Genomic DNA, 85,269 nt, shown 5'->3' on the forward strand with positions numbered 1-85,269 from the left:
ATGAAAAAGAAAAGTTGGTAAGAATACCGAATACACCGTCGGAACGGGTTATCTTTATTATTTTTAAGCTGGCATTTTCCGTTGACTATATTAGTATGGAAAGCCTGGCAACCATGATCTTTGTCTCTAAGACTACCATTAATTATGATGTCAAAAAGATCATCGAACTTGTGAAAAAGTGCAAGGGAGTGGAATTGATCGTTTCACCGCTTAAAGGGCTCCTACTAGTGGGAACAGAGAGAGGAAAGCGGATGCTTCTCTCCGACCTATTGAGCCGGGGTAGGAATATAAAGGATATTCTGCTTCTATCTCAACAATATCCCTACATTTATTTGGGTGATCACCTGGATAAAGAAGGCCTGTTTTTATTTGAAACCATTGTCAATGTACTTAACCGCTTTGGCTATTGCTTGACAGACAAGGATGTCGGGGTCCTGGTAACCGATATACTGATCAGCATAAAAAGAATTCAACTGGGCTGCCATATCGAAGAATGTGGAGAAAAAGTTGATACTAAAATTGTCAGTTCATTTGTAAAGGATATTGAGAAGTTTTTTAATGTGGACATTGACGAGCAGGAAATGTCTTATTTCCAGCAGCGCTTTAACGCCAAAAGACTGTTGGGGGTTTCCGATTGTGAATATAACTATGCGGAAGAAACAGAAACCATTATCAACGAATTTTTAGAAGAGATAAAGAAAAGTTTCGACCTTGATTTTTCCAATAATCTGAGCTTTAAAAGTAACCTGATTTTGCACATCAACCCCATGATTAACCGCTTAAAAGAACACCGGTTCGAAGAAAACGCACTGATTGATGAAATCAAAAAAAATTATCCGTTTGCTTTTGAAATAGCCACATTGATGATTGACGTAATGAAAGATAAACTACAGGTCGTCATTAATGAATCGGAAGTTGCTTATATCGCATTGCATGTGGCAGTTGCGCTGGAAGAATCTTATGAAAGAATTCAGGTTGCGATTATTTGCGGCTCCGGACTCAGTATGGCGCAGTTGCTAAAAAGAAAATTATTATCCTATTTTAACAGCCAGGTTAATATCATCGGCCAATTTTCACTGTACCAATTGAACAACATTGTGAAAGGCGAATTTGGCAAGGTGGATTTAATTGTTACGGTTTTACCGTTGAAAGTCGACAATATCCCTGTAGTCCAAGTGAATCCGCTGATCATGGAAGAAGATCTGGTTAAAATCAGACAATACCTGAATAATCCGGTTATGTTGAATCAGCGGTTACAACAGAAATCGGAATTTAGTTTTTTTAAGGAAAATTTATTCGAATATTTTGACATGGAGACGGATTACTTAGTTTGTATTCAGGCATTAACCAAACGGTTAAAACAGGAGAATGTTATTACTGATGAACAAAAGTTTTATGAATCGGTCGTACAGAGAGAAAATTTGTATTCAACCATCTTAGACGGGATGATTGCCATTCCTCATCCATTGGAGTCATTTTCCAAAACTACGGTAGTCTCTGTGGGGATATTAAAGGAAGCGGTAAAATATTGCGGCAAGAAGGTGAAGCTGATCCTGTTGTTTGCTGTAAACACCAGGGAAAGCGAGAAGCTCAAAATGTTGTTTGCCATGCTGGAAGAGTTGTTGGATTCTCAGGACAAGCTGAACGAATTAACAAAATGTACAAGCTATGAAGAGTTTATGGAAAAAATGGAAACATGATTACTATATTGTGTAGAATGGAATGGCCCGGGATTTGATTGTGCAGGCTGTCTTGATGGCAGCTTCCAATCAGTTAGGTGCCGTTTTTTTTGTATTAAATTAATACCGCCAGTCAGGAAATCCTGCTTTTTTATTTTCCTAACCGGTGCCAATTTATAGGAAAATAATTTGATGGTGTAAGATTTTGATTAACTATATAATAATTCCCAGGTGAAAAATGGTAAAGTATCGTTTTCTGGATATCTAAAATTCTTGTTTGTAAAGGAGAAGTATATATGGGTAAACAGGCCAGTTTGACATTGCCATCAGGATTTTCGTTCAACTATGAAAATTTATTTGGCAAAGGCAGAGTAACTTCTGAGGATATTGCCGGATTAGGCGACCGGTTTAAGACGGCTCACCGGGCTATTGAACACATGAGAAAAACGGGTGAAATTTGCGGGCACTTGTCTAAAGACGGTAAACCGGAAAAGGTGTTATTTTCGCAATTACCCTATGTTGCAAAAGGAAATTTGAATTCTCCGGAATCGATTTTACGTTTAAAAAAGTTTGGTGAAGCTCTTTGCTATCGGGTGGATGCCATTGTATCTTTTGGTATTGGCGGATCTTTTCTAGGCAATAAAGTGTTGTTTGATGTTCATTGTGGAGAATTTTGGAACTCGAAATCAGTGGAACAACGTGCTGGCTATCCGAAAATGTATTTTAACGGTAATAACATTGATGCCCGCCGAACGATGGAAATGATCAATCAACTGGATATGGATGCAGAAAAGAAGTATTTGAAAAAAGAAAGTCCTTACCGGGTTACGCTCATTGTTATGTCAAAATCGGGTGCCACGCTGGATACCATGTCCACTTTTATGGTTGCCTATCAGGCATTAAAAGAAAAAGCGCCGCTAATCGAGGTAGAAGTAGTTGCCGTTACCGACCCGGCCACTGGTGAAAAGCGGACTCTTTTGAAACAACTGGCTGATGAACAGGGGTGGACTACGTTCGCCATCCCCGACGGCGTCGGCGGGCGGTTTAGTGTGTTCTCGGAAGTTGGGTTGTTAACCGCTGCCTGCATTGGGTTGGATATAGATAAATTATTAGCGGGGGCCAGGGCGATGGATGAAGCCTGCCAAACGGAGGATCTGTGGGAAAATCCTGCTTTACTTAACGCTGTTTTGAAATATCTGGCAGCGGAAAATTATGGACGGGATATCGAAGTGTTTATGCCCTATGCCGATTATTTAAAATCTACGGCAGAGTGGTATGTGCAGTTGTTGGCTGAATCTCTTGGCAAGCGCTATGACCGGGAGGGTAGGAAAATATGTTATGGACGGACGCCAATTGTGGCTGTGGGAACAACGGATATGCATGCCCAGACGCAGCAACACCAGGAGGGCAAAAAGGATAAGGTGGTGCAGTTTGTTAAAATCGCTGATTGGGGTAAAGAGCCGGTGGTCCCGGATGTATTTCCTAATGCGTCAAAACTGTCTGAAATTGTCGGGATTCGATTAAGCCAGGCAATGGATGTTGCCTGTGAATCCAATGCAGAAGCACTGTGTTCGGAAAATAGATTTAATGCTGCTTTTATTTTGCCAAAATTGAACGAATACTATCTTGGTGAATTGCTGTATCTTTTAGCGTTATCCATTGCGTATGAAGGTGAATTGGCCAATGTAGACGCTTTTAATCAGCCGGGAGTGGAAGCGTATAAACGTATTATGGGGCCGAGACTAAAAGAATTAAAGAAGAATGGGTAAAGTTATTTTTTAGGGGAATCCGCTTTCACATAGAAGAATAGCGGTTTTCAATTTATATAGAACAAGGTAGAAAACAGGGGGAGTTTGTTATGAAATGGTTTAAAGATCTTACAGTGACTATACAAATCATAGCATTAGCTATTTTAACAGCTGTTTTTATAGCAATTATTAGCTATACGGGTTTTTACTTCAATAAAAAAGCGACAGTTTCACTAAATGAAGTTTATAACGACGAGATCTTGCCCATTTCTGTAATCAATAACTGCCGGGCAAGATTGCGTGCAGAACAGGCTGATCTATTAGCCGTAGTGCTGAATAAAGTACCTTTGGACGAGAAAAGCGAGAAGCGGACAAAAATGGTCCTTGTAGATTTGAATAAATATGAAAAAGATGGAGTTTCTACAGATGAAAAAGAGAAGATATCCTCGATAAAAAGCAAATGGATTGAATATTTAAACCTAAAGCAACAAATGATGGATTTGGCTTTGGCCGGTAAAAGTCAGGAAGCCTATAATTTTTACAGTTCAAGAATACATCCTATAATTGAAGGCATGGTGGGTGACTTATGGACTTTGAGTGAAGAGCATATTTTATCTGCTAAATTAGCAGACGAACAGAATGAAAAAAATGCTAAGCTTTCTAGCAGCATTATTTTGGCAACGTCATTATTCTCCCTGCTTGTATCCGTTGGTGCCGGTTTATGGATTGCCCGCCTGATTGGAAAACCTATTCAACAGGTAACCGTTGCGCTGACCGAAGTTGCAAATGGAACAATTAATATTAATGATCTGCCCGTTGAATCAAAAAATGAAATAGGACGATTGTCCATGGCACTCAATAAGATGAAAAATGAGATTGGGGGCATTGTACGACAGATTGGGGTGCATGCCGAACAGGTGGCTGCCTCTTCGGAAGAACTTACTTCCAGTGCAGAGCAGTCTTCTCAGGCGGCAACTCTTGTCGCTCAAACGATAAGTGAAGTAGCGTCCGGTGCCAATGAGCAAATGAATGCGGCTGATCATGCCAAAGGTGTGGTTGAAACCATGTCGGCGGGAATCAAGGAGATTGCCGAGGCTGTCGGTCATGTTACCGGAGTGGCGGAGAAAACCACCGGTATTACCCAGAATGGAGTAAAAGCAATTAGCGAAGTTACGAACCAGATACAGCATATTGCTTCGGGAAATGCGACGGTCCAACAGTCGATTGAGCATTTGGCGTCCAGTTCTAAAGAAATTGGTGAATTTGTTGGGGTAATTGGCAATTTAGCCAGTCAGACGAACTTACTGGCACTTAATGCGGCCATTGAGGCAGCCAGGGCGGGAGAACAAGGCAAAGGTTTTGCTGTGGTTGCCGAAGAAGTCAGAAAACTGGCCGAACAGTCTCAGGAGGCCGCGCAAAAAATTTCTGTGCTGATCAATGAAAATGAAGCTAATATGGAAAAAGCCGTGGGCGCTATAACGGAAGGCACGGCGGCTGTTAATGGTGGAATCGAAGTGGTTGGCAGCACCAGAAAAACATTTACGGATATAGCTTCGGCTATACAGGAAATGTCGGATCAAGTGCTGCGTATTTCAGCCTTGACTCAACAAATGTCAGGCGGCAGTGAGCAAGTTGTATCATCAGTTCAACTGATTGATAAGTTTAGCAAAAATCTTGCGGGGCACACCCAAACGGTGTCGGCGGCTACCGAGGAACAATCTGCTTCGATGCAAGAGATAGCTGCTTCCAGTGAAGCTTTAGCCAATATGGCCGAACAATTGAGGGGAATACTACATAAGTTTTCATTTTAGCTACAGGGAAAAATTGGCATTGATGCTATCTGCGGCACCAGCATGGGAGCGATTATTGGCGGATTATACGCTTGCGGCGTTACAACGGAAAGAATGGGAGTCATCGTCGGGATGTTTTGCCCTGGACGTGCGTAAGATGAAAGCAGCTATTCGTGCCGGTGAACGGGCAGCTGAAGCGCAGCATAAAAATATTGTAAAGCTGATCTCTTAAACCGGTGTTTTACTTTTAGGAGTGCATTAAAAAATCACGCTAAGGGGTTGTATCCAGTACTATGACACTGGAATTAACTACAATAAACACATCCAGTATATCTTTAAGGTCTTTAGGCAGGCCGATATTATGTCTAATACCCACGTCATTTAAGGCGACTTGAAGCGCAGCCTGAAAGGCAGGGGTCAATAATACCGACGGATTGGGTGAAATGATTGCACTAAGATTCGTGTACAGAAACACCTCTAATTCATCGCTGATATCAGGACGTATGTCTGTAGCATCGCTTGGGAACCGATTTCTAACCATACGGGCCTCCAGTACAGATGATTATACATTATATGATGGTATTATTCTTTTTGCCAACTCAGACCTTGCCGGAGTATTGAGGCAGTTTTCGGTTCTCTGAATTATTTAAGACTGTCCTGAGCCCTCTAACTGATAAGAATATTTTTTCCAGTTAGACCTAAAATATAGATATAAACAAGGGGGTATATTGGATGAGTGAGCTAATTAACAACCGTGAATATCGTAAACAGATTATTAAGGGTATCCTGCTGGATTTACACCGGGGAAAATCTGTGGAAGAAGTCAAGCCCCGTTTCGATGCAATAGCCGGGGATATGGAGCCGGCGGAGCTTTCCCTGATTGAACAAAGTCTGATTGATGAAGGAATTAAGGTTAGCGAAATTCAAAACCTCTGCGACGTGCATGCCGCCGTATTCAAAGAAGCGCTCGGCGGTAAACCGGACGAGGCAGTGCCGCAGGGACATCCGCTGGATATTTACCGGGATGAAAATCAAGCGCTGGAAACATTGATTGAAGAAGAGATCAATCCCTTGCTGGAAGAGTTCAAGGCATCCTCACCCGAACGTTCTGCCCCTCTGGCCCTCCGTCTGGCGGAGAAGCTGAACCTGCTCTGGGATGTGGACAAGCATTACAGCCGCAAGGAGAATCTGATTTTTCCCTTTCTGGAAAACTACGGCATAACCGCTCCCCCGAAGGTCATGTGGGGCGTCGATGATGAAATCCGCGCCCTGCTAAAGGATGCCAAACATCTCGCCTTACACTATCGGCCCGCCGACCAGAAGCAGTTGATTGCCAAAACCGAGAAAACTATAGAGCAAATCCGGGAAATGATTTTTAAAGAGAGCAAAATCCTGTTCCCTATGCTGCTGGAAACGCTGAGCGAGAATGACTGGCTGACCATTCAGGAGGACAGTGATCAAATTGGCTATTGCCTGATTGAACCGCAGATCAATTGGAAGCCGGCCGGACAGAATCAAGAGGCCGCTCCGGCCGCCCTGACATCCCGCAACGACGAGGAATACGTAAAGTTTGCCACAGGAGTGCTGACACCCAAAGAAATTGAGCATATTTTCAACCATCTCCCCATTGACATTACCTTTGTTGACAAAGAAGGAATAGTGAAGTTTTTCTCAGCCTCCCAGGAAAGAATATTTCACCGTACAAAAACCATTATCGGCCGCAAGGTAGAAAACTGCCATCCACCAACCAGCGTACACATTGTTGAGCAGATTGCAGCCGACTTAAAAAGCGGTAAGAAAGATCAGGAGTCTTTCTGGATAAAAATGGGGAATAAATTTGCATATATCCAATATTTTGCCGTCCGGGATGATCAGGGGGAATTTCTGGGTATCCTCGAGGCCACTCAGGATATTCAGCCATTACAGCAAATTAGCGGCGAAAAGCGGATTATGGATTCGGGCTGCTGAGAAAAAGCTAGTTATTGGATCAGTTCCGCTTCCAGACGGTCCATGCGGAAGTATTGCAGCAGTTTTATAAACCGGGGTAAATGCAGCGGGTCTTCCTGCATCCCGAACAGGTGGCTTGTACAGAGGCAGTCGGAACAGCCGAACCCGGGAATTTCCCAGTCGGCAATCGCGCCAATGGCCCCGGCCAGTTCATGTTCCAGATCGGCTGTGGTACGGATCGCAATGGCTCCATGGTATTCACAGCAAGCCCGCAAATAATCAATGTGCCAGTGAAACCGTTTCCGTTTCCGCTGATGCCGTTCCAACCGTTTGCTTAGATTGCTTTTGGCCGAACCAACATAAAGATAGTAGCCTTTTTTAAATACCATACTGCCTTTGCTGCCGATGACAACGGCCTGTTCTTCCGGCAGCCGGACGATAAAAATGTAGCAGCTGCGGAATGCGCTGGCGGTCGATCAAGGTTTCGGCAACCGTATTGCTGTAATGGGTATCCAGCATCACCGGTACGCCGTCCCGCTCAACGCCGATAATATTGTAACCGGTTTTCCTGGTTTTCTCGGCGGCAGGCACCAGATAAAGCAGGACTCCCGGGAAGAGCAGCTCCCACATTCGTCCGGGATTGGGCAAATGGGCAAGCTTGGTTTCACCGTTAACGTCGCATAATGCAACAAACCGGTTCAGCCTACTGTGAAACCGGGCTTTTATCATATCTGGGTACAACAACCCCTTTCCCTCCTTAACAGGCAACTTCAGCCCGCTTTTCGATATTCGGGCCCTTTACTGCTGCGGTAATTAAAACTGCCTGTCATAAACTTCCTGAATATTGGCAGCGCGTTTGAACTGCAAAAGACTGATAAGGCAAAAACAAAACAGAACCGTTAGATGCATAATACTTTTACGATTTAATCATAACATTTATCTGGCTGATCAGAAAAGCTGAAGGCTAAAGAATTTTCCTATCAAGGGTTCTTTGGCTTTTTTCTGTTTGGATAGAACTTTTACCCTGTCATACAGCCTGGTCTGCGAGAAAATGCCTGACACCTGATTTTTTTATCCTTGTCTATTGAATAAAATGATTGACAGAAAATATAATGTAATGCTATGTTTGTAAATATAATAGTTTTTATAAGTATTATAAAAAGCATTGGAGTGATGTTATGCTACCCCTAATCAATAATACGGCTAAAGTCAAACAGGTTAATGTAGAACTTGTCAAAACCGCATTGAAATCTCTGCAGTTTGGAACAAAATTGACTATAGCAAATGCAACCGGACTAAGCGTAGCAACTTGCGGGACTATTTTGAATGATCTTTTGGCGCGCGGCGAGGTCATAGAGGCCGATTTAGAGCAGTCTGGTGGTGGCCGACCGGCCCGGCGCTTTATGTATAATGCAAATTATGCCTATATCGCCTGTATTTATGTGAGTAATGAAGGCGGAATCCATAGAATAGTCCAGGTCATAGCCAATTTGATGGGTGAGATTATTGAAGAGAAGTTGTCTGAAGTCGAAAGCATTAATCATGCGGCCATAGATAAGATAATAGAAACATTACTTTGTAAATTTGAAAACATCAAAGCTATTGGTATCGGCGTACCCGGGGTTATACATAAGGGAGTAATTATTGCCTGCGATATTGGCGAGTTAGTAGGGCTTTCGTTGGCCGGCTGGTTAAAGGCTAAATACAGCCTGCCGGTTACAGTTGAAAATGATATGAATTTAATTACCTATGGTTTTTATAAAAAACAAAATTATGATGAAGATAAAACGGTTACTGTCATAACTTTTCCCCGGAATGTCTGTTCAGGTGCGGGGATCATTATTGACGGGCGTATTTTTAGGGGAAATACAAATTTTGCAGGTGAGGTATCCTATTTGCCCTTCAAGTGTTCAAGAAAAGAACAAGTCAAACTAACCAATAGTTCGGATCTTTTTTTCCCTTTAATGATAAAAACAATGGTATCTATTATCGCGATTATTAATCCCGAAACAATTGTAATCACAGGAAATCTAATCCGCTTAGATATGGCGGACGATATTTACAATATTTGCGAAGCGATGATACCTCAGGGACATATGCCGCGGATTATTATACAGGAGAATATGCAGGCTGATTATATTCATGGTTTGATTTCCATTTCGTTGGAAAGTCTTACTTGCGATTTCCAACTGGTAGAAAAAAATAGCAAGGTTTCTACTTCTTCTATGTAGGTTGTGAAATATAAACTCTCTTTGATTTTGGCAAAGTGATATTAGGCTATTCAAAAGTGGTCGCCGGTGGGTTGTGGCAACCTGGTGGAAAAGAAAAGATTCATTAAGGAGTTTATGGAAGTTCCATACTAATTTGGAATGATTAAAATGGCATGATCTATTGAAAACTAAAAAGCATTTCTTGGGTATAGAATTTTATTTTGATTGACGATAGCGGAAACATTTGTTATTATTGGGAAAATAGTAAGGCGAGAAATCAGCGTTAAGTGCTCGGAAAGGGAGAGAATAGTTGGGCGCAGGCAGTGAGACAATTGGTTCTAATGACATTGCGGAAGCTGTTCGAATTTTGGAAGATATATATGATGTTGTCCGTGTTGTCGATCCTATGCAGAATACGGTGGTATATGTTTCTAATAAAGCTGATCCTGTTTCTATGCACAGGGATACATGTTATGCTTTTTGGGAAAAAGAAAAATTTTGCGATAACTGCGTTTCCTTTCGGGCAGTAACAGAGAGAGATACCTTTGTTAAATTTGAAGTAGTGGATGGACTGGTTTATATGATCACTGCCAGTCCGGTGGAATTTCAAGGTGCCTGTTATGCAGTGGAAATGTTTAACGATATTACCAATAAGGGGATTCTTGAAAATATTGCCGGTAAGAATAGCAAAGATTTTACCAGCATTGTATTGCGTTTTAATGACGCTCTTATGCGTGATGAGTTGACTCAGCTTTATAATCGCCGTTATATTAATGAAAGACTGCCTGTTGAGATCTTCCGGAATCTGGCGGAAGAGACGCCGGCTGCTTTGGTTATTGTTGATATTGATCAGTTCAAAAAAAAGAATGACAAGTTTGGGCATGTTGCCGGTGATATGATATTACAGCAGTTTGCCCGGCTGCTAGTCGATAACATCCCCCAAGGCCTTAATTGGGCGGCCCGCTATGGCGGAGACGAATTTTTAGTGTATTTGCATCATGTCGATGGCGAACAGGCACTGGAAAGCGTAGAACGATTGAGAAAACGGATAGAAGACACACAGTTTGCCATCCCTGATGGAGTTATCGGCATTACCTGCAGCTTGGGGATTTGTACGCTGAAAAAACCAATGAATATGATAGAGTGGATTGATCATGCCGATAAAAAATTGTATGCAGCCAAGGCCGGTGGCGGAAATAAGGCAGTGCTGTGAAGGCCGGCATGGGCCGGGACAAATTCGGCAAGCTTGTCATAGTAAAGACACAAGGCTATAGACGGGCATTCGTCAATGCTTGCAGCGTTAGTGAGACCAGGTATAAACCTGGTTTTTTTATTATGGTCAGCAATGACGTAGTAGTGTTGATGATAGGAGTCCTTGATCATATGAACCCGGATGGAAGAGTTTCAGGTCTCCGGTGGTGGTTGTTACGCAACAGGATACTTATACTACCGTGTAAGTGCGTACTTGTCAGAATATCGCTTGGGTTATTATTATATTTAAAGAAGCTATGATTCAGAAAGAAGCAGTAAAGGGTAGCCGGCTTGTCCAATTAGAGTGTTAGCAATATACATATACCAAGCATAGGTGAACTCTAATCGAGCAAGCTAAGAAAAAATAAAGGAATGGAGGAAGAAAAATGAAAATTAAGTGGCTGGGGCATTCCTGTTTCTTACTCACGGCGGATAATGGTGTCAAAGTATTGACCGATCCCTTTGACAGCTCGGTTGGATATGCTGTACCGCAAGTAACTGCCGATATTGTTTCCACAAGCCATGATCATTTTGATCACAACAATATCGAAGCGGCTCAGGGAGATTTTTTTCTGGTAAATCAGAGCGGGCATTTTTCCCACAAGGGCATTGACATTACCGGGGTTGCTGCTTTTCATGATGATAACCATGGCGCTCAGCGAGGAAGAAATATCATCTATAAGTTTGTTGTGGATGGAGTACATATCTGCCACTGTGGTGATTTAGGTCATATATTGACACAGGAACAAGTACAAGAGATAGGTCATGTTGACATTTTACTGATTCCGGTAGGGGGATTCTATACCATTGACTGCAACCAGGCGGTCGAAGTTGTGAAAATGCTGCAGCCGGCGGTTGTTATACCTATGCACTTTAAAACCCCGGCTATTCAATTGCCAATCGAAGGAGTCGAACCCTTTCTGGAAAGAATGGGCGGAGTGCGATTGGAACGGCAAGAAGTCGAGTATGATAAGAAATCTGTAGGCCAGACGCCAGGCGTAATCGTCTTAGAATATGCATAAGTGCAAGGAGAGTAACTTTGATAGAAGTAAGCTAAGGCAAAGTATATTCAGGCAGCAATTTCCGTATCCCAATCCCGCCATTTTGTTTCCAGGAGCGTGTCAATGGTTGCATCGTCCATATCTTTTTCTGATCGGTTTCGCAGGTACTCCCGACAATGGTATAAGGTTGAAAATGGTATAAAAAGAAGTTCTTGTTTATAGATGCTGCATGCGGTCAGGTATAAGTTGAGAACGGAACGGATACTAACTAAAATAGGTGGTAAAGGAATATATGCTTATGCGGGCATGTAAAAAATGGGGTAGGGTATCTTGCAGAAACGAGTGCATTTATTTACTAAAGGAAAAGGTTTTTGGATAACTGTTATTCTGATTGCGCTGCTGGCGTATTTGATAGCGGGGTCGGTTTGATCATGTGGCCGCGAAATGTAACCCTTACTTGGAAGGGAGCGCCGGCTACAACGCAAACGATTACCTGGCAGACGGGCCGGTATACCATGGGAAGTAAGGTGGAGTACACGGCAGCAACTGATGATCTTCCCCCGCTTGTCATGTCTGGGTCTGCAACGCAGCTAGAGACGGATGGTGGCCTGATTATCATACATTCAACATCGTTAACCGGCCTTAAGCCGGGTACCAGCTACCGCTACCGGGTCGGTGACGGCCTTTTCTGGAGCCCATACCATACCTTTACGACAGCTCCGGCCCGGACCGAACCTTTTAAGTTTTTGTTGTTTGGCGACTCTCAGGGAAGTTCTTATCGTTTGTGGCAAGAGACTTTGCATGCTGCGTATGAAAGAAATCGTGATGCGGCATTCATGCTGCATATCGGCGATTTAGTGGATATCGGCCTCAACTACAAGCAGTGGGATGATTGGTTTCAGGCTGGCCGGGGTGTCATTGACACCATTCCGGTCGTTCCGGTTATGGGGAATCATGAAACCTATACTACAAAATGGGAAATTACCCAACCGCTTCTCTATACGGCTTTTTTTCGACTTCCCGGCAATGGCCCGGAGGCTCTGACCGGGAAAGTATATTCTTTCGATTATGGTGATGTCCATTTTAGTATCCTTGACAGCCAGTTGCAGGAAGAAGCGGAGTGGATACCGGAAATGCTTACTTTACAGAAAAACTGGCTGGAAAAAGACCTGGCAGGGACGGAGAAACGCTGGAAACTGGTCTTCCTTCATCGTCCGGTATATCATAACCGTTCTTCCGAAGCCGATCAGGATTTGCGTGATGCTTTTACGCCTTTGTTTGATCGCTATCATGTGGACGCAGTCTTTGCCGGGCATGATCACGTGTATGCCCGTTCCTATCCGCTGGCAGACGGCGTGTGGAACGGCGACAAGGGAAACGGGCCGGTTTATTTTACCATTGGGCGGAGCGGAGAAAGCACCTTCGCGCGCGCTCAGCCGAAGGATTGGAATGCTGTATTTTATAATCCGCTCGATCAGCCCAATTATATGACAGTGGAAGCCAGTGCAGAGAGTTTATTAATTAAAGTTTTTAAACTCAATGGAGATATGATCGATATGTGGAGTAAATCTTAGTATGAGCCGAATCACTTCATCATGTGCCTGTTTTCTGTAAAACGTACATGTTATTTAAAAGAAGCCCACCTTTGCCATCGGCAAAGGTGGGCTTCTTTTATTTCGGTGATCTATGCCTCGGTGAAGCTTTATGCCGCAAACCGTCATGAATAAGTCATAGTCAGTGGCCGTGGCTATTCTACTCAGGATTAAGCTGGTAGACCGTTTTCTATCAGCCTTCGGTATGCAACAAAGACGCCAGTTCGCTATCAATGACTAAGGTATTAATATAATTCCCCCTCAAGGCACCTAGAACCGCTTCCTTTTTTTGAATACCATAAGCAATTCCCACTACATTGGGAATTTGCCTTAATGTATTCAGGCTGACTCCTACCACCTTTTTGTTAAAATCGGAATCAATTTCATTCCCGTCTCTATCATAATACATACAGCCTATGTCGCCTACGGCTCCCACTTTTTTTAAATATAATAGTTCCGTTTCTTTTAGATACCCCAGCTTGCGCAACGTGCCGGAGGGAGTCATATCGCCAATACCGACAACGGCTAAATCCACGTTTGAACCTTTGTCCAAGATCGTTGAAATAACGCTCATTTTTGATAATTGTTGTTTTAACTCAAAACTGCGGGTGATCGCCGGAGCATACAATTGCAAATATTCGCAGGAAAAATGCTGGGCCATTTCAAAAACTACTGCATTGGAGTGGATTTCGAGGCCGGAGGAGCCGATTCCACCGCAAAGCGGCACGATACACAAGTGATTGTGTTCCTGGAAAGGCAGTTCTTTCGTGAAGCGCCATAACGCTTTTCCCCAGGTCAGACCGATCAAATGAACCGTTTTTAGGTTGTTTAAGAGATAATAAACGGCGGCTTTGGATATTTCATATTCCACCATGTCAAAATCTTTGCCTAAGGTTGGAACAATAATCACTTCATTCAGTTTATATTGTTTTTCAAGCAAGCGTTCCAAATTTACAGTGAACGAAGTTTCATCCTTGAAGAAATAATCAATTAAATTATAATCCCGGGCTTTATTTATTTTTCTGGAAATGATGGTGTTTGAGACATGAAAAGCTTTGGCAATTTGCGATTGAGTCAAACCTTCGATAAAATGCATATTTAATACTTTAATAAGCTCCGCCTTTTCTTCAGCCTCTAGCAATGTTCTTACTCCTTTGTTCCAAATTTAGCTTTTAAAACTATCATAACATAGATTACAGCCTAATTTGATTTTTCTAAAAATTTTTTCATTTCAGCTTATTGACATTGAAATTATAACATGCTATTCTTGTGGTGTAAATTGTTCGATATAAGAACAATTTAAACAATCCGGCCGGATTGTATGCTTACTCTGGTTGATCGGTACCGATCAAGATGCTAAAAAACTATTGTGAGGAGGAAAAAGAATGGATTTTTTAGTCATGTTGTCTGCCGGGTTTATTGGAATGTTTCAAGCGGGTGCCAATACCTTTGTCGGGTTGGCAACAGGTATTGTTCCCTTGTTGATTTCCCTGATTTTAACGGTAAATGCCCTCATCAAACTAATCAATGAGGAACGGGTTTTCCGGTTTATGCAAAAGTGCACAAGATTTTTTGTCCTGCGCTATACCTTGATCCCTTTCCTTGCCGTATTTTTTCTCACAAACCCAATGTGTTATACATTTGGGAGATTTTTAAAGGAAGAGCATAAAGCATCGTATTATGATTCAACAGTTTCCATGGTCCATCCAATTCTAGGGTTATTTCCCCATGCAAACTCGGCTGAATTATTTGTTTATCTGGGGGTTGCCCAAGGGTTTGCCCAGGTGGGGAATCAGAGTGAACTGGCTATACGATATCTTTTGGCCGGGTTTATCATCATTTTGATTCGTGGCTTTGTTACGGAAAAAATAAACTATTTCCTCTCCAAAAGAAATGACGCCAAACAAACGGTATCCGCTTAACACCTAAACTGATAAAGGGAGGCAATGATCATGAGTGCATATCAAAGCGTGAAAGTATACCAGGGAAAAGGTGGCTGGGGAGGGCCTTTCATCCTTACTCCCGACGATCAGAAGAAATATGTTATTTGTGTTACCGGCGGCGGGATTCATCCGGTTGCTCAAAAGATTGCAGAATTAACAGGAACGACAGCCGTAGACGCTTTTAAGAATCCTGTTGAAAAGGAAGAAACCTTATGCGCTGTTATTGATTGCGGCGGAACGGCAAGATGCGGTACGTATCCCCGGTTACGGATTCCGACGATCAATGTAAAACTTCAGGCACCGTCCGGTCCCTTGGCTAAATTTATGACAGAAGATATTTTTATTTCCGGAACAACGGTGGATGATATTGAATTATTAGATGCCGGCACAAGCGCCGAATTAGCCGAAAAAAAGACGGTGTCCCACGAGACAGACAATAGAAAAGAAGCCGCTTCTTCGGCCATAGCCAGCCAAACTTATTCTGCCGAGGTAAAAAAGCCAGGGATAATCGGCTTTATCGATAAGATAGGAAGAGCTGCCGGTTCTTTTATTAACATTATGTATCAAGCCGGCAGAGAGACGATTGATACCGTTATGACCAATATCCTGCCATTTATGGCTTTCGTTGCTACTTTAATCGGCATCATTAACTACACGGGTTTAGGCAATATCATTGCCACAGGGTTATCGCCCCTGGCAGGCAGTTTGATCGGATTGGTTATTCTCGGTGTGATTACCAGTTTGCCGTTTTTATCTCCGCTGCTTGCGCCTGGTGCAGTCATTGCTGCAGTCATAGGCATCCTGATTGGTTCTGAAATAGCAAGAGGGACCATTCCTGCCCACTATGCCCTGCCTGCGCTATTCGCAATCAACTCTCAGGTTGGGTGCGATTTCGCACCGGTGGGAATGACTTTGGGCGAGGCTAAACCCAAAACAATCTCTAACGGTGTTCCGGCGATTTTGTTTTCCCGGGTTATAACCGGCCCGATTGCCGTAATAGTTGCCTATCTGTGTTCCTTTGGACTATAGGAATATTCTTACTGCCTGATCAACATAGCGGATTGACAGTGACAAACAAGCTGACAACTGGAAAAAGAGTATAGCAAACAGCCTCATATGGTAGGAAAGCTTTTTCCTGTAACCATATGAGGCGAGGGGGTGAAGACACGCCCTCGCCAAAAGAATTTTCTTCTTCTTTTCTTTCCAGCGGTAGTACGATAATTTATTGTTTACAAGATTAAGTCAGACACTTAAGCCAGTTACTTGCCGATTGGAGAACCAGTCTATGATTCTATTAGTTAGTTATGACGGCACCGGCTGCATGAGGCAGCGATACATTTATGTCTTATCCCTAACACGAAAACCGGACCCATGAGCGGTTTCCGTGCCGGGAACATGTCACCGGTAGTCAAATTTATATGAGGGGGAGAATTCGATGATACCTAACAGGATTACATTTGGATGTTTAACGAAGAAAGGAGTTGCCGAAGTCCGGGAAAGAGAATTGCCGGAACTGAAAGCCGACGAGTTGCTGGTTAAACAAGAGGCCTGCAATATTTGTACGACGGATTATCAACAGTGGCAGGGCCTTAGAGAGCATCAGGGTTATCCGATGGCAGGAGGCCATGAGTGTTCCGGAGTTGTCATTGCCAAAGGCCCGGAGGTAGGAAATGCCTTTGAAATTGGCGATCGCGTCAGTATTCTGTACGATTACTGCGGTATCTGTGATAACTGCAAAGCCGGAGAAATAACCAATTGCCAGAACATCGAAATGTTCGGCAAAAATTATTCCGATGAGTATTACGGCTTGTTTGGCTTTGCTAATTATTTTATCCGTAAAGCCAAGAGCTTTGTAAAAATGAGCCCTGATCTGCCACCCGAAGAGGCGGCTTTTGTTGAGCCGTTAGGCTCTGTTTTGCACAATATGAAAAAACTTCGTATTCGTCCGGGAAAAGACACTGTGGTTGTTATCGGCGCCGGTACCATGGGCCTGTTAAATGCAGAGGTCGCCAGAGCCATGGGAGGACGTGTCATTGTCTCCGAGATGATGGATAAAAAAATAGGCATTTCCAAGAGCATGGGCTTTGAAGTCATCGATGCGAAAACGGAAAATCCCGTGCAAAGAGTCATGGAGTTTACCAACGGACAGGGAGCCGACATTGTAATTTTGGCTGTAGGTGCGACAGCGGCGAATAGCCAGGCGCTTGAAATGATTAAAAAACGGGATGGGAAAATTTCTTTGTTCGCGGCGGGCTATCCTGCTCCGCAAATGACAATCGATCCGAATACGATTCATTATAAAAAAATTGAGTTGATAGGAACATTCGGTTCGGATCTTGACGATTATAACAATGCTGCCCGTATGTTAAATGAAAAGCGGGTCGATGTTTCTAAACTTGTGGAAGAGAAAATTCCCCTGGCTAGAATACAAGAAGCATTTGAAAAGGCCAACCCCGGTAATTACAGGGTTTCTGTTACGCTGAACGCAGATTGACTGTCAAATGGAGAGGAGAAAAACATGATGCTGAAATGCTTGGCAATTGCCGATTTATTTATTGACAAAAATATGATGGAAAAAGGCCTTCAAGAGCTAAAACAAAAAAATATTGACATTACGATTAGACAGTGGCAGCATAAAGATTTAGAAGCATTGCAAAGAGATAACATCCGGCTGGAGAAGCAGGGCAGCGAAGCCGTTTTGTTGCCGGAAGAGCTATTAGCCGGCGTTGAGGAATATGATTTTATTATTACCCAATTTGCTCCGGTCGGCAAACAAGTCATCGATAAAGCAAAGAAATTAAAGTTTATTGGAGTACTGCGGGCGGGTATTGAGAATGTGAACAGTGCCTATGCCCGGGAAAAAGGAATAACCGTTTTTAATACTCCGGGCAGAAGCAATACCAGTGTTTCCGAGTTTACTGTAGGACTTATCCTCAGCGAGATCAGGAATATTGCCCGTGCAAACAAAAAGCTGAAAGAAGGAAAATGGCAAAAACAGTATCCGAATGGAGTGCTTGCTCCGGAACTTAAGGAATCCATAGTGGGCTTAATCGGCTATGGGGCTATTGGACAACGGGTAGCGAACTTAATCCGGCCATTTGGCGGAAAAATTATTTTCTTTGACGACTATTATACAGGTGAGTCACCGGATACCAAGGTTTCACTGGATGAATTAGTAAGACAGGCTGATATTATTTCCATGCATTACCGCTTAACGCCGGAAACTAAAAATATGCTCAATAAAGAACATTTCAGCAAAATGAAAAAGAATGCGGTGGTTATTAATAGTGCCCGGTCCGGCTTAATCAATGAGCAGGATTTAATTGAAGCTCTGCAGCAGAAACTCATTGCCGGGGCGGCTGTCGATGTGTTTGACAAAGAACCATTGCCTGAAGGCCATCCTTACCTGACTTTGGAAAACGTTACCATAACTCCCCATATTGCCGGTTCAACCGTTGGCAATTTTGGAAATTCCCCCAGTATACTGGCGAAACGTATGATCAACGAGTATCTTGCAAAATAAATAAAAAGCTTGTAATCGTTAGCGGCTCTTACGGTGCTGCTAACGATTACATTCTAATAAGGGCTGCTTCCGTGCAAAGCAGACAACAATTGGTAGTGTAAAAAATAAAACCGAAGGGGATCAAAGTATGTTAAACATGAATCAAAAACTAATAAAACGCCAGCAGGATGGTAAGATCATTCGGACAGGCATTGTCGGAGCAGGTCAAATGGGACGCGGTATGGTAACCCAAATGGTAATAATGCAGGGAATCATGCCGGCCATTGTATCCGATATCAACGTGCAAAATGTGGTTAACGCCTTCCATTATGCCGGAATTACCGACGACCGGATTGCCGTTGTGGATAGCCTTGCCGAGGCCAATACACAAATGGAGGCAGGGAAATATGTGGCTACTACGCAGGCAGACTTTATTTCGCAAGCAAATTTGGTAGAGTGTGCCATTGATGCGACCGGTGTACCGGATGTAGGTGCTAAAATTGCAACAGATGCCATCAGAAACGGCAAACATGTTGTCATGCTGAATGTGGAAACAGACGTAGTGATTGGACCGTACCTGAAAAAACTGGCGGATCAACACGGCGTTATCTACACCGGGTCCGCCGGTGACGAACCGGGTGCCGTCATGGAGCTTTATTGTTTTGCTAAAGCCATGGGTATGGACGTAAAGGTGATGGGAAAAGGCAAAAACAATAAATTGGATTATGATTGCAACCCCGATACCGTTCTCGAAGAAGCCACCCGCCGGAAAATGAGCCCCAAGATGCTTTGCGCATTTAAAGACGGCACGAAGACCATGGTGGAAATGACGGCTATGTCCAACGCAACCGGACTGATTCCCGATGTAATCGGCGGGCATGGTATTGCAGCGGGACTTAAGGAACTGCCGGATTTATATAGACTGAAAAAAGATGGCGGTATTTTACATCAACATGGTGTTGTCGAATATGTAAATGGTATTGCCCCCGGAGTATTTGTGGCCGTTTCCACCGAGAATGAAGAGATTGCTTACCAGATGCGTTATCATAGCATGGGGAATGGTCCTCTGTGGATATTATACCGCCCGTACCATCTATGCAATCTGGAAACACCGCTGACTGTTGCCAAGGCAGTAATTGACGGCGAATCTACGATCGTGCCGATGGACGGTCTTGTCAGCGAATGCATCACGGTGGCCAAAACCGACTTACAGGCAGATCAAACAATTGATGGCATTGGCGGTTTCACAACCTATGGTTCCATCGCGACGGCGGCGGAAGCGAAGGCAAATGGCTATGTACCTTATGGCTTGGTAACCAAGAAAACCCGTATGTTAAAACCTGCTAAAAAAGGTCAGCTCCTGACCAGGGATATGGTGGACCTGGACCAGGATACTCTGATTTACAAACTCCGTAAGGAGCAGGATGCCATGTATAATAAGTAAATGATGTGTAAGAAAGCCACAACGGGCTGCCGAACTTCCAGGTGAAGTTTGACAGCCCGCTTGATTTATGAAAGTACCTAAGGCATGTCCAAAAGGGAAAGCGCGGTATCTTCATTGGTGATAAAACTATTCAGGTACTTATGCTTTAATGAAATATAGGCACTTGCCACTTTTTCTTTTTCATAAGCAATACCAACCACTTCAGGGATGGCACGCAATTCTTTTAAGCCAATTCCAATGGTCCGTAAATTAAAGGAACAGGAGATTTCATTCCCCATTTTGTCAAAAAAGCAGGAAGTAATATCGCCCGCAACATTCGCTTTTTCCAAGGCAAGTACGTCCTCTTCCGACAAGTAGCCTACCTTGCTAATGGTTGCCGACTTACTGGCAACTCCGATTCCAACTACAGCAAGATCAACCTGTCTGGCTTCCGATAAGGTTTGCGCTATCTCGGGAATTTGCAGCAGTTGTTCCTTCATCTCCAAAGTCGTGGCAATGAAAGGGGAATAGAGATAGGAATAGCTGCACATTAGCTTTTTGGACAATTGCGTTACCAGATCATTCGAGTGGATTTTTTTAGTTGATGCACTAATTCCGCCAATCAAAGGGACGATATGCAAGTTGACAAAAGGACGGTAGGGAAACTCAGAAACCAAATCAAACATAGTATTTCCCCAGCCGATTCCCAGCGAGGAAATGTGCGGCAGCCGCCTGGTAAGGTATTGCACGGCGGCCTTCATAATATTTGCTTTTAAAGAACTAAGGTTTGTATTATTGGGAATAACCTTGATATACGTTAACTCAAATTTCTTTTTTAGTTTATTTTCCAAACTCAGTGTTGTTTCCGTTTCACTTTCTATATAAAAGTCAATAATTCCGGTTTCTCTTGCTTTCTGCAGCTGTTTCGAGACAACCGGGCGGGAAACGCCCAGTTTGGCGGCAATTTGTTCGTGGGTCCATCCGTCTATATAATACCAGGAGGCAATCTTAGTCAACTGTCTCTTTTCGTTCCAGGTTAGCATGATATCCTCTCCCTAACAACACTGTTAACGTTATATTTCCTATCGTATAAGTTCGCCAAAATAAATACCTTTTATTTATTTAGTACAAGAAGCTGATTAACCATCTCAGTACATAGCTGCTAATCATATATTCGGCAAATTAGGAATATTCTCCTTCGTTGGGCATCACCGGGTTTGTTTCAGTAATCTCCGGCTTAAACCGTTGGCGCAGGTTCTGGACAAATGATACATGTGAAGAAGACCGGAAGGGTAAGGCTAAGAATTTGTGCACGGCGCTGTAAAAAGCGATAAAATCTTAGGCGGACCGGCCATTGTTAATTAAACTTATCATGTATATAATAACGTCATCAACAAAAATGCTATAACAAACTGTATGGCAATGGCGCCTAAGCTTATGGATATTTCTGCAAAGCGGCGCAAGCTGTACAGTTTTTCTTTTGAAGGGAGATTGCTATGACTTATGTGAAAAATGCAACCAATACGTTAAAAAAAGTCTTATTGTGCCCACCGACATACTTTGAATTTGAACCCATCAATGTAATTACGGAAGACTGGCTGAAAAAGGGGGAAAAGGTAAACAAAGCTGAATGTATGCGTGAACACGCTGATTTTGTGCAGGCTTACCAGGAAAATGGCGTGGAAGTCGTTCTGATGGACCCGGCACCGGGACTTACCTATCAAGTCTTTGCCAGAGATTTCGGAGCCTGTGTTGCGGAAGGAATTATCATGGGAAGATTCAGGGAACCCTGCCGCAGCGGGGAAACGGTTACATATGAGACCAAGATAAAAGAATTGGGAATTCCGGTCATTGCCAGATGCACAGCAGGCGCTTTTGAAGGCGGCGACTTCTGGATGCTGGATGAATATACAATCGTCCATGGGATCATTGCCAGGACCGACAAGGCCGGCTGTGACAATGTGGCGCGCCAAATCAGGGAATTGGGCTATACCATGGTCGGCGTTCCGTGCCACCGGGAAAATTTGCATTTGGATATGTGCTTTAATATGGTTGCCGATAAAGTAGCGGTGGTCTGCAAAGCGGCTTTGCCGGATTTCTTTCTGAAAATGCTGGAGAAAAGACGGTTTACTCTAATTGATGTGCCACAGGAAGGGGTTTTCTGTCATTATTGTAATGTGCAGGCCTTGGGCGACGGAAGGGTTATCTCTTTTACCAATAATAAGATTGTTAATGAAAAAATGCGCTCCCTCGGCATTCAGGTTACTACGATCGACCTTGTGGAAATTCTTAAAGGCGGCGGTGGACCGCATTGCATGACCTTCCCGCTTAAGAGAGCCGAATAAAATAACATATCATACGAAGGATTAGGCAAGGGCGCTTAATAAAATGGAAGTTGCTCATTGCCTTTTTTTATTGTGGGATAATGAACCGAATGACGGATGAACGCGGCGAACAGGTACTTGTTTAGGAGGAGAAACAGTGAAATATGATTTTAGATTACGCCAACCGGTCGGCAGGAAAACCTATCTTACGATTTCGGTTGCCACATTTATAACTGTAATTCTAGGCTGGAGTTTAATTACAGCCAGCGGTCTCGTAAAGCCGATGTTCCTGCCGGAGCTATCCAGTGTTTTTGCCAACATCATGGAGGGCATAAAGGACGGGAGCCTGGGTGAGAATACGGCAATCAGCATCTATCGCATTACCATGGGATTTCTGGCGGCCGCTGTCCTAGGTATACCGCTGGGTATTTTATGTGGCTGTTTTAAAAAAGCGGAAGCTGTAATCGGACCCTTGTGCGAATTTATCCGTTATATGCCGGTACCGGCATTTGTTCCACTGGTTATGGTTTGGGCAGGCATCGATGAATTGGCGAAAATAGTAGTTGTGTTTATTGGAACTTTTTTTCAGATGGTCTTAATGATTGCCGATGATACGGCGTCCGTTCCGGAGGATTTGCTATCTGCCAGCTATACGCTGGGAACCAAACGCTGGGCCACGATTTTTAAAGTACTGATTCCGGCCATGGGGCCAAGAATCATGCTGACCTTACGGATTGCCATTGGCTGGGCCTGGACCTATTTGGTTGTTGCCGAGCTTGTGGCTTCCAATTCCGGCCTGGGCTATACCATACTCAGGGCACAGCGCTTTTTCCATACCGATGCCATTTTTTCCGGTATCCTGGTCATTGGAATTCTGGGGTTAATCACCGACCGGCTGTTCGCCCTGGCGATAAAAAAGATGTTTCCCTGGGATGAAAGGAGCGATGCATAATGGAGGCAACATCAGACTATGAAAATGATACCTTCCCGTTGAGAGAGAGCCGGGCAGTCAAGATTATGCTGCGCAACATTGACAAGGTATACAAAACCAGAAAATCCGAATTTACCGCTATTGAGAATGTAAGTATCGATATTCAGGAAAATGATTTTGTATGTATGATCGGGCCCTCCGGCTGTGGGAAGTCCACCTTGCTGCACATGCTTGCCGGGCTTGATTTTCCCACACGGGGAGAAATTATTGTCAACGATAAAAAGGTAACCTGCCCGGGGGCGGACCGTGGCATGGTATTTCAGACCTATACATTGTTTCCGTGGATGACCGTGGAGGAAAATATAAAATTCGGTTTAAAGCAAAAAAAGATGGCGCCGGTTCAAATGGATGCGATTGCGGATAAATATCTCAAAAGTATCAGACTGACTCAGTTTCGCGGCAGTTATCCCAAAGAATTATCAGGAGGTATGAAGCAGCGGGTGGCTATTGCGCGAGCCTTAGCCAATCAGCCGGAGGTGCTCTTGATGGACGAACCATTTGGTGCTCTGGACCAGCATACCAAAAGTAATATGCAGCTGCTATTGCGCGAAATCTGGCAGCGGGAACGGCCGACCATTGTATTCGTTACCCATGATATTGACGAGGCCGTATTCCTGGCCAATAAGATTATTGTTATGTCCACGCACCCTGGCAGAATCAAGGAGATTATTCCTGTTGACATGGGACAGGACCGCAGCCTGGACATAAAGGACACTCCGGAATTTATCAAGGTCCGCAAATATATCAATCATTTGCTTTATGCCGGTGATCAGGAAGCATAAATGGATTGAAAAAATAGGAGGGAAAACATCATGCAAAAGAAAATGGTAAGCGGTTTATTGTTCCTCAGTTTATTGTTGACCACGCTCATTGCCGGTTGTGGCGGCACTCATTCTACAGAGAAAGCTGCAGGCTCGAAAGAACTCATGAAACTAAGTCTCGGGTTTACGTCCTGGCCGACCAATATGCTTGCCTATGTAGCACAGGAAAAAGGGATTTTTCAAAAGAACGGTCTAGAGGTCTCCCTGAAGGAATTTCCATCGACGACAGAAAGCAGTAACGCCTTTTTAGCCGGAAACCTGGATATGTGCACGTATCCGGCACCGGATACCATTCCGCCGGCCAGTGAAGGCGCTCATTTCAAAGTGATTATGATGACGGATAAATCTCTTGGATCCGATGGACTGGTATCCAGACCGGAAATTAAGAGCATTCAGGATTTAAAGGGGAAAACAGTGGCAACGCAGCTTTATAGTGTCGATCATATGTATTTGCTGACTTTGCTTGATAATGCGGGGATGTCGGCTCAGGATATAAAAATTGTGGATATGAATATGGCCGATGCCGGCAGTGCTTTTCTGGCCGGTAAGGTGGACGCGGCATCGATTTGGGAACCTTATTTGAGCAAGGCGGTGAATGGCGGCGGGAAATTGCTCTATTCTACTAAGGACAATCCGGATTTGATTACCGATTGCGTTGCTGCTTCGGCAGCCGTTGTCAAAGAACGTCCGGAAGCAGTTACGGCTTTTGTGAAAAGCTGGAATGAAGCAGTACTGTATTGGCAGAACCATCGGGATGAGGCGGAAGCGATCATAGCAAAACGGATGAATGTCACGCCGGAAGAATGCCGTGCCATGATGGACACGCTGCATATTGCAACAGTCCAGGACAGTGTTGAAGGTTTTACAAAGACGGAAAAATCTTCGTATTGGGGCTTTACCCAGCAGAAAATTGTTTCTTTCCTCAAAGAGCTGAAGGTAATCAAAAACGACGTTGAGGCTGCTTCGCTTATCGACGATACCTTTGTCAAAAAAGTCGCAAATGAAAAATAGCCGGTTAGGGCTTGTTTGTAAATAACGGAATGATCCATGGCAAGTGATTTCTGCAACAGACGGGCAACATTCTGCAGGAATAGTGGCCCCTATTTCAAAAAATGTTAACGAAGTATGTCACAAAAATCACCGTGAGGGAGCGTTTCGGATATTTTAAATAAGCCCTAAAGGGAGTGAATTAGTTTTTAGCAAAAGAGTCAGCGAATTTCTAATAGGAGCGGGGTTCTAATGGATTTTGATGTAAACCAGGCAGCAAAAACAGTTGTCAGCGAATTGAGGGAACTGGCGCAACTAACATCGAATGAAGACGGGGCGCAGCGTGTAGCCTGGACACCGATCTGGGATCGGGCTGTAGAATGGTTCAAAGGAAAAACGAAGGCGGAAGGCGCGGACATATCCATGGATGCGGCCCATAATGTATGGGCAAAAATCACGGGAGAACGGGAAGAAGCGATTGTAATCGGCAGTCATTTAGACAGTGTTCCCAATGGCGGCTGGCTGGATGGAGCGCTGGGTGTTGTGGCCGGTATGGGGATTCTGAGACGCTATGGCAAGCACGGTGTGAAGCCTAAATATACTATTTATGTAGTGAACTGGGCCGATGAGGAAGGTGCCCGCTTTGGGTACAGTTGTACCGGTTCATCGGCAGTGAGTGGAGCGATGGATGTCCAAACCATCGAAAATCTGCGCGATAATGACGGTGTCCGTTTTGCTGATGCTTTGAAGAACTATTGTTTGCAGACGGCGGATTTTCCCAAGGCACACGAAGAATTTTTAGCCAAACCGGTCAAAGCGTATCTGGAATTGCACATCGAACAGGCTCCCTTGCTTGAGAAGCAGCGTAAAGCGGCTGCCTGTGTGTACGGTATTACGGGGTGCCGGCGTCAATATATAACCTTTAAGGGACAGCCAGCCCATTCCGGTTCGCCGATTACCATGCGCCAGGATGCATTTTTGGCTGCGGCACAGGCTTCACTGGGATTCCGGGGGCTTGGTCTAAAGTATGATGCCTATTGTACGGTAGGAAAGGTTGAGGTTTGGCCCAATGTTGTGACCATAGTCCCGGGAAGTTGCCGTATCTCGCTGGATCAGCGATCCATCGATCCGGCGGTGTTAAATACACTGGTGGAACAAGCCCGGGCAGTAGCCCAAAAAGCAGCGGCAGAGCATGGGGTTCAAGTATCCTTCGAATCCGTGTGGAAAAATCCGCCGACTATTTTCCCGGATAAGCTGGTGGCGCTCTGCCGGGAGGCAGTAGCAGAGGAAACGGGCGAACAAACCAGTATGGTTTCAGGGCCGCTGCATGATGCGGCGGAAATTTCCAAACTTGTACCGGCAGTGATGATGTTCGCCATGTCTTCGCAAGGATTATCCCATTGCAAAGAAGAAAATACACCGGATAGAGAATTAGAAACCGCAATCCGAGCCTTTTTCCGTTTAGCCGACAAAGCAATGCAAGCTTGAAAAAAGCCCTGGCCGAAATGGTTGAAAAACCAGTTGGAGTCAGGGCTTTTATTATTCAGAATGTCAATTATTCTTTAAAGAGTTACAACTATGATATAATGTCAAGTAATAATGTGTGGTTTTCTGCATGTTGGGAGGCCGGAGAATATGTTTTACCCGGATATAATGAAAATTCCCCAATTGAAAGACCTTGTCTTGTTAGGAGGAAAACAGGGCGTCCATCGTCCCATTCGCTGGTTATACTTTGCCGATTGCATTGAGTGCCTGGATGATTCTGAAAATCTGGGAGACTGGATCCATGGCGGCGAACTCATTATCGTCACCCATAACAGCATTACGCAAAATACGAATAAGTTAAAGCAATTCATGTATGCGGCCAATGAAAAGAATGCGGCAGGATTTATTATCCACGTGGGACGGATCGCTCCGGAAATTATACAGACGGCGGACGAGCTTTCGCTGCCTTTGTTTGAACTTTCACTATCCATCAAGTTAGTGGACCTATCACAGATTATTTGTAAAAAGTTAATTGAAGAAGAGTCGAAAGAAAATACGTTGGACAGGATCTTTACGGATCTTCTGTACAAGGATTCCAAAAATAACAGAGATCTTCTGTATCAAGCGCAATATTATGGAATCGACTTGCAAAAGCCGTTTTGCATAGCTATGTTCACCATGCTGTTTTCCGAAAATCAATGGCCGGAAGAAAAGCAAATGAGTATATATAGAACAAATTTACAGAAATTCATTCAATATGAATTTTATAATTTAGGCCTGCCTAATGTATTAACCTTATGGCAAAATGACAGTATTGCCGTACTGATTCCCCTGCACAAAATTAAGGCTGATCTTATGCCCGTGCTAAAGCGCATTCAAGCACACTTTTGGCAATTCTATAGTATAAACTTTAGCGTAGGCATCAGTCATTCGTATCATTCCGCAGAAGGGCTGAAAGTCGCCTTTGATGAAGCGGCCAAGGCAGTGCATATCGCCAGGACGATAAAAATAAACGACGATGTCGTGTTTTATAAAGATATGGGGATTTACTCCATTTTAGCGGATGTAGAGAATGTAACATTGCTGGAGGCGTACTATCAATCCTGGCTGAAACCGTTGATGGACTGGGATGCGCTGCAGGGCAAAGATTTATGTAATACCCTTGAAATGTACTTAACCTGCAATTGCAAGGTAACGGAAACAGCCAACGCGCTGTTTGTACATCGTAATACGCTGCGGTACCGGCTGGATAAAATAGAAAGTATTCTGGGGCGGTCTTTAGATGATCTTTCTTTCTGCATGGAGCTGCAATTTGCCTTTAAAGTAAAACGCTATTGGGAAATGACCAAACCGAACTCGATACAATCCCTGCTATAACAGGCGCTGTGATTTATATTTAGAAGTTGGAAAGACGGGTATATTTGTACCAGCGGCTCCGCTGTGAAGTTGCTGCGCAGCAGCGTAGAACGTTTAAGCATACCGGATCAATAAAAGTGTAAAGGAGGAGATGCAAAATGAATGACGGGACGGCAAAGACACAAACCCATTACCAACAGGCCGAGGTTCAGTTTATAGAGATAGCACAGATGTATTTGACACCGGAAGAGTTTAAAGGGTTTTTAAAGGGGAATATAGTAAAGTACGCCTTACGGGCCAATTTTAAGGGCCAGGAACAAACCGATATCAATAAAATGAACCAATATGCTGACTGGCTGGTACAGGCATTGCGCGGTGAAACGATAGACCCGCGCAAATAAGAAAAAAACAAGGTGTTAACAGACGGGGGCGGGCTGGATAGTTAGGAATGGCGCTATGCGACATATTTTTCGTATGCCGGGAGTGAGGAGGCATGATTATGCGGGTGAAGGATTTGCTGCGGCTGCCTGCAGTAAACCGTTTTAAACTCATTGCGGGCCGGGCCGGTCTGGAGAATCCGGTCTACTGGGTCCATATCAGCGATTTGCCGGATGCGGCCCAGTGGCTGCAAAGGGGAGAGTTGTTGTTTATCACCGGCATGGGGCTTAAAAACGGGAATGAAGATATGCAGGTCCTGATACGGGATGCGGCCATGAAAAAACTGAGCGGCCTGGTTATTAACATCGGCCCCTATATCCGGGAAATACCGCAAGAGGTCATCCAACTGGCCGATGCGCTGTCCTTTCCTGTTTTTACACTGCCCTGGCAGATTAAGCTGGCTGGTGTTACAAAAGATATTTGTGCTTACATTGTGGAACGTCAAATGGAAGAAAAATCCATTCGGGAAGTGTTTGAACATGTTTTATACGGCGATACACAGAATCTGGACATACCGGTTACCCGGGCAGCTTATTACGGATATGACTTAACGCGTCCTCAACAGGTGTTATTGATCCGTTTTGAAGAAGCGGCAGTCTACTGGGATGGTGCCGGTTTGAAGAATGAAGAAAACATTAATGCCGTAAAATTAAATATCCAAAGAATGATTGATAAGGTGCTGGCAGCTTACGACAAGAAAGTTTTTTTTGATATTCGCCTGGATTCTGTTGTTATGGTGCTGCCTGGAGAGGACAGTCCTGCGGGACAGCAGACAACCGACCGGATTGCCCGTGCTTTGCAGGCCGGACTTCAACAATCGGTTCCCGGGATGGTGGTTTGCATCGGGGTAGGCGCGGTCCGGGAAACTCCCCGGCAGATCAGGCAGAGTCTGGAGCAGGCCAAGTTTGCTCTGGAACTGGCCAGGGTCCTTCCGGCAGAGGAGCATATCTACTGGTATAGCCGAATGGGCCTGTATAAGCTGCTGTTTAAGATGGACAGGAAGGAACTGGAGGACTATTGTGACGAAGTTTTATCCGGCTTGATCAATCATGACCGGCAGCACGAGGGAGAATTACTCGTGACTCTGGAAAAGGTGCTGGAAACAGGAGAAAGTCTGGATACCATTGCGCACGCCTTATTTGTGCACCGGAATACACTCAAAAACAGGATAAGAAAGATTGAAACCATTACAGGCTGTAAATTGAATCAGCCTAAGGACCAGGTAAAGCTGGAGCTTGCCCTGCTGGCCAGGAAGTTCCTTAATTAGTTATTGTCACTTTGCACAATAAAACCTGCTATTTATGTCCTGCCGGGACATAGACAACAGGTTTATATTCTGGTACAGTGTTGACAAGAACAGGTAATGGCAATGGAGCTATGCAAAGTAGCTCCATTTATTTTTTAGGGGGGAATGTTATGTCTTATTTTCATGGTGAAAATGATTTACGGGCTGAGGAGGTGGAAGCATTACTGAAGGCGCAGCAGGAATATGCATGGCTGCATTTGACCAATCACTCATTGCTGGAGAATCAGGAACCGCAGATCATGGTGGAAGGACAGGGTTGCTATATTAAAGATGCACGAGGGAAGGAATATCTGGACATGCTGTCCGGCGGAGTATGGTGCGTTAATGTCGGCTACGGCAGGGAAACGCTGGTGGAAGCCGCGGCCCGGCAGTTGAGAACACTGCCTTACTATGCCGGTAGTGTTGCGAATCCGCCTTATATCCGGCTGGCGGAAAAAATGGCTTCGTTATTGCCGGCCATGCCCCGGCTGTATGTGTCCAACAGCGGTTCCGAAGCCAATGAAAAAACCTTTAAGATGGCCAGGCTGTATTTCCGGATAAAGTATCCTCATGCCGCAAAATACAAAATTATTTACCGGGACCGTGATTATCATGGCAGCACGCTTGCCGTGCTCAGCGCCGGTGGCCAGGAGGAAAGAAAAAACGGATTTGGGCCGCTCCTGGAGGGCTTTGTGAAAATTCCGCACGCTTGCTGCTACCGGTGTCAGTTCAACAAGGAATATCCCGGCTGCGGTATGGAATGTGCATATGCGCTGGAAGAGGTTATCAAAAAAGAAGGAGCGGACAGTGTGGCCGCGGTCATTCTTGAGCCGATCACCGCCGGAGGCGGCATTATTCCGCCTGTACCCGAATATTTCCCGATCATCCAAAAGATTTGCCGGCAGTATGAAGTATTGTTAATTCTGGATGAAGTGGTGAATGGATTTGGCCGGACCGGCAAAATGTTCGGCTACCAGCACTACGATGTCGACCCGGATATGATCAGTATGGCCAAGGGGCTTGCCAGTTCGTATATGCCGCTGGCCGGTACTGCCGCTAAAACGTATATTTTTGATCAATTTCTGGCCGCTCCGGAGGACTATTTCGGTTATTTCCGGGACATCAGCACCTATGGCGGCTGTGCGGCAGCCTGCAGTACGGCCCTTGAAAATATCCGTATTATCGAAGAGGAAGAGTTGGTAGAGAACAGCGCGGTTGTGGGGCGTTACCTCATGGAAGAGTTAAGCCAGTTCAAAAATCACCCGCTGGTGGGGGATATCCGCGGCAAGGGCTTGCTTGTCGGCCTGGAGCTGGTAGAGGACAAGAAAACGAAAGCGCCGGTTCAGGAAAGCATTATGGCCGGTATTGTAGGAGACGTGAAAAATCAGGGATATTTGATTGGCCGCATGGGGCGCAGTGTCCCCGGTTACAACAATGTGCTGACGCTGGCACCGGCGTTGATTATTACGAAAGAGCAGGTGGATGAGGTTGTCAACGCTCTGGGCAATGCGTTAACCAGGCTGAAGTAACTGTAATGTATCCTGGTATAAGAAGAGGCAGCAGCGAGTAACAAAAAATGAATACCCGCTCAGCATAGTTCCGGATGATCTTAACGGTCATCCGGATGTTTATTTTTCAGAACATCCCTGGTAATACAGTCAGTCCCTTTTCGTGCCAGTGCCGTGTTCCTGATATGAGGGATACCGCTTAAGTATTGACATCGAAATCAGGTAGAATTATAATTGATAATGATAATCAATCACATGGTGCTTTGCAGCTTTTGCGGTTCGGCAGTGAGAAGACAAAGAACAATGAATTTTGATCTTTTTAGAGAGTTATTGTGGTAATCATATTAGATTAAGTTATTCAAATACATATTTGGCAAACTTATTGAAAAATAAGGACGCAAAGCTATGGGTCTAAAGACTGTACGTCAATGATTGCCAGGTTGCCCTCGAAATAGGTACTAACGTCCGGGCATTTGTCCGGTTTTTTTGTTTGAGCAGGCAGAATACTTTTTGGTTGTAAAATGAAGAAGGACATGGCTTGTACCTGGGTTCATGAGATTGGTGCAAGTTGAGTCTTTTCTAATTTTGGGACATATGTACATAGCTGTAGTCATTATTCTTAACGTTTAGGAGAGTGAAACATGTCAATTAAAACCAAAGTAGTTGTGTTATTATTAATTTCCTTATGCTTGACCGGACTTATAGTTAGTGGATCTGGTTTATTGGTTCTTTATAGTAAAAATTTTAATAACACACAAGAAAACATGAACGGCCAGGCGGCCCAGCTTGCCGGTGAAGTCAGTGAATTATTTGCTTCCTTTACCAGAAGCGGGGAGTTCTATGCTAATGATCCCGATTTGAAGTCGGGGGATGCCGCCCGTATACAAGAGAAAATTGATACTTATTTTGCCGCTACATGGGGGGCTGACCACCTGGTTTTTCTTAATTCTTCGGGAATCCGTGTCGCTACAGCTCCTTACGAAGCCAAAGCGATTGGGGTCAGTATAGCCGACCGTAAGTTTTTCAAGGATACCATGAATGATCAAAAGTCTCATATTAGCGATGTGATTCTGAATAGAGCAACAGGGGTTCCTTCGGTCGTCGTTACCCAGCCTGTCAAAACGGAAGACGGAAAAATGGCGGGGATGGTCGTTCAGTCTGTTGATTTGAAAACTTTACAGGATTTTCTGTCGCAGATCAGAGTGGGAACAGACGGCGTGGTTGCCATCGTTGCGCGGGATGGTTCCGTGGTAGCCCATTCTAATAGCGATATGCTGCATGGAGGGAACAAAGTGGCCGAGGAACTTTTACATACTTTGGAAGAAAATCCCGGACGCCTTCTTGCCTATGTAGATTTGGCCGGGAGAGATTCTCTAGCCGTGTCATTGCCGATCCGGAATACCGATTGGCAGGTGATTCTAAGTCTGCCAATGAGTGAATTTAAAAGCACTTTTTATGAAAGCCTGAAATCCATGCTTATTGCTCTTTTCATAGGGCTGGTTGTTGTCGGTTTTATTGCCTGGCTATTTCTTATTCGACTTTTGCGTCCTATGGGGCAAATGGTTCAGCAGGTTGCCAGGATTGGCAACGGTGATTTGACAGTAGCTATGCAATCCGCAACCCAGGATGAAATTGGTATTCTGGCCCGGGCAATAGCAAGCTCAATCGGGAATTTTCGTAATATGATTATCGAAGTGCAGGAGGCCAGCAAACTGGTTTCAGCTTCTTCGGAAGAACTTACAGCCAATACGGATCAATTGACGCAGACTGCCAATCAAATTGCCGAAGTAATAGCAGAAGTAGCCAGTGGGACAACTAACCAAATGCAGGCTGTAGACAATGCCATGGATGTTGTGGAGCGAATGTCTGCAGGCCTTCAGCAAATTACAGCAAATACCGAAAGTGTTTCGGCCATGGCCGGAAAGACATCGGATACGGCCCAGGAAGGTGGTAGAAGTATTCAGGAGGTAAACAATCAGATGGCTAACATCGAAATGTCCGTCACGAATTCGGCGCAGATGGTGGACAAGCTCGGCAGGCGATCGAAGGAAATCGGACAAATTGTTGAAACCATAGCAGGCTTGGCCGGGCAGACCAATTTGCTGGCTTTAAATGCGGCGATTGAAGCTGCGCGGGCAGGCGAACAGGGGCGTGGTTTTGCTGTAGTGGCAGAAGAGGTAAAAAAACTTGCCGAACAGTCCCAGTCGGCGGCAGAAGAAATTGCCAATCTGATCAGGGAAACTCAGGAAGATACCGACAAAGCCGTAACGGCCATGGATGAAGGGGTAAGTGAAGTTAAAAAAGGCAGTGAAGTGGTTCATATAGCAGGACAAGCCTTCCAGGAAATTGGAGGACTTGTAAAACAGGTTTCAGAGCAAATTGCGGATATATCCTCAGCGATTGAGCAAATTTCTGATGATAGCCAGCACTTTGTTGGTTCAATAAAAGACATAGCCTTGGTAAGTAAGACGGTGACCAGCCAAAGTCAAACCGTTTCTGCAGCTACCGAAGAACAAGCCGCATCGCTACATGGGATTGCCTCGTCCGTTGCCGACCTGGCCAAAATGGCGGGAGATCTTCAAAGGATTGTATCCCAATTTAGGATTTAGACAGTACTAGCTGCGTTTAGCAGACATTGTTTTCTTGTTAGAAGTAACACGGTTATTTGATAAATCATGGAGTGTATCCCGGAATAAATTCATGGGGATAAACAGGAGGATGGATTATGTCAAATGTAGGATTACGTATTTATTTAGAATTTAATCGGCCACCCAGAGCCTTAGTTGAAGGATTTGCCGGGATACCGGTAGCCAATATAGCCGATAACATGAATCGCATGTCGTGCATGGATGCCAGAATTCGCCCCATAAATGAGACAGCGTTACTAGGACCGGCTTTTACTGTCAGGTCACGTCCCGGCGATAATCTTATGCTTAATAAGGCACTTGACCTGGCACAGCCTGGCGATATTGTGGTGGTAGATGTACAGGGCGATTTGACCCATTCCGTTATGGGAGAACTAATGGCGCTGTGGGGCAGGAAGAGGGGAATCGGCGGTTTTATTATTGATGGCGCTATTCGGGATGTTGGGGCACTAAAGACAATGGATATACCTATTTATGCGGCAGGGGTCACACCGGCTGGTCCTTACAAAGACGGACCCGGAGAAATCAATGTCCCGGTCGTTTGCGGCGGTGTAGCCGTTCATCCGGGAGATATACTGGTTGGTGATGAAGACGGAGTTGTTGTCATTAACCCGTTTGATGCTGAGGGTTTATTAGAAAAATCCAGAGCGACATTGCGTAAAGAAGACGCGATTCTGAATGATATTGACAACATGACCTGGGACCGGACATGGATTGAGCGAATCCTTAAGGAACGCGGTGTTGCTGTTTTACAGGAAAACCGGAGTTTTTCCCGTGCCGATATTTATGAACCGGTAACGGTTGTTCTGGAGGGAAGAGCGTCCACGCAGCCGGCGACGGCAATCAATATCAGCAATGGAGGAATCATATTGCAAGTGGAGCAGCCTTTGGAAAATGACCAGTTGATCCGGTTAACCCTGCCGCGAAAATTAGGCAATGTCGAGATAAAGGCCAAAGTCATCTGGCAGCAGGGAAATAACTATGGTTGCAAATTTGTAGATATGTCCAGCGACGTACAGGCAATATTGGATTCCGTTGCCTATTATTGCCGGAAAAATTAGATTCATAGGTGGTGGGTTGCATGAGTTGGGATAGTATCCCTATATTAATTATCCTGGTATTGGCAGCTATCGGCAATAATCATACGGTAACTATCGCTGCGGTAGTATTATTATTGATACAAAAACTAGGGCTGGTCAATTGCTTTTCTTTCATTGATAATTATGGAATGAACGCCGGTATTATCATTCTGACAATAGCTGTTTTAAGTCCGGTGGCACAAGGTCGGATAGCAAGTAATGAAATAGCGGGCTTATTTAAAGCTCCTGTTGGTATTGTAGCCATTATCATTGGAATTTTGGTAGCCTGGATTGCCGGCCAGGGCGTATTTTTTATGAAAGAATCACCGGAAATTACCACAGCCTTGATTGTCGGCACAATAATCGGTGTCTGCTTCTTCCGGGGATTACCGGTAGGCCCGTTGATTGCGGGCGGTATGGTTGCACTTGTGGTTAATCTACTTGGCCTGGTAAAACGTTGAATCCTTAAGCTTCGGGTATTTCCCGCTGACTGCGGACGCTGATGAAAACCTGGGATGACAGGAACGATGAATTTGTGCCGGGAAAGGTTGGAAGCATCAGGGCAATAGTGAAAGTATGTAAAATACCGTGATACGCTTTAATTAGAGCGTATCACGGTATTTATGTTTCCTAATGTCGGTCGTCGCCGTACTGGTTTCCCTATCCCTAAACGGTATGGTCCGTACGCCCTGACGCCTTAGCTTCAACTGCCTCCTTTTGAGCGTTTTCGGCCATAGAAGCTTCTGCCATTTCTATCATGCGCTTTACTTTTTCGCCGCCAATTTTACCACCGATTTTGCCGACTTGCTGTGTGGTAAGGTCTTCGTTATGACCCTGGTCGAGCGGTATGCCCAGTTGCCGTGCCACTTCATGCTTGTCGGGCAGTGAGTTGTTCAGTTCTTCCATAGTATCGAGCCGTTCTTTCATATGCTCAAACCTCCCTTTTCATACTATCCTTCTCTTTGGTATTGTTTCCGGATCGCTAAAGCAATAATCCTATTTATTTTTGCTATTTGCAGAACACAAAAAGGAGGATTTGATTAATGCCATTTAGGAATAATCATGGAGGAAAGGAACGAGACCAGCGGCACGGTCAAAATGATGCCGATCGTTCCGGAGATGCCCTGCATGATTTCAATGCCAATATTGTAGGAATTAATCAATTGCAGGTAGGGCAGGTCATAGGAATAATTCAGCATGAGCAAGCCAAGAGAACTGCCGGTAAAGGCCAGTATGAGCGTGTTGCACATAGTGCCCATTGTATCCCGGCCGATCGTCATGCCCGAAGCGAATAATTCGGCAACCGTCGCATCCGGTTTTTTATCATAAATTTCGTTGACGGCTGAGGCAATAGACATCGAAATATCCATGACTGCTCCCAAAGCCGATATTAAGATGCCGGCAAAAAGCAGTTCGCCGATACGCACGGGCGTGTTTTGCGCCAGAAATAACAGGTTTTCAATTTCTCCTACATTATAGCCGTTGATACCGGCGCAGAGACCGAACAGCCAGGCGGAAATACCGGCAATGAGCACACCGCCCAGTGAGCCGGTTACGGCGCAAACGGTTTTGCCCGTCCAGCCGCCGATAAGGTAGAGGGTAACAAACGTAGTGATAAAGGAAACCGTAATGGCTGACAAAAATGGCGAAATTCCCCGGTAGATCATCGGAAGCAGCAGATAAAAAATGCAGACAAAAGTAAAAATAAGCCCTAAAGCCGATTTAATTCCGCTCTTGCCGCCGATTAGCGCAAGCAGCAGCAAAAAGATGAGCAAAAAGCCAAATACGACCCATTCCCGGTCACGACTGTACACTGTCGTGACGGAGGCGTCGCCGTTTACGCTGCTGATGGTGATGACACTCATGCCCGGGCGGCAGGCTGTTCCAAACAGCATGCCGTCCGGGCTGACAGCGTCGACTATTTTACCTTTATTAGGGCCGGTAGCCATCTGCAAACGGACTTGCTGATTGCCATAGCGGTTGCCGTCTTCCGCCAAATTATCCGTGACGATTTCAACAACCGTTGCCTTTTCAAAAGTCCTACCCGCGGTATTGACCAGTGAGACCTTTTCTGTCGTATGATTAAACCAGTGCAAAAACAAAGCAAGAACAATGGTCAGCAAACAGACCATGGTCTTAGTAAAAAGTTCCTTTTTGCCGATTCTTGAAATAGCTTGCATAGTTCCTCCCCTAATTATAGACAGTACAAACAGGTTTGTAGCCTGCCTGTACTGTCTGGTAATCATTTCAGTTGCGGGTTCCCGTTTTTATAATCTTATATGGAGTTGATCCGGCAAGTATTTCTCCCGTTGTTGCATCGAAGGTTGTGACTGAAAAACTGTTATTGTCAATGGCGATTACGGCATAAGACGGTGTCCAGGTCTGGCTTCTTTCCGCAATATAATTTTGCTGAACAGCAATCAAATTGTAGAATTTACTGCCTGTAGCCGAATTGGCTTCCAGATAAACGGTACCCTTAGGGTTGGTGATGGTTCCGCCGACCTGAGAACTTACAATGTGATAAGCGTTGTTTGCGGCAAGGTAGGGGGCTTTTTCGGCCGGAGAAGAGCTTGCTTTGACCGGTGAGGAACTAAAAACAGGATGGTTTTTACCATCGCCAGTCAACTGATAGGTCCTGGAATAGGTATGATCATGACCCTGCAGCACAACATCAACAGCATATTTGTCGAATAAAGGCGTAAGCTGTGTCCTTAGCACGATGCCGTCCGAGTCTGAATGGTCATAACCGGAACCATAAATGTCCTGATGGAACATCACGATCCGCCATTTTTTGTCGCCGTGCAGCTGAATTGCTTTTTTCATGACATTTTCATGAGTCTGACAGTTATAGTTATTGGTATCAAGCACAATAAATAATGCGTTGCCGTAAGTATAATAATAATCGGTGCCGGCGGCTGTCCGGCCGAGAGTATAGATGGATTCGGCGCCATCAAATGTATTGGGATTGTTAAAATGGTTGGAGTAGTTGTTAAATTTGGAATCATGGTTGCCGATCAGTGTAGATAATGGAATACTGCGTAAGATCGACGGATTTAGAAATCCTGCGTATTCATATTCCTGATTTTCGCCATTGGCGGTATCGTTAATCTGATCGCCGACCGATATGATGAAGCTAAGGTCCGGATTTTTTTTCACGGCCATTTGTAAGGTTTTATTCCAGTTAAAAGAATCATTTCTGGCCGCGATTAATTTGGCCATTGTTTCTCCTTCGGAGGAAATTTGTCCGTTGGATGCGCCAATCTGGGGATCACCGACATACAGTGCCTTAAAAGACGAAAAACTGTGCGTGCGGTATTGCGCAGGCGCGCTTTCCCGGCCATTGCTAATGTAAGTATAGTAGTATGTAGTGTTTTCTTTTAATTTATCGACAGTTACTTTGTTAGCGTAATATTGAATGCCGTTTTGCTGTTTTATTTTTTCTTGGGTGCCGGTGAATGTTTTGGCGTTTTTCATATTGGGGGAAGTGGATAATTTAATGACGGGAACCTCGCTGGTATGGGAGTACCAGCCAAAATTGAGTTCAGAGGGATTCCGGCCGACATTAAGCGCAATTTTTTCGTAATCCTTTTGCACCGTTTCCCATTCCTGTTTCCACGCAGTCCATTCCGCGCGGGGCGTCGCCGCCGGGGAGGAGGCATCGTTCCAATGCTCGGTGGCTGCAAAGACAGTAAAACCGAGACAGGCAATCATTGCCGTTGCCAGAGTGCAGCGGGCAATTTTTTTACTGACTTTCATCGACAATCATCTCCGTTTACAATTATTGGATTTATATGCAGTTGTCATACTCATTATAGAACAATGAAAATAGGAATTTTCTTATTTGCGGTATATTTAACCTAAATTAACCGTAATTTAACATAGGAAAACAGAAAATGATTGTTTTTGGCCGGACGCCAAAAATCCAACCGCCACTGAGGGTATAACGATAGTATTCATTAAAAAAACAGGAAGTTTTCCAGCCGGTGCCAGGGAACTTCCTGTTTTGAAATAGAGGCTGTTATTACAAAATGCCTAGCTGCCGGGCGGCTGCGGCTATCTTGTCGGCTGCCGTTGCCAGCTGGCGCCTGTCATGTCCTGCGGTTACGGTAAGCCGCAGGCGGCTGGTGCCCGCAGGCACTGTCGGCGGACGGATGGCGCTAACCATAATCCCCTGTTCTTTAAGCTCGTCTGCCAGTTTCAGAGTATGTTCCTCCCCACCGACGATCACCGCTATGATGGGTGTTATGCCTTCCGGTATATTCAGTCCGTTAGCCTTAAGCCTTGCTCTCAGGTATTGCGCGTTTTCGCCGAGTCGTTCAACCATGTCCGGATGGGCGGACAACTCGCGTAAGGCGGCCAGCGCCGCGGCCGTGGTTGCCGGAGACAGGGCGGTGGAAAAGATAAAACTGCGCGCTTTGTTTCTTAAATAATCAATTAAATCCGTGGAGCCGGCAACAAAGCCGCCTTCTGCCGCCAGAGCCTTGCTTAATGTACCCATTTGAACCTGCACTTTGCGGCTTACGCCAAAAAAAGCCGCCGTACCTTTACCGGCAGATCCAAGCACCCCGGTTGCATGGGCATCGTCCACAATCACGATGGCGTTATGTTGCCCAGCTAAATCGGTAAGCTTGTCAAGCGGGGCGATGTCTCCGTCCATGCTGAAAACCCCGTCTGTCACAATCAGCTTTTTCCCCTGGCAGGAGGTATTTGCCAGTAATTGACCTAAATGATCCATATCGTTATGCCGATATACTACGACGCGGGCCCGGGATAGGCGGCAGCCATCAATGATACTGGCGTGATTGAGTTCGTCGCTGAAAATTGCATCATGGTTGTCGGCTAAAGCGCTGATAATACCAAGGTTAGCCATGTAGCCGGTATTGAAGACAAGGGCCGCTTCGGTTCCCTTGAATGCAGCTAATTCCTGCTCCAGCTGTGCAAAGAGCGGATGGCTTCCTGTCGTCAGCCTGGCGCCGCCCGCACCGGTACCGTATGCAGCAATTGCTGCCATTGCCGCTTTTTGCACGGACGGATGATGAGTCAGGCTTAAATAATTGTTGGAAGCCAGTAATAAGTACTTTTGACTGTTTTGTTCTACTTCCAGCGGATTTATCGGATTAAGCGCGGCTGCCTGCCTGTACAGCCGGCGGCTTTTCATTTGCGCTAAAGCATCAGTCAGAAAATGCATCGGAGCTGCCTTCGCTTTCCGCCACTTGTACAAGTACCGGCTGATTTTCCAGATAGGCTGTAATTTCATCTACAGCGGCATTGGGCGCAACAAAGAAAATCCGTCCGCCTACTTCGCTGCCGAAGGGTTTAAGATGGGTAATCCGGGTATAGCCGGCCGGTGAAGCAACGTAGCCCGTTATATATTCCGGATCGTCGGACCAGCAGAGTTCGGCCCTGATGCCGGGAGCCGAGCTCACTTTAGAAGCTAATACCAACGCTTCTTTAATGTGGATATTTTGGTAACCCTGGCGGCTGAGCCAATGGTGGTAGGCCTGTTCATCTTCAACATCCATACGTGATACGCGGACACCGCGCTCTCCGGTTTTATCCAGCCTTTTGCCGGTAGCGGCACAGACCAGCATAGCGCCGCGCAGACTATGAGTCAGACCTGTTAACAGTTCCAGTCCTTTGGCGGCAGCCTGCCTGGTAACGCCGGCCTGTATGAGCTTTTCCCGGGCGGCTGCCCGGCCTGCCGCGATATGATCCACAGCCACCGTCTGTATTGCCAGGCATTTGATTTTACGAATAGCAGAACAGGCTACCGCCTCCACGGTAATATTGATAAAGTCAGCTTCACCACGGCTATGGGTTAATGCCCGTTCCAGCATATAAGCGGCAAGCGTACTCAAACATTCTTTTTTTACAAGGCGTTCTGCACCGGAAATATGTTTGCCGCCGACTTCATGGGCACCGCCCTGAGCGGCTCGCATTCTAACGCTGAAAAGCATACTGTATCACTCTTTTCTTTCTTTTATTCTGGAAAGTAACCCTGTCAGCGGCCAAGCCGTTGCCGCGGTAAAGAGCATTCCGGGCAAAGCCGCCATTACCAGCGGCCAGGCTGCTTGGTCAAGGATGTACCCTAAGACCAGCCGGGCGGCCAGGGAGCCGAGCGGACCCGCCGCCACAACCGCCGGCAGGGAGCGGCCGGCAACAAGTATCACCAGTCCGGCAACTACCCGAAATACGATAGCAATACCCACATGGATTACCGATTGTGTACCTAGTACCAGGCCGGCCAAACTGGCGAGCATCCCGGCAGTCAGATATTTGGTAAAACCAAATACAGCGCAGATGGCTACAGCCAGCGGCGCCGATAGCTGAAACTCGGTCCCGGGTATTAGGCCGGGCAGTTTAAAGGTTCCGGTAATCGCGATAAAAGCGGCCAGCAGGCCGACTTCCGTGATCCATTGTACTCTGCTTTGCGGAACCATGCGAAGCGGTAAGTTCAACATCCACCCTCCTTGTTTGTTAACTATTATGTAATTTTTGGTTAACAAATTAATTATATAGGATTTAGGGCAACTGTAGCAAGGGTTAATAAGAAAGGGCAGGAGAAATGTACAACCGCCATACCGCTTTTTAGGAAGGTAATGTCAGGAAACTCAAGCGGGTATTTATAACCGGCTTGAAAAAACACGAAGATAAAACTAAAAACAGTGTTAGTCCCTCTGGCTAACACTGTTTTTTCTATCGTTTTATGTAAGTCTCATTCTTTAAGAAGGGAAAGGCTGAGTGAAATAAGTCGGGTACTGGCCCTGTTTTTAACGTAACCGCATAGGACTTTTAAAAAGTTCTCTTTTTAAGCTGGGAAAAGTCCAGTACATTTCGTTCATACTCTTCTTCCATGAGTGACGAAGTTAAAAAGAAGTCTGCCGAGGATTGATTCATGGCCACGGGCACATCATATAAAACTGCGATACGCAACAAAGCCTTGACATCGGGATCATGAGGCTGAGCCGCCAAGGGGTCCCAGAAAAAAACCATGAAATTTACTTCATTAGCAACAATACAGGCGCCGATTTGCTGATCGCCGCCGAGCGGGCCGCTTTGATACGCCTTGACCGAAAGTCCGGTGTGTTGAGATATCATTGCCGACGTAGTTCCCGTACCACAAAGAAAATGATTGCTTAATAGTTGCTTCCGTTTCATGGCCCAGCTGACCAGATCCTGTTTTCTGTTATCATGCGCGATTAAGGCAATGCGCTTTTGTTTTTCCAGTTTGAATTGGCTCATTTGTTCTCTCTCCCCGGCTTTTTATTTTCCCTAGGCTTAAAGCTAAACGCAAGGTAACTATAAGGAATTATCTTGATTATAGTATAGATGGACAAATTTGTGAATAATGTAAAGACTCAAATAAAGCGTATTTCTCATTACTCCGGCTAGAGCTAAAAAGCCTCTTCTCGGCGCGGGTGTTTTACTTTTTTATTGACTAGGCTGCAAAATAAGTAGGATAATAGATAAAAATGCTAATAACACATTCACCGTAAACGGATCGTAAAGGCGTAACTATGGTACTGCGGACGGAGCCCGTCGATGATTGCCAGGCTGCCATCGCCGGTGATACCTGGTATAGCCTGTTTTTTATGATAAGAAGCTGCTGGAAAAGCGATATTGTCAGCACTGACCTGGTCGTGACGGTGAGAGGAGCCCTTGGACATGCACCTGATTAGTACTAAAAAGTTTGCCGGCAATTTATCTTTGCTAAAATATGTTATCCTTCTTTTTGGCGCGTTTCTTTTATGTTTTATCTGGGGAGGGCTTTTGCATAAAGTAGAAAGCGAACGGGCGATAGAAATCAATAGTGCTGTACGGCCGGGCAGCGTATCGTAGCTACGGCCGGCAGCGGCGCATTTGTGGCGCGTATCGGCGGTGATGAATTTGTCGTGATTCTGCCCGGGACAAGTGGACGGACGGAAATTGCCGGCATAGCGGACAACATTGTCCGGGAGCTGGGTATCAGCTATGATGTGTGGGAAGAAAGTTTTTCCATGTCGGCGAGTATTGGCATAGCTGTTTACCCTGCAGATGGCAATACTGCTGAAGAAATATTAAAAAACGCCGATAATGCCATGTATGCTGCGAAAAGAAAGGATAAGAACGGCTGGTGCTTTTACGAAGCCTTTATGCAGTCGGAAGCGCTGGAAAAAACGGTACTGAGAAACAGCCTGCGTTATGCGGTCGAACGGAAAGAACTCTCACTGGCATATCAGCCGCAGGCTGCCGCTAAGGGAGCAGCCGTCGTCGGCTTCGAAGCCCTGCTGCGCTGGGACAGTCCGGAGCACGGCCCGGTATCACCCGGCTGTTTTATTCCCGTAGCCGAGCAAAGCGGACTGATTCAGCCTATGGGGGCCTGGGTGCTGAAGGAGGCCTGTGCATTTGCCAGGCGATTGGCGGATCATGGTTATGAAGATATTTATATAGCCGTTAATGTATCCGCAAAACAGATAGCAGCCGATGATTTTGTTGGGGTTGTCCGCGGCGCTCTGGCTGAAGCCGGCATCAAGCCGGGTCAGATCGAGTTGGAAATTACCGAAAGCTTTCTGATGAGCTCCATGGAAGATGCAAAGCGCAAGTTTGGCGAGCTGCGTGCTACCGGGATCCGTTTGGCGCTGGATGACTTCGGGACCGGGTTTTCATCCTTAACCTATTTATGGAATTTGCCGGTCACCAAGCTGAAAATTGATAAATCGTTTATTGACATTATCATGCACGATACCGCCAAGACGAATATAGTGAGCACCATTATTAAAATGGCCCACGATTTTAACATGGTTGTCGTGGCGGAAGGGGTGGAAACTGAGCAGCAATATACCTACCTGACCGAAAACTCCTGTGACCTGATCCAGGGGTATTATATCAGCAGGCCGGTTGATGAGACGGAAGCAATCCGGTTGCTGCATAAGGGGAAGGATACCTAAAAGGGTATCAGCCGGACAGGGGGAAGCTTTCCCGGCAGCCGGGCCTCAGCTTTTTTCCGCAACGGTTAATTCTTCCTGAATGAAAGCACTGAATTCCTGGCGTATGCGGTTTTGATCTTGCAGCCCCTGCCGGTAGGCAATTTCGGCCGCAAGCCCGGACTCGAAGGCGGTGAAGGTTTCATAATCCATAACCAGATCAAGCAGTTCCGGGTGCTGCGCTTTCAGCTCCCAGGCGAGATTCATGAGCTGTGTCAGCGTGGCGCGGACGTCCGATACGGCTTTGCCGTACTTTGCATCCGCAGTGCCGGCTGTGAGCAGGATGTCGTTCACCCTGTCAAAAACATACTGATCAAACGCCTGGGTTAAGATATTTTTTAACATATGTATACCCCCTATACTTAAGCTGCGGCACGGCAAAGAACATGGCCGCCAGCTTGTTTACAGGGGAAATTAAAAAGCGCATGCGAGGGTTACCCTACACATGCGCTTTGCTTCGTCTTCTGCACAATCCCCAATAGCCGGTCAGCCGGGAACGATCCGGCAAGCCGGTACGGCATCTCTTCTGCCGGCAAAGACAAATTGAGGAGGGGTTGAATCAGCTGCTGCATCAAGCCGCACCAACAGCCGCATCCTGGCGGCAGTGCCATTATACAGAGCCTGCCGCTTGTGCTGGGCAGGAAGGACGTTGTATAATAAACATGTCGTCCGTGGACAGCCTGGCTGTTACGTGTAGGTGCTCGTACACCTTGCGCGTGCCTGCAAGTGCTCCTACACTTTCAGGTCACGGCGACTTTTTAATTTCCACCTATTTCTAATTATAGCCTGTTTTTAGTGAATTGCAAGGTACGGCAGGCCTTGCGGGAAAAAATTTTTCACTGACAGTTAATTGTTTCACTGCGAGAAGGAGCAGAGGAAACCGCCCGGGGCCGGTTCTGTTCCGGTTTATTGCCGGCCTTGGTTATCAGTGCCAGATCATGGTACTTATTGAGCCGCCCCCAGCGCTTGATTCCAAACTGTTCCTCGAAGTTGATCCTTTCCACGGACCATTGACCGTTTTCAAATACATGCAAACTTTTCGGGTTATAATAAATAACCTTCACCGGTTTTTCTCCCGTAGCGTCAGACAGCTTTTGGGCAAATTCGGCTACCTTTTCCTGCTTGAAGGGATTGTAAAAATAGAATAGGGTACCATCCGGCGGGAGATTGGCGACTGCGTCGCCCGGGATTATTTTCACGTTAGGATGGCCGGCAAACTGGCGGGCGGTAGCAGAAGCTATTTGAGGCTCAATTTCCAGGCCGATGATTTGATTCGGCAGTCTTTGGCTCAGCCAGTAATTGATGACCCGCCCTTTACCGCAGCCTACATCGACAAGAATATCATCCGGTTTAATATTCACGGTACTAAACAGCATCGGCATTACGCTGTAGTCGGTGTGGTAGACTTCATTGGCTCCTAACTGTTGATAGTTGCTTGCCTGGTTGCCATGCAAAACCCGGCCGCTATATTTTATATCCAGATAGGTATCGCGCAAATAGGACGCCAAGGCATCGGCACAGACCAGCGTGACATATTTCAAGGTCTGGCTGCAGCCTTCTTCTTTTATTCTGGCATTTAGGCGATTCAGCAGATTCAATCCACATCACCTCCGATAATTCTCTTACCTTATTTGTTCCCCATTGCCGCAGGAATGTTACTGTAAGTTTCTGGCGGTCATTCAACGTAGATAAAGACAGCTTTCGATCGGAAAGCTGTCTTTATCTACGCCTTTTTCCTATATTGTTCTATACTAATCAAAATCAATTCGGTCCAATGCACTCCGCATTCCGATAAACCAATTAGCATCGCAGCGAATAAACGGAAATCAACGTTTAGAGAGGTTTTTTTTCAATGCGAATGGCACAATCGGGGCAGACCATTTGGCACATGCCGCAAACGATACAGCCCTCCATTCTTGGCTGAACTCTTGGCGTACCGTAAACGCCGAGTTCCTTTGACCAATGAATGACTTTGGTAGGGCACTTATAGATACAAAGTCCACAGCCTTTACAGAGCCCGGGAAACCCAAGCCATATTCCCCGGGGATTGTCATAGCGGACAACGTTCCAGTTTGTTTTTTTTTCTTCCGGTTTATCCATTTGTCTCTCCTTTAAAAAGAGTGCTCATGAGTTCATAGCCTCGTATTAGCGCTTTATTGTTTAGTTCCCGCAGGCTGCCGTTTTTCTTATATTTCGCTGCCAGCTTATTTTCCAATGCTTGTTCTATCGCTGCCAGCGGTACTATGTTTATGGCGGCAGCCACTACGCCCAGGATCATAATATTGAACACTCGCGGGGTCAGTTCATTTTTGGCAATGTCATTAGCCGGGAAGGACAGGATATGTTTCACGTTACGCGGTATTTTCTTTTCGCTAACTTCATTGCGGTGATAGAAATTACAGCTTCGGTTATCACCCAGGTCTTCTTCGCCGACTTTTACTTCTTCCCGGCTGATCGGGCAGGGAGGAGTGCTTTCAAAATATTGGATTCCGATAATTTCATCGTTTACTTGGGCCGGTTCGATCAGGGAGTTATCGTAAATATAGACGGTATCTTTGCCGGCGTGGTGCCTGGTGCGGGACAGAGCTCTTGAACTTAGTGCGATCAAAAAATCGGCTAGCTCAAACTTGGGTGCGCCTATTTTTTTACCGCTGTCTGTAATCTGCAAATAAGCCATGGAGATGCCGCCGCGCTGCTCAACTCCGAAGTTGGGAATATACAGTGCTTCTTTTTGACTGTGATTAGCGGCTTCTGCCAATATTTCGGCAATGGATTGTATCCCCTGGCCGCCTTCGCCGGCAAGCAGTATCTTAATGATGTCCTGCATGGGAGCCCTCCTCAGTGACGGGGACTTTGATTTCGCCGATTTTAAAATACGACCCCATCTCTTTCTCAAGAAAATTCCAGGTTTCTTCGGCGTTCGTTTTCCAGTTCGTCGGGCAGGAAGACAGTGCCTCAATGAAAGATATACCGCGGCCGGATAGTTGGTTTTCCAGTCCCTTGCGGATGAATTTAGTCAACTGCTTGATATTTGACATGGTCCCTCTGGCGATATAGGCACCTTCCTGGCTAATGGCCGCAACGGTTTCGGGGCCGAGGAAGGGAGGACCTGATAATTCAACATTCTTTCCATCGGGACTTGTCTCGGTAATTTGCTCCGGCAGCGTAGTCGGGGCCATTTGACCACCCGTCATAGCATAGTTGGCGTTGTTGACCAGTATAATGGTAATCTTTTCATTGCGTAATGCGGCATTGACTAGATGCTGGCTTCCAATGGCGTAGCCGCCACCGTCACCCATATAAGCAATTCCTACAATTTCAGGTGTGGCCCGCTTAGCGCCGGCAATGAAAGGGGTTGTTCTTCCATGATGAGTTTGGATACAATTGGTATTGAAGAAATTCCAGCTTAACAGCGAACAGCCGATATCACAGCCGTAAACCACTTTGTCGGCTATCTGTAATTCATCTATGGCCTGTCCCAGGCATTTAAGGACGATGCCATGGCCACAGCCGGGACAGAAATTGTGCGGTTTGGTAGTTGTCAGCCAGGAGCGGGGAAAAGCTGGTTGGAATCTTCCTTCTACTAGTAGATCTTGCATTTGATCACCCTTCCTGGGGAAGTAGATTTCGTGTTTCACGGTATACTTCTTCCGTTGTTATGCCAAGACCGGGACGGAATACCGGTTTAATTGGAACCGTCAGCCCGTATAGGGCTTCTGCCACCATTTTATAAAGCTGTCCCTGGGCGGATTCAAAAAGAATGATTTGTTTGGCATTGGCTGCAGCTTCGCGAAGTTCCGTGGCTGGGAAAGGGCGGAGGGTAATGGGACGGAAGTAGCCAATCTGTTTTCCCTCGTTCTGGAATAATTCGCAGGCGGCCAGGCAAGAACGGCTGACAATACCGTGACTGATTAAAATGGTATCGGCATTCCTGCACCAGCGATTGTCCCACGCAACCACGGCGGGCGCCATAGATTCATAGTCTTTTAGGTGAGTTTGCAATACTTCATACAGCTCATCTTCTGTATTATAAGTATTGCGGTGATGCTTATAGCCGTTTGGTTCAAACCCTATCAGCGGATGAGGCTTGACCAGATTGATTCCCTCAAGTTCCGGATCGTACACCACCAGCGATTCCTTCATTTTACCCTGATATCCGTCGCCAAGGACAAAGGTGGGGAAATGGTATTGCCAGGCTGCATTAAAGGCTTTGATGGTGTAGTCAAAAAGCTCCTGATGGCTGGCGGTGGAATATACAATGCGAAGCCCTTCCCCGTTTCCTCCATAGGCGGTTAAGGTTGTTTCCTGCTGTCCGTAAATTACGGTTGCCGTAGAGGGGCCGCCTCTCTGCTGAATGACGGAGACAATGGGGATTCTCATCATTTCGGCCATAGCCAGAGGCTCCTGCATCAGTACGTTCCCGGGGCCCGCCGTGCTGGTGAAAGCTTTTTTTCCTGTCATAACGGCACCTAAGGTATAGTAGCCTGCAGATAATTCGTCTTCCGTCTGCAAGAAAATTTTATTATACCTTAGGGCAAGCTTTGCCCAGTATTGCATAATTTCCGTTTGAGGAGTAATCGGATAACCAAAGAGGGCATCCGCCCTGGCGGCAATGCCGGCTAAAGCTACCGCTTCGTTGCCGGTAATGAACCTCCGTTTTTTTTCTAATGCGGAAATAGGCATATGTTGATCTTCCATAGAGGTCTCCTTATTCTGGAGTAATAATTTCTGCTGTTCCAGCTATAGTGTTTGCCGGAAAAGGGATTTTATGCTGTAGCATTTGCTGCTGCCGGTGGCTTATTTATTTTTTTTGGAAATATTGAGGAGAAACTGCTGCGCTGTTTTTATTCATTTGGCGTCATAGCAGGAAGGCTTGCAGGAGAGCAAACCTTAGACAAAACGGTCTAAGGTTCACCTGTTCACTGCTATTTTGTTATTCCGTTTACTCCCTCGGGTTAGACAGGCCGGCTTGCAGCTTTTGTGACGGGCAGAATGCATAAGTGAGTAAAAAAGTTGTACAGCAGGCAAGCCATTCGAGATAAATCACATGGGGGAATATGCGGACCGCCGGAGTGGTTTGCCACAGGATCAGCACGACTACGCCGGACAGTATGGTATAAAATGCGGAATTTTTGCGGCAAAGACCCGGAGCAAAAAGCGTAAATAAAACGATAACACTAAAGGCTGCGGTGAGGCTGAGTCCGATCATTAATGTGCTGATGATACCGCTGATGGTCATCGCCAGCGTCAGGGTAAACAGGCCCAGAATCACTACGGCTGATTTGGTTGCAACAACAAAATGCGGCTCGCTGACGTGCGGGTTGATGAATTTTTTATAAATATCCTGTGAAAATAATGTAGCCGAGCTGAGCAGCAGGTTGCAGGCCGTTGATACGTCGGCGGCCCAGAGGGCGGCCAGCGTGATACCGGCGAGAAGCGGATCCAGAGACATGATGATTTTGGGAAGGGCGAGAGCGGGACTCATAGCGGGAAACATCGATTTGGCCAGAACACCCATCAAAGCGCTGACAAATCCGATGGGAAGCATCATCAGCCCGCCGATAATGAAGCCTCTTTGTGCCGTTTTCACATCTCTGGCTCCCAGTGATATTTGAATGATGCTCTGCAGCGATAAATTGACGGTAACCAATACCACAATCCAGCTGACGATACCGAGGATGCCAACCCCGTCGATAAAGTCCAGGTAGGGGACATTGGCCGGAAGCCGGGCTTTAAGATTTTCCATACCGCCGACACGATGTACACAAACAACGGTAGCCAGGATAATGCCAATATATTTTAAAGAAACGTTTAAGATGTTCGACATACTGGCGGACCACATGCCGCCGATTAAAGTGATTCCGATAAACACCACGGCACTGGTGAGCATACCCGAGGTCAGGGTGAATATCTCCGGCATTAAGGCACAGAGAATACTGCCGCCGGCGATGTACTGCAGGGACATAACGACCAATTGAATTAAAATCTGGCAGGCGATGCCGGCAATCATGCCTTTTTTGTCGTAATAGCGGCCCAACATCTCCGGTATGGTCGTAATATTCAGTTCACGATATTTTTTGGCAACCAGAGCCCCCATGGCAATGGCTCCCAGGCCCCAGGCAGTGGTATACCAGCCGGCGGAAAGCCCGACTTTGTAGGCTTGTTCAGCCACTCCGATGGTCGAGGCTCCGCCAACGGCAAGGCCGACAATCGACACGGTAATCAGCGGGGTGGTGAGCTGCCTGCCGGCAAGTACGTAGTTGGCAGCATCCCCGGCAGCGCGCCGTTTGGCATAATAACTGATCATGAACAATAAAACGATGTACAGGCATACAATACTAAAAGCGATATTCATAATAGCCTCCTTTATCGGTTCCTCCATAACATATTCTTCTATGCCGGGCATAAAAGAAAAAATCGCCCCTCCAGATAAGGGACGAAAGCTCCGCGGTACCACCCATTTAGATCATGACAAAATAAAAAGGGCGTACCAAAGGGGCGAAAAGCCGCGGTACCACCCTGTTTCGATCGCAAGATCCACTTTACTGTCTGTAACGTAGACATACGGCACGGCCTACTGCTATTTCAGCCTGCAATTCAGGAAGGAACTTCACCCGGCATTTTCAACTGGTTCGCACCAGCCACCAGCTCTCTGTATGAAAACTACTGAGTTACTTTTTTCCGTCATCATCGGTAAAGTATTCTTATTGGACATCATTATAGTATTGACATGGTGCAGTTGTCAATATGGGTAGAACAATTTTTTCCTGCAAGCTAAAGACAGTGTGACATTTTACGTATAAAAAGCCCATTCCATTTTGACGATGCTAGCGGCTTTTTAAACTTAATACCGCATAAGAACAGTTCCTGCAGGATACACTTCAAACATCAAATCAGGCTTTTAGTAAGCGGTAAACACGGAAAGGAAAGCGGATAAACATGTGGTTTTCAAAATCAGCTCAAGCAGTTCTTACTGAACTGCGTGTCAATCCGGCGGACGGATTGACTTCTGCAGAAGCACAAGCCAGACTGGAAAAGGATGGCCCCAATAAATTAAAAGGCAGGCCCAGGAAGAGCTTTTTAGAGCTGTTCTTTGCTCAGTTGCAGGATATGCTGATCTATGTTTTATTGGGAGCGGCAGTTATTACCGTGGTGGTGGGAGAATGGGTTGATGCCGCGATTATCCTGCTGGTGGTATTTCTAAATGCGGTTATCGGGGTTGTTCAGGAGAGTAAAGCCGAAAAAGCAATAGAAGCTCTGGAACGTCTGGCCACACCGCGGGCGGTGGTCAGGCGTGACGGGGAAGTAAAAGAAATCAATTCGGAAAACGTAGTGGCCGGCGATGTGATCATTCTTGATGCGGGCAGGTATGTTCCTGCCGATCTCAGGCTCATCAACAGTGCAAACCTGCAAATTGAAGAATCTGCGCTGACCGGAGAATCCGTTCCTACGGAAAAGAACGCGGCGGACGTGCCGGCAGATACCAAAACGCCGATTGGCGACCAAGCCAATATGGCCTTCATGTCAACGTTGGTCACCTACGGCAGAGGGGAAGGCATTGTCGTGGCAACTGCCATGGATACCGAAATTGGCAAGATTGCCAGGATTCTGGATGACGATGTTGATGAAATGACTCCATTGCAAAAACGGCTTGAAGAACTCGGCAAGACGCTGGGGTATATCGCTCTCGGCATTACCGTATTGATATTTGTTATTTCCCTTTTCCAAGACAGACCGCTGTTTGAGATGTTTCTAACAGCCATTAGTTTAGCTGTGGCCGCCATTCCTGAAGGGCTGCCGGCTATCGTTGCCATTGTGCTGGCCCTTGGCGTGACCAGAATATCCAGGGTAAACGCCATAGTAAGAAAGCTTCCTGCAGTGGAAACACTGGGGTCGGTCAGCATTATCTGTTCAGATAAGACCGGAACGCTCACGCAAAACAGGATGACCGTTGTCAAGTTTTATACGGCAGGAAATCTCGGCCAGGTACCGGCGGAAGCGGGGGAGTTCCATCCGGGGAATACAGATGGAAAGGAATTAATCAAGTCGTTTGTTCTTTGCTCGGATGCGACCTATGAAAATGGAGAAAGCACCGGTGATCCTACCGAGGTTGCTTTAGTGGTATTTGGGGAAAAATATGGACTGGGAAGAAAAAAACTGCAGGCAGAACATAAACGGGTCAGCGAAAAGCCTTTTGATTCAGACCGAAAGTTGATGTCTACCCTTACGGAAGAGGAGAATGGCTACCGGGTACATACCAAGGGTGCGTTGGATACTATCTTAAAGATATCGTCAAGGGCTTTAGTACAGGGAAAGGTCGTTCCGCTAACGGAAGAATTGAAAGCGGAATACCTAACTGTTGCAGAAACAATGTCTAATGATGCGCTAAGAGTGCTGGGCGCAGCTTATAAAGATACGTCTGATGTGATTGAGCCGGACGAAATGGAGAAGGAGCTAACCGTTATCGGCTTAGCCGGTATGATCGATCCGCCCAGGCTGGAGGTTAAGGCTACCATAGAAAAAGCCAGGAAGGCCGGCATTATTCCGGTGATGATTACCGGCGACCATAAAAATACGGCGGTTGCCATTGCGAAAGAACTGGGAATTGCAAGCTCAATGGAGCAGAGTATTACCGGCAGTGAAATAGATAATCTATCGGAAAAAGAATTTTTTTCAAGATGCAGGAACTACCGTGTGTTTGCCCGCGTGTCGCCCGAGCACAAGGTTAAAATCGTCAAAGCATTTCAGTCGCAGGGGAATATCGTATCGATGACCGGAGACGGAGTGAACGATGCCCCTTCCTTGAAAGTTGCCGATATCGGCGTCGCTATGGGGATTACCGGCACCGATGTGTCAAAGGGTGCAAGCGATATGATTCTAACCGATGATAACTTTACAACGATTGTCCATGCGATAGAGGAAGGCAGAAATATATATAATAACATAAAAAAAACAGTCATATTTCTCCTTGCCTGTAATTTAGGCGAAGTTGTCGCCATCCTATTCGCGGTAATGTTTTACTGGCCGGTACCGCTGCTGGCAACGCAGATCTTGTGGATTAATTTGGTTACCGATTCATTTCCGGCGATTGCACTTGGTGTCGATCCCGGCGATAAGGATGTTATGAATAAAAAGCCCAGGAACCCGAAAGAAAGCTTTTTTGCCCATGGCGCTGCGATCCGGGTACTTACCGGCGGGATATTAATCGGGCTGTTGACCTTGACGGCTTTCTATTTTGGGCTGGCTCAATTTGGTTATAGCCTGAATTCCCCCGATATACCGGAACAGGTAATGGTCAATGCCCGGACCATGGCCTTTGTCGTTTTGGCCGGTACACAGCTGTTTTTTGCACTGTCCATGCGAAGCTTTCACAAGTTGGTATTCCAGCTTGGGGTGTTTTCCAATCGATACTTAATCGGCGCGGTGGTGTTGGGGTTTATCCTGCAGTTTGGCGTCATTACCATACCGTTTTTTGCGAATGCATTTAAGGTACAAAATTTGTCGCTGTCTGACTGGGGGCTGGTGCTGTTTTTTAGCCTGGTTCCGTTTCTGTTGAATGAAGGTTCAAAATTGCTTATGAAAGAGCCGGCAAACCCGCAATAGAAGCCTGGTATCTGCAGTGCCGGATTCTATTGGCAATGCCGGTACTACGAAAAATATGCTGGCATTGTGTTTTTTTGCTATAATAAAAAAGAGAAGGGCGAATTACTAAAGCGTTTAGTGAGCCGTTTCTAAATTTGCTACCAATCTAAAGAAAAAAGATACTATCCGTAGTAACATAAAGGGAGGGTTGACAGGCTATGAAAGAACTATATATTTTTTTCAGCCAAAGACTGCAGTCTTATCAAGATCTTGGTTTGCTGATTTTCCGTCTGGGAATTGGCGGTATGTTTATGTGGCATGGGTTTCCCAAGATTTTTGGCGGTATCGAAAAATGGACTGCCTTAGGGAAAACAATGGAAACCTTTGGAATCTATTTTATGCCGGCTTTCTGGGGATTTATGAGTGGCTTTGCCGAATTTTTCGGCGGCCTCTTCGTTGCCTTAGGCTTGTTTTACCGGCTTGCCTGTTTCCTGCTTGTTTTCAATTTAGGTGTTGCCTTTGTCAGTCAGATGGTTGGCGATAAGGGACTGTTAAAAGCCTCACAGTCGTTGGAGGATGGCTTCAGTTTTTTGGCGGCACTTTTTGTTGGCCCGGGTAAATACAGCCTTGATGAATATGCGGGCTTGAATAAGTCTGGCAAGACCGGCAGTCGATTGTTTAACCGTTAATGAAGACTGCGTGGACCAGGTTTTTAGTCTGGCTACGGCTCTTATCTCCCGGAGATAGGGGCTTTTTTTTGTTGATTCCGCCTGGGAATAGACTGTTTCCATGAATTGTAATATAGTTGTAACAAATTTGTAACAAGAAAGTTTTATTCTAAAAGCAAACAATTGCCAGTTATATCGATACAGGACAACGGGGATGGTCAGTTTATGGGGGAACTAGTGGTATACCGGTTTTATAGGCGAGGCTCGTTACAAGAAGAGCAGTATGCCAGTCTGGAAGAAGCGATGCGCCAGGCTTTGAGTGATGTGGAATTCAACGAGGGCCGCCCGGATAAGATCAGTGCCGGTGATAACCAGTATTATTTAGCTGACATGGAAATATATTGGAAAGAGAAGGGGTGGTAATTTTGTGTATTTTTCACAATTTGCTGCAAGTTATATTGTGAGATATATCCATAGACATTGCCTTTCCGCTTTGTTATAATGGAACAAAGCAAATGATAAAAATTGAGCAAAGATGCTAATGACTAAGATAAATGTATCTTATGTCGGTGAGCATCTTTTTTGTTTTCTCAGGGTGATTGCATACGTTTAGCCTGGCAGTATTGTCTACGGAAATTTGCGGCAGCGGACAAGGGAATACCGGAATGGTTCACAAGGAAAGCAAAGATGCTTAGTGAGGTTCTTTGCTTTTTGTTTTTATTCCTATAACTGGTAGTGGCTCTCTATGTCAGGTGTTTTTTATTTCCTTCAAACTAAACTAAGGATTTCAGGAGGAGATTATATGTTTAACATATCGAAATTGGGCAAAAAATTTGGCGATTTGGAAGTGCTGAAAAGTATCAGCATGCTGATTAAAGAGGGCGAGGTGGTTTGCATTATCGGCCCGTCCGGTTCCGGGAAAAGCACTTTTTTGCGCTGCCTGAATCTTCTTGAAGTACCGACAAGCGGGAAAATTTATTATTCCGGAACGCTGATTGACGCGGATCTGGACAGTAAAAAACTCCGGAAAGAAGTCGGTATGGTATTCCAGAAATTCAATCTGTTTCCCATGTTTACCGTGCTGGAAAACCTGACTTATGCGCCGATACATATCAACAAGATGAAAAAAGCGGAGGCACGGGAATTGGCGGTAAGCCTGTTGGATAAGGTTGGGCTGTCCGATAAAATAAACGAATATCCTGCCAAACTCTCCGGTGGGCAGCAGCAGCGTGTGGCCATTGCCCGTGCTTTGGCCATGAGACCTAAAATGCTGCTTTTTGATGAACCCACTTCGGCCCTGGACCCGGAACTGGTGGGAGATGTTTTGGCAGTCATGAAACAGCTGGCCGCCGAGGGAATGACAATGATTGTGGTCACCCATGAAATGGGGTTTGCAAGAGATGTGGCGGATCGCGTGGTATTCATGGATAAAGGCTATATTGTGGAAGAGGGCCCGCCGGAAAAGATTTTTAATCATCCGGAACAGCAAAGAACGAAAGAATTTCTGGCAAGAGTTTTATAAGGAGGGACAATATGACACTACATTTTGCTAAAGCAGCGGATTTATTAATTCCTTCTCTGCTACACGGTTTTGGCGTGGTTATTCAGGCAACTATTTTTGGGTTTTTACTGGCAACCGTTTTGGGAATGGTCATTGCCATAGGCAGGCTCTCGAGTGTCAAAGTAATTAAAGGCTTTCTATACCTCTTTTTGGAATTGATCCGGGGAACGCCGTTACTTGTACAGCTTGTATATATATATTATGTGGTTCCTTTGCTGTTGAATCTCATAGCCGGCATGTTTGGCTATAAAACCGATGTACAGATCGCATCGCTGACGGCAGGTATTCTGGGATTGGGCATTAATTATGGCTGCTATATGTCGGAAGTAATCAGGGCATCGATTCTTTCCATTGATTCCGGGCAGACAGAAGCGGCTCTGGCGCTGGGATTTGGAAAGTACCAGGCATTATTCCGTATTGTAATTCCCCAGGCATTACGCAGCATTATACCTTCCCTCGGGAATTACCTGGTTATGATGGTAAAAGATACTTCCCTGTTAGCGTACGTGGCGGTTAATGAATTGCTGCTGCGCACCCAAAGCTTTGCCTCGCAAACCTTTTTGACGATTGAATCATACACTTTTCTGGCGCTGTCCTATTTGATTATCAGTATTCCGTTGTCTCATCTGGTTAAATATGTGGAAGAGCGATTAAAAAATAACTAGACCTTATGTTGGGTATTCGTATTTTGCGAGTGATTTTATCTTCAAATTTTGTAAAATACCAGCTTTAAGAATCATACAGTTCATGGAAAGGGCGGATGCATTATTGAGGAAGATGGTAACCGTTTTATGCAGCTTTCAGTTTTAACGAAAAGAGGGGGATGGATAATCATGATGAAGAAAGTGTGGAAACAGTATGCTTTTTTAGCGGTTGTTATGTTTATAGTATCCGCAATATTGGCAGGGTGTGGTTCTTCCAACGAACCGGCAAAAACTACTGCGGCCAGGAAAGATCCTAATGCCAGTGCCACGTTAAATACATTAAGAGAAAAAGGTGCTTTGATAGTAGGTTCCTCCAATGACGCCCCGTTTGCTTATATTGATGCAACCAATAACCAGTTTTCCGGCGTCGATGCCGACATTATCAGGGAAGTCGCTAAACGTCTGGGCATTAATAAGGTGGAAATGAAGCAGATACCGTTTGAAAATTTGCTGATTGAATTAAATAACGGCACTGTCGACATGGTCACCGATGCCATGTATATCAAACCGGAACGCTTGGAAAAAGCTTTATTTACCGATGTCTGGTATAAAGAAGGCGAAGCGGTTGTTGTTAAAAAAGATTCCAGCATTCAAACCAAAGAAGATCTAAAAGATAAAGTAGTTGGCGGGCAAAAGGGAACGGCTTTTCTGGAAGTAGCCCAGAAATGGCTGTCGGAAGGAAAAGTGAGGGATTTAAAAATATTCAGCAACCAGGCAGAACTGATGATGGCTGTTAATACCGGGAAAATTGATGCTTGCGTGACCGATGGCATTGTGGCCGGTTACACGATCAAGCAGGATTCGAGTCTGAACTTGAAAATCCTAAGCCCGTATGAAGCAGAGGCTGCAGGCAAAATTGGCGCTGCGTTACGTTTTGAAGATAAAGAATTTTTAGCTGAAGTCAATAAAGCGTTAAATGATATGAAACAAGACGGAACATTAATGAAAATTCTGCAGCAGTACGGTTTGAATGAAGATTATTTTGTAGCTGTTGATGACGGGAAAACCCAAAATGTGAAATAATTACTGATCTATGGAAAAGGTATAGACCGGGGTTGGCAGGAGGAAACTTGTGTTTCCTCCTGTGCAGTTTTGAGTTCTGTCCTTGCGGCATAGAAGATAGAAAACAGGAAGCTGTGCAATAAGGAGGAAATGATAACGTGAAAAACCATGGTTTATTAATTGGCGGACAATGGATGACAACCGCTGAAAACATCGCTGTCATAAATAAAGCGACCGGCAGTGAACTGGCTACTGTGTCCGTGGCCGGTGAAGCCGAGGTAAAAGCGGCGGTGGATGCTGCTGAAAAAGCATTGAGAACGGTGAAAATAGAGCCATACCAGCGGTATAGCATATTGATGAAAGCCAGCCGGCTTCTTATGGAAAAACAAAAGGAAATGGCGGAAATTCTCACCCAAGAAGTAGGAAAACCCATTAAGGAAGCCCTGGCGGAAGTAGCGCGGGCGCAGCAGACACTGATATTGTCCGCTGAAGAGGCAAAACGGCTGACGGGCGAGATGGTGCCCCTGGCCGGAGCGCCGGGTTGCGGCAATCGCTGGGCTTTTACCCTGCGGATGCCGGTGGGGGTTGTATGCGCAATTACTCCATTTAATTTCCCGCTTAATCTAGCCTGTCATAAGATCGGACCGGCCTTGGCTGCCGGAAACTCGGTGGTATATAAACCGGCAACCGTTACCCCGTTGTCAGCCGTACTGTTGTGCGAAATCTTTACGGAAGCGGGATTGCCCGACGGGTACCTGAATCTGGTGACAGGGTCGGGAGCAAAACTGGGGGCGCTCTTGACGGAAGAGGAACGGATTCGTTTTTACAGCTTTACCGGCAGTCCGGCTGTGGGGAAAAGTTTGTTAAAGAATGCCGGTTTCCGGCGTGTGGCGCTGGAATTAGGTTCGAATTCCGCCAATATTGTACATAACGATGCGGATATTCCTGCGACTGCCGGGTTATGTGCCAAATATGCTTTTGCCAATGCGGGACAGGTTTGCATTTCCTGCCAGCGGGTTTATGTTCAGCGCAGCGTTTACCAGGAATTTTGCGATCATGCCGTAGCGTATGCCCAAAAGGTTGTTATGGGTGATCCTCTTGATCCGGCCACTGATATTGGTCCGATGATCAGCGAGCCGGAAGCAGTGCGGGCAGAGAACTGGGTCAATGAGGCGGTCCGGGAGGGCGCTGCCGTATTAACAGGCGGCAAACGCCGCGGAGCCTGGTTTGAGCCAACCATCCTGACGAATGTCCGGCCCGATATGAAGATTGTGTGTATGGAAGCTTTTGCTCCTGTTTTCTCTATCGTACCTTATGATTCTATTCAGGAAGCCATAGATCTGGTCAATGATTCTGCCTACGGCCTGCAAGCCGGCGTGTTTACCGCTTCTTTGGAAATCGCCAGAGAATGCGCCATGAAAATCGAGGCCGGCGGGGTTATCATTAATGACGGGGCAACCTTCAGGACAGACAATATGCCGTATGGCGGCGTTAAAGAAAGCGGTATCGGCAAGGAAGGGCCGCAGTATGCGGTGAAAGAAATGACGGAAGAAAAACTAATCGTCTTTACGTTTTAACCTTAACAAATAATTACACTGAGAGGAGGATGCCGGGTCATGATCAGTTGCCGCGAAGTGATCAGTTTGCCTTCCCTGGCTAAAATAAATATTGTGGCCGGGCATTCCGGCTTAAACCGCCTGGTGCGCTGGGTACATTTTATTGATTTGCCCGACGTTCTCCCCTGGGTACAGGGTGGCGAACTGCTGATTATCACTGGCATCGGCCTGAACGGTGATGTCGGTAAACTGGAGGCTGTGGTAAGGGGAATTATCAAAAAGAAACTGGCCGGACTGATTATTAATATTGGTCCTTATATCAGGGAAATTCCGCCTGAAGTTCTCCGCCTGGCCGATCAAGCCGGGTTTCCTGTTTTTGAACTTCCCTGGGAAGTTAAACTTATTGAGGTGACCAGGGAAATCTGCAGTCATATTGTCCTGAAACAAACCGAGGAACGGTCAATCAAGGATTTTTTGGAACAACTCCTGCTTTTCCCTTTGGTTGATACGGAAGTGCTCATTCAGCGGGCGGCTTATTATGGCTATGATCTGACCAAACCCCACCAGGTTGCCATCATAAGCCCTGTCCAGTTGACTAATTTTCTTCAGGAAAACAAGGTGAATGATGAAAAAGCCCTGGTAGCCTTTAAAGTGCGTTTTGAAAATAGTATCCGTGAGGCTTTAAAGCTACGTGGTGAAAAAGTTTTGCAAATGTTGTGGGCTGATGATGTTGTTTTACTGATGCCCTGTGACAGGAGCAGTACGGGAGAGCAGCAGAATACCGGCATATTAACGGCAGTTTTTGAGCGGCTTGCAGCTGAAATGCCGGGCTTGGCGGTTACGGCGGCCTTAGGCGGCAGCTTCGACTGTTTGCAGGATGCCAGAAAAAGTTATCTGCAGGCCACGAAAGTTCTGCGGCTTTTTGCCGACTCAAAGACGGCTTCGCTGCCTATATATGCTTATGAGCAACTGGGTATTTATAAATTGCTGCTGGAGATCGGTTCGGACAAACTGGCGCTGTATTATGAGGAAGTCATTGAGCCGCTTAATGAATATGACCGGACGCATCAGATGAATCTGGTCAACAGCTTATTTGTTTATTTTGAGGAAAATTGCAATGCGGCGCAAACTGCTAAACGTCTGTTCGTCCACCGCAATACCCTGGATTACCGCTTGAAAAAAATTGAGGAAATCAGCGGCAGGAGTTTATCTGATCCTTACGACCGCTTGACGCTGCAACTGGGAGTTATTGTGGGAAAACAAATGTCCAGTGGATTTTTTTCTTTTGATGCGTGACGGGGTGAATATGTCACAAAGGAGCGTAACAATTCCTGTGATCTATTCACATAGACGCTGGGGAGTGAATTTGGTACTATTAAACCGTAGCAAATAGAATGGCATGCCAGGCAATGGTGCTGAATGACATCCGGAGAGGATTAGTTCAGCCTTTTCTTTTTGATAATTCATGTAGGGAGATGTTTACAATGAGCAGTACGGAAAGTAGAACCGAAAGATTAATCCGGCGGAAAAACAAGGCGGTTGCCAGGGGAATTGCCAATTCTACCGGCGTTTTCGTAGAAAAAGCCAGGGGAGCTGTTATTACCGATGTCGAAGGCAGGGATTTTCTGGATTTTTATGCCGGTGTAGGGGTTTTAAATATAGGACATTGTCCGGAACCTGTGGTGAATGCCATCAAAAAACAGGCGGACCAACTGCTGCATTCTTTCTTTGCCATCGCCATGTACGAACCTTATGTGGCCCTTGCCGAAAAGATGAATTCCCTTATGCCGGGGCCGGCTCCGAAAAAGACCATGTTTGCCAACAGTGGAGCGGAAGCGGTGGAGAATGCGGTGAAAATTGCCCGGCATGCTACGAAACGTACCGGAATTATCGCTTTTGAATGTGCCTTTCACGGGCGGACTTTTATGACGATGAGCCTTACCAGTAAAGTAAAGCCCTACAAATACGGTTTCGGGCCGTTTGCTCCCGAAATATATAAAGTACCCTCCGCCTACTGTTACCGCTGTCATTATCGCTCCAGCTATCCGGAATGCGGTATGCATTGTTTGGAGAATTTTGAACGGTTCTTTGCCGCAGAAATTGATGCCGAGCATATTGCCGCTATGATCATTGAACCCATTCAGGGCGAAGGCGGTTTTATCGTACCGCCGCCGGAATTTTTGCCGGGCCTCAAGTCGATTTGTGAAAGCAAGGGTATTTTATTTATTGCCGACGAAGTACAAAGCGGCTTTGCCCGTACCGGAAAGATGTTTGCCATCGAAAACTGGGGTGTGGAGCCGGACTTGATGACCACGGCAAAATCCATTGCCGCCGGTGTTCCCCTTAGTGCCGTAAGCGGTAAAGCGGAGTACATGGACGCTCCTGATGCGGGAAATATTGGCGGGACTTACGGCGGCAATCCTTTAGCCTGTGTGGCTGGTCTGGAAACCATTAGATTTATTGAGGACAACCAGCTTTGCAGCCGGGCAGAGGAAATCGGCCGGACAACGATGACCCGTCTAAAAGCCCTGCAGGAACGATGTCCTGCCATTGGAGAAGTACGGGGGATGGGCGCCATGATCGGAATCGAACTGGTTAAGGACCGCCGGACCAAAGAGCCGGCTAAAGAATTAACCGGCAAGGTTGTAAAGTATTGCCTGGAACAGGGGGTCATGCTGATCAGCGCCGGCATCTTCAGTAACGTCATCCGTTTATTGATTCCCCTGGTGGTCACAGACCAACAGCTGGACCACGGGCTTACCGTTTTGGAGCAGAGTATTTTAAAAGCTGCTGCTGAAGGATAAGAGGAAAGCAGGAACGCCAAAAGTGAGGCCCATAAGTTGGATCGCTGCCCGTTTCACATCAGTTTGTGAAATGGCGGCGGTCTTTTTTTACAAGAAAAAGACGTAAACTCTTCAGGTCATGGCAGGGATAATCCGGAGAAAGCGGAAATAAACTAAAGAGAAAAGGAGATGGGGAGATGGTGAATTGAAAAAAATCAATGTGGGTATTTTATTCGGCGGCAGGTCTACAGAACACGAAGTTTCCCTGCAGTCGGCAAAAAATGTGATTGATGCCATTGATCAGGAAAAATATGATATTACCTTGCTGGGCATTGATAAGGCCGGTCGTTGGTACTTAAACAACCGCTCGCAGTTTTTGCTCAACAGCGATGATCCCAAAACCATAGCGCTTAAGACCGGCAGGGATGTCGTTTTAGTGCCGGGCAATGAGAAAAATCAGCTGATCGGGGTTTTCGATAAAACGGCAGCTGCCAATATTGATGTTGTTTTTCCTATTCTGCACGGTCCCTATGGTGAGGATGGAACAGTTCAGGGATTGCTGAAATTAGCGGACATTCCTTTTGTGGGACCCGGTGTGCTGGCATCGGCGGTAGGTATGGATAAAGATGTCGCCAAGCGCCTCTTGCGGGATGCCGGCATTCCGATAGCAAGGTTTAGGGTTTATTATCAATGGGATCAGGAGTCCCTGGATTTCCAGGATATTTCTAAGCAGCTCGGACTTCCTTTCTTTGTTAAACCGGCTAACGCAGGCTCGTCCGTCGGGGTTAGTAAAGTGAAGAATGAAGCCCAGTTCCATCAAGCGGTTAAAGAGGCATTTGCTTTTGATAATAAAATATTGATTGAGGAATTTATTGAAGGCCGTGAAGTGGAGTGTGCCGTATTAGGCAACGAAAAACCGGTTGCTTCCCGTGTTGGTGAAATCATAGCGCAGCAAGAATTTTATTCTTATGAGGCAAAATATATAGATGAAAACGGAGCCATTCTGCAAATCCCGGCCCAGCTTCCGGCAGAGACGGAAAAACTGATTCAGGATACGGCCGTTAACACCTTCCGGGTACTTTGCTGTGAAGGGATGGCCAGAGTAGATTTTTTCCTCACGAAAGATAATAATATTGTCGTTAATGAAATTAATACCATACCGGGCTTTACCAAAATAAGCATGTACCCGAAGTTATGGGAAATCAGCGGCATTACCTATCGGGATTTAATCGACAGACTGATTCAATTGGCGCTGGAAAAACATAAGGGAGAACGCAATTTAAAAACCTCCTATTCGGGAAAATAATAAAAAGAACTAAAATAATGCCTGGGAAGCCAGGCATTATTTTAGTTTAATCCGGAAGAATCGGCGGTGAAAAGAGTATACGTACGTATTGAAAATGAAGAGAAGTTATTGTATGATTATAGTATCAGGTGATAATACCATATTATAATTTTGTGAGGTAGCGATGAATAGTAAGTCACAGGCAAAAATAACGGCTTTGGGTGCGTATCTCCCGTCAAAAAAATTAACGAATCATGATCTCGAAGGTATGGTTAACACCAGTGATGAGTGGATCGTCCGCCGCACCGGCGTACAGGAAAGACGAATAGCGAATCGGGATGAGTTTGCCAGTGATTTGGCCATACAGGCCGTGACAAACCTGATAGAAGAGCAGCAAGTGAATATAGCCGATGTCGATATGGTTATTGTTACCACATTTACTCCTGACCATTTGACACCCACTGTTTCGGCACTGGTACAGGGACATTTCGGGATAAAACATGCGGGGACAATGGATATCAATGCCGCCTGCACGGGTTTTGTATATGGACTTTGCGTGGCCGATTCCCTGATTAGTGCCGGGCACAGCAACAAGGTACTGGTGATTGCCGCCGAGGTAATCAGTAAAGTGGTGGATTATTCGGACAGAAATACCTGCGTACTGTTTGGCGATGCCGCTGTTGCCGCATTGGTTGAACGGACTTATGGCAAAGGGAGTTTTATTGCCTCCTCATTTGCTTCTGACGGCAGCTTGGCCGGGTATGCCTCCTGCAGCAATTTGTCGGCAAAGATTCATGGCAAAGAGCTGGGGAAGGAGCGGACATTTCAACAGGAGGGTAAACTCTTGTATGAATATGTGGTGAAACATATCCCCGATAGCGTGAAGGGTTTAGTAACAAAGGCGGGTTTAACTCTAACCGGTGTAGACTGGTTTGTTCCGCATAGCGCTAACCTGCGAATGATTCAGGCTATTTGCGAGCGTCTTGACTTTCCGCTGGACAGAACACTGATAAGTAATGAGTTTTACGGTAATACCTCCTCGGCTTCCATTCCTCTGGGCATGTGGGCGGCGTTACAACAGGGGCGGATTAAGAACGGGAATATCATGGTATTATATGGTTTTGGTGCCGGGCTGACTTATGGCGGCATTGTCTTTGAGTGGCAATAACCGGGCAGGCCGGACGCAAAGAATCAATTAACCCCGTGGTTTCGGCCGCTTTCTTTGAAATCCAGCTAAACGGTGTTGCCGTATACGGCAAATTTTACATGCTGATCATTATTGTAAAGGAATATGTCGAAATTAGTAGGATTAAGTAAATAGATTTATCATAGCTTTAGGAATTTTGCTATATATGGAGTGGTAAAATGGTTAACTTTAATCAGAAGCTGGAACATGCATGCCGCGTTTTTGCTGTAAGCATAAATCAGGTATGTGAAGATACAGGAATCAGGCCGTTTGCCTTGTATTTGCACGCCACAGATCAGTTGCCGCTCAAACGCAGGGATATGCTTAGATTGTGTGCGTATTTCGGGGTGGTTGATGATTATTTTGTAAATGCCAGGATTCGGTATATCGATCGGGAAAAACTGCCGGAGGTATTGCGTGGTTTTATTACACCCCGGCGCCGGATTATGCATTACGAAGAAAATAATGAAGATGTGCCCATGCTTTTGGGTGAGAAAGCCCTGGCAGAATATAAAAGCATGCTGGCTGCCGTGTATTCAGGCAAGCAGCAATAAAAATCAAATTTAGTATGGTTGGTTGCTCATATAGGTATTCTTTTTTATTTACTACAAAATGACTACTTAGTCACAATTTTGTCATATTTCCAGATTATACTGTGGATAGTAAATAAAGGAGGGATTCCCCGTGAACAAGTTAGCCAAAAAAGTTATCGTTTATTCCCTGGTAGGTATCATGCAATTCGGTTTCGGAGCATCCGTAATAGAAGCCTCTCCCAGAGATCATCATGACTGGCAGGCACACCACCGGTATGATAAAGACCGCGAGCAAAGAATAAGAGAAGAAAATAGGCGGCATGAACGGGAGATGAGACGGCGTCATCATGAGAGTGAAAGAGAATGGCGCGAACGGCAACAACGAGAAAAAGAGCACCATGAAGAAATTATGAGAACACTTGGAGGATTAGCCATTCTGGGAATTATATTAAGCAACAATTGAAAAGAGGAAGCTCCTTTTGCCGGTTGGGCAAAGAGAGCTTCTTTATTATGTTACCGGGCAGGGGTGTTTTGTGCGGCAGCCGCAGGGTAACCGTTGTTCCTTCTCCCGGAGTGCTGTTCAGTTCAAGGGCAACGACTAAACCGATAAAATTGGTTGCGGCGAGAATTTTAGTCAGGTTCTGTAATAAATAGGATTGTTCTGTCAGCAATCAAATTCGGTTGACTAGAAATAGAGGAGAATATAATAGCATGATAAATATTTTGAGTTCTTTTACCTGGGGGGCATTGGTGCTGCTGGCTGCGGCCTGCTGGTGTCACCGGCGGCGGATTTCCGGCTGCAATGAGGCAGTTAAAGCGGATAGCAGAGGGGTGGCTGTTAATGCTTAGGCTGTTTCGGGCATTAGGCTGTGATCTGGGAATTGATTTGGGGACCGCCAACACGCTGGTCCACAGCAAAGGGCAGGGCATTGTTCTGCAGGAGCCTTCGGTCGTTGCGGTGCTCCAGCATACCGGTGAAGTGCTGGCAGTTGGAGAGGAAGCCAGGGCCATGCTGGGCCGGACCCCGGGGAATATTGCGGCCCTCCGGCCGCTAAAAGACGGGGTTATTGCTGATTTTGACGTCACCCAGAAAATGTTAAATTATTTTATTCGGAAAGCGGTTCCTCCGCGTTCTTATATAAAACCACGGGTTGTTATCGGCGTTCCATCGGTCATTACTGAAGTGGAAAAAAGGGCTGTGGTATCGGCGGCTACACAGGCCGGAGCCAAGGAAGTGTATTTAATCGAGGAGCCGATGGCGGCAGCTATCGGTGCAGGATTGCGTGTGGAGGAACCCACAGGCAATATGGTGGTTGATATTGGCGGTGGAACAACCGATGTGGCGGTCATTTCACTGGGCGGTATTGTCAGCAGCCAGGCTATCCGTGTCGGCGGTGATGAAATGGACGAAGCAATCAGCCAGCATGTAAAAAGAACCCATAGTCTGATTATCGGTGAACGGACAGCGGAGACTGTCAAGATGGCTATTGGTTCAGCCATTGCAATGCCGGAAGAAGAAGCAAAACTGGAAATTCGTGGACGCAACCTGTTGACCGGGCTGCCCAAGGCACTGGTTCTTTCGCAGCGGGAGGTGCGGCTTGCTTTAGCTGAACCGGTCGCTGCCATTGTGGAAGCGGTAAAAAGCACGCTGGAAAGCACACCTCCTGAACTGGCCGCTGATATTATTGATCGCGGCATAGTTCTGACCGGTGGTGGCGCTTTGCTGCGGGGGCTGGATGTGTTGCTGGTTAAAGAAACCGGAATTACGGTGTCTATAGCGGAAGAGCCCCTTGCCTGTGTGGCCCATGGAACCGGAAAAGCATTGGATAGCCTTAAAATTCTGCGTCCGATGCATTCCGTATAAGCATGAAGATAAACGTTTTCCGGTTTTAAAAATCCGGTGTATTTTATCAGCTTGCCGGACAGACTTTTAAGGAAAGCTTGTGAACAGTAAAAGGAGGTGGACCGAACTTCCGCTGTTTCGGGAGGTCGGATGTTATTGGACCCTGCGTCGATAGTGTGGAATGTATTTCTGGTTCTGGTTTTAGTTTTGCTAAATGGATTTTTTGTGGCAGCAGAGTTCGCTATGGTGAAAGTCCGCAGTACACGTATTGATACACTGTTACAGGAAGGCAATGCTCGGGCACAATATGCCAAACGGCTGGTAGGCAATCTGGACGCCTATCTGTCGGCCTGTCAGCTGGGAATTACGCTGGCTTCGCTGGGACTGGGCTGGATTGGCGAACCGGCAATCGCCCGCCTGATTGAGCCGGCGCTTCTGAATATAGGGCTGCCGGAAGCCGTTATTCATACGGTGGCCTTTGCGATTGCCTTTTCCATTATTACAGCTTTGCATATCGTGCTGGGTGAACTGGCACCTAAATCACTGGCTATCCAGAAGGCTGACAGCGTGACCATTTGGACTTCAGTTCCGCTTATTGCTTTTTATAAATTTATGTATCCGGCTATATGGGTTTTAAATAGTCTTGCCAACCGGATTCTCCGCATGGTGGGTATTCAGATGGCGAGTGAACAGGAAGCCGCTCATACCGAAGAAGAAATCCGCATTTTGATGGAAGAAAGTCATAAACAGGGTTATATCAATAAAACGGAACTTACTTTTGTCGATAATATCTTCGATTTTGCGGAAAAACATGTAAGTGAAGTGATGATTCCCCGTACCGATATGGTATGTGTGTATGCACAGGACCCGTTTGACGTCAATCTGGAAAAGGCTTTGACGGAACAGCTTACCCGTTATCCTGTCTGTGATCCGGATAAAGATAACATTATTGGCTTTGTGCATATTAAAGATTTGCTGGCGGCACTGGCTAAAGGGCAGAGTCCCGCTCTTACGGAGATCAACCGGGAGATCATGGCGGTACCGGAAGCCATGCCGGTCAGCAATTTGCTCATGCTTATGCAAAAGGAAAAGGCGCAAATCGCCATTGTGATTGACGAGTACGGCGGCACAGCCGGATTAGTGACCGTCGAGGATATTCTGGAGGAAATTGTCGGCGAAATTCAGGATGAGTTTGATGAGGAGCGGCCTGTTGTCGAAATCCGTTCCGATGCGTCCCATTCCATCGACGGGCGCTTGCCCATCGGGGATTTTAATGATATTTTTGGCGTACAGTTGGAGGAGGACGAGGTCGATACCATTGGAGGCTGGCTGTCGGCCAGAGTGGAAATGCCGCCGCAGTTGGGCCACAAAATTACTTATGCGGGCTATGACCTTGTTGTTGAAGAAGTGGACAACATGCGAATCACCCGGGTACTGCTGCGCAAGAATACACAGGAGGACGATATGCCGCAGGAAGAACAAGAATAGGCAGGCCCTTCGCTGCACGTACTGATTAAACTGCTGTACCATTACTCTGGTACTGGCCGCTTCTTTGTTTGATTTTACTAAATAAAAGGCAGGAATTATAAATTTACCGTAACGGCAGGTTTATGCTTTCTTTTCAATTACAATTCCTAGACAACCGTCCGATAATGAATAGGACGGTTGCTTTTGCTGTCTAATTTTACGCTATGAAGGCAGGAAATAATGAGTGAGGCGTTTTTGCATGCAGCGTTTATCTTATCAAGCCATTAGAGCGGCATTGGCCGGTGACAATGTCCCGCAAATACGCAAAATCAGGGACGGCTGCCGGGCAATGTTAAAAGCCAGGCCCGACAGTCTTCCCGGCCTGCGGCTCATGGGAGAAATTGAATACCGGCTCGGTCAATTCAGCCAGGCGGAGAAGTGGTTTAAAAAAGCTCTGGCTATCAGGCCCGGTTCCGCAGAATTACGCTACAATTATGCACAGGCTCTCGCCGGGCGGCAAAGGTATGCTGCAGCCATCAGGGAGTTGCAAAATGCCGTTGCCTTGAGGCCGGAGTATAGCGAGGCATACTATAGCTTTGGCCTGTTTAGCGAACGGTGCGGTGATGAAACCGGCGCGATAGAAGCCTATCGAAAGGCGATTGCCATAAACCCGAATTATGCGGCGGCAATGGACCGGCTGGGTATTATTTTTATGAATCAGGGAGCGTTGACAGAAGCGCTGCTGTGTTTCCGGAAAGTGCTTGCGTTTCAATCCGGCAACCCGGATACTTTGAATCATATCGGTACTATCTATCATCATCAGGGTGAGTTTGAAAAAAGTATAGCCTACTTCCGGCAGGCACTGGCAGTTCGGCCGGATTATCCGGTCACTCTGAACAACCTTGGTGTTGCCCTGAAATCCGCCGGAAAAGTGCAGGCAGCGATTGCTGTCTATGAACAGGCCCTTGCTTTAAAAAGAAACTGGCCGGAACTGGAAACCAATCTGGCCATGGCGCTGCTGGCGTCCGGAGATATGGAAAGGGGATGGCAGAAATTCGAATGGCGGCTAAAGTCTGCCAAGCTGTTTGCCGCCAGACCGAAGATGGTAAAACCCCGCTGGCAGGGAGGAATGACGAAGCAAGGCCGCACCCTGCTGATCCGGGCGGAACAAGGGTATGGTGATACGCTGCAATTTTGCCGCTATGTGCCGCTTGCAGCCAAACTCGGTTTGCGCGTGATACTGGAGGTGCAGCCGCCGCTTGTCAGACTGCTGAGGGCTTTGGACGGTGTCAGCCAGGTGCTCGCCTACGGGCAGCCGTTGCCTGATTTTGATTTTTATTGCCCGATGATGAGCCTGCCCCTGGCTTTTCATACGCAATTGGCAACAATCCCGGCTAACGTACCGTATCTTTCCGTCCCGGAGGAGAGTATTGGCAATTGGCGTAAGCGTATGCCGGACAGCCGGGATATGCTGAAGGTCGGACTGGTGTGGGCCGGAAAACGGCGGGTTGCCTCTGCCGTACTCGCTGCTGCCGACCACAGGCGGTCTATCGATCCTTCCTTGTTTGCCCCATTGCTGTCGGTTGAGGGGGTTCAATTCTACAGCTTACAGAAAGAGGGACCGGCCGCTCCCGTAGCGGCCGGTCTGATCGATATGATGACGGAATGTCAGGATTTTGCCGACACGGCTGCATTGATTGCCAATCTTGATCTTGTTATCAGCGTCGATACGGCGGTAGCCCATCTTGCCGGTGCCATGGGAAAACCGGTGTGGCTTCTTAACCGTTTTGACGGCTGCTGGCGCTGGCTGCAGCAACGGGAGGACAGTCCGTGGTATCCGTCGCTGCGCCTGTTTCGCCAAGCGCAGCCGGGAGAATGGGAAAACGTTATCGCCCTTGTATGCAGGGAACTTCAGCGCCTGGCGGGACAGTTACGCTAATGTCCCTACGTTTTAAAGAAAAAGGCCGTCGCCAATAGATTTAATCGATTGAGACGGCTTTTTATTGATTTGCACCCGTTTGTTCCCGGAGCAGAGCCATGCTTTGCTCCAGCCATTCCACTCGCCTGGGTGACGACCAAAAGGTGTTTACGGCGGAAGAGGTGTTGATGGGCAAACAGGAAGCCGGGGCGAGCACGGTCATTATCGGTGGCGGTTTAGTAGGCTATGAGCTAGCTTTGTGGTTAAGACGCCAGGGGAAAAACGGTAACTATTGTGGAGGACCTTTTGCCTTCGAACTGGCAACGGAGCGTACGCCGAAACAGCCAAAAATGTGATTATTTCGAGGTATGGATGGCGTTTGGTGGCATGGTTTTTTGCATATCGGAATTGGCAGTATGGCTATTGATTAATTTTTCCGGGATGGCCAGAGTCAATAAGCAAGTAACTAAAGCACAGGAGGCAAGGACATACATGCTGACCGTTGTGGAGCCGGTAACATCTTTCAAATAGCCGACCGCGTAGGGACCAAGAAAGCCGCCAAGATTAGCAATGGAATTGATAAGCGCAATACCGACGGCAGCGGTCTCCTCTGAAAGAAATGCACTGGGAAGTGTCCAGAATGTCCCGGCAAAACCGTAAATGCCGATGATGCTAAAAGTAATCCAAACCATTGACCAGACCATGTCATTGGTCATCGTAAGCGCGATTAGCCCGATAAAAGCCGTTGAAATAGGCAGGCCGACATGATAACGGCGTTCCATGGTTTTATCGGAATGCCGGCCGACAGCGATCATTGCCATTACACCGCAAATATAAGGAATCGTAGAGATAAAGCCGACCTGGGTATTGGTCAGCGTTTTGCCCAGCGCTTTAATAATCTGAGGCATCCACATGCTCAGGCCGTACATGGCGCATACATAACCGAAGAAAATAACGGAAAGATGCCACACCCTGGCATTTTTTAAAACTTCCCATTTGGAAACTTTGGTTTTCTGTATTTTAGCCTCATGCTCCTGTTGCAGTTGGTTAACCAGCCATTCTTTTTCATCCTTAGTTAGGAACTTGGCTTGTTCCGGCCGGTCGACCAGATAGAAAAGAGTGGTAATGCCCAGGATCACGGCCGGTAATCCTTCAATAATAAACAGCCAGCGCCAGCCATCCAGTCCCAGCCAATGGACATGATCCATAATCCAGGTCGAAAGAGGACCGGTGATAATGTTATTGAGCGCCATGCCGGTCATGAAGATGGCAATGGTTTTTGCAAGATATTTTGATGGAAACCAATAGGTCATATATAAAATCATGCCGGGATAGAAACCGGCTTCGGCAATTCCAAGCAGAATGCGCAAAATACCAAGCTGTGTAGCATTTTGGATGAAGCCGGTCCCTACAGTTACTAAACCCCAGGTAATCAGAATGCGGGCTATCCAGATACGGCAGCCTAATTTATGCATCAATACATTGCTGGGGACCTCAAAAAAGAAATAAGCAATAAAGAAGATACCGGCGATAATACCGAAGGTGGTGGCGCTGATACCTAACGCTTTATTCATTTCCAATGCGGCAAAGCTAATATTAACCCGGTCCATCATCGCTACTATATACAGGACAAAGATATAGGGAACAATTCGCCAACGCAATTTGTTAATAAGCCGCTCTTCGTTAAACTGAGGCTGAGTCGCTGTCATATTTATACATTCTCCTTTGCATTTTTATCGGGGCATTAGCGTCAGTTAAGGATTTGGCAACAAAGCTGTTTGATATAAACACTAGCATCCGAGTAGTAAAGATACAATACAGTAATCCCCTCCTCAAGAAAAGTAAAACATCATACGTTTAATGTTTGACCTAATTGTAAGGTAAGGACAAACTCGTTGTCAATAATAAACTGAAAATATTAAAAATTATATAATTTACGAAATGTTTAAAAAGAAATAGATTGACAGGGTATTTTTTTATATGATAAGGTAAAGGTAAAACATCATATGTTTGATGTTTAAGTTATTTAAAAAGGGGCGATAAGCATGATGCAGCAAAAAGCTCTTGTAGATTTGCAGGCCATGGCTAACCAGATTCGGCTGGATGTCATGAAAATGGTTTATGAAGCACAGGACGGACATCCGGGACCGGCATTTTCTGCCGCGGATATGATCACAGCGCTTTACTTCAAAGAAATGAATATCAATCCGGCGGAAGCCGGATGGCCGGACCGCGACCGCTTCGTTCTTTCCAAGGGGCATGCCTGTCCTGCTTTATATGCGGCGCTAGCCCGCCGGGGCTATTTTCCCACAACAGAATTTGACGGACTACGTAAAATGGGAAGAATGTTACAGGGGCATCCCGATATGAATAAAACACCCGGAATTGATATGACCTCCGGTTCATTAGGCAACGGGTTATCATTGGCAGTCGGGATGGCTATAGCCGCTAAGTACCGGGGAAAATCTTATTATACCTACACCATTATGGGCGATGGTGAATTACAGGAAGGATTGGTCTGGGAAGCGGCTATGTGTGCAAGCAAATACAAGCTTAACAACCTGATTGCCTTTGTTGACCATAATGGCTGGCAGAGTGGGGATAAGGTGGAAACCGTTAGCGGTTTGCTCCCTCTTCTGCCTAAATGGCAAGCCTTTAACTGGTATTGCCAAGTGATTGACGGGCATGATTTTGTACAAATCAGCGAGGCTGTTGAAAACGCCAAACAGAGTGAAAAACCTTCGGTCATCATTGCCAATACGATCAAGGGGAAGGGCTTATCTTTTATGGAGAATGATAATTCCTGGCATAAACGAATTCCCACAGCCGAGCAATTAGCAACGGCAAATGAAGTGTTAGGGGGCATAGTAAATGGCTAATTATAAAGGAACACGGGAAGCTTTTGCGCAAGCTGTTATGGAATTGGCAGCACAAGATGACCGGATTTTATTTGTATCGGCAGACTCGTTAAAAGCCATGCGCGCCACCGCCTTTGCCGCTGCATTTCCGGATAAATACATTGAAGTCGGGATTGCCGAGCAGAATGCAGTAGGTGTGGCAGCCGGACTGGCTAGTACCGGTTTGATTCCGTTTGTAGGTACTTACAGCGGATTCATTACCATGCGGGCGGGGGAGCAGATGCGGACCTTTGCAGCCTATCCGGGCTTGAACGTAAAGCTGGTGGGCATTAATGGCGGCATATTCTCCGGAGAAAAGGAAGGGGTTACGCATCAGTTTTTTGAGGACCTGGGGATTGTACGTACGATACCGGGTATTACCGTGATTGTTCCGGCCGACGCCCATCAAATGTACCAGGCGGTCAAAGCAGCCGCAGCTATTGAAGGACCCGTGTATATCCGTGCCGGAAGCGGACGGGAGCATATAGTTTATGATGCAGAGACTCCGTTTGCGCTGGGTAAAATACATGTTCTAAACGAGTACGGGAAAGATGTGGCCCTGTTCGCCAATGGCTTTATTGTAAACCGGGCGGTAGAGGCGGCGTCTATCCTCAGGCAACAGGGGATCGGGGTGACACTTGTCGATGTGCCGACCTTGAAACCTCTGGACACGAAGGCCATCGCACGGGTATTAAAGGATTGCGGGACAGCCGTGACGGTAGAGGATCATAATATCATCGGCGGGCTGGGCGACGCCATTGCGAAAGTAAGCAGTGAAGAGTGTCCCGTCCGCATTGAACGTGTAGGATTGCAGGATGTCTTTCCCAGCTCCGGAGCTGCGGAAGAGGTTCTCGATTATTATGGCATGTCGGTACAAGACATTGTAGCTGCAGTAAAGCGGGCATATAACAAAAAACAGGAGGCTTTGTGATGAGTGAAAAAATTACTGTCACCGTAATTGGTGCGGGCGGAAAAATGGGAACAAGAGTCAGCAATAACCTGGTGAAACATCCGGAGACAATTGCCTTGCATTTATGTGAAGCGTCCGAAACCGGCATTCGGGGCATCCGGGACCGGGGTCTTGAGGTAACTCCTGCGGAAGTGGCTGTGCCGAAAAGTAATATTATTATTTTAGCCGTTCCGGATAAGGTGATTTATCAAGTATCCACCGGCATTGTGAACATGATGGCACCGAACAGTACCTTGATTATTCTGGACCCTGCGGCAGCTGTGGCCAAAGAACTGGCTTTGCGGGAAGATTGTACTTTTGTTGTGACGCATCCCTGCCATCCCTCATATTTTTTGGATCAGGATACTCCGGAAGCCAGACAGGATTATTTTGGAGGCGTAGCCGGTAAACAGGATATTGTGATGGCTAAAATTCAAGGCTGTGACGAAAATTTTGCCCAAGCCAGACAGGTCAGTGAAATCATGTTTTCGCCGGTGGTTAACAGCTATGTAATGGGCGTACGTGATATCGCTTTCCTGGAGCCGACGCTGGTAGAGATTCTTGGCGCCACCACATTATATGCTATGGCCGAAACGGTGAAAGAAGCGGAAAGAAGGGGAATTCCCCGGGCGGCAGCGGAGTCCTTTTTATCGGGGCATATTTACAATTTGTCCGCTAATTTTCTGGGAAAATTGAATGCCAAGGTTTCCGATGCCTGTATGGTGGCTATTGAACTTGGCAATAAGCTGGTCCTGAGGGAAGACTGGAAAAAGATCTGGGAGGATGAGGTTCTGGACCGCAGTATAGCGACAATGCTTCATCCGGAGCGGCAATAATCATAAATGCTCCTGCACCTCCGCAACAAATCCTGAATTGCATTGGTAAAATGTCTGATGATATAATGTAGACAATTATGATGCGGATTTTGCGGAAAAAGGGGTAAAGAAAACGGTGGATATGAAAAACGACAATGAGCTTGCTATTTCAGGCATGCTGTCACCAAAACCCAACGAATCGTCGGTTGATTATGTTATTAACAGCATTAAAGAGTTACTGCTTACTAAAAAAATTGTGCCTGGTGACCGTTTGCCGGCAGAAATGGAGCTGGCCAAGCTATTGTCGGTCAGCCGGGGTTCGATCCGGGAAGCGATGAAAATTCTGTCGGCTTTTGGGATTGTGGAAATCAAGCGGGGCGATGGCACCTACGTCTCATCGGATATCGAAGGCAAAGTACTGTTTGATCCGCTGCTTTTCAGCTTTATTCTGTCAGCGCCCGAGTTTGACGAATTAAAAGAATTGCGCGTTTTACTGGAAAAGGACGTAATACGGCTGGCTATTAAAAATGCCGGAGAAGAGGATATAAAGTTATTGAGGCAGTGTTATGAATCAATGGAAACATTAAAACATTCGGAAGATAAAAATTACGATGAGCTGCTGGCCTGTGATATGGAATTTCATTATATTCTCGGTAAATTGACCAAGAACAGACTTTTAGAAAAAATTTACCGCTTTGTAATGGAGTATTTTCAACCGTATACTTTACAGAGTATACGTAACCATACCTATTTTAGCCTGGAATCTAATGAGACGCACAAAAGGCTGCTGACCGCCGTAGAAGAACGCGATGCTGCTTCCGGAGAGTATGCAGTTGAAAATTCTATCCAAGTATGGGAAGAATTGATTTTTAAATGCCGGCCGGAGGCGTGAGTATCGCGTGTTTTTTAGGCAAGCAGTGACGATTCGTAATCTGTCTTTTGCGAAAAGGGGTGGATTCAGTGAAAATGGTTGTCTTAGACGGTTATACATTAAATCCGGGTGATTTGAGCTGGAGCGCTTTGGAAAGGATCGGGCAATGTACGGTATATGACCGGACACCGGCCGATAAGATTATTGAACGTATTGGTGACGCCCAAATTGTTATTACCAATAAAACACCTATAACCCGAGAAATTTTTGCTGCATGTCCGCAAATCGGTTATGTCGGGGTATTGGCAACAGGATACAATGTAGTTGATGTCGCGGCCGCAAAGGAGCGAAATATTGTGGTGACCAATATCCCGACCTATGGTACCAGTGCCGTGTCCCAGTTCGTGTTTGCCTTACTTTTGGAAATCTGTCATCATGTAGGCGCTCATGATGCGGCAGTCCGCAGCGGACAGTGGGTGAAAAGCGGTGATTTTAGCTTTTGGAACTATCCGCTGATCGAATTAAAGGATAAAACTATGGGAATTATTGGTTTCGGCAGAATCGGGCAAGCCACGGCGCGGATTGCCAATGCATTTGGCATGAAGGTGCTGGCGTATGACAACTCCCCGAACAAGACCTTGGAAACAGAATGGCTGCAATATGTGGAACTGGAAGAACTTTATGCAAAAGCGGATGTGATCAGCCTGCATTGTCCGTTATTTCCGGCTACCCAGGGAATGATCAATGCCGCCTCTCTGGCGAAAATGAAACCCGGCGTGATTATTATTAATACGTCGCGCGGACCGTTGATTGTGGAAAAAGACCTGGCAGCGGCGTTACAAAGCGGGCAGGTTTTTGCTGCTGCCTTCGATGTTGTGGAAACCGAACCTATCCCGGCGGACAGCCCGCTGTTACAGGCTCCCCATTGCATTTTAACGCCGCATATTGCCTGGGCGCCTAAAGAATCACGGGCCCGGCTGCTGAATATTGCCGTAGAGAATATAACCGCTTATCTGGCCGGAAAACCGGTTAACGTGGTGAGTTAATAAGTTAATAAAGCGTTTTTAGGGAAATCATGTCTGCAGGGGAGTGTTGAGGCCAATGCTTTGCAAGGCATGATTTTCCATTTTTAAGCAAAGGAGGGGGAGTATGGGCAATATCCATCAGGATGCCGAGACTATGATACGGCAGGGCATTACTGCCGTGTTGCCGCAGGCGGCTGTCAAAGAAGCTCTGCAGGGGAGGCAATTCCCGGGACGGGTGTATCTGGTGGCAATCGGAAAGGCCGCCTATGCTATGGCCAAGGCGGCTCAGGAAGTGTTGGCGGAACCGATTACGGCCGGTGTGGTTATTACAAAATACGGCCATGCGCAAGGGGCTTTGACCGGTATGGATATTATCGAAGCGGGGCACCCGGTGCCGGACGAAAATACGCTGCTGGGAACGGAAAAAGTGCTGGACATGGTCAGTAGCCTTAAGAGGGAAGATACGGTGTTATTTCTGGTGTCGGGAGGAGGCTCCGCCTTGTTTGAAAAACCGGTCGACGGGGTAACGCTTGCTGATCTCAGCCGGATAACCGGTCAGTTGTTGGCCAGTGGTGCCGGTATTGTAGAGATCAATACTATCCGCAAACGGTTGTCCGGGGTAAAGGGGGGCCGGTTTGCACAAGCCTGCCGTCCGGCCGGCATGGTGTCCATCGTGTTGTCCGATGTACTGGGAGACCGGCCGGATATGATTGCATCCGGTCCGGCGTGTGCCGATCAGTCAACAGCGGAAGAGGCACTGGCCATTATCAAGAAATATAAATTAGTTCTGCCCGAACCTGTTTTGGCAAAACTCCGGGTCGAAACCCCGAAGCGGATCGATCATGTGGAAACGATAGTTACCGGCAGTGTCCGGTTTCTTTGTTCGCACATGGCCGGGATAGCCCGGGGATTAGGCTATCAGCCCTGGATTCTTACCACACAGATGGATTGTGAAGCCAAAGAAGGCGGCAGGTTCCTGGCGGCTATTGCGAAAGCGATTTCCGACGGAACGAGTTCGTTTGTGCGCCCCTGTGCCATTATTGCCGGCGGGGAGACGGTGGTCACTGTAACCGGGCAGGGGAAAGGCGGGCGGAATCAGGAGTTTGCCCTGGCTGCTGCCGAAGAAATTGCCGGTTTACCCGATACCCTTATTTTTTCCCTGGGGTCGGATGGAACGGATGGTCCGACTGACGCGGCAGGCGGTTTAGTTGACGGGCAGACAAAGGTTCGTTTATTGGAGAAAAAAATAAAAATCGGGGAATATCTTAGCGATAATAATGCGTATCATGCCCTGCTGGCGTCCGAAGGACTGATTTTTACCGGGCCAACGGGAACCAATGTCAATGATGTGGCGGTGCTTCTGTGTAAATGACAGGTTGTTATTCTTCCAGCATAATACGGAGGATTTGCGGTCGGTTTCCTGCATGCCGTGGTAAGTCCGGAATCCTGCAAAAACGGACTTCACCGGCAGGAAATAAACCTGCTGCAGTAAAGAGAGACTGCAGAGCGGAAGGAAGAAGTTCAGGTTACCCCAGAACTTCCTGCAGGCATTCATGGCAAACCGAGACTACAAAATCCATTTCCCCGCGATTGATGACCAGGGGTGGATTAAAATACAGCACATCCCCCAGCGGGCGGAGGAGAACACCTTTTTTCAGAGCCTTTTTGTAGATTTGATAACCGATGCGCTGTTTGGCAGAAAAGGATTTTTTACCGGAACGGTCGGCTACCAGTTCAATGGCATTGATTAAACCGGTGGAGCGGATATCGCCGACATGAGGGTGGGAACTCAATGTTTCGTGCACCAACCGGTGAAAATATCCGGCATTTTCATTGGCTTTTTCCAAAATTTTTTCTTCCTGCATGATGCTGAGCACTGCGTTGGCCGCCGCACAGGCCAGGGGATTGCCGCTATAGGTATGACTGTGCAGGAAGGCCTTGCCGGCGCTGTAGTCGTCGTAAAAGGCATCATAGAGGGTTTGGGTGGTTACAACGAGGGCCATGGGCATATAGCCGCCGGTCAGCCCTTTGGACAGGCAGAGCATATCCGGGGAAATACCGGCCTGGTCGCAGGCAAACATACTGCCGGTTCGGCCGAAGCCTGTAGCAATTTCGTCGGCGATCAGATGTACCTGATAGTGGTCACAGGCCTGACGAAGTTTTCTGAGGTAGGCCGGAGGATACATTTTCATCCCGGCGGCAGCCTGCACGAGCGGTTCGGCTATAAACGCGCAGACTTCATGGGCATGCTCGGCAAAAGCCTGCTCTGCTGCCAAAAAACATTCCGCATTACAGCTTTCACGGTGCTTGCCGTACCGGCAACGGTAGCAGTCCGGTCCGTCTACCCGGATAATGTCGAGCAATAACGGTTTATACATCTGGGAATATAAGTCAACTCCGCTAACGGATAAGGCGCCTACCGTTTCACCGTGGTATGCATCGCTAAGGGCCATAAACCGTGTTTTTTGCGGACTGCCTGTTTGGTGGTGATACTGAAAACTCATTTTCAGGGCTGCTTCAACCGCGGAAGAACCGTTATCCGTAAAGAAAAACTTAGTCAGTCCGGCCGGAAGGATACCGGTAAGACGTTCGCAAAGTTCAATGGCCGGCCTATGGGAAAAATTAGCAAAAATAACATGTTCCAACTGGTCGAGCTGTTTTTTTACCGCGTTGTTAATACGCCGGTTACAGTGTCCCAGGAGATTGCACCACCAGGAACTGACAACATCGGCATAGCGGTTGCCATAAATGTCGTACAGGTATATGCCCTGGGCGTGATCGATGATAATGGGCGGCAATTCCTCGTAGTCTTTCATTTGTGAGCAGGGATGCCAAATGTGCTCTATATCTTTTCGGGCGAGATTCATGTTTAAAATACCTCCTTATAAAGACCGCACAAGGCAGCCGTATCCAGCGTAACATTGCCGGCATGGTCGCCGACACAGGCAATTACAGGCAGCTTCAGAAGGCGTTCGATACAGGCCTTGTTGTCCCGGTGCAAATAACTGGCAGTATCAAAGTGATTAAGAATAATGCCTTTGACCGTTAGTCCCTGGCTTTGGGCATAATGCACCGTTACGACGGTGCTGTTGATGGAACCCAGTCCGGATGGGGCTACAATCAATACATCAAGTTGCAGCAGTTTTATAATATCTGTCTGCATGAGAAGCTTATCGTCCAGACGCAGGGGACAGACGATGCCGCCGCAGCCTTCCACGGTGAGATAATCATACATTTTCGTAAACCGGATAAAATCGGCAAGGATAACACCGCTTTCGATGGGATGCTGTTCGATTTGTGCCGCCAGATGGGGCGATACGGCTGTCCGATACATATAAGAGGTTAACGAACGTGCCGGAACCTCCAGCCCTGCGGTTTTGGCCACATAGCTACAGTCGCCGGGCACCCATTCGCCGTTTATATGCTCTGCGCCGCTTAGGGCAGGCTTATAGTAGCCTGCGTTTAGGCCGTCGTCGCGCAGCTTTTTGACAAGCAGAGCCGTAATGTAGGTTTTACCTATATCCGTCCCGGTTGCTGTAATAAAAATACCTTTACTCATAGCAGGTCACCTCGGAAAATAAGTTACGCCGCAATCATAAGAAGAACGGACGAGAAATCCGGTAATTTACCGGATGGCCGTGTTTGCCCGCAACGGGATTGCGGTGTTAGAATTATTATAACGCTTACTTTCGTATTGTCAACAACTACTAATTTTATGGTTGACAATACGGAGCTGTTCTGGGATAAGGAGGGGAAGCTGCCGAACAAGTAGATAAGATCGCTTGGACAGGAAGAACTGCGGTATTACAGGAAAGTGGGGAAAATGTGCACATGAACACCATATAATGAGGGAGATGGAATGATGAAAATTTCCATTGTAGAGCCGCTGGGAGTGGCTAAAGAAAAAATTATGCAGATAGCTGCCGAGAAACTAGGCAGTCAGGCGGAAGTGATATATTATGACACGGCACCTGCCGGCACAGGGGAAGTCGTCGCCAGGTCGGAGGATGCTGATATTGTGGTTTTGGCGAATATGCCTTACCGTAGGGAAATCATCGAAAAATGTTCAAAGCTGAAAATGCTCTCGGTGGCCTTTACCGGGGTTGATCATATTGATATGTCCTATTGTCAGGAAAGGAAAATCATGGTGTGCAACTGTGCGGGTTATTCCAATGAAGCGGTGAGTGAACTGGTATTTTCCCTGGTATTGGGGTTGTACCGCCGGATTATTGCCTGCCATAATGCCGTGAAGCAGGGGAAAACAAGGGAAGGGCTGATTGGGCTCGAATTGTCGGGCAAAAAATTCGGGATTGTTGGTACCGGGGCTATTGGGCTGAAGGTAGCGGCCCTGGCGAAGGCTTTTGGCTGTGAAATATTTGCCTACAGCCGGACCAAAAAGGCGGATGCCGGTGTCCAATATGTTGATCTGGATACATTGATGGCGGTTTGCGATATTGTATCGCTGCATGTACCGCTGACCAGCGGTACCAAAGGGCTGATCAATGCAGAAAAACTGGCACTGATGAAACCCAATGCGATATTAATTAATACTGCCAGAGGGCCGGTGGTTGATTCGGAAGCATTGGCGGCTGTATTAAAGCAAGGCAAAATAGCCGGGGCGGCCCTTGATGTCTTCGAGCAGGAACCGCCGATTCCGGCGTCTCATCCCCTGCTGCAGGTTTCCAATGTCATTTTGGCGCCGCATATCGGTTTTGCCACAGAGGAGGCATTAGAAAAAAGAGCGATTATTGCTTTTGAGAATGTCAGACAATGGCTGGCCGGCACACCGCAGAACGTAATATAGAGAAGGTGAATCCACCATGACACACGGTATTCTGGGAAAAGCGAATGGAAAATATCCGGCATGGACTGGAGCGGATTAATACATAGTTCCACGCCGGAGTAGGTGCAAACGGGTTTTGTTTACCGAACGAAGGTCACGCCAGATTAAACTGCTTTCCAGCTTAGGCCGGAAAGCAGTTTTTGGTGCAAGGCATAAATACTCGGCAAGGGAGCGTCAATCAACTCATTCTGGTTAGCATCGCTAACCTCCAGCGCATCCGCGTTTAACTCCGGGAACAGGTTCATAAGCATAGATATATTACGATGTACTGGTTGGCAAATCAATTTATTATAAAGTTAACACCCGCTGAACGGTGTAGGCTTTTGCTTAACCGGGGCCGTTTATGGTAAGATATGACTGTTAAATAAATATGGTGATATTTGAGCAAGTACGTATGTCTCAGCTGAAATGATTGTATCATGCTAACGGAGGTCTCTATGTCTATTTGGCTAAAATTTTTGCAGTATTATAAGCCGTATCGGCGGCTATTTTTTACCGACTTAGTCTGTGCATCAGGAGTTGCCCTGGTGGACATTACTTTTCCTCAGGTTCTGTACTATCTTACCCACAGCGTTTTTACCAGGAGTGCGGCAGAGATCCGGGCAGTACTGTTGCTGATTCTTGCGGGCATGACGGTGCTGTACGGTATCCGGTATTTTTGCCAGTATTATATAACCACCTGGGGGCACATTATGGGGGCGCGGATGGAAAGCGATATGCGCCAGGATCTGTTTGATCACTATCAGCGGCTTTCTTTTTCTTATTACGATCGTAACAATACCGGCGAAATGATGTCCAAGCTGGTATCCGACTTGTTTGACATTTCGGAACTGGCCCACCATGGACCGGAGAATCTATTCATTTGCAGTCTGAAAATTCTTGGTTCCTTCGCCCTGTTGCTATTTCTCAATGTCAAAATGACCTTGATTCTGTTTGGTGTTACACTGTTGATGATTGGTTTCAGCATTTATAAAAACCGGAAGATGAAAGCCGTTTTTATGGACAACCGGAAAAAGATTGCCGGAGTTAATTCGCGGGTACAGGACAGTCTTTCCGGCATTCGTGTGGTTAAGTCATTTGCCAATGAAGAACTGGAACGGGAAAAATTCTGCGACAGTAATCTGCAGTTTTTAGATTCAAAAGTGGAAAGCTATCGCATTATGGGAAGTTTTCACGCGGGAAACGGTTTATTTCAGGGATTATTGTATACGGCGGTATTGGTCAGTGGCGGTTTTTTTGTTGCCGAGGGGACGCTGGAAGTTTCCGCCCTGGCCGTCTATGCCTTGTATATCGGGATTTTTATGAATCCTATTGATGTGCTTATTAACTTTACAGAACAGTTCCAAAAAGGTTATTCCGGTTTTCAACGCTTTGTGGAAGTTGTGAATACAATACCGGAAGTGCTGGAAAAACCGGATGCCCTGCCGTTGGGCAATGTCATAGGGCATATTGAATACCGCGACGTTTCTTTCCGCTATAACCATGATACCCAGGTGCTGGACGGAGTGGATATTGTCATTGACGCCGGCAAAACAGTGGCTTTAGTGGGACCGTCAGGCGGCGGCAAGACCACCTTGTGTTCGCTGTTGCCGCGTTTTTATGATGTCAGCAGTGGTGCGGTGCTGATTGACGGCAAGGACGTCCGGGATGTTACCTTAAAATCATTGCGCAGTGCCATCGGAATTGTGCAGCAGGATGTGTATATGTTTGCCGGTACGATACGGGAAAATATTGCTTACGGCAAGCCGGGGGCTACGGATGAAGAAGTCATCGAGGCGGCAAAAAACGCCAATATCCATGAGTTTATCACCGGACTTGCCGACGGCTATAACAGCTATGTAGGTGAGCGGGGGACCCGGCTTTCCGGGGGGCAAAAACAGCGGATTGCCATTGCCCGCGTATTTTTGAAGAACCCCGGCATTCTGATTCTGGATGAAGCCACCTCCGCGCTGGATAACGAGAGTGAGCGCTACATCCAGGCTTCGCTGGAGCGCCTTTCCCGAAACCGGACAACCATTGTGGTAGCCCACCGGCTCAGTACCATCCGCAACGCCGATGAGATCATTGTGATTAACCATAACGGTATTCAGGAACGGGGCAGTCATGAAACCCTGCTGGCTCAAAACGGCCTCTATGCCAAATATTATAATATGCAGTTTGAAGGGCTGGATGAATTGCAGAACGGATAACAGGAGCAAACTGCTTTTCTAAAATCAGAACCGCTATTCGTCTTTACTGGACAAATAGCGGTTCTCAGAAGCTGGTTTAGGGCAGTGCCGGAGGGGTGGCTAAAGGGTTACTATTGATTTTACGGTATTGGTCAGTGCAGTTTCACCTTCAGCGGTCCAGAGCAGATAAAGTTGTTCAAGGGTAGCCTGAGAAAAAACATAGTTACGCAATGCATAAAATTTTTTGGTTTTTAGATCCGCACTTGTCATGTTGAACTCTTTTTGGGCGATTTCTTCCAGTTTGGCAATCATCCATTTGGCGGCGGGAACAGATAAAACCCAGTCATGGTCGCCCAGATGGGTGATGAACCCTTCCGCACGGCGGGGCAAAGGCAGGGTTTTGCCATCCGGGGCGAGCAAGCCGAGTTTAACCGGATTTTGCTGGGCTAAAATGGAGGCTGCGGAAATCCAGCCGACGACTTCGGACTCGTCGGCATCCGTGCCGGGATGATTATGGGCGCAGGCCATAGCGACGATTAATTCGGACGGCAGCTTGCGGTGAATAAGTTCGGCAATGGAGAGGATGTGGTGGGACCCGGTTCCGGCGATGGGGTATTCGGTTCTGGCGGCACCATTTTCCTGCCATTGGAATACCCAGGGTTTATGTAAATCGTGCAGTGATTGGGCGGCAATGATAATGTCACGATTCAATGGGCAGGCGTAAGTTTCTTTATAAGCATGGAAAAAGCCAATACTGGCTTGGACATTTACAGCTACGTGAGTGGCCAGGCCGCCTGGATAAGAGTGATGACTGCCATAGCCGCTGCCAGGTGCCGCAAAGAAAGGAATTACTGTCTGGCCGGGATCGGAACATGGGGGTAAAAATTCATCCAGAGCCGCGTTGGCTTTAAGGTAACCGGCAGCTACCAGACGTTGTTTAACTGTTTCTTTAGCCGTAGTATCCGGATAAAGTTCCAGCAGGCGGGGGGCCGGATTTTTCAGTATTTCACAGGTCGTACGGCGTAGCTCGGGGTTTTGGATTTCGCCCGCCGTTTTTAGCAGAAACTCATAGGCAGGTTTGATATAGGGCGATTTTTCCGCCATGGCGATCGGGCTCATAGACATACATTCCTGCAAAGATAGTTTGGTGGGCGCGACAGGGCTTTTGGCGAATGCGGGAAGCTGCAGCGACGCAAATGAAAGCATGGAGACGGCTCCGGCTGACAGTTTTAGAAAATCACGGCGGTTGCATTCACCGTTTATACTTTCAAGGATAGTTTTCATTCCGGCCATTCCTCCTAAAGTTTATCGTTAATTTCATTGTAATCGTATAAATGGAAGATTATGTTAAAGGAACGTAAAACATGCGTAAATTTTAAACACTACAGCTTTTTAATAAAGTCTGTTGCAAGATGAAGCAGTTTCGGTCCCGGGGACCTTGATCTGCAAACTGCAGTTGTAGTATAAAAAGGAAAGGCTCCTGTTCAGTCGGATGATTGAACAGGAGCCTATTTTAGTAAATTCCCCAACCACACAAAAAAGGGACCGTCTCAGAGGCAGTCCCTTTTCTGTGTGTACATATTGTGTCGATATTGTAACATTGCTGTAACAATCGCCTTTTAAAATAAGGATAATTATTCCAAGA

80 protein-coding genes, 1 riboswitch and 1 other annotated feature (1 of these 82 cut by a window edge) are annotated in these 85,269 nt (G+C 46.5%); of the genes, 56 read left to right on the top strand and 24 right to left on the bottom strand.

Annotation, left to right across the window (positions count from 1 at the left end):
* The 4 genes from P22_RS14340 to P22_RS20610 all read left to right on the top strand — a co-directional run.
* Positions 1-1,700 carry the 3' portion of a BglG family transcription antiterminator gene (locus tag P22_RS14340; RefSeq protein WP_054260920.1) on the top strand. Its footprint begins 235 nt before the window's first position, so the window shows 1,700 of its 1,935 coding nt (coding positions 236-1,935); its start codon lies off the left edge, out of view; its stop codon occupies positions 1,698-1,700.
* A 275-nt stretch (positions 1,701-1,975) separates the two neighbouring features.
* Complete coding sequence (locus tag P22_RS14345; RefSeq protein ID WP_054260921.1) at positions 1,976-3,448, top strand: hypothetical protein; 1,473 nt, start codon at positions 1,976-1,978, stop codon at positions 3,446-3,448.
* Between the two features lie 89 nt (positions 3,449-3,537).
* Positions 3,538-5,238, top strand: a complete 1,701-nt coding sequence (locus tag P22_RS14350) for a methyl-accepting chemotaxis protein (RefSeq protein WP_054260922.1) — start codon at positions 3,538-3,540, stop codon at positions 5,236-5,238.
* 55 nt (positions 5,239-5,293) lie between these two features.
* Entirely contained in the window at positions 5,294-5,449 is a 156-nt protein-coding gene (locus tag P22_RS20610) for a hypothetical protein (protein WP_156318977.1), read from the top strand.
* 39 nt (positions 5,450-5,488) lie between these two features.
* Here the strand turns inward: P22_RS20610 and P22_RS14355 are convergent, their stop codons facing one another.
* Positions 5,489-5,758 (bottom strand): hypothetical protein, encoded by a 270-nt coding sequence (locus tag P22_RS14355; protein ID WP_054260923.1) that lies wholly within the window; start codon positions 5,756-5,758, stop codon positions 5,489-5,491.
* Between the two features lie 191 nt (positions 5,759-5,949).
* Between P22_RS14355 and P22_RS14360 the strand changes: the two genes are divergently transcribed.
* A complete protein-coding gene (locus P22_RS14360) occupies positions 5,950-7,185 on the top strand; it encodes a DUF438 domain-containing protein (protein WP_054260924.1) in 1,236 nt (411 codons plus the stop codon).
* Positions 7,186-7,196: 11 nt separating this feature from the next.
* Here the strand turns inward: P22_RS14360 and P22_RS21025 are convergent, their stop codons facing one another.
* Both P22_RS21025 and P22_RS21030 read right to left on the bottom strand, forming a co-directional pair.
* The gene (locus tag P22_RS21025; RefSeq protein ID WP_054260925.1) at positions 7,197-7,553 is read right to left on the bottom strand and encodes a GIY-YIG nuclease family protein; all 357 of its coding nucleotides are present in this window, start codon (positions 7,551-7,553) and stop codon (positions 7,197-7,199) included.
* Positions 7,543-7,908, bottom strand: a complete 366-nt coding sequence (locus tag P22_RS21030; protein ID WP_054260926.1) for a PDDEXK family nuclease — start codon at positions 7,906-7,908, stop codon at positions 7,543-7,545. Before P22_RS21030 ends, P22_RS21025 begins: the two co-directional genes overlap by 11 nt.
* A gap of 434 nt (positions 7,909-8,342) precedes the next feature.
* Here P22_RS21030 and P22_RS14375 point away from each other — a divergent pair, with 434 nt between their 5' ends.
* The 4 genes from P22_RS14375 to P22_RS14395 all read left to right on the top strand — a co-directional run bounded on the left by P22_RS14375 (position 8,343) and on the right by P22_RS14395 (position 13,200).
* Positions 8,343-9,395: an ROK family protein gene (locus P22_RS14375; RefSeq protein WP_054260927.1), complete on the top strand. Its 1,053-nt coding sequence runs from the start codon at positions 8,343-8,345 to the stop codon at positions 9,393-9,395.
* Between the two features lie 289 nt (positions 9,396-9,684).
* The gene (locus tag P22_RS14380) at positions 9,685-10,587 is read left to right on the top strand and encodes a GGDEF domain-containing protein (protein ID WP_054260928.1); all 903 of its coding nucleotides are present in this window, start codon (positions 9,685-9,687) and stop codon (positions 10,585-10,587) included.
* Positions 10,588-11,011: 424 nt separating this feature from the next.
* Positions 11,012-11,647, top strand: coding sequence for an MBL fold metallo-hydrolase (locus P22_RS14390; protein ID WP_054260930.1), 636 nt, complete (start codon positions 11,012-11,014; stop codon positions 11,645-11,647).
* Between the two features lie 350 nt (positions 11,648-11,997).
* The gene (locus P22_RS14395) at positions 11,998-13,200 is read left to right on the top strand and encodes a purple acid phosphatase family protein (protein WP_054260931.1); all 1,203 of its coding nucleotides are present in this window, start codon (positions 11,998-12,000) and stop codon (positions 13,198-13,200) included.
* 211 nt (positions 13,201-13,411) lie between these two features.
* Here P22_RS14395 and P22_RS14400 read toward each other — a convergent pair whose 3' ends face one another.
* A complete protein-coding gene (locus tag P22_RS14400; protein ID WP_054260932.1) occupies positions 13,412-14,359 on the bottom strand; it encodes a sugar-binding transcriptional regulator in 948 nt (315 codons plus the stop codon).
* 244 nt (positions 14,360-14,603) lie between these two features.
* Between P22_RS14400 and P22_RS14405 the strand changes: the two genes are divergently transcribed.
* From P22_RS14405 to P22_RS14425, 5 genes are all read left to right on the top strand, one after another.
* Positions 14,604-15,140, top strand: a complete 537-nt coding sequence (locus P22_RS14405) for a PTS glucitol/sorbitol transporter subunit IIC (protein ID WP_054260933.1) — start codon at positions 14,604-14,606, stop codon at positions 15,138-15,140.
* A 30-nt stretch (positions 15,141-15,170) separates the two neighbouring features.
* The gene (locus P22_RS14410; protein WP_054260934.1) at positions 15,171-16,190 is read left to right on the top strand and encodes a PTS glucitol/sorbitol transporter subunit IIB; all 1,020 of its coding nucleotides are present in this window, start codon (positions 15,171-15,173) and stop codon (positions 16,188-16,190) included.
* A 406-nt stretch (positions 16,191-16,596) separates the two neighbouring features.
* Positions 16,597-17,655, top strand: a complete 1,059-nt coding sequence (locus P22_RS14415; RefSeq protein ID WP_054260935.1) for a zinc-dependent alcohol dehydrogenase — start codon at positions 16,597-16,599, stop codon at positions 17,653-17,655.
* A gap of 24 nt (positions 17,656-17,679) precedes the next feature.
* Entirely contained in the window at positions 17,680-18,684 is a 1,005-nt protein-coding gene (locus P22_RS14420) for a 2-hydroxyacid dehydrogenase (RefSeq protein ID WP_216598086.1), read from the top strand.
* A gap of 127 nt (positions 18,685-18,811) precedes the next feature.
* Positions 18,812-20,107, top strand: a complete 1,296-nt coding sequence (locus tag P22_RS14425; protein ID WP_054260936.1) for an NAD(P)H-dependent oxidoreductase — start codon at positions 18,812-18,814, stop codon at positions 20,105-20,107.
* Between the two features lie 77 nt (positions 20,108-20,184).
* Here P22_RS14425 and P22_RS14430 read toward each other — a convergent pair whose 3' ends face one another.
* Positions 20,185-21,129, bottom strand: a complete 945-nt coding sequence (locus P22_RS14430; protein WP_054260937.1) for a sugar-binding transcriptional regulator — start codon at positions 21,127-21,129, stop codon at positions 20,185-20,187.
* Positions 21,130-21,582: 453 nt separating this feature from the next.
* Here P22_RS14430 and P22_RS14435 point away from each other — a divergent pair, with 453 nt between their 5' ends.
* The 12 genes from P22_RS14435 to P22_RS14490 all read left to right on the top strand — a co-directional run bounded on the left by P22_RS14435 (position 21,583) and on the right by P22_RS14490 (position 35,466).
* The gene (locus tag P22_RS14435) at positions 21,583-22,431 is read left to right on the top strand and encodes a dimethylarginine dimethylaminohydrolase family protein (protein WP_054260938.1); all 849 of its coding nucleotides are present in this window, start codon (positions 21,583-21,585) and stop codon (positions 22,429-22,431) included.
* A gap of 136 nt (positions 22,432-22,567) precedes the next feature.
* Positions 22,568-23,362, top strand: coding sequence for an ABC transporter permease (locus P22_RS14440; RefSeq protein WP_054260939.1), 795 nt, complete (start codon positions 22,568-22,570; stop codon positions 23,360-23,362).
* A complete protein-coding gene (locus P22_RS14445; protein ID WP_054260940.1) occupies positions 23,362-24,183 on the top strand; it encodes an ABC transporter ATP-binding protein in 822 nt (273 codons plus the stop codon). Before P22_RS14440 ends, P22_RS14445 begins: the two co-directional genes overlap by 1 nt.
* Before the next feature lie 30 nt (positions 24,184-24,213).
* Positions 24,214-25,233: an ABC transporter substrate-binding protein gene (locus P22_RS14450; protein WP_054260941.1), complete on the top strand. Its 1,020-nt coding sequence runs from the start codon at positions 24,214-24,216 to the stop codon at positions 25,231-25,233.
* 228 nt (positions 25,234-25,461) lie between these two features.
* A complete protein-coding gene (locus tag P22_RS14455) occupies positions 25,462-26,697 on the top strand; it encodes a hydantoinase/carbamoylase family amidase (RefSeq protein WP_054260942.1) in 1,236 nt (411 codons plus the stop codon).
* Between the two features lie 147 nt (positions 26,698-26,844).
* Positions 26,845-28,071, top strand: a complete 1,227-nt coding sequence (locus tag P22_RS14460) for a PucR family transcriptional regulator (RefSeq protein WP_054260943.1) — start codon at positions 26,845-26,847, stop codon at positions 28,069-28,071.
* 137 nt (positions 28,072-28,208) lie between these two features.
* The gene (locus tag P22_RS14465; protein WP_054260944.1) at positions 28,209-28,451 is read left to right on the top strand and encodes a DUF3310 domain-containing protein; all 243 of its coding nucleotides are present in this window, start codon (positions 28,209-28,211) and stop codon (positions 28,449-28,451) included.
* 98 nt (positions 28,452-28,549) lie between these two features.
* Positions 28,550-29,755, top strand: coding sequence for a PucR family transcriptional regulator (locus P22_RS14470; RefSeq protein WP_054260945.1), 1,206 nt, complete (start codon positions 28,550-28,552; stop codon positions 29,753-29,755).
* 149 nt (positions 29,756-29,904) lie between these two features.
* A complete protein-coding gene (locus P22_RS14475) occupies positions 29,905-31,302 on the top strand; it encodes an aminotransferase family protein (RefSeq protein ID WP_054260946.1) in 1,398 nt (465 codons plus the stop codon).
* Between the two features lie 341 nt (positions 31,303-31,643).
* A riboswitch (cyclic di-GMP riboswitch) is annotated at positions 31,644-31,729 on the top strand.
* A 193-nt stretch (positions 31,730-31,922) separates the two neighbouring features.
* Positions 31,923-33,890: a methyl-accepting chemotaxis protein gene (locus P22_RS14480; protein WP_054260947.1), complete on the top strand. Its 1,968-nt coding sequence runs from the start codon at positions 31,923-31,925 to the stop codon at positions 33,888-33,890.
* A gap of 116 nt (positions 33,891-34,006) precedes the next feature.
* Positions 34,007-34,987 (top strand): RraA family protein, encoded by a 981-nt coding sequence (locus tag P22_RS14485; protein ID WP_069972830.1) that lies wholly within the window; start codon positions 34,007-34,009, stop codon positions 34,985-34,987.
* Positions 34,988-35,007: 20 nt separating this feature from the next.
* Positions 35,008-35,466, top strand: coding sequence for a DUF441 domain-containing protein (locus tag P22_RS14490; protein ID WP_054260948.1), 459 nt, complete (start codon positions 35,008-35,010; stop codon positions 35,464-35,466).
* A gap of 205 nt (positions 35,467-35,671) precedes the next feature.
* Here the strand turns inward: P22_RS14490 and P22_RS14495 are convergent, their stop codons facing one another.
* From P22_RS14495 to P22_RS14525, 7 genes are all read right to left on the bottom strand, one after another.
* The gene (locus P22_RS14495) at positions 35,672-35,932 is read right to left on the bottom strand and encodes a small, acid-soluble spore protein, alpha/beta type (RefSeq protein ID WP_054260949.1); all 261 of its coding nucleotides are present in this window, start codon (positions 35,930-35,932) and stop codon (positions 35,672-35,674) included.
* A gap of 113 nt (positions 35,933-36,045) precedes the next feature.
* A complete protein-coding gene (locus P22_RS14500; protein WP_054260950.1) occupies positions 36,046-37,185 on the bottom strand; it encodes a YibE/F family protein in 1,140 nt (379 codons plus the stop codon).
* A 67-nt stretch (positions 37,186-37,252) separates the two neighbouring features.
* Complete coding sequence (locus tag P22_RS14505) at positions 37,253-38,761, bottom strand: purple acid phosphatase family protein (RefSeq protein WP_054260951.1); 1,509 nt, start codon at positions 38,759-38,761, stop codon at positions 37,253-37,255.
* 265 nt (positions 38,762-39,026) lie between these two features.
* Entirely contained in the window at positions 39,027-40,193 is a 1,167-nt protein-coding gene (bioF, locus tag P22_RS14510) for an 8-amino-7-oxononanoate synthase (RefSeq protein ID WP_054260952.1), read from the bottom strand.
* A complete protein-coding gene (locus P22_RS14515; RefSeq protein ID WP_054260953.1) occupies positions 40,177-40,962 on the bottom strand; it encodes a 6-carboxyhexanoate--CoA ligase in 786 nt (261 codons plus the stop codon). Before P22_RS14515 ends, bioF begins: the two co-directional genes overlap by 17 nt.
* Positions 40,963-40,968: 6 nt before the next feature.
* Entirely contained in the window at positions 40,969-41,466 is a 498-nt protein-coding gene (locus P22_RS14520) for a hypothetical protein (protein ID WP_235814664.1), read from the bottom strand.
* A 331-nt stretch (positions 41,467-41,797) separates the two neighbouring features.
* Positions 41,798-42,247, bottom strand: a complete 450-nt coding sequence (locus tag P22_RS14525) for a methylglyoxal synthase (RefSeq protein ID WP_054260954.1) — start codon at positions 42,245-42,247, stop codon at positions 41,798-41,800.
* A 275-nt stretch (positions 42,248-42,522) separates the two neighbouring features.
* Between P22_RS14525 and P22_RS20940 the strand changes: the two genes are divergently transcribed.
* Genes P22_RS20940 through P22_RS14530 form a run of 3 tightly spaced genes read left to right on the top strand, consistent with a single transcriptional unit; the run spans position 42,523 to position 43,932 of the window.
* On the top strand, positions 42,523-42,684 hold the full coding sequence (locus P22_RS20940) for a hypothetical protein (protein ID WP_172675852.1): 162 nt from the start codon (positions 42,523-42,525) through the stop codon (positions 42,682-42,684).
* Positions 42,671-42,844 carry a hypothetical protein gene (locus P22_RS20620; protein ID WP_156318979.1) on the top strand — a complete coding sequence of 58 codons (174 nt, stop codon included), beginning with the start codon at positions 42,671-42,673 and terminating at the stop codon, positions 42,842-42,844. The genes P22_RS20940 and P22_RS20620 overlap by 14 nt, the downstream gene beginning before the upstream one ends.
* A 23-nt stretch (positions 42,845-42,867) precedes the next feature.
* Complete coding sequence (locus tag P22_RS14530) at positions 42,868-43,932, top strand: putative bifunctional diguanylate cyclase/phosphodiesterase (protein ID WP_054260955.1); 1,065 nt, start codon at positions 42,868-42,870, stop codon at positions 43,930-43,932.
* 45 nt (positions 43,933-43,977) lie between these two features.
* Here P22_RS14530 and P22_RS14535 read toward each other — a convergent pair whose 3' ends face one another.
* The 8 genes from P22_RS14535 to P22_RS14565 all read right to left on the bottom strand — a co-directional run bounded on the left by P22_RS14535 (position 43,978) and on the right by P22_RS14565 (position 50,323).
* Positions 43,978-44,313: a hypothetical protein gene (locus P22_RS14535; RefSeq protein ID WP_054260956.1), complete on the bottom strand. Its 336-nt coding sequence runs from the start codon at positions 44,311-44,313 to the stop codon at positions 43,978-43,980.
* Between the two features lie 89 nt (positions 44,314-44,402).
* Positions 44,403-44,579 (bottom strand): hypothetical protein, encoded by a 177-nt coding sequence (locus tag P22_RS20625; protein WP_156318980.1) that lies wholly within the window; start codon positions 44,577-44,579, stop codon positions 44,403-44,405.
* Between the two features lie 225 nt (positions 44,580-44,804).
* Positions 44,805-45,566, bottom strand: coding sequence for a class I SAM-dependent methyltransferase (locus tag P22_RS14540; protein WP_054260957.1), 762 nt, complete (start codon positions 45,564-45,566; stop codon positions 44,805-44,807).
* Between the two features lie 235 nt (positions 45,567-45,801).
* Positions 45,802-46,068 carry a 4Fe-4S dicluster domain-containing protein gene (locus P22_RS14545; RefSeq protein WP_054260958.1) on the bottom strand — a complete coding sequence of 89 codons (267 nt, stop codon included), beginning with the start codon at positions 46,066-46,068 and terminating at the stop codon, positions 45,802-45,804.
* On the bottom strand, positions 46,061-46,795 hold the full coding sequence (locus P22_RS14550) for a 2-oxoacid:acceptor oxidoreductase family protein (RefSeq protein ID WP_054260959.1): 735 nt from the start codon (positions 46,793-46,795) through the stop codon (positions 46,061-46,063). The genes P22_RS14545 and P22_RS14550 overlap by 8 nt, the downstream gene beginning before the upstream one ends.
* Positions 46,779-47,567 carry a thiamine pyrophosphate-dependent enzyme gene (locus P22_RS14555; RefSeq protein WP_054260960.1) on the bottom strand — a complete coding sequence of 263 codons (789 nt, stop codon included), beginning with the start codon at positions 47,565-47,567 and terminating at the stop codon, positions 46,779-46,781. Before P22_RS14555 ends, P22_RS14550 begins: the two co-directional genes overlap by 17 nt.
* Positions 47,568-47,571: 4 nt before the next feature.
* Entirely contained in the window at positions 47,572-48,666 is a 1,095-nt protein-coding gene (locus P22_RS14560; RefSeq protein WP_235814666.1) for a ferredoxin oxidoreductase, read from the bottom strand.
* 244 nt (positions 48,667-48,910) lie between these two features.
* Entirely contained in the window at positions 48,911-50,323 is a 1,413-nt protein-coding gene (locus P22_RS14565) for a sodium:solute symporter family protein (protein WP_054260995.1), read from the bottom strand.
* A 74-nt stretch (positions 50,324-50,397) separates the two neighbouring features.
* Positions 50,398-50,665: a binding site (T-box leader), on the bottom strand.
* A gap of 242 nt (positions 50,666-50,907) precedes the next feature.
* Here P22_RS14565 and P22_RS14570 point away from each other — a divergent pair.
* The 19 genes from P22_RS14570 to P22_RS14650 all read left to right on the top strand — a co-directional run bounded on the left by P22_RS14570 (position 50,908) and on the right by P22_RS14650 (position 70,412).
* Positions 50,908-53,571: a cation-translocating P-type ATPase gene (locus P22_RS14570; protein WP_054260961.1), complete on the top strand. Its 2,664-nt coding sequence runs from the start codon at positions 50,908-50,910 to the stop codon at positions 53,569-53,571.
* 197 nt (positions 53,572-53,768) lie between these two features.
* Positions 53,769-54,239 carry a DoxX family protein gene (locus tag P22_RS14575; protein WP_054260962.1) on the top strand — a complete coding sequence of 157 codons (471 nt, stop codon included), beginning with the start codon at positions 53,769-53,771 and terminating at the stop codon, positions 54,237-54,239.
* 204 nt (positions 54,240-54,443) lie between these two features.
* A complete protein-coding gene (locus P22_RS14580; RefSeq protein ID WP_054260963.1) occupies positions 54,444-54,641 on the top strand; it encodes a hypothetical protein in 198 nt (65 codons plus the stop codon).
* 379 nt (positions 54,642-55,020) lie between these two features.
* Positions 55,021-55,740 carry an amino acid ABC transporter ATP-binding protein gene (locus tag P22_RS14585; protein ID WP_054260964.1) on the top strand — a complete coding sequence of 240 codons (720 nt, stop codon included), beginning with the start codon at positions 55,021-55,023 and terminating at the stop codon, positions 55,738-55,740.
* 11 nt (positions 55,741-55,751) lie between these two features.
* A complete protein-coding gene (locus tag P22_RS14590; RefSeq protein ID WP_054260965.1) occupies positions 55,752-56,444 on the top strand; it encodes an amino acid ABC transporter permease in 693 nt (230 codons plus the stop codon).
* Between the two features lie 168 nt (positions 56,445-56,612).
* Entirely contained in the window at positions 56,613-57,506 is an 894-nt protein-coding gene (locus P22_RS14595) for a substrate-binding periplasmic protein (RefSeq protein ID WP_235814668.1), read from the top strand.
* 137 nt (positions 57,507-57,643) lie between these two features.
* Positions 57,644-59,062 carry an aldehyde dehydrogenase family protein gene (locus P22_RS14600; protein WP_082378510.1) on the top strand — a complete coding sequence of 473 codons (1,419 nt, stop codon included), beginning with the start codon at positions 57,644-57,646 and terminating at the stop codon, positions 59,060-59,062.
* 39 nt (positions 59,063-59,101) lie between these two features.
* On the top strand, positions 59,102-60,337 hold the full coding sequence (locus tag P22_RS14605; RefSeq protein ID WP_054260966.1) for a PucR family transcriptional regulator: 1,236 nt from the start codon (positions 59,102-59,104) through the stop codon (positions 60,335-60,337).
* Positions 60,338-60,525: 188 nt separating this feature from the next.
* On the top strand, positions 60,526-61,845 hold the full coding sequence (gene gabT / locus P22_RS14610; RefSeq protein WP_054260967.1) for a 4-aminobutyrate--2-oxoglutarate transaminase: 1,320 nt from the start codon (positions 60,526-60,528) through the stop codon (positions 61,843-61,845).
* A gap of 184 nt (positions 61,846-62,029) precedes the next feature.
* Positions 62,030-63,130, top strand: coding sequence for a D-alanine--D-alanine ligase (gene ddlA, locus P22_RS14615; RefSeq protein WP_054260968.1), 1,101 nt, complete (start codon positions 62,030-62,032; stop codon positions 63,128-63,130).
* A gap of 163 nt (positions 63,131-63,293) precedes the next feature.
* A complete protein-coding gene (locus P22_RS14620) occupies positions 63,294-64,277 on the top strand; it encodes a ketoacyl-ACP synthase III (protein ID WP_054260969.1) in 984 nt (327 codons plus the stop codon).
* Positions 64,268-64,426: a hypothetical protein gene (locus P22_RS20630; protein WP_156318981.1), complete on the top strand. Its 159-nt coding sequence runs from the start codon at positions 64,268-64,270 to the stop codon at positions 64,424-64,426. Before P22_RS14620 ends, P22_RS20630 begins: the two co-directional genes overlap by 10 nt.
* A 48-nt stretch (positions 64,427-64,474) precedes the next feature.
* Positions 64,475-64,849, top strand: a complete 375-nt coding sequence (locus P22_RS14625) for a hypothetical protein (protein WP_054260970.1) — start codon at positions 64,475-64,477, stop codon at positions 64,847-64,849.
* Between the two features lie 130 nt (positions 64,850-64,979).
* Positions 64,980-65,291: a hypothetical protein gene (locus P22_RS14630; protein ID WP_156318982.1), complete on the top strand. Its 312-nt coding sequence runs from the start codon at positions 64,980-64,982 to the stop codon at positions 65,289-65,291.
* 248 nt (positions 65,292-65,539) lie between these two features.
* Positions 65,540-65,677 (top strand): hypothetical protein, encoded by a 138-nt coding sequence (locus P22_RS20635; RefSeq protein WP_156318983.1) that lies wholly within the window; start codon positions 65,540-65,542, stop codon positions 65,675-65,677.
* Positions 65,670-66,692, top strand: a complete 1,023-nt coding sequence (locus tag P22_RS14635; RefSeq protein ID WP_054260971.1) for a rod shape-determining protein — start codon at positions 65,670-65,672, stop codon at positions 66,690-66,692. Before P22_RS20635 ends, P22_RS14635 begins: the two co-directional genes overlap by 8 nt.
* 129 nt (positions 66,693-66,821) lie before the next feature.
* Positions 66,822-68,159 carry a hemolysin family protein gene (locus P22_RS14640; RefSeq protein ID WP_072169809.1) on the top strand — a complete coding sequence of 446 codons (1,338 nt, stop codon included), beginning with the start codon at positions 66,822-66,824 and terminating at the stop codon, positions 68,157-68,159.
* 238 nt (positions 68,160-68,397) lie between these two features.
* Positions 68,398-70,077 (top strand): tetratricopeptide repeat protein, encoded by a 1,680-nt coding sequence (locus P22_RS14645; RefSeq protein ID WP_054260972.1) that lies wholly within the window; start codon positions 68,398-68,400, stop codon positions 70,075-70,077.
* 98 nt (positions 70,078-70,175) lie between these two features.
* Positions 70,176-70,412, top strand: a complete 237-nt coding sequence (locus P22_RS14650; protein ID WP_054260973.1) for a hypothetical protein — start codon at positions 70,176-70,178, stop codon at positions 70,410-70,412.
* On the opposite strand, the gene P22_RS14655 is transcribed toward P22_RS14650, so the two are convergent.
* A complete protein-coding gene (locus tag P22_RS14655; protein WP_054260974.1) occupies positions 70,413-71,765 on the bottom strand; it encodes an MFS transporter in 1,353 nt (450 codons plus the stop codon).
* 336 nt (positions 71,766-72,101) lie between these two features.
* On the opposite strand from P22_RS14655, the gene P22_RS14660 reads away from it, so the two are divergent.
* From P22_RS14660 to P22_RS14685, 6 genes are all read left to right on the top strand, one after another.
* Positions 72,102-72,935 (top strand): transketolase, encoded by an 834-nt coding sequence (locus P22_RS14660; RefSeq protein WP_054260975.1) that lies wholly within the window; start codon positions 72,102-72,104, stop codon positions 72,933-72,935.
* A complete protein-coding gene (locus P22_RS14665; protein ID WP_054260976.1) occupies positions 72,928-73,884 on the top strand; it encodes a transketolase family protein in 957 nt (318 codons plus the stop codon). The genes P22_RS14660 and P22_RS14665 overlap by 8 nt, the downstream gene beginning before the upstream one ends.
* A complete protein-coding gene (locus tag P22_RS14670) occupies positions 73,884-74,738 on the top strand; it encodes a phosphogluconate dehydrogenase C-terminal domain-containing protein (RefSeq protein ID WP_054260977.1) in 855 nt (284 codons plus the stop codon). Before P22_RS14665 ends, P22_RS14670 begins: the two co-directional genes overlap by 1 nt.
* Before the next feature lie 121 nt (positions 74,739-74,859).
* Positions 74,860-75,609, top strand: coding sequence for a FadR/GntR family transcriptional regulator (locus P22_RS14675; RefSeq protein WP_235814670.1), 750 nt, complete (start codon positions 74,860-74,862; stop codon positions 75,607-75,609).
* 68 nt (positions 75,610-75,677) lie between these two features.
* Positions 75,678-76,634 carry a D-2-hydroxyacid dehydrogenase gene (locus tag P22_RS14680; RefSeq protein ID WP_054260979.1) on the top strand — a complete coding sequence of 319 codons (957 nt, stop codon included), beginning with the start codon at positions 75,678-75,680 and terminating at the stop codon, positions 76,632-76,634.
* Between the two features lie 103 nt (positions 76,635-76,737).
* Positions 76,738-77,985, top strand: coding sequence for a glycerate kinase type-2 family protein (locus P22_RS14685; protein WP_054260980.1), 1,248 nt, complete (start codon positions 76,738-76,740; stop codon positions 77,983-77,985).
* 154 nt (positions 77,986-78,139) lie between these two features.
* Here the strand turns inward: P22_RS14685 and bioA are convergent, their stop codons facing one another.
* Both bioA and bioD read right to left on the bottom strand, forming a co-directional pair.
* Complete coding sequence (gene bioA / locus P22_RS14690) at positions 78,140-79,480, bottom strand: adenosylmethionine--8-amino-7-oxononanoate transaminase (RefSeq protein ID WP_054260981.1); 1,341 nt, start codon at positions 79,478-79,480, stop codon at positions 78,140-78,142.
* Positions 79,481-79,482: 2 nt separating this feature from the next.
* Positions 79,483-80,172, bottom strand: coding sequence for a dethiobiotin synthase (gene bioD / locus P22_RS14695; RefSeq protein ID WP_054260982.1), 690 nt, complete (start codon positions 80,170-80,172; stop codon positions 79,483-79,485).
* Positions 80,173-80,472: 300 nt separating this feature from the next.
* Here bioD and P22_RS14700 point away from each other — a divergent pair, with 300 nt between their 5' ends.
* Together P22_RS14700 and P22_RS14705 are read left to right on the top strand one after the other, a co-directional pair.
* Entirely contained in the window at positions 80,473-81,417 is a 945-nt protein-coding gene (locus P22_RS14700; RefSeq protein WP_235814669.1) for a 2-hydroxyacid dehydrogenase, read from the top strand.
* Positions 81,418-81,893: 476 nt separating this feature from the next.
* A complete protein-coding gene (locus P22_RS14705) occupies positions 81,894-83,645 on the top strand; it encodes an ABC transporter ATP-binding protein (protein WP_054260984.1) in 1,752 nt (583 codons plus the stop codon).
* A gap of 99 nt (positions 83,646-83,744) precedes the next feature.
* Here the strand turns inward: P22_RS14705 and P22_RS14710 are convergent, their stop codons facing one another.
* The gene (locus P22_RS14710) at positions 83,745-84,908 is read right to left on the bottom strand and encodes a TAT (twin-arginine translocation) pathway signal sequence (RefSeq protein WP_216598087.1); all 1,164 of its coding nucleotides are present in this window, start codon (positions 84,906-84,908) and stop codon (positions 83,745-83,747) included.
* Positions 84,909-85,269: the final 361 nt, after the last annotated feature.

The organism is Propionispora sp. 2/2-37, from assembly GCF_001298735.1.
In the GTDB taxonomy this organism is placed as follows: Bacteria; Bacillota; Negativicutes; order Propionisporales; family Propionisporaceae; genus Propionispora.

What these genes read in the sequence shown, in the direction of transcription:
- P22_RS14435 (WP_054260938.1), top strand. Translation starts at nt 21,583, where the DNA reads ATGACTTATGTGAAAAATGCAACCAATACGTTAAAAAAAGTCTTATTG.
- P22_RS14580 (WP_054260963.1), top strand. Translation starts at nt 54,444, where the DNA reads ATGGGGGAACTAGTGGTATACCGGTTTTATAGGCGAGGCTCGTTACAA.
- P22_RS14405 (WP_054260933.1), top strand. Translation starts at nt 14,604, where the DNA reads ATGGATTTTTTAGTCATGTTGTCTGCCGGGTTTATTGGAATGTTTCAA.
- P22_RS14480 (WP_054260947.1), top strand. Translation starts at nt 31,923, where the DNA reads ATGTCAATTAAAACCAAAGTAGTTGTGTTATTATTAATTTCCTTATGC.
- P22_RS14500 (WP_054260950.1), bottom strand. Translation starts at nt 37,185, where the DNA reads ATGCAAGCTATTTCAAGAATCGGCAAAAAGGAACTTTTTACTAAGACC.
- P22_RS14355 (WP_054260923.1), bottom strand. Translation starts at nt 5,758, where the DNA reads ATGGTTAGAAATCGGTTCCCAAGCGATGCTACAGACATACGTCCTGAT.
- P22_RS14445 (WP_054260940.1), top strand. Translation starts at nt 23,362, where the DNA reads ATGGAGGCAACATCAGACTATGAAAATGATACCTTCCCGTTGAGAGAG.
- P22_RS14675 (WP_235814670.1), top strand. Translation starts at nt 74,860, where the DNA reads ATGAAAAACGACAATGAGCTTGCTATTTCAGGCATGCTGTCACCAAAA.
- P22_RS14420 (WP_216598086.1), top strand. Translation starts at nt 17,680, where the DNA reads ATGATGCTGAAATGCTTGGCAATTGCCGATTTATTTATTGACAAAAAT.
- P22_RS20620 (WP_156318979.1), top strand. Translation starts at nt 42,671, where the DNA reads ATGCACCTGATTAGTACTAAAAAGTTTGCCGGCAATTTATCTTTGCTA.
- P22_RS14575 (WP_054260962.1), top strand. Translation starts at nt 53,769, where the DNA reads ATGAAAGAACTATATATTTTTTTCAGCCAAAGACTGCAGTCTTATCAA.
- P22_RS14470 (WP_054260945.1), top strand. Translation starts at nt 28,550, where the DNA reads ATGCGGGTGAAGGATTTGCTGCGGCTGCCTGCAGTAAACCGTTTTAAA.
- P22_RS14410 (WP_054260934.1), top strand. Translation starts at nt 15,171, where the DNA reads ATGAGTGCATATCAAAGCGTGAAAGTATACCAGGGAAAAGGTGGCTGG.
- P22_RS14595 (WP_235814668.1), top strand. Translation starts at nt 56,613, where the DNA reads ATGATGAAGAAAGTGTGGAAACAGTATGCTTTTTTAGCGGTTGTTATG.
- P22_RS14555 (WP_054260960.1), bottom strand. Translation starts at nt 47,567, where the DNA reads ATGCAAGATCTACTAGTAGAAGGAAGATTCCAACCAGCTTTTCCCCGC.
- bioA (WP_054260981.1), bottom strand. Translation starts at nt 79,480, where the DNA reads ATGAATCTCGCCCGAAAAGATATAGAGCACATTTGGCATCCCTGCTCA.
- P22_RS14485 (WP_069972830.1), top strand. Translation starts at nt 34,007, where the DNA reads ATGTCAAATGTAGGATTACGTATTTATTTAGAATTTAATCGGCCACCC.
- P22_RS14665 (WP_054260976.1), top strand. Translation starts at nt 72,928, where the DNA reads ATGGCTAATTATAAAGGAACACGGGAAGCTTTTGCGCAAGCTGTTATG.
- P22_RS14655 (WP_054260974.1), bottom strand. Translation starts at nt 71,765, where the DNA reads ATGACAGCGACTCAGCCTCAGTTTAACGAAGAGCGGCTTATTAACAAA.
- P22_RS14525 (WP_054260954.1), bottom strand. Translation starts at nt 42,247, where the DNA reads ATGAGCCAATTCAAACTGGAAAAACAAAAGCGCATTGCCTTAATCGCG.
- P22_RS14455 (WP_054260942.1), top strand. Translation starts at nt 25,462, where the DNA reads ATGGATTTTGATGTAAACCAGGCAGCAAAAACAGTTGTCAGCGAATTG.
- P22_RS14520 (WP_235814664.1), bottom strand. Translation starts at nt 41,466, where the DNA reads ATGTTGAACTTACCGCTTCGCATGGTTCCGCAAAGCAGAGTACAATGG.
- P22_RS14515 (WP_054260953.1), bottom strand. Translation starts at nt 40,962, where the DNA reads ATGCTTTTCAGCGTTAGAATGCGAGCCGCTCAGGGCGGTGCCCATGAA.
- gabT (WP_054260967.1), top strand. Translation starts at nt 60,526, where the DNA reads ATGAGCAGTACGGAAAGTAGAACCGAAAGATTAATCCGGCGGAAAAAC.
- P22_RS14450 (WP_054260941.1), top strand. Translation starts at nt 24,214, where the DNA reads ATGCAAAAGAAAATGGTAAGCGGTTTATTGTTCCTCAGTTTATTGTTG.
- P22_RS14490 (WP_054260948.1), top strand. Translation starts at nt 35,008, where the DNA reads ATGAGTTGGGATAGTATCCCTATATTAATTATCCTGGTATTGGCAGCT.
- P22_RS14475 (WP_054260946.1), top strand. Translation starts at nt 29,905, where the DNA reads ATGTCTTATTTTCATGGTGAAAATGATTTACGGGCTGAGGAGGTGGAA.
- bioF (WP_054260952.1), bottom strand. Translation starts at nt 40,193, where the DNA reads ATGCATTTTCTGACTGATGCTTTAGCGCAAATGAAAAGCCGCCGGCTG.
- P22_RS14535 (WP_054260956.1), bottom strand. Translation starts at nt 44,313, where the DNA reads ATGTTAAAAAATATCTTAACCCAGGCGTTTGATCAGTATGTTTTTGAC.
- P22_RS14430 (WP_054260937.1), bottom strand. Translation starts at nt 21,129, where the DNA reads ATGCTAACCTGGAACGAAAAGAGACAGTTGACTAAGATTGCCTCCTGG.
- P22_RS14465 (WP_054260944.1), top strand. Translation starts at nt 28,209, where the DNA reads ATGAATGACGGGACGGCAAAGACACAAACCCATTACCAACAGGCCGAG.
- P22_RS14670 (WP_054260977.1), top strand. Translation starts at nt 73,884, where the DNA reads ATGAGTGAAAAAATTACTGTCACCGTAATTGGTGCGGGCGGAAAAATG.
- P22_RS14585 (WP_054260964.1), top strand. Translation starts at nt 55,021, where the DNA reads ATGTTTAACATATCGAAATTGGGCAAAAAATTTGGCGATTTGGAAGTG.
- P22_RS14545 (WP_054260958.1), bottom strand. Translation starts at nt 46,068, where the DNA reads ATGGATAAACCGGAAGAAAAAAAAACAAACTGGAACGTTGTCCGCTAT.
- P22_RS14645 (WP_054260972.1), top strand. Translation starts at nt 68,398, where the DNA reads ATGCAGCGTTTATCTTATCAAGCCATTAGAGCGGCATTGGCCGGTGAC.
- P22_RS14360 (WP_054260924.1), top strand. Translation starts at nt 5,950, where the DNA reads ATGAGTGAGCTAATTAACAACCGTGAATATCGTAAACAGATTATTAAG.
- P22_RS14640 (WP_072169809.1), top strand. Translation starts at nt 66,822, where the DNA reads ATGTTATTGGACCCTGCGTCGATAGTGTGGAATGTATTTCTGGTTCTG.
- P22_RS14635 (WP_054260971.1), top strand. Translation starts at nt 65,670, where the DNA reads ATGCTTAGGCTGTTTCGGGCATTAGGCTGTGATCTGGGAATTGATTTG.
- P22_RS14685 (WP_054260980.1), top strand. Translation starts at nt 76,738, where the DNA reads ATGGGCAATATCCATCAGGATGCCGAGACTATGATACGGCAGGGCATT.
- P22_RS14495 (WP_054260949.1), bottom strand. Translation starts at nt 35,932, where the DNA reads ATGAAAGAACGGCTCGATACTATGGAAGAACTGAACAACTCACTGCCC.
- P22_RS14650 (WP_054260973.1), top strand. Translation starts at nt 70,176, where the DNA reads ATGCTTTGCTCCAGCCATTCCACTCGCCTGGGTGACGACCAAAAGGTG.
- P22_RS20940 (WP_172675852.1), top strand. Translation starts at nt 42,523, where the DNA reads ATGGTACTGCGGACGGAGCCCGTCGATGATTGCCAGGCTGCCATCGCC.
- P22_RS14700 (WP_235814669.1), top strand. Translation starts at nt 80,473, where the DNA reads ATGATGAAAATTTCCATTGTAGAGCCGCTGGGAGTGGCTAAAGAAAAA.
- P22_RS14570 (WP_054260961.1), top strand. Translation starts at nt 50,908, where the DNA reads ATGTGGTTTTCAAAATCAGCTCAAGCAGTTCTTACTGAACTGCGTGTC.
- P22_RS14345 (WP_054260921.1), top strand. Translation starts at nt 1,976, where the DNA reads ATGGGTAAACAGGCCAGTTTGACATTGCCATCAGGATTTTCGTTCAAC.
- P22_RS14425 (WP_054260936.1), top strand. Translation starts at nt 18,812, where the DNA reads ATGTTAAACATGAATCAAAAACTAATAAAACGCCAGCAGGATGGTAAG.
- bioD (WP_054260982.1), bottom strand. Translation starts at nt 80,172, where the DNA reads ATGAGTAAAGGTATTTTTATTACAGCAACCGGGACGGATATAGGTAAA.
- P22_RS14560 (WP_235814666.1), bottom strand. Translation starts at nt 48,666, where the DNA reads ATGGAAGATCAACATATGCCTATTTCCGCATTAGAAAAAAAACGGAGG.
- P22_RS14415 (WP_054260935.1), top strand. Translation starts at nt 16,597, where the DNA reads ATGATACCTAACAGGATTACATTTGGATGTTTAACGAAGAAAGGAGTT.
- P22_RS14390 (WP_054260930.1), top strand. Translation starts at nt 11,012, where the DNA reads ATGAAAATTAAGTGGCTGGGGCATTCCTGTTTCTTACTCACGGCGGAT.
- P22_RS20625 (WP_156318980.1), bottom strand. Translation starts at nt 44,579, where the DNA reads ATGGCACTGCCGCCAGGATGCGGCTGTTGGTGCGGCTTGATGCAGCAG.
- P22_RS14565 (WP_054260995.1), bottom strand. Translation starts at nt 50,323, where the DNA reads ATGAATATCGCTTTTAGTATTGTATGCCTGTACATCGTTTTATTGTTC.
- P22_RS14505 (WP_054260951.1), bottom strand. Translation starts at nt 38,761, where the DNA reads ATGAAAGTCAGTAAAAAAATTGCCCGCTGCACTCTGGCAACGGCAATG.
- P22_RS21025 (WP_054260925.1), bottom strand. Translation starts at nt 7,553, where the DNA reads ATGGTATTTAAAAAAGGCTACTATCTTTATGTTGGTTCGGCCAAAAGC.
- P22_RS14460 (WP_054260943.1), top strand. Translation starts at nt 26,845, where the DNA reads ATGTTTTACCCGGATATAATGAAAATTCCCCAATTGAAAGACCTTGTC.
- P22_RS14705 (WP_054260984.1), top strand. Translation starts at nt 81,894, where the DNA reads ATGTCTATTTGGCTAAAATTTTTGCAGTATTATAAGCCGTATCGGCGG.
- P22_RS14625 (WP_054260970.1), top strand. Translation starts at nt 64,475, where the DNA reads ATGGTTAACTTTAATCAGAAGCTGGAACATGCATGCCGCGTTTTTGCT.
- P22_RS14350 (WP_054260922.1), top strand. Translation starts at nt 3,538, where the DNA reads ATGAAATGGTTTAAAGATCTTACAGTGACTATACAAATCATAGCATTA.
- P22_RS14590 (WP_054260965.1), top strand. Translation starts at nt 55,752, where the DNA reads ATGACACTACATTTTGCTAAAGCAGCGGATTTATTAATTCCTTCTCTG.
- P22_RS14660 (WP_054260975.1), top strand. Translation starts at nt 72,102, where the DNA reads ATGATGCAGCAAAAAGCTCTTGTAGATTTGCAGGCCATGGCTAACCAG.
- P22_RS14550 (WP_054260959.1), bottom strand. Translation starts at nt 46,795, where the DNA reads ATGCAGGACATCATTAAGATACTGCTTGCCGGCGAAGGCGGCCAGGGG.
- P22_RS14375 (WP_054260927.1), top strand. Translation starts at nt 8,343, where the DNA reads ATGCTACCCCTAATCAATAATACGGCTAAAGTCAAACAGGTTAATGTA.
- P22_RS14620 (WP_054260969.1), top strand. Translation starts at nt 63,294, where the DNA reads ATGAATAGTAAGTCACAGGCAAAAATAACGGCTTTGGGTGCGTATCTC.
- P22_RS14710 (WP_216598087.1), bottom strand. Translation starts at nt 84,908, where the DNA reads ATGAAAACTATCCTTGAAAGTATAAACGGTGAATGCAACCGCCGTGAT.
- P22_RS20635 (WP_156318983.1), top strand. Translation starts at nt 65,540, where the DNA reads ATGATAAATATTTTGAGTTCTTTTACCTGGGGGGCATTGGTGCTGCTG.
- P22_RS14605 (WP_054260966.1), top strand. Translation starts at nt 59,102, where the DNA reads ATGATCAGTTGCCGCGAAGTGATCAGTTTGCCTTCCCTGGCTAAAATA.